The sequence below is a fragment of the Nitrosomonadales bacterium genome (assembly GCA_016716325.1).
In the GTDB taxonomy this organism is placed as follows: domain Bacteria; phylum Pseudomonadota; class Gammaproteobacteria; order Burkholderiales; family Gallionellaceae; genus Gallionella.
Genome location: JADJWO010000001.1, coordinates 634388 through 749730, shown reverse-complemented (window position 1 = coordinate 749730; position 115343 = coordinate 634388). Strand labels below are relative to the sequence as shown.

The window sequence follows — 115343 nt, the reverse complement described above, 5'->3', positions numbered from 1 at the left end:
GATGTAAGGATTTTTCTTACGTTGCCTATTTTTTATGTGGTTATATATTTCATATAAAACAATGGGTTGTTGTAAGTTAATATTATTTTCACGGAGTGGGTGGCAGGAAGAGGGCTTGTTTCCTAGGTGTGTGGATTATTCCGGATTGTCAATATGTCTTTTGGCCTATTTTTCGAAAAAAACAATCGTGTTTTTCACGTTGTGGAACTTAACCAAGCAATCAAGCAGTTGCTGGAATCCAGCGTTCCCTTGTTGTGGGTGCGCGGGGAAATCTCCAATCTGGTGAAGGCTGCTTCAGGTCATTATTATTTTGCATTGAAAGACGATCGCGCGCAGGTGCGTTGCGTCATGTTCCGTCACAAGAGTCAGTTGTTGAGTAATCCGCTCACCAATGGCCAGCAGGTCGAAATATTGGCCAACGCTACCCTGTATGAACAGCGCGGGGAGTATCAGTTAACCGTCGAACAGGTGCGCCCGGCCGGACTGGGCGTGCTGTATGAGCGATTCGAGCGGCTGAAACAGTCGTTGCAGGACGAAGGATTGTTTGCTACCGAACGCAAACGCGTCCTGCCGGTCTTTCCGAAACGTATCGGCATCGTCACCTCGCCGCAGGCTGCCGCGTTGCGCGACGTGCTCGCTACCTTGCGGAAACGACTACCCACCGTGCCGGTAGCGCTTTATCCGGCTGCCGTGCAGGGCAAGGGCAGTGCCGATCAGATCGCGCAGGCCATCGAGGTTGCCAACCGGCGTGCGGAATGCGACGTGCTGATCGTGTGTCGGGGCGGGGGCAGTATTGAAGACCTGTGGGCGTTCAATGAGGAAGTCGTTGCGCGCGCCATTGCGGCCAGCGGAATTCCGGTCGTCAGCGGCATCGGCCACGAAACCGACTTTACCATCGCGGATTTTGTTGTTGATGAACGTGCGCCGACGCCGACTGCCGCAGCACAGCGCGTTGTGCCGGATCGCCATGCTTTGCTACAGGGGTTGCAAGACCAGATGCAACATTTGCGCCGCGCCCAGCGCAACCGGTTGCGGAACGCGATGCAGGCGCTGGACTACCTGCAGCGCAGACTGGTGCACCCCGCGCAGCAATTGCAGCGCCAGACCATACGATTGGAACAGTTGCGGCAACGCATGCAGCGCGCACATACCCATCGCCGGCTGCAGCTGCACTGGCAATGGCGATCACTGGCGCAACGTTTGTATGGTGTGCGCGGCGATTTTGCGCGGCTGCATGACAGGCAGGCCACTCTTGCACAGAGAATGACCGGTGCGATGCATGTCGGGCAGGCGCAGCGACTGGCGGGAGTGGAGAATGCCGCACAGCATCTGGCCCTGCTCGATCCCCGACAGGTGCTGGCGCGGGGTTACAGCATCGTGCAGGATGCCGGCGGAGCCGTGGTATCAGATGCGGCGGCGTTGGCGGTCGGGGCTGAGTTGCGGGTTACGTTCGCGAAAGGATGGGTGCGGAGTGAAGTGAAGGAAACGGGAGGAAAATAAAGTCGTCTCAAGAAACGGCAGGTCTTCCCCGGTTGCTCTACGGTATCATTTCACCCCTTAGAATTTAAAAATGGCCCAATTCCTCGCAAGGTTCATGCTCGATGTCGTCTGATAACTTTTCCGATCTTCCTCCTTTGCTGAATGCGCATGGAACAGTGCGTTTGCCCGGTTCCAAAAGCATTTCCAATCGCATCCTGTTGCTGTCGGCAATGTCCGCCGGCACGACGGAGATACGCGATGTTCTGTTGTCGGACGATACCGAGCGGATGCTGGATGCCTTGCGTACGCTGGGCGTGGGAGTGGAGCAACTCGATAAGCACGTGTTCCGCGTGACCGGCTGCGGGGGGAATTTCCCGGTTCAACAGGCCGAGCTGTTCCTGGGTAATGCCGGTACTGCGTTCCGCCCGCTGACTGCGACATTGGCGCTGTCAGGCGGTGAATACAAGCTGTCTGGCGTGGCGCGCATGCATGAGCGTCCGATCGGTGATCTGGTGGATGCGTTGCGCCAGTTGGGGGCGAATATCCGCTATCTGGGTAATGAGGGCTTCCCTCCGCTGCAAATCGCGCCAGCCGCTCTTGCGGGCGAGTCGGTGCGTGTCCGGGGTGATGTGTCCAGCCAGTTCCTGACCGGCCTGCTGATGGCGTTGCCCTTGTTGGGGCGGACGGTGAGCGTCGAGGTGGTTGGCGAACTGATCTCCAAGCCCTATATCGGGATCACGCTGGCGATGATGGCACGCTTTGGTGTCAGGGTCGAAAGACAGGAGTGGCAGCGCTTCGTGGTTTCCGGCGGCCAGCATTACCGGAGTCCGGGCACGATCCACGTTGAAGGCGATGCTTCGTCGGCATCCTATTTTCTTGCGGCGGGTGCGATCGGCGGCGGGCCGGTGCGCATCGAAGGCGTGGGTAGTGAGAGTGTGCAAGGCGATGTGCGTTTTGCCGATGCGCTGGCATTGATGGGTGCGCGGATCAAGCAGGGGGTCAACTGGATGGAAGCCAGTGCGCCGAAGGTGGAAAGACTGAAAGCCATCGATCTGGATTGCAACCACATCCCCGATGCGGCCATGACGCTGGCCGTGGTGGCGCTGTTTGCCGACGGTACGACTACGCTGCGCAACATCGCCAGCTGGCGCGTCAAGGAGACCGACCGCATCGCGGCGATGGCGACCGAACTGCGCAAGGTCGGCGCAACCGTGGAAGAGGGCACGGATTATCTCCGCATCACGCCGCCGGTTCGACTCAGGCATGCGGCCATCGACACCTATGATGACCACCGCATGGCGATGTGTTTCTCGCTTGCATCTTTTGGCGAGGAGGGGATGCGCATCAACGAACCGGAATGCGTTGCCAAGACTTTTCCGGACTACTTCAAGGTCTTTGCTGGTGTGACCAAGGCGGTGCCGGTGATTGCTATTGACGGTCCGTCGGCATCGGGTAAAGGTACGGTAGCGCAACGTGTTGCCGCCAGCCTTGGCTACCATTTCCTGGATAGCGGTGCGTTATACCGGTTGTTGGGGCTGGCGGCCGACAGGCACGGCATTGCTCTGGAAGACGAATCGCAACTGGCGGATCTGGCTGCGAAGATCGATATTCGTTTCGAAGGTGAAAACATCTGGCTGGACGGTGTGCCGGTCGGTAGCGAGTTGCGTAGCGAACAATCCGGGGCTGCGGCCTCCAGAGTGGCAGCGTTGCCCGGAGTCCGCGCTGCCTTGTTGAACAGGCAGCGTGCCTTCCGGCGTGCACCGGGGTTGGTGGCGGACGGTCGCGACATGGCTTCAGTGGTGTTCCCGGACGCGACCTTGAAGATATTTTTGACCGCCAGTGCCGAAGCGCGTGCCGAGCGGAGATATAAGCAGTTGAAGGAAAAAGGAATGGGTGCTAATATCGCCGCCCTTTTGCTGGATATACGGGCACGCGACGAGCGGGATATGCAACGAAGCGCTGCCCCGTTGCAACAGGCTCCGGGCGCAATCCTGCTGGATACCACGGCTTTGAACATCGAGCAGGCGGTACAGGCCGTGTTGGCGCGCTATCCGGCATAAGGCAGGAATCGGCCCCAGTGGACTCCCCGTCCGATGGGAACTTTAAACTAACCGCCGTGCAAACGGTTTTAACCTTTAGGTGTATTTGATGAACTCAACCGCAACCGCAGCAGCCGTAGCAAATCCAGACAGTTTTGCAGCAATGTTCGAAGAAAGTTTGACGCGCAAAGAAATGCGCGCAGGCGAACTGATCACCGCGCAAGTCGTGCGCGTCGACCACAACGTGGTGGTCGTGAATGCCGGACTGAAGTCCGAGAGTCTGATTCCGGTCGAGGAATTCCTCGACGACCAGGGACAGATCGAAGTCAAGGATGGCGATTTCGTCACCGTTGCGATCGAATCGCTGGAGAACGGCTATGGTGAGACCAAGCTGTCGCGTGAAAAAGCCAAGCGCCTCGCCGCATGGCACGATCTGGAGCAGGCCATGGAAGAAGGCCGGGTCGTGGAAGGTTATGTCAGCGGCAAGGTCAAGGGCGGCCTGACCGCGATGGTCAACGGCATCCGTGCGTTCCTGCCGGGTTCGCTGGTGGATATCCGTCCGGTCAAGGACACCGCCCCGTACGAGAACAAGACCATGGAGTTGAAGGTCATCAAGCTGGACCGTAAGCGCAACAACGTGGTGGTATCGCGTCGTGCCGTACTGGAAGAGACCATGGGCGCCGACCGCGAGGCGATCATGGAAAGCCTGAAAGAAGGCGCCGTGGTCAAGGGCGTGGTCAAGAACATCACGGATTACGGCGCGTTCGTCGATCTGGGCGGCATCGATGGTCTGTTGCACATCACCGATCTGGCATGGCGCCGCGTGAAGCATCCTTCCGAGATATTGACCGTCGGCGACGAGGTCGAGGCCAAGATCCTCAAGTTCGACCAGGAAAAGAATCGCGTCTCGCTGGGCATCAAGCAGATGGGCGACGATCCGTGGAACGGCCTGGCGCGCCGCTACCCGCAGGGTACGCGCATGTTCGGCAAGGTGACCAACCTGACCGATTACGGTGCGTTTGTGGAAATCGAACAGGGCATCGAAGGTCTGGTGCATGTTTCCGAAATGGACTGGACCAACAAGAACGTGCACCCATCCAAGGTGGTGAGCCTGGGCGACGAGGTCGAAGTGATGATCCTGGAAATCGACGAGCAACGCCGCCGTATCTCTCTTGGCATGAAGCAATGCCTGTCCAACCCGTGGGGCGATTTCGAGAGCAATCACAAGAAGGGCGACAAGGTAAAGGGTCAGATCAAGTCGATCACCGATTTCGGCGTGTTCATCGGCCTGGATGGCGGTATCGATGGCTTGGTGCATTTGTCCGACCTGTCCTGGAGTCAGCCTGGCGAAGAGGTGGTGCGCAACTACAAGAAGGGCGACGAAGTTGAGGCCGTGGTATTGGCGATTGACGTTGAGCGCGAACGCATCTCCCTCGGCATCAAGCAACTGGAAGGCGATCCGTTCGGCGGATTCGTGTCCGGTCATGAGAAGGGTGCGATCGTCACCGGTACGGTGAAATCCCTGGATGCCAAGGGCGCTGTAATTTCACTGGAAGGTGATGTCGAGGCATACCTGAAGGCTTCCGAAGTATCTGCCGACCGCGTCGAAGATATTCGCACACACCTTAAAGAGGGGGATAGCGTGACTGCCGTGATCATCAATGTGGATCGCAAGAATCGCGGCATCAACTTGTCGATCAAGGCGCTCGACAGGGCCGAAGAAGCTGCCGCGATGCAGAAGTTCTCTGCGGAAAGCAGCGCGAATGCCGGCACGACCAATCTTGGTGCATTGTTGAAGGCCAAAATGGGCGGCAACAAGACCGAAGCCTGAGTTGGGGAGAATCCGCATGACTCGTTCCGATTTGATTGCCAGACTCGCCGAGTTGCATCCGCAACTGCTGGCGAAAGACGCAGAGCTTGCCGTTAAAGTGATTCTGGATACCCTGTCCACCGCGCTGTCGCGTGGTGGGCGTGTCGAGATTCGCGGTTTCGGCAGTTTCGGTCTGAATTATCGTCCGCCCCGTCAAGGGCGCAACCCCAAGACAGGCGATAAGGTAAAAGTGCCGGCGAAATATGTGCCGCATTTCAAGGCGGGCAAGGAACTCAGGGAACGCGTCTGCGAATCTAAATCCTGAGGCGCATAGAACGCTTCTCAAGTGGCGGCATATCGCAAGGTATCGCCGCCATTTTGTTGCCCATTCATGCTATCTTTAGCGGCAGTTTATTCGGCGGATAAAACCATGCGCTATCTCAACTGGTTGCTACGTGCAGTGCTGTTCATCGCATTGCTCGGCTTTGCGGTCAAGAACGATCAGCAGGTTACGCTGCATTATTTTTTCGGCTACGAGTGGCAGTCGCCGATGGTGGTCGTCCTGCTGGTATTTTTTGCTGCGGGCGCATTGATCGGTGTGCTTGCCATGTTTGTTCATGTACTGCAGCAGCGCCGCGAGATCGCGCGCCTGAAACGCGATATCCGGGTCAAGAACAAGCTCGCCGATATCGGCGAAACGCAACAGATCCCCATTCAACCTTCCTGATTCATTACCGGACATGATGGAATTCGAACCCTGGATGTTGCTCATCTTCCCGCTGTTTTTCGGCATGGGATGGCTGGCCGCGCGTATCGACATCAAGGAGTTGCTGTCGGAATCGGGCGCATTGCCACAATCGTATTTCCAGGGATTGAACTTCCTGCTCAACGAGCAGCAGGACAAAGCCATCGAAGCTTTCATCGAGGTGGTCAAGGTCGATCCGCAAACCGTCGAGTTGCACTTTGCGCTGGGCAGTCTGTTCCGCCGTCGCGGAGAGGTGGATCGCGCCCTGCGCATGCACCACAATCTGGTGGATCGCGCGGATCTGGATGATGAGCGGCGCCAGCAGGCGATCTTCGAGCTGGCGCAGGATTACCTGAAGGCCGGCATCCTGGATCGTGCCGAAAGCCTGTTCCGTGAACTGGAGAGCACGCCGTATGCGAAACCCTCGCTGGAATTCCTGCTGGAGTTGTTCCAGAAGGAACATGACTGGCTCAAGGCGATCGCCGTTGCACAACGCCTTGCTGAAATATCCGGACAGACCTATGGCAAGTTGGCCTCCTTCTTCTATTGCGAACTGGCCGTCGAGGAAATTGCGCATGGCGATGCGGCAGCGGCGCGCGGCCACTTGCAGCAGGCGCTGAAGGCATATCCGGATGCGGTGCGGGCCACCATGCTGCTGGGCGATATGGAGGCGGCCGAGTTGCGATACGAGCAGGCCATCTCGCTCTGGAAGAACATCGAAGCGCAGGATGCACAATATCTGCCGCTGGTGGCGGAGCGGTTGCTCGATGCTTACCGCTGCCTGGACCGTGAAGTGGAAGGTGTGGCGCTGTTGCGCGATTATCTGTGCAAATACCATTCGCTGGACATGCTGAACGTGGTGTTCGACGGCGTATTGAAGAACGAGGGATCCAGTGCCGCCTACAAACTGGTACGCGACGAATTGCAGCGCAACCCGACATTGCTGGGCCTGGACAAGTTGCTCGAAGCGCGGCTGCTGGAAGTTCCGATGGATCGGCGGGCCGATGTCGAACTGGTCAAGGATCTGGTCCATAAACGTACACGCAACCTGGCGACGTATCACTGCGCCAGCTGCGGTTTCAAGGCGCGCCAGTTCTACTGGCATTGCCCGGCCTGCCAGGCATGGGACAGCTATTCGCCGCGCCGCAACGAAGAAACCGGAATGAATATATGAACGACCCGAAGATCATTGTCGCGCTCGATTATCCGCAAGCCGCGCCGGCGCTGGCGTTGGCCGACCGCTTGCAGCCCGGGCTGTGCCGCCTGAAGGTGGGCAAGGAATTGTTCACCGTTGCCGGGCCGCAACTGGTCGAACAATTGCAACAACGCGGCTTCGAGATTTTTCTCGACCTGAAATATCACGATATACCCAACACGACGGCACAGGCATGCAAGGCTGCCGCCGGTCTGGGGGTGTGGATGGTCAACGTGCATGCGCTGGGCGGCCGCAAGATGCTGGAAGCGGCGCGCGAGGCCCTCGCCAAAGGCGCGCACCGGCCGAGATTGATCGCGGTGACGATGCTCACCAGCATGGCGCAGGAAGACCTTGCCGACATCGGCATCACTGCGACGCCGGCGGAAATGGTGTCGCGGCTCGCGATGCTGGCGCGCGACAGCGGACTGGATGGCGTGGTGTGTTCGGCACAGGAAGCCGCGTTGTTGCGCGAGCGTTGCGGTAGCGGCTTCTGCCTGGTGACCCCCGGCATCCGCCCGGCACAGGCCAGTCTCGATGACCAATCGCGCGTGATGACCCCGCAGGCCGCATTGCTGGCGGGTTCCAGTTATCTGGTAATCGGCCGGCCGATCACCAGGGCGGACGACCCGTTGCAGGCTTTGTTGACGATCAACCAGGAGATCGGAGTGGCGCAATGAGTACATTGCCGGTGTTTGGAGGCGCGAAGGTATTGGTGGTCGGTGACGTGATGCTGGATCGCTACTGGTTCGGCGACGTCAGCCGCATTTCACCGGAGGCGCCGGTGCCGGTGTTGAAGGTGACGCGTGTCGAGGAACGTCCGGGCGGTGCCGCCAACGTGGCGCGCAATATCGCCGCGCTCGGCGCGCAGGCCACATTGCTGTCGGTGGTCGGCGTTGACGAGGCCGGCGATTGTCTGGAGCGCCTGCTGACCGAACAGCGTGTGGAGGCCCTGTTGCATCGCGATGCCAGCATTGCCACCACCATCAAGTTGCGCGCCGTTGCGCGCCAGCAGCAGCTGTTGCGCATCGATTTCGAGACGCAGCCCAGCCATGAGGTGTTGCAGGCCAAACTGGCCGACTTCAGGACGAAACTGCCGTACAGCGATGTGGTCCTGCTGTCCGATTATGGCAAGGGCGGCCTGGCACATATCGCCGAGATGATCGGGCTGGCGAAAGCGGCGGGCAAGCCGGTACTGATCGATCCCAAGGGCGACGATTACGCGCGCTATCGTGGCGCAACCCTGTTGACGCCGAACCGCAGCGAGTTCCGCGAAGTGGCGGGCAGCTGGAAGACAGTGGCGGAACTCGATGCGAAAGCCGAAAGATTGCGTACCGAATTGCAGCTTGATGCGCTGTTGGTCACGCGCAGCGAGGATGGCATGAGCCTGTACCGTCCCGGTGAGGCATTGCATGAGCCGACCCATACACGCGAGGTGTACGATGTCAGCGGAGCGGGCGATACCGTGATCGCCACGCTGGCGGTGATGCTGGCAAGCGGTGCCGAGTTGCCCGATGCGATGCGCATCGCCAACCGCGCGGCGGGTATCGTGGTCGGGAAACTGGGAACCGCTGTCGTATCGCGCGAGGAAATACTTGAGGATATGCAGTAGAAAGTGGGGGGGGTAAGCAGGAAGTGGGGAGTATGGGGTGGTTTTTCCACTCTCCGCCGAGGTGCGCAGCACCGCTCCACTTACCTAACGAATTGAAAGGATCAAAGATGTACTACATCGTCACCGGCGCTGCCGGGTTTATCGGGTCCAATCTGGTCAAGGCGCTCAACCAGCGCGGCGAGAACAATATCATCGCGGTGGATAACCTCAGCAAGGCCGACAAATTCAGGAACCTGGCGGATTGCGAGATCGCCGACTACCTGGACAAGCAAGATTTCCTGAAAAGGCTGCAGGAAGGCTATTTCGACGGGCTGGTCACTGCGGTGCTGCATCAGGGCGCCTGTTCCGACACCATGGAGGCGGATGGCCGCTACATGATGGAAAACAACTACCAGTACACGCTGGAGTTGTTGAATTACTGCCAGAACGAAGAGATACCTTTTCTGTATGCATCATCCGCATCGGTATATGGCGGTGGCGGGGTGTTCAAGGAAAGCCGCGAGTTCGAGTCGCCGCTCAATGTGTATGCCTATTCCAAATTCCTGTTCGACCAGATCGTGCGCCGCCGCTGGCACAAGCGCAGCGCGCAGATCGTCGGAATGCGCTACTTCAATGTGTACGGGCCGCGCGAACAGCACAAGGAACGCATGGCCTCGGTTGCATACCACTTCTTCAACCAGTATCGCGCCGAAGGCAAGGTGAAACTGTTCGCGGGCTGCGACGGGTATGCCGATGGCGGGCAGTTGCGCGATTTCGTGTCGATCGAGGACGTGGTCAAGGTGAATATGTATTTCCTGGACAACCCGCACAAGTCCGGAATCTTCAATCTCGGCACCGGGCAGGCGCAGAGTTTCAACGATGTGGCCGCCGCCGTCATCAACACCCTTCGCGCTACCGAGGGCAAGCCCGCGTCGAGTCTGTCTGAGTTCCAGCAGCAGGGGGCGATCTGTTACATCCCGTTCCCGGATGCGTTGCGCGGTAAATACCAGAGCTACACCCAGGCCGACATCGGCGCATTGCGCAATGCGGGCTATGCCGAACCGTTCCTCAGCGTGGAGCAGGGTGTGGCGCGATATGTGGAGCAGATGCTCGGGAATGCGGGCTGATGAAGTATCCGTCCGTCGAAAACTTTGTCGGCAGTACCCCGCTGGTCAGGCTGAAGCGCATCCCGGGCGATAACGGAAACGTGCTGCTGGCCAAACTGGAAGGCAATAATCCTGCCGGGTCGGTCAAGGACAGGCCGGCATTATCGATGATCACCCGGGCCGAGCAGCGCGGCGAGATCCGTCCGGGCGATACACTGATCGAAGCGACCAGCGGCAATACCGGCATCGCGCTGGCGATGGCGGCGGCGATGCGCGGTTACAAGATGATTTTGGTGATGCCGGAGAACCAGAGCGTCGAGCGCCGCCAGACGATGCGCGCGTTCGGCGCAGAGCTGGTGCTGACAGAAAAATCCGGCAGCATGGAGCTGGCGCGTGATACCGCGGAAAGGTTGCGCGATGCCGGCAAGGGTTTCATCCTCGACCAGTTCGCCAATCCAGACAATCCGCTGGCGCACTATGAAGGCACCGCGCCGGAGATCTGGCGCGACACGGCGGGCAAGCTCACCCATTTCATCAGCAGCATGGGCACCACCGGTACCATCATGGGTTGCTCGCGCTTCTTCAAGGAAAAAAATCCCGCCATCCAGATCATCGGCGTGCAGCCGGAAGAGGGCGCGCAGATCCCCGGCATCCGTAAATGGCCGCAGGCTTACCTGCCGAAGATCTACAGCGGCGAGCATATCGACAGCCTGGAATATGTGAGCCAGGCGGATGCGGAAGAAATGACGCGCCGCCTTGCGCGCGAGGAAGGCATCTTCTGCGGGATATCCTCAGGGGGCGCGTTGAGCGTCGCCCTGCGCATCTCCCGGCAGGTCGAGAACGCGACCATCGCGTTCATCGTCTGCGACCGCGGCGACCGTTATCTTTCGACCGGTGTATTCCCCGCCTGACGCGGATCGGTCGCGTTTGCGGTTAGAATCGTTTCCGTGAACGGACGGGAACGTGATCGAAAGTCGATGCGAGACGCCATGCAATCCACGATCAGGCCATGGATATGGTCCATCGCAATACTGTTTGCGCCCCAGGCCGTTGCGCTGGGGCTGGGCGGGATTGACGTGGACAGCCATCTGGGCGAACCGCTCAGGGCGCGGATTGCACTGCTCGAACTGACCGAGACGGATGCGGCGAGTCTGGAAGTGCAGTTGGCGAGCGCCGAGGAGTATAAAAGGATCGGCCTGCATTACCCGCAGGGAATAGCACCCGGATTCCGGGTCGTCAACGAACAAGGTGCCGCTCCCTTCATTCTGATTTCCACGCCACATCATTTAAAAGAACCCTTTCTCGACCTGCTGATTACGGTTTCGTCGTCCGGCGGCAGGATTTCCAGGGCATACACTTTCCTGCTGGATCTGTCCGCCGACCCCGGCGCTCCCCGCCTGCTTGTGATACCGGAGGCGGAAGCGCAACAGACCATAAGGTCACAAGCCGACATATCGCCGGAGGCGGGTGCGGATGACTCGCATCAACCTGTCGGCGCGGGGGGGGCTTCGGTCGGAAAGCATGCCATCGGGCGCAAAGTTGAAAACCGGCAACGCACCTCTCCTTCGTTTGATCGGGGGCATATCACGTTGGCCGAAAACGATGCCCGCATGCCGGATGGTCGCGGAATGGCAGGCAGGCACGATAGAGCGCAGGAGACTCGGCGCTTCGGCGAACTCGCGCTGGCGCTCTCGGTGTCCTTGTCCATTTCCAGAAGCGACCCCGGCAGTCAGTCCAGTCGGGAGGAGCTTGCCGATGCGCTTCAGGATGAGTTGATCGCGAAAGAAAAGACGGTTGCCGAATTGAATGAGCAGGTCGCCGAAATGCAAACGGTGATCAGGATGTTGCAAGGCAGGCTGGGCATCCGAGCAGATTCGGGCGTTGCAGATACGGCGACAGGCGATATCCGCGGATCGGCTGCGATTGGCGCCGTGTCGGCCAAGCCCGGCATCACCGTGACGGCCACCCCGGTGGTGCCTGTGGAAGCGGAATCCAGGGGCTTATGGCAACAGGCGTTATTCATCCTTGTTCTGCTGTCGTTGGGTGCGGGCGGTTACTTCGGGTATCGCAGATACCGGGCGGCGCGTGGCTGGAAACAGAAAACCGCGGACGATACGGATGACATCCGGCGGCTATCCGGAACGACGGAGCTGTCACGGGAAGAGGCAGACTCAGTCGGGGAAGGCGCATCCATCGTGCAGCCTCCCAAGGTTCTCGACATGACCTTGCCGTTCGGCGACCAGTCGATGAAAGTGCCTGCCGTCGCGCAGCAGGTCGAATCGATCCTGCCGCCCGAATACGAGTTGCTGGAAGAAGCGGATATCTACCTGCGCTTCGGCCACGACAAGCTGGCCGAAGAGGTGCTGCGGGAAGCGATCAAGATCAATCCGAAGAATCCGCAGGCCTACCTGACCTTGCTGCGTGTCTATGAGTCGCGAGAAGACCGGCTTGCATTCCTTTCGGTGGCGCAGCACCTGAAGTCGCTAGGGGATGACAACGCATGGAAGAAAGCCCTGGAGATGGGGCGCGAATTCGACCCGGATAATGATTTCTATCACTGATCGAGTCGTGCAACTTTCGGTCTGGAAAGCGCCGGATTCTGCGCGAAGTAGCGTTTGATGCCGGCGAGGATCGCCCTTGCGATCTTCATCTGGTAGTCGCTGTCGTTCAGCCGGGCCTCTTCGCTGGGATTGCTGATGAATGCCGTTTCGACCAGGATTGAGGGAATGTCAGGCGATTTCAGCACGGCAAATCCGGCCTGTTCGACGTGGCCGCGATGCAGGTCGTTGATGTCGCCCAGTTCATCCAGCACATGCTTGGCCAGTTTTAGACTGTCATTGATGGTCGCGGTCTGCGACAGGTCGAGCAGCGTGCGGGCGAGGTAAGGGTCTTTCACGGCGATATTTACGCCGCCGATCAAGTCGGCTTCATTTTCTTTTTTCGCCAGCCAGCGTGCCGCAGTGCTGGTGGCGCCGTGTTCGGACAACGCGAACACCGATGAGCCGCGCGCATTCGGCTTGATGAAGGCATCCGCATGGATCGAGATGAACAGATCCGCATTGATCTTGCGCGCCTTGGTGACGCGCCTGCCGAGCGGGATGAAATAATCCCCGTCGCGGATCAGTATGCCGCGCATGTCCGGCATGTCGTCGATCAGCGTCTTCACCTTGCGCGCGATCGCCAGCGTGACATTTTTTTCATAGGAGCCCTTTCTGCCGCGTGCGCCGGGATCCTCGCCGCCATGTCCCGCATCGATTGCGATGATCAGTGTGCGGGCGCGCAATTCGGGCACGGCGGGAGGGCGCGGTGATGGTTTTGCGTCCTTGAAGGTGCTCGGGTCGGTTGCCGGTTGCGGCTTCTCTTCCGCCGCGGGTTCCTCGATTGGCTCGCTTGCCGCAGGCGCGCTGGCAGCCTTCGGGGAATCGGCTCGCTCCAGCAGTGCCATCAGCGGATCGGGCGGCTCGGCGGGATAGACATCCAGTACCAGTCGGTAACCGTATGTGCCGACCGGCTTGAGGACGAACAACTGGGGGGCGACCGCGCCCTTCAGGTCGAGCACCAGACGCACCACGCCGGGCTTGAATTGCCCCACGCGCACGCTGCGGATGTAGGGGTCGTTATCCCCAATCAGCTTGGTCAGGTTGTTGAGCGTATCGTCAAGCTTGACGTTCTCCAGGTCGACCACCAGGCGTTCCGGATTGCTCACGGTGAACATGTTGTGGCGGATGGACTGCTTCGATTCGAGCGTCAATCGGGTGTAATCCTGAGCCGGCCAGACACGTGCGGAACCGATGACGATCGCGGCATGCGCCTGGGGTAGCCAAAGCAGAAGCAACAGCGCAACGAATTTTACAACTGCTCTAAGCATCGTTTGCCCATTTCAGTGTTGGCATGGATCGTCGCTTTGCGACCTTGCGCCGGAATTGCCAGATTGATTTTAATATCGGCCAGCGGAACCAATCCTTGCGCCTTTTCCGGCCACTCGATGAGGAAGATGTTATGACCGTCGAATTCATCGCGGAATCCGGCTGCTTCCCATTCGTTCGCATCGTGCAGGCGGTACAGGTCAAAGTGGCACAAGTCTAACCCGTTGGCGTGGTATGTCTCAACCAGCGTATAGGTAGGGCTTTTCACCCGGCCGGCATGGCCCAGAGCGTTCAGCATGCCGCGTACCAGTGTGGTCTTACCCGCGCCGAGATCGCCGTTCAGATAGACCACCATGCCGGGCATGAGTCGCCTGGCGAGGCGCTGCGCAAGCGCGAGGGTCGCGCTTTCATCGGCGAGTTCCAGAGTGATTCGGCTATCATCGTGACTATGCAAAACGGTGATCCTCAATTAGTGGACTATGCGGCCCTTGCCGCGCAGATACGCGTCTGGGCGCATGAACTCGGTTTTCAGGGTGTCGGCATCAGCGACACCGACCTGACTGCGGCGGAAAGCGGTCTGCTGGGATGGCTGGCGCAGGGGATGCACGGCGAGATGGATTATATGGCAATTCACGGCACCCGACGCAGTCGCCCGGCGGAACTGCTGCCCGGTACGCTGCGCGTCATTTCGCTGCGCATGGATTACCTTCCCGCGGATGCGCGCGATGGCTGGCAGGTGCTGCGCGAGGGTGAGCGTGCCTATATTTCGCGCTACGCGCTGGGCCGCGATTACCACAAGGTGATGCGCAACCGTCTGGCGAAACTGGCCGACAAGATAAGGGAGGCGGCGTCCGGGTTCGAAGGGCGCGTCTTCACCGATAGCGCGCCGGTGATGGAGGTCGAACTGGCAGTCAGGGCGGGCATCGGTTGGCGCGGTAAGCATACGCTGCTGCTGTCGCGCGAGCGCGGCTCGTGGTTTTTCCTCGGCGAGATCTACGTCAACCTGCCGCTGCCGGTGGACGCGCCGCAGGCCGACCATTGCGGCAACTGCACGCGCTGCATCGAGGTCTGCCCGACGCAGGCCATCGTCGCACCCTACAGGGTCGATGCGAGTCGCTGCATCTCCTACCTCACCATAGAGCTTAAGGGCAGCATCCCGACCGGGTTACGCCCGCTGATCGGGAATCGCATTTACGGCTGCGACGACTGCCAGTTGATCTGCCCGTGGAACCGCTTCGCGCAACCCGGCTCCGAGCCTGACTTTGCCGTGCGCCACGGGCTGGATGACGCGTCGTTGATCGAGCTGTTCGCGTGGGACGAGGCGACATTCAGCGAAAAGATGTCGGGTAGCGCCATCTACCGCATCGGTCACGAGCGCTGGCTGCGCAACCTCGCGGTGGCGCTGGGCAATGCGCCCGGAAATCCGGAGGTCGTCGCGGCTTTGCAGGCGCGCGCCAGCCATCCTTCCGCATTGGTGCGCGAGCATGTCGCATGGGCACTGTTACAACAGAGTGGGAACGCGCTATGATTCCAACATGGTGGACGCATGCGCCATTCTGTTCAGGGAGAAAATTATGTCTTGCCCAACTGAAACACCGACGTGGAGCCTGGAGTGGACGGATGAATTGAGTGTCTGCATCCCGGAGATCGATGTCGAGCATCAACGATTTGCCCATCTTGTCAATCAGTTGAATGAAGCTATTGTCCGCCGTATGGATATGGCCGAAATCCAGAGACGCATGCAGGCCATCCTGGACGATGCGGTGGCGCACTTTGAGCATGAAGAGAGATTATTCCGCGAATGGGGCTATCCGGACGCGGAAGCGCATGCGCAGAAACATGCGCAGGCTGTCGAGTATCTGGGCAAGATCATGGAAGGATTTGGGAAGGAGGGGACGGAGTACGAATGGATCGAGGCCGGACTCAAAGTCAAGCAGACATTGATCGAGCATCTGCTGCACGAGGACATGAAGTACCGCGATTACGTACTTAGGAATCGTTTGTGCAAGTGCTGACCGTCGATGCGTGCGTCATGGTGGCAGGTACTGGATTCCGGTCGTGTTCGGGATTGCGTCAGTAAGCGAAGCGGTCGCGCAATGATTCCAGGTTCAGTTCATGCAGGATGTATTCCACACGCTGCTGCACATCCTTGCGCGGCGCATCCTTGCGGCGCGCGATGATCAGTTCGTTCTTCATTGAGTGTTCCCAGCCGACCAGTTCCGTTACTGTCACCTGGTAGCCGTGCGATTCCAGCAGCAGGCAGCGCAGCACGTTGGTCAGGTGACTGCCGAATTCGCGCGTGTGGAGCGGGTGACGCCAGATCTCCGACAGCGGGGTCTTGCCGAACGACTGGTTCTTGTGCCGGTTCAATACGGCGGCGACTTCGGCCTGGCAACAGGGCACCAGCACGATGGATTTGGCCCGCTTGTGCAACGCGAAGCGAATCGCGTCGTCGGTGGCGGTGTTGCAGGCGTGCAGGGCGGTGACGATGTCGATCTGCGCGGGGAGTTGCGCCGAGCCGATGGATTCTTCCACCGACAGGTTGAGGAATGACATGCGCGCAAAGCCGAGCCTGTCTGCCAATGCGAGCGACTTTCCGACAAGTTCCGCGCGCGTTTCGATTCCGTAGACATGGCCGGTGTCGCGCGCTTTCAAAAACAAATCATAGAGGATGAAGCCCAGATAGGATTTTCCTGCGCCATGGTCGGCCAGCGTGAGCGTGCCGCTGCCGGACAATGCTTCCGCCATCAGGGGTTCGATGAAGTGGAACAGGTGGTAGACCTGCTTGAGCTTGCGGCGGCTGTCCTGGTTGAGCTTGCCGTCGCGCGTCAGGATGTGCAGTTCCTTGAGAAGTTCGACGGACTGGTCCGGCCTGATTTCTGGAATGGGCGCCATGATTTTGTCGTGAAGGTTGTAGTTTGGTTACGTGGTATGAAAATGATACACGCAAAAAAGTTTGACGAACGCTCAGGAGTTTTGCTATATTCCTATTCTTCGCTGACGCGGGGTGGAGCAGCTCGGTAGCTCGTCGGGCTCATAACCCGAAGGTCATAGGTTCAAATCCTGTCCCCGCAACCCCTTATCTTGTAAGGCAGCCGCTCTTTAACAGAACAGATGAACAATCGACGAGTGTAGGCACTTGGTTTTTGGGGGTTCCCGAGTTTTTTGGACGAGGGGGCTACTTTAAAAAAACAGTAGTAGAAGTGCTTACGCGAAGTTGAAAAGAATCATGTCAATGATTCACTTTGAGTAAGACCGGTCCGGAGACGGACCAAAAAGCAGAGATTGAACTGAAGAGTTTGATCCTGGCTCAGATTGAACGCTGGCGGTATGCTTTACACATGCAAGTCGAACGGCAGCATGGGTGCTTGCACCTGATGGCGAGTGGCGAACGGGTGAGTAATATATCGGAACGTGTCCGGAAGTGGGGGATAGCTCGGCGAAAGCCGGATTAATACCGCATATGCCCTGAGGGGGAAAGGTGGGGATCGCAAGACCTATCGCTTTCGGAGTGGCCGATATCGGATTAGCTAGATGGTGAGGTAAAGGCTCACCATGGCGACGATCCGTAGCTGGTCTGAGAGGACGACCAGCCACACTGGAACTGAGACACGGTCCAGACTCCTACGGGAGGCAGCAGTGGGGAATTTTGGACAATGGGGGAAACCCTGATCCAGCCATACCGCGTGAGTGAAGAAGGCCTTCGGGTTGTAAAGCTCTTTCAGCCGGAAAGAAATCGTGCAGGCTAATACCCTGTATGGATGACGGTACCGGAAGAAGAAGCACCGGCTAACTACGTGCCAGCAGCCGCGGTAATACGTAGGGTGCGAGCGTTAATCGGAATTACTGGGCGTAAAGCGTGCGCAGGCGGCTTTTTAAGCCAGATGTGAAATCCCCGGGCTTAACCTGGGAACTGCATTTGGAACTGGAAGGCTAGAGTGTAGCAGAGGGGGGTAGAATTCCACGTGTAGCAGTGAAATGCGTAGATATGTGGAGGAATACCGATGGCGAAGGCAGCCCCTGGGTTAACACTGACGCTCATGCACGAAAGCGTGGGGAGCAAACAGGATTAGATACCCTGGTAGTCCACGCCCTAAACGATGTCAACTAGGTGTTGGGGAAGGAGACTTCTTTAGTACCGCAGCTAACGCGTGAAGTTGACCGCCTGGGGAGTACGGTCGCAAGATTAAAACTCAAAGGAATTGACGGGGACCCGCACAAGCGGTGGATTATGTGGATTAATTCGATGCAACGCGAAAAACCTTACCTACCCTTGACATGCCAGGAAGATCGCAGAGATGTGATTGTGCCCGAAAGGGAACCTGGACACAGGTGCTGCATGGCTGTCGTCAGCTCGTGTCGTGAGATGTTGGGTTAAGTCCCGCAACGAGCGCAACCCTTGCCATTAATTGCCATCATTCAGTTGGGCACTTTAATGGGACTGCCGGTGATAAACCGGAGGAAGGTGGGGATGACGTCAAGTCCTCATGGCCCTTATGGGTAGGGCTTCACACGTAATACAATGGTCGGTACAGAGGGTAGCCAACCCGCGAGGGGGAGCCAATCCCAGAAAGCCGATCGTAGTCCGGATTGGAGTCTGCAACTCGACTCCATGAAGTCGGAATCGCTAGTAATCGCGGATCAGCATGTCGCGGTGAATACGTTCCCGGGTCTTGTACACACCGCCCGTCACACCATGGGAGTGGAATCTGGCAGAAGTAGGTAGCCTAACCGCAAGGGGGGCGCTTACCACGCTGGGTTTCATGACTGGGGTGAAGTCGTAACAAGGTAGCCGTATCGGAAGGTGCGGCTGGATCACCTCCTTTCTAGAGTATCCAGAGGCTGAGTGTCTACACTCATCGGTTGTTCAACAAGGTAACGGGCTGGCAAGGGCTTAGGCTCGAAGCGGGCTCGATGAAAGTTCGGGTCTGTAGCTCAGCTGGTTAGAGCACCGTGTTGATAACGCGGGGTCGTTGGTTCGAGTCCAACCAGACCCACCAGAGTACAAATGGGGGTTTAGCTCAGCTGGGAGAGCACCTGCTTTGCAAGCAGGGGGTCGTCGGTTCGATCCCGTCAACCTCCACCAATTACCTTGTGGTGAGCGAGTGAGAATCGATATCCAAGCTGCTGGGCTTTGATATCGGCTTTTGCCGATGTAGTTCTTTAAAAATTTGGAAGAAGTAAAGAAAGTGATTCACGCGGAAGTGGAAGCGGGGCGACCTGCGGAAGCGGAAGCATGAAAAACATGGGTTTTGATTGTATCAAGCTGATTTGCGATTAGTCGTCGTGAATCGGTCACAAACCTTTGCTAAGACCGGATCCTTAAATCAGTCCGGTGGAAGTAAAAGTTTAAAATGCGAAGCACCGATAACGCCTTGGCTGCAAAGCTGAGGGCTTAACGTTATAGGGTCAAGCGAATAAGTGCATGTGGTGGATGCCTTGGCGATTACAGGCGATGAAAGACGTGTTAGCCTGCGAAAAGCTACGGGGAGCTGGCAAAAAGCTTTGATCCGTAGATATCTGAATGGGGAAACCCGGCCCGCAAGGGTCACTCCCTGCTGAATACATAGGCAGGGTAGAGCGAACCCGGAGAACTGAAACATCTAAGTACCCGGAGGAAAAGAAATCAACCGAGATTCCGTAAGTAGTGGCGAGCGAACGCGGAAGAGCCTGCAAACTTTAGCTTCTGAATTAAGAGAACAGTCTGGAAAGTCTGGCCATAGTGGGTGATAGCCCCGTATTTGAAAATTCAGGAGTGGAAATAGGTTTGGAACAAGTAGGGCGGGGCACGAGAAACCCTGTCTGAACATGGGGGGACCATCCTCCAAGGCTAAATACTCGTAATCGACCGATAGTGAACCAGTACCGTGAGGGAAAGGCGAAAAGAACCCCGGAAGGGGAGTGAAATAGAACCTGAAACCGCATGCATACAAACAGTGGGAGCCCGCAAGGGTGACTGCGTACCTTTTGTATAATGGGTCAGCGACTTACGTTCAGTAGCGAGCTTAACCGAATAGGGGAGGCGTAGGGAAACCGAGTCTGATAAGGGCGATAGTTGCTGGGCGTAGACCCGAAACCAAGTGATCTATCCATGGCCAGGATGAAGGTGCTGTAACAGGTACTGGAGGTCCGAACCCACTAACGTTGAAAAGTTAGGGGATGAGCTGTGGATAGGGGTGAAAGGCTAAACAAACTTGGAAATAGCTGGTTCTCTCCGAAAACTATTTAGGTAGTACCTCATGTATCACTCTCGGGGGTAGAGCACTGTCATGGCTAGGGGTCTATTGCTGATTACCAAACCATTGCAAACTCCGAATACCGAGAAGTGCGAGCATGGGAGACAGACATCGGGTGCTAACGTCCGGTGTCAAGAGGGAAACAACCCAGACCGCCAGCTAAGGTCCCCAAGACACAGTTAAGTGGAAAACGAAGTGGGAAGGCTAAAACAGTCAGGATGTTGGCTTAGAAGCAGCCATCATTTAAAGAAAGCGTAATAGCTCACTGATCGAGTCGTCCTGCGCGGAAGATGTAACGGGGCTCAAACTGTGCACCGAAGCTGCGGATATGTACACTTCACTTTAAACAATTCCTCGATGGCAGACGCTTATGCGAACGGCGAAGCCGTGAGCAAGCGAAGCTTTGGCGTAGACTGACCTTTAGGTTATGTCGGAGCCAAAGCGGCTGCCCTCCCTGATCCGGTGGATGGGGGATGAGTTGCTTAAAGGAAGTGTACATATGGTAGGAGAGCGTTCTGTAGGCCTGCGAAGGTGTGGTGTGAACCATGCTGGAGGTATCAGAAGTGCGAATGCTGACATGAGTAGCGATAAAGGGAGTGAAAGGCTCCCTCGCCGAAAGCCCAAGGTTTCCTGCGCAACGTTCATCGGCGCAGGGTGAGTCGGCCCCTAAGGCGAGGCTGAAAAGCGTAGTCGATGGGAAACAGGTTAATATTCCTGTACCTCAATGCAATGCGATGTGGGGACGGAGAAGGTTAGGCAATCCGGGTGTTGGACGTCCCGGTTCAAGCGTGTAGGCAGATCTCTTAGGCAAATCCGGGAGGTCAATGTCGAGGCGTGATAACGAGGCACTTAGGTGCTGAAGTTGCTGATACCAAGCTTCCAAGAAAAGCCACTAAGCTTCAGTTGCATTGGGACCGTACCGCAAACCGACACAGGTGGGCAGGATGAGAATTCTAAGGCGCTTGAGAGAACTCCGGGTGAAGGAACTCGGCAAATTAGCACCGTAACTTCGGGAGAAGGTGCGCCCCGGTAGAGTGTAGCGGCTTGCCCGTGAAGCTCGATGGGGTTGCAGTGAAATGGTGGCTGCGACTGTTTAATAAAAACACAGCACTCTGCAAACACGAAAGTGGACGTATAGAGTGTGACGCCTGCCCGGTGCTGGAAGATTAAATGATGGGGTGCAAGCTCTTGATTGAAGTCCCAGTAAACGGCGGCCGTAACTATAACGGTCCTAAGGTAGCGAAATTCCTTGTCGGGTAAGTTCCGACCTGCACGAATGGCGTAACGATGGCCACACTGTCTCCACCCGAGACTCAGCGAAGTTGAAATGTTTGTGAAGATGCAATCTACCCGCGGCTAGACGGAAAGACCCCATGAACCTTTACTGTAGCTTTGCATTGGATTTTGAATAGACTTGTGTAGGATAGCTGGGAGGCTTTGAAGCGGGGACGCCAGTTCTCGTGGAGCCAACCTTGAAATACCAGCCTGGTGTGTTTGAGATTCTAACCTGGGCCCCTGATCGGGGCTGGGGACCGTGCATGGTAGGCAGTTTGACTGGGGCGGTCTCCTCCCAAATTGTAACGGAGGAGTACGAAGGTATCCTAGGTACGGTCGGACATCGTACTGATAGTGCAATGGCAAAAGGATGCTTAACTGCGAGACTGACAAGTCGAGCAGATACGAAAGTAGGTCATAGTGATCCGGTGGTTCTGTATGGAAGGGCCATCGCTCAACGGATAAAAGGTACTCTGGGGATAACAGGCTGATTCCTCCCAAGAGTTCATATCGACGGGGAGTTTGGCACCTCGATGTCGGCTCATCACATCCTGGGGCTGTAGCCGGTCCCAAGGGTATGGCTGTTCGCCATTTAAAGTGGTACGTGAGCTGGGTTTAAAACGTCGTGAGACAGTTTGGTCCCTATCTGCCGTGGGCGTTGGAAATTTGAAGGGACCTGCTCCTAGTACGAGAGGACCGGAGTGGACGAATCTCTGGTGTACCGGTTATGACGCCAGTCGTATTGCCGGGTAGCTAAATTCGGAAGAGATAACCGCTGAAAGCATCTAAGCGGGAAACTCGCCTTAAGATAAGATTTCCCTCAGGCCTTGAGCCTGCTGAAGGGTCGTTCGAGACCAGGACGTTGATAGGCTGGATGTGGAAGCGCAGTAATGCGTTAAGCTAACCAGTACTAATTGCCCGTGAGGCTTGATCCTATAACGTTAAGTAACAAAGGCGTTTCGCAACACGCAATCAAGACACAGAAAACTTTACTTCTTCCAGATAACGGCGAGTTGCTCCGGCCTCAAAACCGGATCGGCGAGCCACAAACAGGGTAGGCGACAGAACACCGTCGAATACCGAACAGTTTGTCTGACGACCATAGCGAGTTGGTCCCACTCCTTCCCATCCCGAACAGGACAGTGAAACGACTTAGCGCCGATGATAGTGTGGATTCCCATGTGAAAGTAGGTCATCGTCAGACTCCTTATAAGATAACGCCCTCGATACCGAGGGCGTTGTTGTTCCTGAATGTTTCTTTGTTTAGATGGGTTGCCGAGCAGGCAAGTGAATAGCTAAAAATAATCCCCATCGGCTTTTATGGGTCGTTAGCTCAGTTGGTAGAGCAGCGGACTCTTAATCCGTTTGTCGCAGGTTCGACCCCTGCACGGCCCACCAATCATCAAGGACTTGGATGCGATATCCAAGTCCTTTTTTTATTTGAATGTGAGCAGAAAATGTTGCTAAGCGTGGATTTTGCCTGTTGCTTCGTTTATGATGGCCTATCGGATATCAAGTACGTAATAAATTCTCGGCAACGGAGATTATTGTAATCGGTGATGCGATTTGAGGCGTGAAAGAATTGGCGGGCCTCCCCGCATTGCAGTGTAGTGAATCTGGTCAGGTCCGGAAGGAAGCAGCCATAACTAAATACTGCAAGTGCCGGGGGTAAGGCTCGCCTCCTGTTGAGTAATTAAGTCGTTTGGGGAAGGCAATGAGAAAACTCGGTTGGTTGCTCGGCGCATTATTGCTTACTGGAAATGCGTGGGCTGTTGACGGTGTGTCCGTCGAGGCGGGTAATGGCGACTATACTGATTCTGCGCGCATTGGAGCGATCTGGGATTGGGATAAGCAGTGGTTTGATGAGGGCGACTGGCTGGTGACAGGTTTCTGGGAGGCTTCGCTGGGTATGTGGCGGGGGCGTAGCAGTGTGGGCAACAACCAGACAATCACCGACCTGGGAATCACGCCGGTATTTCGCTTTCAGCAGAAAAAAATGTCTGGTGTTGCTCCATACATGGAGGGGGGAATCGGTTTTCATGTGATTACTCCTACTTTTATTTATAACAACCGTCATTTTGGCAGCGCATTCCAGTTTGGCGATCACGTCGGTTTTGGTGTCCGTTTCGGCGAACACCACCAATTCGACTTGGGCTATCGATACCAACATTTATCCAACGGCGGTATCAAGAAACCCAACCAAGGCATTAATATCAACCAAGTGCATTTTGTCTACCATTTCTAACGCGGTTTAACTTGTCAGCCACCTCTGTTCTTGCGCGAAAATGGCGTCCTAAGGATTTTTCGCAACTGGCGGGGCAAGAGCACGTCGTCAGGGCTCTCAGCAACGCACTTGCACAAAATCGCCTGCATCATGCATATCTCTTTACCGGTACGCGTGGTGTCGGGAAAACCACAATTGCGCGCATCTTTGCCAAGTCGCTGAATTGTGCGACGGGTATCACTGCCACGCCATGCGGTGAGTGCAACGCATGTAAAGAGATAGATAGCGGTCGGTTTGTCGACCTGATCGAACTGGATGCTGCCTCGAACACGCAGGTCGATAACATGCGCGAACTTCTGGAAAGTGCGCTGTACGCACCAACCAACGCACGCTTTAAGATTTATATCATTGACGAAGTGCATATGCTATCCAAGTCGGCCTTTAACGCGATGTTGAAGACATTGGAGGAGCCGCCCGGGCATGTGAAATTCATCCTTGCTACGACTGATCCGCAAAAGATTCCCGTTACCGTATTGTCGCGTTGCTTGCAGTTCAACCTTAAACAACTACCTGTGGCTTTGATTGCTGAGCACCTGCAGTACGTGCTTGAAATGGAACATATCGCTTTCGAGCCGGCCGCAGTTGCACTGGTTGCACGAGCAGCGCAGGGCAGTATGCGCGACGCATTGAGTTTGATGGATCAGGCAATCGCCTTTTCTGCCGGCCAAGTGGAAGAAGCGATGGTCCGTACCATGCTGGGTGCGATAGACCGGGGCTATCTGTTCGAGTTGCTTGTGGCATTGCGAGACCAGAACGGGGCAGCGTTGCTTGATGTGGCCGACAATATGGCTGCACATAGTGTAGCGTTCGATGCGGCTTTGCTGGATTTGGCTACGTTGCTGCATCGCATTGCACTGGTTCAGATAGTGCCTCAGGCAATGCCTGATGATGAACCCGAACGATTGCGGGTGATGGAGTTGGCGCAAAGTCTGTCGCCAGAGGAAGTCCAATTGCTCTATCAGATTGCCGTGCATGGTCGTGATGAGATAGATCTGGCTCCGGACGAATATGCCGGTTTCACCATGACTCTGTTGCGTATGCTGTCATTTGCGGCCGCTAAAGATTTGCCGCGGCAGATGTCGGTCAGGACAGTGTCGGAGCTGTCCGGTGCGCAACCTGTTATGGCAGATAAATCAGTTAAGTTTCAGCAGGTAAATGCTGAACTTGCCGCAGGTTGTGACGCTGAATCGGGAGGGCGTCTGGACTGGGGGGCGGTGCTGGCGCAGTTGGATGTGCAGGGCATGGCACAACAATTGGCGAAAAACTGCACGTTGCAGAGTTTTTTGAGTCAGCAAATCACCCTGAATCTGTCACCAGAATATAAGCATCTTCAAGCCAATAGAACTGCAGTCGACAAATTGCGGGCGTCATTGAGCGATTATTTTTCCACGCCAATCAAATTGATGATTGTGCTGGGGGATGCTGAAATGGCAACGCCGGCGGTGATTGAACAACAAACCAGACAGATCGTGCAGGAACAGGCGAGCGAGGCGATCACTCAGGACGGCTTTGTGCGCGAGATGCAGACGGAATTGTCGGCCAATCTGGTGGCTGACTCGATTAAACCAATACAGTAAGTTCGGGAGGCCGTAATAATGATGAAGGGCGGATTGAGCGGGTTGATGAAGCAGGCCCAGCAAATGCAGCAGAATATGCAGAAGGCACAGGCTGAATTGGCCACCGTGGAGGTCGAAGGTCAGGCAGGTTCCGGCGCAGTCAAGGTGACTATGACGTGTGCGCACGAGGTACGTCGCATATCGCTGGACGACAGTGTGTTGTCCGATGATAAAGAAATGCTGGAGGATCTGATCGTGTTGGCTTTGAACGATGCGATGAAGAAGGCGGAGGCGACCACTCAGCAACGCATGAGCGGTTTTAGTGCCGGCATGGGCCTGCCGCCCGGGATGAAGCTGCCGTTTTGATGATGCCATCCCTTCTGGAGGAGTTGGTTGCTGCGTTGCGTTGTTTACCAGGCGTGGGGCCGAAATCGGCGCAACGCATGGCCTACCACTTGCTTCAGCGAGACCGCAATGGAGCAATGCACTTGGCAGAATCGCTGGAGCTGGCTGTAAATAACATCAGGCACTGTAACAAATGCAATAATTTTTCCGAGCAGGATGTTTGCGGTTTATGTGCCTCACCCAAGCGTGACCCAGGCCTGCTGTGCGTTGTCGAGATGCCGGCCGATTTGCTGATGATGGAGCAGGCACAGTGTTATCGCGGCATGTACTTCGTATTGATGGGCAGGTTGTCTCCGCTGGATGGCATCGGCGTGAAGGAACTGCACCTTGATCGACTGCTCAAACGCGTACACGAACATCCCTGCGAAGTGATTCTGGCGACCAACTTTACTGTGGAAGGGGATGCCACGGCGCATTATCTGGCAACCTTGCTGCAATCGCAGAACATCAAGGTGTCACGCATTGCCCGCGGCCTGCCGGTAGGCGGCGAACTGGAGCAGGTGGATAGTGGCACGTTAGCGCAAGCTGTGCTGGAAAGACGCGAGATGGCAGTATGAACGAACATGGCGAGAAATTGCAGAAAGTGCTGGCTCAGGCGGGCTTCGGCTCGCGCCGGGCAATGGAGGAATGGATTGCGGCGGGGCGAGTCAGCGTAAACGGAGAACCGGCGACTCTGGGGATGCGCGTGGTGCCGGGCGATTTGGTGAAGACGGAACGTCGCACCATACGCATTGGCGAAAGAGAACATGCTATACGCGTGTTGTTGTATCACAAGCCTGAAGGTGAAATCGTCAGTCGCGACGATCCGGAAAACCGCGTCAGCGTATTCGACAAACTGCCTAAACTGCGTGGGCAGAAATGGATCGCTATCGGGCGGTTGGATTTCAATACCAGCGGTTTGCTGATTTTTACCACTTCCGGCGAGTTGGCGAATCGCCTGATGCATCCGCGATTCGAGGTGGAACGGGAGTATGCGGTACGAGTGCAGGGAACCATGACGGATGAGCAAATGAACAGGGTGCTCAAGGAAGGCGTTGGCTTGGAGGACGGCCCCGTCAAGTTCGAGAAACTTGAAGATCACGGGGGCGAGGGCTTTAACCACTGGTATCGCGTGATACTCAGGGAAGGGCGGAATCGCGTGGTGCGTCGCACCTTTGATGCACTTGGTTTGCCTGTGAGCCGATTGATGCGCATACGCTTCGGTATAATCAATCTGCCACCAAGACTGAAGCGTGGCATGACCGCCGAACTGGGCGAAGCTGAAGTACAGCAGGTGCTGGAGTGGGCAGGTCTTGCGCATGAAGAAGAATTGAGTCCAGTCGTACCGGCATCGCGCCCATCCGGACGCACCCGCACCGCAGTGGCAGTACCTCCCGCTACATCTGAGGTGCGCGATAAGCGGCATGTTGCTGCAAGCCGCGGCAGGAAAAGTAAAACTGGTGTAAAACGTTAACTGCTACTAGAATTTGCGCCGTTATGTCCTGCTGACAAGGGTTGCAGGAATATTGATGTGCAAGTTATGCCGAGGCACTAAAAACTGAATGGAAACGCACGGTAATAAGACCATCATGTGCAGTGTGCTGTTCTTGGATATCGTGGAATATTCCAAGAAGTCGGTTGCTGGGCAGATTTCGCTGAAAGAAAGGTTCAACGAATACCTTTCTGCGGCTATTAGCAATGTGCCGATAGCTGACCGGATCATTCTTGATACCGGTGACGGTGCGGCGATCAACTTCCTCGGTGATGTCGAAGATGCGCTCAAGGCGGCGCTCAGTTTGCGCGATAGCCTGTCCAATGAAGACCCGCATGTGGATCCGCCACTGATGGTACGTATCGGGATCAATCTCGGACCGGTTCGTCTGGTGCGTGACATCAACGGCCAACCCAACATTGTCGGTGACGGTATCAATGTCGCGCAGCGCATAATGGGCTTTGCAGATGTCGAGCAGATTCTGGTGTCGCGTTCATATTACGATGCTGTTTCGCGCCTGTCCCCTCAATATGCCGGGATGTTCCATTACCAGGGATCACGCACCGACAAGCATGTGCGTGAGCACGAGGTATATGCGATCGGTTACCCCGGCGATAATGCGACAGAGGCCATGGCTACCGATGTGCTTGCTGGAGAAGCAGGCGCATCGCCCATGCGGTTAATGACCCGAATCAAGGGTGTCTGGAATGGGGCGGCAATAAAGCTGGACGACTGGATCCGGGGCGTGGTGTCCGGTTTCAAAAGGGCAGAGCCAAGGCAACGCGCTCTATATGTTGGTGCGGCCACTGTTCCCATCATGCTTTTCTTTACTGTGTTGATTGTGAAGTCTACGCCTCAAGAAGCTCCGCTCGTTTCTCAGGATGCCGAACCGCCTCGTTCCATGAGTGTAGAGCCGAAGGTTGTATCAGATGCTTCCAAAGGCGAGCCAGAAACGGTTACGGGTCAAAGTAAGCGGGAGGCTGTTGCCAAACCGGATGGCAATAAAACCAAGGAGCCTCCTAAACAAAATGCTGTTCAACAAAAAGCCAAGCCGCCCCAACCGGCAGACAGCAAGTCATGGCTTGAAACATTAAAGCCGTCGGGGGGAGATGCGTACATTTCGGTCAGTTGCAAGGAAGGTGCGCTGGTGTTTGTCGATGGTATGCAGAGCGGAAAAATTGATTCCACGGGGACATTGACTATAGCTGTTACGTCGGGGAAGCATGCGGTGATTGTGAGCCATGCGAGCGGCGGACTTTACAGGCAGGATGTTTTGCTCGATTCGGGCAAAACGGTGCGTGTAAGGCCGAATTTCTGTAAATAGCCGGGATAGTTCTGATTGTCAGGTTAATGCGTAATGTATAGAGCGATTAATAAATTGCGGTGGTGCCATGATTAGCCAGTTAGGCCGCTATGAAGTGCTTGGTGAGCTTGGGCAAGGCGCGATGGGCATTGTCTACAAAGCCAAGGATCCGTTGATCGATCGTGTGGTTGCGATCAAGACGATCAATCTGAGCTTGGCGCTGGACGAGAAAGAAGAATACGAAGGGCGCTTTTATCAGGAAGCAAAGGCGGCTGGCAGGTTGAATCACCCGAATATCGTGACTATCTACGATGTAGGCAAAAGCGGGGATATCGCCTATATCGCCATGGAATTATTACAAGGCCGAGAGTTGCGTGACATCATGAACGACAGTGGTGTCCTTCCGGTCGATCAGGTGTTGGATATCGTGATGCAGGTAGCATCGGGCTTGTCCTATGCGCACGAACATGAAATCGTGCATCGTGACATAAAGCCTTCCAATATCATGATCATCCGCGACGGGCATGTAAAAATCACTGACTTCGGTATTGCGCGCATGGAGTCGTCGGCAATACGCACACAAACCGGCATGGTGCTGGGCTCACCGAAATACATGTCGCCAGAGCAAGTGATGGGCAAGGTGATAGATCAGCGCTCGGATATCTTTTCGCTGGGTGTGATGCTTTATGAAATGTTGACTGGACAGGCGCCCTTTAACGGCGAGAACGTCAACGCCATCATGTATCAGACCCTGAATGCCGTACCGCTACCACCCAGCACACTGAATCCCGCTGTTCCGGAAATGGTCAACTTTATCGTGGCCAAGGCGCTTGCGAAAGGACTCGAAGATCGCTACCAGAATGCCAGGGACTTTGCTATGGATCTGCGCGCATGTCGGGATACCTTGCCGCGTTCGGGTCTTCAGGCTGGTATGCCGCAGCCTCCTGCAGGAGGTGAAAGAAAGTTGCCGGATGCGATTGCCGCTACGAGCAGAAAAGAAGCCGGCGAGGAAGAGGCCAAGTCGCCGCCGACGGCCGGTTTGTCCAAAGTTTTTGATTCGACTGCCGCGACCATGCGCCTAGCTGCGTTGACATGCTCCCGCGAAGAGGCAGACGAATTGGCCAAGACAATCAAAATGGAGGCTCGTCCGCGTGCCGCGCCAATCGATCAGTCGGTGGTGCCGGACAGCGCAGGACGACCAGCAGCGCCAGTTCGTCCAGTCGTCCGTCAGCAGCGGGCGGAAGTGCCGGTTCAGCCCGGCGTTGGCAATCTGGTGCTGATTGCCCTTGTGGTATTGGTATTGTTGGGCATCACTGCGATTTTTATTTATTGAGTTGCCAAGCAGTCGAATATGGTGATTAATCCGTCGCCGCGTTTGACTATATTGCTGTTGCTGTCCCATACGGTTGCCACAATTTTTCTGTATGTGACCGTCATGCCGACCATCACCAAACTGGCGATACTTTTCCTGATTTTATTAAGCTTGGTACATTATCTGCGCCGCGATGTATTGTTGCGCGATGCTAATTCGTGGTGTGAGATTCTACTTGAACAGGGTGAGGTATCGATTGTTCATCGTGATGGATCGGGTTCTCATGGCCGGATCGGGAGACAAACTGTCGTGAATCCATATTTCGTTATATTGTTTGTCGGTCAGCCGGGTTATCGCCCACCAGTTGCGCGGATCATTTTGCCGGACATGATAGGCGCAAGTGCATTCCGCGAGATGCGCGTACGACTGAAGTTCACCTAGCCGGCATTTGGAGAAAGAACGGTCGGTTGAGGATCGGGTAGTGTTTCCGGATAGTCCTTGCTGAAATGCAGGCCACGGCTTTCATGACGCAGCAAGGCGCTTTGCACGATCAATTCTGCATTCAATACCAGGTTGCGCAGTTCCAGCAGATCCGAGCTGACGTGGAAATGGGCGTAATACTCGTTGATTTCGTCTTGCAGCAACTGGATGCGGCGTTGTGCGCGTTGCAGGCGTTTATTGGTCCGCACGATCCCTACGTAATCCCACATGAAATGCCGTAGTTCCGCCCAGTTGTGCGAGATGACGATCTGCTCGTCCGCGTCGGTGACCCGACTCTCGTCCCATGCGGGCAGGGCGGGAAGTTCATGGCGCGGCCTGCTTAAAATATCACGGACTGCCGCGTCAGCGAACACCAGGCATTCCAGCAAAGAGTTGCTGGCCAGGCGGTTGGCGCCGTGCAGGCCACTATAGGCGGTTTCCCCTACCGCATACAGACCCTCCACATCGGTGCGCGCATGCAAGTCGGCCATTATTCCACCGCAGGTGTAGTGTGCTGCCGGAACGACCGGGATAGGTTCTTTGCTGATGTTGATGCCCAGCGACAGGCAGCGTGCATAGATGGTCGGGAAATGCTCTTGCAGGAATTCGAGCGGTTGGTGCGAGATGTCCAGATAAACGCAGTCCAGTCCGCGCTTCTTCATTTCAAAGTCTATCGCCCTCGCCACCACATCGCGCGGCGCAAGCTCTGCACGCTCATCGTGCCAAGGCATGAAGCGCGTTCCGTCTGGCAGTTTCAGGATGCCGCCTTCGCCGCGTACGGCCTCGCTGATGAGGAACGATTTTGCATGGGGGTGATACAGGCATGTAGGGTGAAACTGGATGAACTCCATGTTGGCTACACGGCATCCGGCACGCCAGGCCATTGCGATGCCATCGCCAGTCGCAGTATCCGGATTGGTGGTATAGAGATAGACCTTGCCGCTGCCGCCAGTCGCCAGAATGGTGTTTTGTGCAGCGATGGTGACGACTTCGCCAGTCAGGCTGTTCAGGGCATATGCGCCATAGCAGCGGTTGTCCTGAAGCCCGATCTTTTTTCCGGTGATCAAGTCGACCGACAGATGATTTTCCAGTACGACGATGTTTGGATGACCGAGGACAAGCGCGACGAGGGTTTCCTGTACGGCCTGACCGGTCGCATCTGCCGCGTGAATGATACGCCTCCGGCTGTGTCCGCCCTCGCGGGTGAGATGATAGCCCATCTCGTTGTGTTCCTTGGTAAAAGGAACGCCCATATCTATCAGCCAATCAATGGCAGTTTTACCGTGTTCGACGACGTAACGGGTAGCCGCCTCGTCGCACAGGCCGGCGCCGGCAGTCAGGGTGTCGCGAATATGAGCGTCGAGCGAATCGTCCTCGGCCAATACTGCGGCGATGCCGCCTTGCGCCCAGCCGCTTGCACCATCCAGCAGGGACCTTTTGGTGATCAAACCAACCTTCTGGTGCCCGGCCAGTTTAAGGGCCAGTGCCAGACCTGCCAGACCGCTGCCGATGATTAATGTGTCGAATTTCCGCAAGTTGGATTCCCGATATGTGCGTCCGAGCCGGAACTATAACAAAAGAGACGTGCGGGACATCATCTGATTGTCGACTGGTGGGAACCAATATCTTTGTCGCAGGTCGGACGGGGCGCTAATATAGCTCAAGCGCTGTCGCATGGTTGGCCGAGCAGTTATACTTGCGAGCTTAATACCCGCGAATAGAGCAGTGGATACAATAATAACTGGGGCGTCAGGGATGGCAGACCGAGAAGTCGATCAACAGTTGGTGGAACGCGTTCAACGCGGCGACAAGCACGCCTTCGACCTGTTGGTGACCAAATACCAGCGCAAGCTCGGGCGGTTAATTTCCCGGTTTGTGCGTGATCCTGCTGAAGCGGAGGATGTTACGCAGGACGCTTTTATCAAGGCATACCGGGCGTTGCCAGGTTTCAGAGGGGATAGTGCGTTCTATACGTGGCTGTACCGTATCGGAATCAATACGGCCAAGAATCACCTGCTGGCGAATAAACGCCGTGCGCCGACCAGTACGCCTTTCGATGTGGAAGACGCCGAATCCTTTGATGATGCCGGTTTGCTGCATGAGGTTAGCACACCGGAAAATGAACTTATGAGCAAACAGGTTGTCGATGTGGTGCAGTCCTCATTGCAGCAATTGCCCGAGGATTTGCGTAGTGCCCTGACTTTGCGTGAGATAGAAGGGTTGAGTTATGAAGAGATCGCCAGTGTGATGAATTGCCCGATCGGCACGGTGCGGTCAAGAATTTTCAGGGCACGTGAAGCGGTAGCGGAAAACCTGCGACCGTTGTTAGAAACCAGCAAGGGAAACAGGTGGTAGACATGAAGCAAGAAATCTCCGCACTGATGGATGGCGAATTGTTTGAGGATGAAGCAGACACCCTGCTTGATCAAATCAAGCGGGATCAGGATTCCCACAATGATTGGGCGGTTTACCATCTGATCGGGGATGTGCTCCGCCAACCCGACCACATCCATTGCGACCTGGGCGCACAGGTGCGCGAACGAGTACAGGATGAGCCTACCGTGCTTGCACCCCGTAAGCGCGTAATCAGGCAGAAGATGCAGGCATTCATGATGTCTGCCGCAGCTTCGCTGGCGGCAGTCGGCGTGGTTGCGTGGATGTCCATGCAGGTTGCCCCGGAAACGGCCCCGCAGATGGCTATGAAGCAAAATGTCTTGCGCCCGGCCAGTCTGCAAATCCAGCCGAAATCGAGTGATTACCTGATGGCGCACCAGGAGTTTTCCCCGAGTACGGACATGAATGGCGGCGCTTCCTATGTCCGGACCGTGTCTTACGGTGTTGAGGAGAAGGCCCAATGAGTTTGCGGAGCGGAATGGGTGTTCTGATGTTGTTGTTGACGGGCGCCGCATCCGCCGCTGGAGATACACACAGCCTTAACTGGTTGCAGACGGTTGCCTTTGCAGGGCACCAGACTGACTATAGCGGGGTATTCGTCTATCAATACGGCAATCGCGTCGAAACCTCCCGAATAACCCATGTGGTCGAAACCGACGGCGAATATGAAAAACTGGAGAGCCTCGATGGACCCAAGCGGGAAATCGTCCGCCATCATGGGCAAGTATGGGTTTATGACAATCACAAAATGGTGCAGGTGGACAGTCGGCATGGACGGGGCAGATTCCCGTCGCTGCTACCGGAGCAACTGTCGGCGTTGAGCGGGAATTATCGCGTTAAAGAAGATGGCATGCAGAGAGTGGCCGGGTACAACGCGCAAGTCATCCTGTTCCAGCCCAGAGATAGTTTGCGTTATAGCCACAAGATATGGGCGCATACCGATTCCGGGCTGTTGTTGAAGGCTGCAGTGCTGGATGATATGAGCAGGGTCATCGAACAATATGCTTTTACGCAACTGAAAATTGGCGGTGATATCGACCGTTCTTGGATTGCGCCGAACTCTGCGGCTGGCCAGCACGGTGCGGGTACGCGCGTGTTGAACAGAACCAGCATGCCGGTGAATAGCGGCTGGGTAGCCGATGCATTGCCGACTGGATTCAATAAGATCATGGAGGTCAAGCGTCCGATGCGTGGCAAACATGCACCCGTCCTGCAACTGGTGTTTTCGGATGGGCTGAGCGCCATTTCCATTTTCATCGAACCCGTGGATGATGATGAGGATGACGTGGATGGTTTGTCGAGCCGCGGGGCGGTCAATCTGTACCGCAAAGTGATAGACAAGAACCTGATTACCGTTGTTGGCGAAGTGCCGCCGCGTACCGTGATGCAAGTGCTCGATTCGGTACGCTACAACAGCAGATGACGCATGCTGGAGACGCGTGCCACCGTTATTCGGATTGACGGGCCCCATGCCATGGTGCAGGCCAATCATGGCAATGGTTGCGGACAGTGCAACGGCAAAGGTTGCGGGACAGGCAAACTGTCACAGTTGTTTTGCAGCAAGCCGCGCCAATTCCAGGTGAGCAACCCGATCAATGCAGGCATCGGAGATGAAGTGATCGTATCGGTTGCGGATGGCGAGGTGTTGCGCGGCATCCTGCTGGTCTATCTGTTGCCGCTGGTATTGTTGATCGCGGGCGCCTTGCTGGGAGGGCTGTCTGCTAGACAGGAAACCCAATATGACGGCTATGCGGCTGTTGGCGCGTTGTTGGGCCTGGGTATCGGTTTCGTCGTGGCAAAATGGCTTTCATCCGGTCGTGGGCATCGTCAAAGGCAGCCATATATTGCCCGGAAATGGCACGGCGAATAGCAGAACATTCAATTTTTTTCGTATGAGGAGGGGTGCATGCTGAGAAAATTCTTTGGTTTGTTGATACTGGTCGCAGGATTGAATTCTAGCTTGCCGGCATATGCCAACGGCCTGCCGGATTTTACGGAGTTGGTCGAAAAACAGGGCCCGGCAGTCGTCAATATCAGCACCACCCAGATCATTCGCAATATGCAGGGCTTCCCCAATCTGCCGGAAGGCGATCCTTTCTTTGAATTTTTCCGTCGCTTCGCACCGCAAATGCCTCGCGAACAGGAATCGCAATCACTGGGTTCCGGTTTCATCATCAGCGCGGATGGTTACATCATGACCAACGCGCATGTGATCGACCATGCGGACAAGATCACCGTGCGCCTGACCGACAAGCGCGAGTTCAGCGCCAAGGTGATCGGTGCGGACAAGCGTACCGATATTGCCCTGCTGAAGATCGAGGCGAGCGGCTTGCCCAAGGTCAGCATCGGCGATCCGAGCAGACTCAAGGTCGGTGAGTGGGTCGTCGCGATCGGCTCACCGTTCGGGTTTGACAGCAGCGTGACAGCCGGTATTGTAAGCGCCACGGGACGTTCCCTGCCAAGAGATAATTTCGTGCCGTTCATCCAGACCGATGTGGCGATCAATCCCGGTAACTCCGGCGGACCGTTGTTCAACATGAGCGGCGAAGTTGTGGGCATCAATTCCCAGATATACACCCGTTCCGGCGGATCGATGGGCCTTTCGTTCTCCATTCCGATTGATGTGGCGACACAGGTGGCCGATCAGTTGCGCAATACAGGCAAGGTGACCCGCGGCCGCATCGGCGTGACCATCCAGGAAGTGACGCATGAACTGGCCGAATCGTTCGGGCTGGACAAGCCGGCCGGCGCGCTGATCAGCAGCGTGGAAAAGAACGGGCCGGCCGACAAGGGGGGCATCGAAGTGAGCGATGTCATCCTGAAATTCGACGGCAAACCGGTCGACAGTTCCAGCGATTTGCCACGCATGGTTGCGGCGACCAAACCGGGAAGCAAGGTGTCCATCGACCTGTGGCGCAAAGGTGCTTCCAGAAAAGTGACTGTGGAGATCGGCGAGATGCCGGAAGACGGCAAACTGGCGCATGCCGCGAGGGAATTGGCCGATGATGTCACTGCAATGGTCGCACGCCTGGGTATCGCGGTTCGCGAGTTGAGCCGGGAGCAACTGCAGGAACTGGATATCGGCGGGGGATTGCTGGTCGACGAGGTCAAGGGCAAGGCGGCACGGGCTGCCGGGTTGCAGCAGGGCGATGTATTGCTGGCGATCGGCAATATCCCGATCCGTTCGCTGAAACAGCTCAATGATATCGTCAAGCAGGTTCCCCAAGGCCGCAATGTCGCCCTGCTGGTGCGCCGCGGCGATGCCGCATCCTATGTGGCAATCAAGCTCGACGGGAAGTAATCACAATCCTGCGTATCCCGCCTAAATCGGCTAGAATCCGCGCTTCGCGAATTTAGCCGATTCAGGCGTTTTTTTCAGGTATTCATGCAACATATCCGCAACTTTTCCATCATCGCCCACATCGATCACGGCAAATCCACGCTGGCCGACCGCATCATCCATTTGTGCGGCGGGTTGTCCGATCGCGAGATGGAGTCCCAGGTGCTTGATTCCATGTCGCTGGAACGCGAACGCGGCATCACCATCAAGGCGCAGACCGCCGCGTTGAACTACAAGTCTCGCGACGGCCAGACTTACAACCTCAACCTGATCGATACGCCGGGTCATGTGGATTTTTCCTATGAGGTGTCCCGCTCGCTGTCGGCCTGCGAGGGCGCGCTGCTGGTGGTCGACGCTTCGCAGGGTGTGGAAGCGCAGACCGTGGCGAACTGCTATACCGCGCTGGATCTTGGCGTCGAGGTGGTGCCGGTGCTGAACAAGATCGACTTGCCTTCTGCCAATCCCGAGAACGCCATTTCCGAGATCGAGGACGTGATCGGTATCGGGGCGCAGGATGCAGTGCATTGCTCGGCCAAGACCGGCCTTGGCGTGCAGGATGTGCTGGAGTCGCTGATCGTCAAGGTACCCGCCCCGCAGGGCGATCCGGATGCGCCATTGCAGGCGCTGATCATCGATTCGTGGTTCGACAACTATGTCGGCGTGGTCATGCTGGTTCGCGTCAAGAACGGTACGCTCAGGCCCAAGGAGAAAATCCTGTTCATGGCTACCGGCGCGCTGCATTTGACGGAACAGGTTGGCGTGTTCACGCCCAAGTCGCAGTCGTGCGAGAGTCTCAGCGCCGGCCAGGTGGGTTTTGTCATCGCCGGTATCAAGGAACTGAAATCCGCGAAAGTGGGAGATACCGTCACTCATCAGGCCAAGCCTGCTGCCGCGCCTTTGCCGGGCTTCAAGGAGATCCAGCCGCAGGTGTTCGCCGGGCTGTTTCCGGTCGAATCCAATCAGTACGAGGCGCTGCGCGATTCGCTGGAGAAGCTCAAGCTGAACGATGCTGCGTTGCAGTACGAGCCGGAGGTATCGCAGGCGCTGGGCTTCGGTTTCCGTTGTGGCTTCCTCGGCCTGTTGCATATGGAGATTGTCCAGGAGAGGCTGGAGCGCGAGTTTGATATGGATCTGATCACCACCGCGCCGACGGTGATCTACCAGGTCGTATTGCGCGACGGGACAATCGTACAGGTGGACAATCCATCGAAGATGCCCGATCCGGCCAAGGTCGAGGAGATCCGCGAGCCCATCGTCACGGTCAACCTGTACATGCCGAACGAGTATGTCGGTTCGGTGATCACGCTATGCACCCAGAAGCGCGGCATGCAGATCAACATCAGCTATCACGGCAAACAGGTGAATCTGGTGTACGAGATGCCGATGGCGGAGATCGTGATGGATTTCTTCGACAAGCTGAAATCGGTGTCGCGCGGCTACGCCTCGATGGATTACGAGTTCAAGGAGTATCGCCCGGCCGACGTGGTCAAGGTCGACATGCTGATCAACGGCGACAAGGTGGATGCGCTGGCAGTGATCGTGCATCGCGCCAACAGCCAGTATCGCGGGCGCGAAGTGGCCGCCAAGATGCGCGAACTGATCCCGCGCCAGATGTACGATGTGGCGATCCAGGCGACCATCGGCTCCAATATCATCGCGCGCGAGAACGTCAAGGCGATGCGCAAGAACGTGCTGGCCAAGTGTTATGGCGGCGACATTTCGCGCAAGAAGAAGCTGCTGGAGAAGCAAAAGGCCGGCAAGAAGCGCATGAAACAGGTGGGCAGCGTGGAGATCCCGCAGGAAGCTTTCCTGGCGATCCTGCGTGTCGACGAATAAGGGATGGCGATGGACTTTGCATTGATTCTGTTTACATTGCTGCTGGTCACCGGCGGCATCTGGTTGCTGGATCGCTTCGTGCTGGCGGGCAAGCGCGCCCAGGACGTTGCCGAACCGTGGTGGGTGGAATATGCCAAAAGCTTCTTTCCGGTGATTCTGATCGTCTTCTTCATCCGGTCCTTCCTGGTCGAGCCGTTCAAGATCCCGTCCAGTTCGATGGTTCCGACCTTGCACGTGGGCGATTTCATCCTGGTGAACAAGTTCACCTACGGCATCCGTCTGCCCATCGTCAATCTGAAGATCGTTCAGCTTGGCGATCCGCAGCGCGGCGACGTGATGGTGTTCCACTATCCGGAAGACCCGTCGAAAGACTACATCAAACGCGTGGTCGGCGTGTCCGGCGATACCGTCGAATACCGTGACAAGCGCCTATGGGTCAACGGGGCGGAGCAAGAACAGGCGGCGGATGGCGATTACAATTATGTGGAAACCGGGTTGAATTTCGTCCATACCGAAAAGCGCATCGAGACTTTGGGCCAGCACCCGCACGCGATTCTGGTGAATCCCGAGATGCCCACCTTGCGGCAGAGCTCGGTGGCCGAGTTCAAGGGGCGCGAGAACTGCAGCTACGACGATGATAGGGTGAGCTGCAAGGTTCCCGATGGACATTATTTCATGATGGGCGATAATCGCGACAACAGCCGCGACAGCCGCTACTGGGGGTTCGTTCCGGACAACCAGATCGTCGGCAGGGCGTTCTTTATATGGATGAATTTCTCCGATCTGAAGCGGATCGGCTTGTCTATCGACTAAACTAATGTAGCCAACAGAGGCGAAGGAGAGAGGAAATGAGTATGACAATGTCAAGGCGGCAGCGCGGTATTAGTCTTTCCGGTTTAATGGTTGGCGTGGTAATTCTGGCGTTTGTCTTCATCATGGGATTAAAGATTATTCCGGTATATATGCAGGATGCTGAGATCAAAAACCTATTTGTTGCGATTGCGACTGATCCGGAAATGCAAAAGGCCAGCCCGCTCGAAATTCGCCAGTCATATGGCAAGCGTGCCTCAATCGACAATATCACTGCGATCAGCATGGATGATATCGACATATCCCGTGAGCAGGATAGGCTGGTGTTGAGCGCCAGCTATGACGTCAAGATTCCGCTGGTGAGCAATCTCAGCCTGTACATGGAATTCGAACCGAGCAGTGCCTCGCAGTAACCCTACCCGACCGGGCGGCGACAGCGCGCTGTGTAGCCAGTTGGGGCACATGTTTGCGCAGCCGCAATTGCTGCAACGCGCCCTGACGCATCGCAGTTACGCGCCGGAACATAACGAGCGCCTCGAGTTCCTGGGCGACAGCGTGCTGGGTTGTGTCATCGCCAAACATTTGTATGACAACTATCCGCAGTTGAGCGAAGGCGAACTGTCCAGACTGCGCTCCAATCTGGTCCGGGAAGAAACGCTGGTGATACTGGCACAACAACTCGATCTGGGCAGCCTGTTGCGCCTCGGCGAAGGCGAACGCAAGAGCGGCGGCTTCCGTCGCCCCTCCATTCTGGCGGATGCGCTGGAAGCCCTGTTTGGCGCGGTGTTCCTCGATGCGGGATTCGCGGCGGCGGAACAGGCCGTGCTCAACCTGTTCGTTCCCTATCTGGAAAAAGTGGATCTGCGGACGCTGGGCAAGGATGCCAAGACCCTGTTGCAGGAACACCTGCAGGGCAGGCATATCCCGCTGCCGGACTATAGCGTGATCGCTACACAAGGAAAGGCACATGAACAATCGTTCCATGTGGAATGCGCCATCCCGTCGCTCGGGATAACCACGCAAGGCGAAGGCAACAGCCGCCGCAACGCTGAACAGCAGGCGGCGCTTGCCGCCTACCAGACCATTCAATCCGGATCAGGCAGATAATCCATACCATGACCCAACCTATACCACAGCAGGACCCTGCGAACCTTCCCGATACGGACCGTCCGCCCGAAGCATTTCGCAGCGGCTTCATTGCCATCGTCGGCCGCCCCAACGTGGGCAAGTCGACGCTGCTCAACCACCTGATCGGGCAGAAGGTCAGCATCACTTCGCGCAAGGCGCAGACCACGCGCCACCGCATCCACGGCATCCTGACCGACGATCATGCGCAGTATGTCTTTGTGGATACACCGGGTTTCCAGACCAGGCACACGAACGCGCTGAACCGCAGCATGAACCGCGTGGTCACCAGCAGCCTGCGCGACGTACAGGTGGTGATGTACGTGCTGGAGGCCTTGCGCTACGACGAGCGCGACCGCGAAGTGCTCAAGTTGCTGCCGGACAATCGCCCGGTCCTGCTGGTGATCAACAAGATCGACGAAGTGGCGGACAAGGGGCAATTGTTCTCGTTCGCCGAACGCGTTGCGCAGGACTTCCGGTTTGCCGGGATCATCCCGGTCAGCGCCAAGCAGGGCACCAAGCTGGACGAATTGCGCGAGGCGCTGCGCAGCCACCTGCCGCCGGGCGAACTGATCTACGCCGAGGACGACATCACCGACCGCAGCGAGCGCTTTCTGGCGGCGGAGATATTGCGCGAGAAAGTGTTCCGCTTCACCGGCGAGGAATTGCCGTACTCGGTCAGCGTGGTGATCGAACAGTTCAAGCTGGAAGGAAAGCTGCGCCGCATCCATGCGGCGATCCTGGTGGACAAGGAAGCGCACAAGGCGATGCTGATCGGCAAAAAGGGCGAAAAGCTCAAGGAGATCGCCACCCAGGCGCGTCTCGACATGGAAAAACTGTTCGACGGAAAAGTATTCCTCGAAGTGTTCGTCAAGGTACGCAGCGGCTGGGCGGACGACGAACGCGTGCTGCGCTCACTGGGCTACGAATGACCGCTGCGGACCGGAACCGGAAACAGGACGAACCCGCCTTCGTACTGCACAGCTACCCGTTTCGCGAGACCAGCCTGATCCTCGACGTGTTCAGCCGTCGGCATGGCCGGCTGGCGATCATCGCGCGCGGCGCGCGGCGGCCGAAATCCAGCTTGCGCGGGGTGCTGATGAACTTCCAGCCGCTGTTGCTTTCGTGGTTCGGCAAGGGCGAGGTGCGCACCCTGCACGGCGCCGAATGGCAGGGCGGGCAGCCCTACCTGCAAGGCACGGCGCTGATGTGCGGTTTCTACCTGAACGAACTGCTGATCAACCTGCTGGCGCGCGACGACCCGCACGAGCAACTGTTCGACTATTACCGCGCCACCCTGCATCGCCTTGCCCATGAGGCCGACCATGCCGCCACGTTGCGCTGCTTCGAAAAGCACCTGATGCAGGAACTGGGCTACGCGCTGGCGCTGGAACGCGAGGCCGGCAGCGATAGACCGATACGCCCCGAAGTCTGCTATCGTTATGCCGTCGAGCGCGGCGCCGTACCGGACGATGGCGCGGCGGATGCCGGTCCGGTGGTGCTGGGCAAGACCCTGCTCGATATGGCGGCGGACAACTATGCCGCCCCGGTCACCGCCCAGCAGAGCAAGCAACTGATGCGCGTGCTGCTGAACCACCATCTGGGCGGCAAGACGTTGCACACGCGCGAACTGATCAAGGACATGCAGAAACTATGACATATACCCTCTCCTTTGCAGGGAGAGGGGCAGGGAGAGGGTGGAAGCGTTGCTGCCTTCAGTTGTATCGATAAAGCCAAGGATGTAAAAAAATGATCAAACTCGGACTGAACATCGACCACGTCGCCACCTTGCGCCAGGCGCGCGGGGCGCGTTATCCCAACCTGGTGCGCGCCGCGCTGATCTGCGAGGAAGCGGGCGCGGACGCCATCACCCTTCACCTGCGCGAAGACCGCCGCCACATCCAGGATGCGGATGTCGAGATCCTGCGCGGCATGTTGCAGACGCGCATGAACCTCGAATGCGCCGTCACCGACGAGATGATCGCCAACGCCCTGCGCATCAAACCGCATGACATCTGCCTCGTGCCGGAGAAACGCGAGGAACTGACCACCGAGGGCGGGCTGGACGTGGTGCGCTACTTCGACAGCGTCAAGGCGGCGTGCGAGCGCTGCACCGAAGCCGGTATCCGCGTATCGCTGTTCATCGATCCCGACGAGAAGCAGATCGACGCGGCACGGCGCATCGGTGCGCCGGTGGTCGAACTGCACACCGGAAGGTATGCCGACGCGGACAGCGTCCCGGCGCGTGCGCACGAACTCGAGCGCATCCGTGTCGCGGTGGGACATGCCCATGCGCAAGGCCTGCAAGTCAACGCCGGCCACGGCCTGAACTACCACAACGTGCAGCCCATCGTCGCGATCCCCGACATCATCGAACTCAACATCGGCCATGCCATCATCGCCGAATCGGTGTTCATCGGGCTGGAAGCGGCGGTGCGGAAAATGAAGGTGCTGCTGGTTGAGTATCCGTAGAAATCGTAGCGAGCAAGCCCGAATGCAAGGAGCCGCGCAGTGAATGACGAAACATACCTCACAGGTAGGCGAGGATTGAACGAGCACGCGACACAGCGAGCGGAAGGGTGGCTGCTATGCAGCCGGGCACCCACCGGCCTACTCCTTGCGGGTGAATCGGGCTGCGCAGTAGATTTATCATGATCCACGGCATTGGCACCGACATCGTCGAACTATCCCGCATCGAACGGATGTGGGAACAGCACGGCATGCGCCTGGCCGCCCATCTCCTGAGCAAGGCGGAACTGGCGGAACTGGCAGGCCATGCCAGCCCGGCACGCCTCCTGTCCAAGCGCTTTGCCGCCAAGGAAGCGTTCGCCAAGGCGGTCGGCAGCGGTATGCGCCATCCGGTCAGCCTGCGCCGTATCGGCGTGACACACGACAGCCTCGGCAAACCGGAGTTGCAGTTCGACGACATGTTGCGCGCCCATCTGGCGCAACTGGGCATAGTCCGGCATCACCTTTCCATCAGCGACGAGCGCGACATGGTGGTGGCGTTTGTGGTGCTGGAGACTGAGTAGTCGATTCCTCTGAAGGAGACGGGAGTCGATATTTGCTGCAAGGAATTTGACTCCGGTGCCTTTCGACCGCGGTACCTTTCGACCGCGCTTTCATCTTAACAAGCTTCGTGAAAGTGTCCGTTGAAATGGGGGAATCCCAGTCAGGCAGCCTTATGCGCGTATGTCCTGATGACGAGGTAGGCGCCGAGCAGGCTCTCGATCAGGTACAGGATGCTCGATACGCCGTGCAGCATCCCGAAGCGGTCGGCGAACGCACTGTGCATCACGTCAAGCGGTAGCGCCTGTGCCTTGAGGTCAGCCATGACCGGCTGGATGCCGAAATGTATGACCAGCGTGATCAGCAGCATCGCGGCGGCCACCCGGAACAGCGGCTGGCGCAACGCCGCGCTGCCGGACAGGACGAGGTGCCGAATCATCAGATACGTCCCGCACACCAAACCGAGCCAGGCCGCCGCGCTGAACATCTGTCCGGCGAGCATGCCGGCCAGCTGGCGGTCGGGTTGTGCGCTGAACAGTACCGGCACGGCGAGATAGCCGACGGCCCACAGGCTGCCGACCCAGGCGGTGGTCGCCAGCAGGGCGAGAGTGTGGGTGAGGTTTTTCATCGGGGCGCAGGGTAGCACAGCAATGCCGGTCAATGCACCGGCGTATGCGTCCAGTAGCGGCGATGCGTGTCGCGGTGGCGTTCCACCTGCAGGCCTTGCGCGTCCATCTCGACCAGGATCGCGCCGTGCACGTCCGAGCGCAGCCGTTCCGCGCCGCTGTCGGCGTAGCGTTGCAGCACTTCCGGATTGGGATGGTTGAAGCGGTTGCGGTAGCCGGCGGTGAATACCGCATAGTCGGGCAGCACGGCGGCGACGAAATCCGTGCCGGAGGAACTCTTGCTGCCGTGGTGCGGCACGACCAGCAGGCTGGCGGGCAACCGGTCGGCATGTTCCCTGAGCAATCGTTGCTCGCTCTTCTTCTCGATGTCCCCGGCCAGCAGGATGTGCTGTGCGCCGATGCTGATGCGCAGCACGCAGCTCAGGTCGTTGTCGTGCGTCTTAGTGGCGGTGATGTCGCGGGGGGGATGCAGCAGCTCGAAATGCACGCCGTCCCAGTTCCAGTTTTCGCCGTCGTGGCAGCGGCGCGCAACTCTCTCCCCCGGCCCCTCTCCCGCGTGCGGGAGAGGGGAGGCAGACGGCGGATACGTGCCGGGCAGCGGGGAAGCGACCCAGCCGACCGGCATGGCCTGTATCACCGAGGCCGTGCCGCCGGTATGGTCGATGTCGTCGTGGCTGAGGATCAGTCCGTCCAGTGCGGCGACGCCGAGCGCGCGCAACGACGGGACCAGGATGCGGTTGCCGCTGTCCGCCTCGCCGCTGAAATCCGGCCCGGTGTCGTAGAGCAGAGCGTGATTCCGGGTCTGCGCGGCGACGGACAGCCCTTGCCCGACATCAAAGACGATCAGGCGCAGCGTGCCTTGTTCGGGCGGCTGCGGCGCGTTGAGGAACAGCGGCAGCAATAGTACGAGCCCCAGCCAGCGCGCCGGGAAGCCGCGCGGCAGCAATATCAACAACGCGCCCAGCATGCCGGCCACGATGCTCCACGCCTGCGGCGCGTGCTGCACCCAGACCGCTTGCGGGAACGCGCTCAGCCATTCGAGGAAGATCATCGTCCCGTGCATCGCGATGTGCGCCAGCCACAGCGGGGCATCCAGGGGCAATGCCGCGCCCAGCAGCGTCAGCGGCACCACGACCAGGCTCACCAGCGGGATGGCGAGCGCGTTGGCGACCGGCGAGACCAGCGAGGCCTGCTGGAACAGGCCGAGCAGCAGCGGGACCAGCCCGACGGTCATCGCCCATTGCACTTTCCCGTACTCGACCAGCCAGTGGCTGCGGCCGATGCGCTGCGTGGTGACGTAAAGGATCAGCGCCACCGCGACGAACGACAGCCAGAATCCGGGCGACAGCACCGCCCACGGGTCGGGGATCAGCACGCCGAGCAGCGCGATGCCCAGTATCTGTCCGGGCGAGAAGTTACGGTCCAGCCACAGCGCGGCGGCGACCGCTCCGACCATGTACACGGTGCGCTGCGCGGGCACGCCGAAGCCGGACAGCAGCGCGTAGCCGAGCGCCACCAGCAATGCGGCCAGCGCGGCGGCCTTGCGTGCCGGCAGGTGCAGCGTCAGGCGCGTGCTGTGGCGCCACAGCCAGTAGACGAGCGCGAATCCCAGCCCGGACAGCATGGTGATGTGCAAGCCGGAGATGCTCATCAGGTGATTCACGCCGGTGCGCGTGAACACCTGCCACTGCGGTTGCGGGATGCTGCCCTGATCGCCGATCGCCAGCGCGTTCAGCACACCGCCATAGGGCGCGTCGCCGAGCACGGCAGCGAAGCGGTCGCGCACCGTTTCGCGCCATGACTCGATGCGGTAGGCGAGGCCGCCGGCCTGCGTGTCCAGCCGCGCATTGTTACCCTTGTTGTGCACGTAGCCGACGGCGCGGATGTCGTTCTCCAGCGCCCATTCCTCGAAATCGAAACCGTGCGGGTTGCTGCTGCCGTGCGGTTGCTTCAGGCGCAGCGTGAGCTGCCAGCGTTCGCCCGCCTTGAGGTCGAGCGGTCCCGCGTCCCGCGCGGGATAGGTGCTGAGGTAGAGATGTTCCGGCACGACGGCCTGCGGGGTGAGCGTCTGCTCGACGTCGAAGCGGAAGCGCAGTCCGCGTTCGAGGTGGCGCGGCAGGCTGGCGACCACGCCGACCACTTCGATGTCGCGCCCCTGCCATTCGTCCGGCAGGCTCGTGGCGAGGCGCTGTTCGGCCTGCCACGCGGCGTGATAGAAGCCCGATCCACAGGCGAACAGGGCGATCAGTAGCGCGCGGGTCGCGCGCTGCATGCGCGTCCGGTGCGGGACGAACAATGCCGGGATAAGGCCGCACAGCAGCCATGCCCAGGCAAGCTCGGGTAATGCAGCCTGCTGTTGCAGCAGCCATGCCCCGAGCGCGAAGAATGCGGCAAAGAGGAACATTCGCGCAGATTAACCCACTAAAATACCGCCATGCGCAAATTTTTCCGCCGCCTCCTGCCGCACCACGATACGGTGAAAAGCCAGCGCTGGCTCAGGCCGTTCGCCGGCTGGCTGCACCATCCCAACCTGTGGCACCTGCACCGCCGTTCGGTGGCCGGCGGCGTGGCGATCGGCCTGTTCTGCGGCCTGGTCCCCGGGCCGTTGCAGATGATCTCGGCGGCACTGCTGGCGATATGGCTGCGCGTCAATCTGCCGGTGGCGGCGTTCACCACACTGTATACCAACCCGTTCACTATCGTGCCGCTGTATGTGCTGGCCTACAAGATCGGTGCGTGGCTGACCGGCGTGCGCAACGGCGCGGCGGTGGAGCAGCTGTCGTTGCCGGACATGCACTGGCACAACTGGGCCGAGGAACTGTGGGGTTGGCTGTTGCAACTCGGCAAGCCGCTGCTGGTGGGGCTGCCGTTGCTGGCGGCGGGTCTGGCGATCGGCGGTTATTTCGCGGTGCGGCTGGCCTGGCGGATCGCGGTGATATTGAAATGGCGCGCCAGGGAACGGCGGCGAGCTACGGGTAATTAGCGCGCTTCGTCGTGCAGCACGCCGTCGACCAGTCGCAGGCGGCGCTGCATGCGCGCCGCCAGATCGGGGTCGTGCGTGACGATGATGAAACTGGTGTTGAATCTTTCGTTGAGCTGTTGCATCAGATCGAACAGGTCCTGCGCGCTGTTGCGGTCGAGGTTGCCGGTCGGCTCGTCGGCCAGCACACAGGCCGGTTCGGTGACCAGCGCGCGCGCCACGGCGGTGCGCTGGCGTTCGCCGCCGGACAGTTCGGCGGGCAGGTGGTGGAGACGGTGCGCCAGTCCCACCTGTTCCAGCAGCGCGACAGCGCGCGGTTCGGCTTCGGCGCGTTTCATGCCGCGGATCAGCAGCGGCATCGCGACGTTCTCCAGCGCGGTGAATTCCGGTAGCAGGTGGTGGAACTGGTAGACGAAACCAAGCGAGCGGTTACGCACTTCGCCGCGCCGCGTCTCGTTCATCTTGTGCACCTCCTGCCCCAGGATCGTCACTTCGCCACCGCTGGCATTGTCCAATCCGCCGAGCAGGTGCAGCAGCGTGCTCTTGCCCGAACCGGACGCGCCGATGATGGCGATGCGTTCGCCGCGCCTCACGTCCAGGTCGACTCCTTTGAGTACCGGAACATCCGTATTGCCGATGGTGAAGGTCTTGCTCAGGCCGCGACAGGAAAGGATGGCGTCATTCATAGCGCAATGCCTCCGCCGGCTGGGTCTTGGACGCGCGGTAGCTCGGGTACAGCGTGGCCAGCAGACTGATCAGGAAGGACATCGAGGCGACCAGCGCGACTTCCGGATAGCGCAGGTCGGAGGGCAGTTCGCTGATGTAGTAGACGCTCTTGGGCAGGAACTGCATGCCCAGCATGCGTTCGATGAACGGCACGACCACGTCCAGATTGAGCGCCAGCACGATGCCGCCGAGGCTGCCGAGCAGTGTGCCGACCAGCCCGATCACCACCCCTTGCACGATGAAGATCTTCATGATGCTGCGCGGTGCCGCACCCAGCGTGCGCAGGATGGCGATGTCGGCCTGCTTGTCGGTGACGGCCATCACCAGTGTCGAGACGATGTTGAACGCCGCCACTGCGACGATCAGCGACAGGATGATGAACATCATCTTCTTCTCCATCTGCACCGCGCGGAAATAGTTGCTGTTCTGGTGCGTCCAGTCGTTGGCGTACAGCCCGCCCGGCAAGCTGTCCTGCAATTCCTCCGCCACGGCGGGCGCCAGATCGATGTTGCGCAACCGGGTGCTGATGCCGGTCACTGCATCGCCGAGCTGGAACAGTTTCTGCGCATCGCCGAGGTTGATCAGCGCGAGGCTGTTGTCGTAGGGCGCCATGCCGATCTCGAAGATGCCCGCCACCCTGAATTGCTTGAGACGCGGCATCATGCCGGCCGGGGTGACCGAGCCCTGCGGGGCGATCAGCATGACTTTCTCGCCCAGCCGCACGCCCAGCGCGCGGGCCAGGTCCGAGCCGATCACGATGTTGAATTCGCCGCCGCGCAGATCGTCCAGCGAGCCGGCCTTGATCTTGCCGGAGATCCCGGTGATGGCCGTCTCGCGCGCCGGGTCGATACCCCGCACCATCACGCCCTGCACGCTCTGGCCGAACGACAGCATGCCCTGTCCGGACACATAGGGTGCGGCGGCGGCGACCTGCGGGTGCTGTGCGGCCAGGTCCAGCACGGGGAACCAGTCATCCAGCCGGCCGCCGTCCGCGACGATCTCGAGATGCGGCGACGCGCCCAGCATGCGTGCGCGGATCTCTTTCTGGAAGCCGTTCATCACCGACAGCACCACGATCAGCGCCATCACGCCCAGCGCCATGCCCAGCATGGAGATCAGCGAAATGAACGAGATGAAGTGGTTGCGCCGCTTGGCACGGGTATAGCGCAGACCGATGAGCAGTTCGAATGGTTGCAAGGCAGGGCCGCCGACGAATGAGATGGGACGGGCGTAAGTGTGCCATAAGCGCGCCGGTGATGACAGCGCGCGGGGTGATAAACTCCGCGCATGAAAAACGTCCATCTGGTCATCGCCGATCTGTTCCTGCCGCAGGAGATCGCCGCCGAAGTCTGCGCGGGGCTGTCCGTTCCGTGCACGGAAATGATGCTGGCGCGCGGCTGCCGCGTCGCGTCGCAGGATATTTCGTTGGAAAGCAGGTTGTGCGAACTGTTCGGCATGCCGGGTGCCGGCAGCGTGCCGATCGCGCCCCTCAGTGCCGCGTTCGACGGGTTGGCGGACGGCAACTGGTTGCGTGCCGATCCCGTGCACCTGAGCCTGCGCCGGGAACAGATGGTGCTGTTGCCGGACGTGGCGGTCAACGCGGAAGAGGCCGCGCAATGGTGCGACGCACTGAACGCGCATTTTGCCGGGCAGGGCATGGCCTTTTTCGCGCCGCATCCGCAGCGCTGGTATGTGCGCCTCGAGGAATCGTCACGCATCGAGACCGTGCCGCTGTCGCGGGCTGCCGGACGAAACGTGCATGACCTTCTGCCCGGCGGCGATGACGCAATGCACTGGCACCGGGTGTTCAACGACATCCAGATGCTGTTGTTCGCCCACCCGCTCAACGAGGCCCGCGAGGCGCGCGGCGAATTGCCGGTCAACAGCGTGTGGCTGTGGGGATACGGGGAAGGCAGGGCTGCGTTGCAGCCGTCTTATGAAAGCGTGGTTTCGGATGATGTGCTGGCCGCGATGCTGGCCGGTGCGGCAGAGATACCTTTCCTGGAATGGCCGGCACGATGGCACGATACGGAAAGCGACGGCAGGCAATTGCTGCTATGGACCGGTTTGCGCCGTGCGTTACGGCAGGGCGACCTGAGGGCATGGCGCGACGCTTTGCAGGATTTCGAGCTGAACCATGCGCGACCGTTGTGGCAGGCATTGCGCGCCGGGAAGATCGGGCAGTTGCAGGTGGAAATCCTGTCCGGCGATACCTCACGTGGCTGGCAGTTGAAGCGCGCCGACAGCTGGGCGTTCTGGCGGCGCGCCAGGCCCTTGGCAGAAGGTGCGATGGTGTAGAATGGCGCCACTTGGCTTGAGGATCGATCATGTCATTCTGGGATAACACCATTCAGTATTTCTGGGGCACGGAATCCCTTCCGGTGCTGGTCATGGCGCTGGGCATCGCGTTCCTGTTGTTCCACTTCCGCAAGGATGAGCGCAAGAGCGTCGTCAACACCCTGATCTTCTTCTTTGTCTGCATGGCCGGCCAGTTCATCGGTGCGATGGCGCACGCGATGGGCTTCGCCAAGGCTGCCGCCGTGCTGCACGAGGCGTTCGTCATCGGCGGCGGAATTGCGGTTATCCGCCTGTGGGGGTTGCTGGTATTCCGCATCGTGCTGCCGCTGGCGCGCGTGGAGCCGCCGCGCATCGCCGAGGATATCTTCGTCATCATCGGTTATATCGCATGGGGGCTGGTGCGCCTGCGCTATGCCGGACTGGACCTCGGCAGCATCGTCGCGACCTCCGCGATGATCACGGCGGTGGTGGCGTTCGCGATGCAGGACACGCTGGGCAACATCCTTGGCGGACTGGCACTGCAACTGGACAACTCCATCGAGATCGGCGACTGGATCAAGATAGACGACGTGGTCGGTCGCGTGGTGGATATCCGCTGGCGCTCCACGCTGGTGGAGACGCGCAACTGGGAAACCGTGGTGATTCCCAACAGTCAGTTGATGAAGAACAAGTTCCTGGTGCTGGGGCGGCGCACCGGCGAGCCGGTGCAGTGGCGCCGCTGGATATGGTTCAACGTCGGCATGGACGTGTCGGCTACCAGAGTGTGCAGCGTGGTCGAGGAAGCCGTGCAGCAGACCGAGATCGCCAATGTGGCGCATGACCCGTTGCCCAATTGCGTGCTGATGGGGCTGGACGACAAGGGGTACGCGCGTTATGCGTTGCGTTACTGGCTGACCGATCTGGCGCCGGACGACCCGACCGACGCCGCAGTGCGCTGGCATCTCATGACGGCGTTGCAGCGCGCGGGCATCAAGCTGGCGGTCGACGAGCGCAGCATCCACATCACCAAGGAGAACGAAAAATACGAAGAGGCGATGCGCCAGCGCGAGATCGTATTGCGCATCAAAACGTTGCGTCGGGTCGAGTTGTTCGCGCAGATGACCGAGGACGAATTGCGCGCGCTGGCCGAACGGCTCAAATATGCCCCGTTCGCCAAGGGAAACGTGATCGCGCGGCAGGGCGCCATCGCGCAGCACTGGCTGTACATCATCATCAACGGCGAGGCCGAGGTCTATATCGAGGCGTCGAACGGCGAGAAGCATACTCTCAGCGTGCTGTCCAAGGGCAGCTTCTTCGGCGAGATGAGCCTGATGACCGGCGCGCCGCGTGCCGCTTCGGTGATCGCCAGGACCAATGTGGAATGCTATCGTCTCGACAAGGAGGCGTTCGAGGAGATCCTGCTGGCGAGGCCGGGCATCGCCGACGAGGTCTCGCAGATCCTTGTCACGCGCCGCGCGGAACTAGACAGCGCAAGGAACAGCCTCGATGACGAAGCGATACACAAGGAGATGCATCACCAGCAGCACGAGGTGCTGGAGACCATCAAGAAGTTCTTCGGACTGTGATCGCCGCGCTATCGTGTATCATCGCCCCGTTTATAAATGCAACTGCAGGGAACAACCATGAAAGTGTCATTTCTGGACTTTGAAAGCGCCATTGCCGATCTGGAAGACAAGATCGAACAACTGCGCTATGTGCAGGACGATTCGGCGCTCGATATCGCCGACGAGATCAATCGCCTGGCCAAGAAGAGCGAGGCGTTGACCAAGGATGTCTATGCCAAGCTCACCCCGTGGCAGATCTCGCAGGTATCGCGCCATCCGCAACGCCCGTACACACAGGATTACCTCGATGCGTTGTTCACCGATTTCGAGGAGTTGCACGGAGACCGCGCGTTTGCCGACGACAAAGCCATCGTCGGAGGTCTGGCGCGTTTCAACGGCCAGAGCGTGATGGTCATCGGCCACCAGAAAGGCCGCGATACCAAGGAAAAGATCGCGCGCAATTTCGGTATGCCGCGTCCGGAAGGCTACCGCAAGGCGATGCGTCTGATGCGCATGGCTGAAAAGTTCGGCATCCCGATCATGACCTTCATCGATACGCCGGGCGCCTATCCTGGCGTGGGGGCGGAAGAGCGCGGCCAGTCCGAGGCCATCGGACGCAACCTGTACGAGATGAGCGAATTGCGCGTGCCCATCATCTGCACGGTGATCGGCGAGGGCGGTTCCGGCGGCGCGCTGGCGATCGCGGTCGGCGACGTGCAGCTGATGCTGCAATACAGCACCTATTCGGTGATCTCGCCGGAAGGCTGCGCATCCATCCTGTGGAAGAGCGCGGAAAAAGCCGCCGATGCCGCCGAAACGCTGGGCATCACCGCCACGCGCCTGAAGGCGCTGGGGCTGGTGGACAAGATCATCAGCGAACCGCTGGGCGGTGCGCACCGCGACTATGCGGCGACCATGCAGAACGTCAGGAAGGCGTTGCTGGATGCGTTGAAGACGGTACAGAGCAAATCGACCAGCGAGATGATGCAGGATCGCTTCAACCGCCTGATGAGTTATGGCAAGTTCAAGGAAGTCGAACTCGGCTGATCTCTCCGAACGGGTTGCGGCGCGTATCGTGCCGCTGCTCCATGCGCAGTGTTCCATTCTGGTCGGCCTGAGCGGTGGTGCGGACTCGGTGGCGCTGCTGCACCTGCTGCATACACTTTCCGCGCGCTTCTCCTGGCGGCTTTCCGCCCTGCACGTCCATCACGGCATCAGCCCGAATGCCGGCGCCTGGGCGGACTTCTGTACCGACCTGTGCGCCCGTCTGGAAATTCCGCTGCATGTCGAACACGTGGACATCGCGCCGTTGCGTGACCACGGCATCGAGGCCGCGGCGCGCAAGCTGCGCCATGCGGCATTCGCAGGGCAACAGTGTGATTTCGTTGCGCTGGCCCATCATGCGGACGACCAGTCAGAGACCCTGCTGTTGCAACTGTTGCGCGGCGCGGGAGTGCGCGGCGCAAGTGCCATGCCGTTATTGTCGGAGGGGAGGCCAGCCATACTGCGACCGTTGCTGCACTGCTCGCGGCAAGAGATCCTCGACCATGCCCGGGCACATGACCTGACCTGGATGGAAGACGAGAGCAATGCAGACGACCGCTACCCGCGCAACTTCCTGCGCCATCGCGTATTGCCCGTCCTGGGACAAAAGTTCCCCGCCTGCCGCGACACGTTGACGCGCAGCGCGGCACATTTCGCCGAGGCGAGCGGCTTGCTGGATGAACTGGCGCAACAGGATGGCGCGCAAGCCATGCATGCAAATACGCTTGCGGTTGCGGCATTGCGGGCATTGAGCGCGGCACGCGCGAAAAATCTGCTGCGTTACTTTCTGCATCGTGCCGGTGTGCCGATGCCGCAATCGGTGCAACTGGACGAAATGCTGCGGCAACTGTGCGATGCGCGCAGGGACGCGGCCGTGTGTATCGCCTGTGGCGATTTCGAGGTGCGTCGCTATCAGGGTAAGGTGCATGCGTTGCACACGCCGGGGGGATTCGCGAGTGATTTTGTGCAGGCCTGGCACGGCGAGGCCGCACTGGAGTGGCCCGCATTGCAGGGCCGCATCGTGTTCCTGCGCGGCACCGGGCAGGGCGTCAGCCTGGCGAGATTGCAGGATGCGCCCGTTTCACTGCGTCTGCGATGCGGAGGCGAAGCGTTGCGTCCGCACCCGAACGCGCCGACGCGCACTTTGAAGAACCTGTTGCAGGAACACGGCATCCCGCCTTGGCAGCGCGACCGGATGCCGCTGCTGTATTGCGGCGACGAACTGGTGTGCGTGCCCGGCGTGGCAATTGCGGCGGAATATCGTGCCGGTACATCAGAGACGGGCGTACAACTCCGGATGGAGGGTGGCGCGACGGAATGATCCGGGCGCACGGTGCTACAATCCTCCTGTACACCGTATTTCCGGAACCCGTGCTTTTCTATCTGGCGGGCGATCCGTCAACGATGGCCGATAGCGTGGATACAACGACACATGAGCAACGATGGACCCTCTCATGGAGATGCGGCTCAGGCCGTACCCAGCCGCTGACCTTTGAACTCGATCGGGGATACTGCTACCGCGTTGTCGTTACCTCGGAAGAAGACAAGAACACCTTTCTGGATATGTTCCTGCGGCCACCGGAGACCGCGCTGGTTGCCCCGGATGGCGGGTTGCTGGGCAATCTCAAGATCGACGAGAACATCCTGCTGCCGCTGGGCTACCACGGGATCGTGGTGGATTCCGTGCAGCAGCGCATCGTTGCTCTGTTCCATGCATGCGGACTGGATGAGGACGAGACCCTTTCCCTCCTGCTGAAAGTACCCGGCCAACTTTCCCTGTACCAGCGGCGTCTGGCCGGTTTTGTGCGCGCCGCACTGGGGAATCCCCGCGTCATGGTTTACGATTCCATCTGGGATGGCGTGTCCATGGCCGAAGTCGAGCATATCGGGCATTTCGACGATTATTTCCGGCGCCATGCGCCGGCGCATACCGCGGTTTTTGTCGGATACGACACGCAATTGAACGTGGCATATTCCGCACACGATACTTACAGATTGTGAATGCACCATGAAACTCTTTTCCGATCACGACAGCCGGTTGGCCATTCTGGAAAGAAAGGTCGGGTTGTTCGTCTTTACCGTGATGGGTGTGCTGATGCTGGTGTTCGTCAGCGTTGCCATCGAGCAGGGGATGTTCGCCAGTACCACGCGGCTGAGATTCCATCCGGACGATGCGAGCAGCCTCTACGCGGGCATGAAAGTCAAACTGAACGGATTCAATGTCGGCAAACTCTCTGACATTTCCCTGTTGGACAACGGCGTGGTCGAGGTGCGCTTTGTGGTGGAAGACCGCTATCTGTCGCATATCGGGAACGGTGCGAAGGTGCGCCTGGCAACAAGCAGCCTGTTCGGCGACAGCGCGCTGGAGATCGTGCCGGGCACGCGCGGTGCCGCGGCATTCGAGGACGATGACCTGTTGCCCTTCGAGCGCCAGGTCGGTGTGAGCGATCTGGCGCGCGATCTGGCCGACCGGATCAAGCCCATTCTGGATAACCTGCAGGTCACCACCGAGAAGGTCAACCAGCCGGGTGGGCTACTGGATCATGCGCAGGAAGTCGCCGTACAGCTCGAAGAAACCGGCAGGAGCGCTACCCAATTGATGCGCCGGACGGAAGATGTCATCGCGACCGGCAGCCTGAAACTGACCAATGTGCTGGATAAGTCGGATCGCGTGCTGGACAAGGTCCACGGGATTGCCCTCGATGCAGCCAAAGTCACGGCGGTTTCCGCGGAAAACATTCCAGCTATGATGCGGGATGGCAGGGCGGTAGCGGAAGACGCCCGCAACATCATCGGTTCCGCGAAAGAATCCTGGCCGATCCGCAATTTCATCGAGCCCGGGGAAGAGAAGCTGCTTCCGATGGATAGCTACGGTGTTAGCGATGCGCCAGCCGAATAGCATTCTGCCGATTTTGTGCTGCCTGCTCCTAGCCGCGTGTGGCAGCGCGCCGGAAAGGCCCAGCCCGCGCAACGAACAGGCCGTCAAGTTGAATGCGAGCGCCCGCGCCGCCTATCTGCAGGGCGATCATGAACGCGCGCTGAGCGACTATGCGCAGGCCTTGCGTATCGACCAGTCGATCGAGAATGCTGCCGGGATCGCCGTCAACCGTTTCAACCTGGCAAGAGTGTTCCGCGAAACGGCGCGCCCGGATCTGGCGCATCTCCAGCTGGAAGCGCTGTTCGCGCAGCCTGCGCTGGCTTATCCGCCACACAGCCTGGCCGCTGCCGCCGCATTACGGGGGCAGTTATATTTTGAAGGCGGCGGGATGCCGTCAGCCGCCTCGTGGGTCGCGAGGGGCGAGGCGCTCTGCGAGGAGAAATGTCCGGTCGCCGGATCGCTGTTGCTGTTGCGCGCCCAACTGGCCTGGTGCGGGGGCAACCTGGACGAGGCGGGCAAATTGGCGGACGAGTCGGTTGCCGCGCTGAAGCCGGGAGGGCAGCCGGTGGAACTGGCCAACGCGCTACGCCTGTCGGGCGAGATCGGCCTGGCAAAGCAGGATCATGCCGGAGCGATCAGATGGCTCGAGCAGGCGCTCGCCCTTGACCAGAGACTCGGCATCCCGACCAGGATACGCCTCGACCTGTTGCGATTGGGTGAGGCGCATGAGCGATCCGGAGCGACCGGCCAGGCCGGGGATTTTTATGCGCGTGCCGCGGCAGTCGGTCAGGCGACGGGCCGCAAGGGTGGCGATAAGGTGCATGTCTGCCCGAACAGGATGTCGGGCGATAAGCCCGGAACAATAACTCGCGGAGCGCGTTAGTGCTGCGGACAACCGGACGAAAGGCGTTGTCGGTTTCCATCGTGGTGGCCGGTTACGCCACGCTGCTGCTGCATGCCCTGTCCCGCTGGCGCGTCCTGCGCATCGAGCCGATCCGCAAGGCGTTCTACCGCCAGATCTACTTCAGCGGCAACAACGCGCTGCATATCATCGGTTTCATGGGCCTGCTGTTCGGGGTGATCGTCTTTACGCAGGCTTTCGCGTTCGCCGGTGGAGACAGTTCCTTCGTGGTCAAGGTGATGGCCTGGGTGATCGTATGGGAGACCGGGCCGCTGTTCGCCGCGATTATCATCATCGCCCGAAGCGGCTCTGCCATTGCGGTGGAATTGGCGCTGATGAAGATCGCGGGCGAGATCGCCAGCCTGGAGCGCATGGGGATCGATCTGCTGGATTACCTGGCCGTTCCCAGGATATTCGGCGTGTCCATCTCGGTGGTGATCCTGACGGCTTATTTCCAGATCGTGGCCATCGCGGGCGGTCTGGCCGCGAGTACGCTATTCCAGGATGTCGGTTTTCTCGACCAGATACATCGCTTCGCAGAACTGGTCAAACCGTGGCTGCTGGTCGCGTGGATATTGAAGAGCTTGCTGTTCGGTCTGATGATCTCCACTATTGCCTGCTTCCATGGCCTCTCGGTGGAAAAGGCCACTTCGGCCGTGCCGCAGGCGGCCACCAAGGTGGTGATCCGCGCGATGCTGGCGGTGTTCCTGCTGGATCTGCTGTTCGCCGCACTCAGACTCATTTGAGAATGGCGCAACATGCCACTGGATTTTCCATCCATCCATGCATGCATTCGTTCATCCGGCACGTAAAAAGGGCAGGCCCGGCCTGCCCTTTCCTGTTTTGCGTAAGGAGCATCAGTCCTTGTTGGCTTCGACCGGCGAATACAACCTGACTTCGTCGCCGACGAGCGGCACATACTTTGTCATGCCGAACTGGCTACGCTGGATGGTGGTGGAGATGTCGGCGCCGCAGTGCATCTTCTTGGTCATCGGGTGGGGCGCGCAGTGGAAGTTGCTGACGGTGAGTTTCAGCGGCTTGGTCACGCCGAGCAGCGTGAAATGGCCTTCCGCGCCGACGACCTTGTCGCCGTCGAAGATCAGCTTGTCGGAGGTGAAGCGGATGGTCGGATGGACTTCGGCGTCGAAGAAATCCGGGCTCTTCAGGTGGTCATCCCATTTCTGGAAGCCCATGTCGAGCGAGCCGGTGTCGATGGTGATGTCCACGCTGCCCTTTTTGGCGGCGATGTCCAGCATGATCGTGCCGCTGGTCTTGTTGAAACGGCCGCGCTGGGTGGAATAGCCGAGGTGGTTGATCTCGAACGACGGCCAGGTGTGAGTGGTGTCGATGGTATAGCTGTCGGCCGCATAGGCAGGGACTGCGAGCAGGGCGGCGATGATAAGGCTGAGGGTCTTGGTCATGGTCATTCTCCTTGTGTCGATGGGTCACTGCTTCGCCACGGCGAAACGAAAACGGACTTGCACCTCGTCGGCGACGGTGTCGGTGTCGCTCCAGATGCCGGTGCCGATACTATAGGCCAGACGGCTGAGTGTAAATGATCCGGGTAATATCACCATGTCGCCTTTGCGTTCGATGGCGAAGGTCGCGCGGGTATCAAGCGTACGGCCCTTGATGGTCAGCTTGCCCTGCGCTTCGTAGCGGTTCGAGCCGAAAGGCCTGACGGTCGTGGAGACGAAACTGGCGGCAGGATGGGTTCTGGCGTCGAACCAGGTTCTGCCGACGACTTCCTCGTTGGCTTCCTCGTTGCCAGTGTCGATACTGGCGATGTCGATGCTGATGCGTGCCCTGCCTTTTTCCGGCATGGCCGGGTCGATGGAAATGTCGGCGTCGAACCGCTTGAACACGCCTTCGACCGGCACGCCCATCTGTTGGGAGATGAAGGTGACGCTGCTTTGCTGCGGGCGCACGACGTTGAATTCAACAGCGTGGGCTGGTGCACAGAGCACCAGCAGCGCCAGCAGGGATAACGCTCTCATGGCTTCCTCCTCAGGAACGGGAGCATGCGCGCCAGGATGCCGTCGCGCTCGATGAAGTGATGCTTGAGTGCACCAGCCACATGGGCGAACACCAGGCCGAGCAGGGTGAAGTTCAGCGCGACGTGGATATCTTCCAGCAGTTCGCCGAGTTCCTTGTCCTTGCCGATCAGGTCGGGCAACGGCAGTACGCCGAACCACACCGTCTGGAAGCCCTTGGCCGAGCTCATCAGCCATCCGCTCAGCGGTATCGCGAACAGCAACGCGTACAGCAGAAGATGCACGGTGTGTGCGGTGAATTTTTCCCATGCCGGCATCGTGCCGGGCAGGGCCGGTGGGCGGTGCATGGTGCGCCATGTCACGCGCAGTATGGCCAGCATGAAGATCGTGACGCCGATCCACTTGTGATAGCTGTACAGCTTGAGCTTGACGGGTGACAGCGGCAGGTCGTGCATGTACAGCCCGAGCGGGAAGGCTGCAAAGATCAGCACTGCGACCGCCCAATGCAGGGCGATCGCGGTGCGGGTATAGGTTGCGGATGGCGTGTCCAACGGCGGCTCCCCCGATTGCATGCCGTTACTCTACCAAGCCTGACCGGATTAGGCCATCAATCTTCCCAGTCCGGATAGTTGGGGATGGATACCGTGTCGCTGTCGAAATTGCCGTCGTCCGCCCTGGTGTGGCACTTGCTGCAGAAGCTCAGCGATTTGACGTCCTTGTTGCCTGAGATCATCTTCTCGGGGATGTCGTGGTGTTTGCGCTTGATGTAACGCACTTCGATGATGCGCAACGGCGCTTCGCCGTTTTCGGTCGCCAGCGCGATCTTGCGTGAGCGCTTGTGGAAGGATTTGTCAGCCGCGTTTTCCATCGCGTAATCGTGGATCTCCCTGAGTGTGTCGCCGTCCAGTGAGGCATCGTCCCCGAAATGATCGCCCAGCGCCTGTTCGTTCAGCAGTTTCTCCCACGACCTGCTTGGCAGCAGGCCGGGCGGGTAGGCCATGTGGCAGGCGCTGCATTCTTCCTTGTAGGCCTTGTTGTCCACCGGTTTGACTTCTTTCTGGCGGAACGGGCTGATCAGCCATCCGAACAGGGTTTCCTCGGCCAGTGCCGTGCCGCTGGACGCCAGTAGCGCGGCCGCCAGCAGTGCCGCTAAATAGGGTGAGCGCATCATCTGTCGGGTCCTTTATCTGGCCAGCAGGAACTTGAGGAAGTCCCCTTTCTCCTGGGGAGTGCATTCGCGTGCCCAAGTGTCCTTGCAATTGCGCTTGAACCATTTTTCGATCTTTTTTACTTCGGTCAGGCGTTCCTTGTTGATGCTCGGTGCCATCGGCTCGATGACCTTGCCGGTTTTGTGGTGCTTGCTGCTCTTGCCGAGGTCTTCGCCGTGGCAGGTCTGGCATGACATCGTTTCGCCGTCTTCACCCTTGACCTTCTTTTCCCAGTTCTTGCCGCCGCGTGCCGCGTCGAAGCTGCTTGCGCCTTCGGCGGTGTAGCGTGTGAGTAGTTCGTCGGTCGCCGGGGTCGCCCAGGCGGTGGAAGCGGTGAACAGCGCAGCAGCCAATGCGATGGTCGATAGACAGGTTTTCTTCATTTTCAAGTTCTCCATTACCAGGTTAATTTGATTGCCAGAATCATGTTGAGTGCGCCCAGTTCCGCCATCGCGGCATGGCTGGTCGGCGTTGTGGTGGAATTCGCCGACTTGTTGATTGCGTATGCCATCAGTGCCGCGCCCGTGACGCCTAGCAATACATGCAGATTGTCGGGGTCGCTGAGGCCGTCTTCCTTGTGGAAGTCATCCCAATGCGTCAACAGGCCGCTGGCGACGGTCGCCAGCGCCAGTGCCGCCGTGGCCTTGCCCAGATTCGCATGCTGCCCATGCGTGCTGCGCGGCGGCTGGGGGCCGCAATTCGGCCCCTCGCAGGGGTGGAAATGAGTCAGGAATGTCGCGGCTGCGGCGACGGCAGTCGCGATGCCGAGGTACTGGTGCACCTTGCTGCCGGAGAAGGCGGACGGCTCGAACGCCGGGAGGTTCGCTTCGGGGGCGGGCGGCTGTTTCCTGACCAGCACCACGGAGTCGTTTTCTGCCAGCTTGAACGGTTCAAGATTCCTGTTGTATTCGCCGGACGACAGCGGCGGATCGAGCATGCCATCCTGCGCGGATACGGCGCCTGACCACACCACCACACAGAATACGGCGGCCTTGATGAATAGGGTTCCCCTCATTTGATCTTCCTCATGCTTCGTTTGAATCGGATGGCGACATTTTCTTTCCGGTGAACATCGCCTTGACCAGATTTTCCCTGTGCTGGAGGCTGCCGGCCGCCACGCCCGCGATGTGCAGCGCGACCAGCGCCAGTCCCGCATAGGGAAGCAGCTTGTGCAGGCGGCGGAACGCATAACTGGACTCGTCGCTGACCTGGTTCGCCAGAAACAGCAGCGGCCCCTCGAAGTCGATCACCGACAGGGTCACCAGCCCCGTCGCCAGTATCAGGGTCAGAGTCGCCAGCAAGGCGAACACCATCAGCGCGCCTGCCGGATTATGTCCGAAGTAATGTCTGGGATGCCCCTTGAGCATTCCGCGGACATAGGCAACCGTCTCGCGGGGCGGGAAGATGAAAGAAGCGAAACGCGCATAGGGACTGCCCGTGAATCCCCAATATATCCGGGCCGCCAGCAAGGCGCACAGCAGATAGCCGGTCAGCGCATGAACCTGCGGGAAGTGGAATTCTCCGGAAAGGAACGCAGTCGTGAAGCCGGCGACCAGCGTCCAGTGGAATATCCGGATGAACAGGTCCCACACGTTGACGGTCTGGACAGGTTCGATCGGGTTGGTTTTCTGGTACATGTGGCGCCTGATGATCGGTCGATTCAAAAATGAGTGCCGGCAAGACCGCCGTGGAACAGCCGGTCCGGGTGGTAGTCGCGACGCACGAACGAGAACAGGTCCGGTAATGGTGAATAGGCATGGATGTCCGCGCGGTTCCTGACCGGAAATCTCGCGAGGGCGGCCAGCGTGATTCCCGGTTGTTTGCCGGTCTTGCGATGGAGTATCCAAGGTGTGGAGATCGAAAGGTAAACGGATCCCGCGAGCAGGATCAACAGGATGGTCAGGGTTCGTCCGACAGAGCCGGCGATCCCTTTGCTGACCCACAGGTCGAACACGACAGAACAATGATCAAGCTCTTCGCGGGCGTGCAGTCCGAACAGTTCACGTGCGAATTCGGAACGGATATCCATCCGTTGTTCGTGATCCATGTATACCCTGGACAAGACCGCCGCGTAATGTTCGAGTGCCGCAGCAAGCAGCAGGCGCCTGGAGAGCGACAGGTGTTTCATTGCGCCGTCCAGCAGGGATTCGACCAATGCCAGGCCACGAGGCGGGCCGCCCAGGTATTTGATCAATGATGCGTTGAATCTCCGGTGCGCGCTGGAATGCGCCGACTCTTCGCGGATGAAGTCCAGGCAGCGCTGGTCGAGAGTTGAGAGCCGCTGCTTGTCGAGGCCTTCGGCGACCGTGCGGATGAAGAAATTTTCCAGCACGGGTGTGACGAAGCTGATCGCTTCCATGACGCTGGAAGTCACGACGTTGGCGTTACACCATGCGCCGGACAGGTCTTCGGTCGTTTCCATGCGTTTCAGGCCGTGCATCCCTATCTCCGCCTCCTTTCATTGGTTCGCGCATCCAGTCGTGCAAAGGTGGCCGGCGTGATGCGGTAATGTTCATCCCCGGCATAGACCTCGAGTTCGGTCATCCTTCCATCGGCTTCGATGACCGACAATTTTTTTGCTGCCAGCATGCCTGACTCCTTGCGCACCGACCGTTCCACCGTGATTGTCCGCAACAACCTGTGGCGAGCATCGAACAATTGCGTCCGGACGGACAATCTCTCCTTCCTGTCCACGCAACTGACGACTTCGCTTACAGGTGAAATGGAATTCGCATGGCGAGAACGGATCAGTTCGCATTGGCGCCCAGAAGTCCGGTCGGTTCCGACAATGGTTTGTTCCGTCCAGTTCCACCAGGGGGCAAACATATCCCAGAGGACCATGCCGGAATCGAACAGACCGGCCTGTGGATCATATTCGGTGCTGCCCGAGGCGTGTTCATCGTATTCGATGGCGTCGAACGTGCCATCGCTGCGGTTGTCGGCAGCGAAGAAATGGTTGCGTATCCCGTTCGGCGAAATGCCGCGCATCAGCAGGCGCTGCCATTCGCTGCCGGTCTGGCCGATGACAGCGATCTTGAAGGGTGGGCGGAGGCGTTTGTCTGCCCCGGTGACCTGCACGCTCATGCGTACCTCGAATCCGTCGGAGAGCCGCGCCTGCCGCATCGCGGCAGCCAACCCCGCCGCATCGGATGGTGCGGCACCGGCCTGCGCGCAGCAGAATGCCAGCATCAGGAGGCATGACAGTCTGACCATCGTTATTCCTGCCTCAATGCGTGAGAGGGCAGCAGGCGTGCCGCCTTGATCGCAGGATAGAGTCCGCCGCAGATGCCGAGGGCCGCGGACAGGCCGAGCACCCCGGCCAGGAAGGGTAGCGGGAATACCGCGTCGATCTTGCCGCGCATCAGTTCGACATGTTCCAGCCCCCATGTGATGCCGATGCCGAGCACGATGCCGACCAGCCCCCCGGCCAGCGCGAGGATCGCCGATTCGCTGACGATCAGTTTGACGACGGTGCGCCGCTGCCAGCCGAGCGCCAGCAGCAGGCCGATCTCGCGCGTGCGTTCGCTGATGCTCATCAGCATGGTGTTGAACACCACCAGTGCGCCCACCAGGCTGGCGATCAGGATGGTGGCCTGGCTCATCGCCTTGGAGATGCGTACCACGGCGTTCTGGCTGACCAGTTCGCCGGAAGTGATCGCCACGAAGCCGGGCATGTTCTTCTCGACCTGTTCCTTGATATCCCGGATATCTGCCTCAGAGATTTGTGCGTCGAGACGGAGATTCAGTATGTTGACCTTGCCGGGCTTGTCGGTGACGCGCTGGGCCTGGTTCAGCGTCATCAGCAGGGCGCCGTTCTCGACCAGCGCCGGGCTCTGGAAGATGCCCGTCACGGCGAATGGTTGGCCTTCGATCTCGACCGTGTCGCCGACACGCTTGTGCAGCATTTCCGAGGCCAGCGCGCCGATCACGACGGCCGGTTCATCGCGGTTGGCCGGCCAGCGCCCCTCGACCAGTTTCAGGTGGTCCCACAGGTAGCTGCCGTGTTCCCAGCCGAACACGAAGACCGGAGGCGCATCGTTGCTGACGGTCAGCATCTCGCTCAGCAGGCCGACGACCTCGCGCACATGCGGGAGTTGCGCCAGTCCCGGCTGTACCCTGTCGGCGACGAACGGCGATGGCATGGTGTTCTGGCTGGCCAGGCGCGTCACGATCAGGTCGGTACCGCGCGCATCGTTGGCCTTTTGCCAGCTTGCCTCGAATCCCCAGGCGATGGCGGTCAGCGCGACGATGGCGGCGATGCCGAGCGAAATGGCGGACAAGGTCAACACGGTGCGCGCCGGTCTGCGGTACAGGTTGCCGACGGCGAAACCGAACAGGTTCATGCGGCCATCCTTTCGGCGATCCTGCCGTCGCACATCGGGATGATGCGGTCGGCCCGCGCAGAGACGCCGTGGTCGTGCGTGACCATCAGCACGGTCAGCGGGGTCGTCTTCCTCATGCCTGCGATCACGTCAAGTACATGGCCGGCATTGGCCGAATCCAGGCTGCCGGTCGGTTCGTCGGCGAGGATCATGGCGGGATTGTTGATCATCGCGCGGGCGATGGCTGTACGCTGGCGCTCGCCGCCGGAAAGTTGTGTCGGGAAGTGCCCGATTCGATCCTGCAAGCCCAATTGGTGTAACAGTTCACGGGCGCGTTCGCGGTGGCTGGTCGCGCCGTCCGGCGTGCCGATGGTCGGGACCAGTACGTTGTCCAGCGTGGTCAGTGTCGGGATCAGGTGGAACGACTGGAACACGAAGCCGATGTTGCGGCGCCTGAACAATGCCAGGTCGGGTATCCCGGAATAGGATTGGCCGCGGAAGAACAGTTCGCCCGAAGTTGGCATGTCGAGGGTGCCGATCAGGTTCAGCAGGCTGGACTTGCCGCATCCGCTCGGGCCGGTGATGGCGACGAATTCGCCTTCGGCGATGTCGAGGTCAACGCCGTCGAGCGCCCTGGTCTTTCCTCCATCGAAATGGAGGTGCAGGTCGCGGATACTCAGGATGGATGGTCGGGCAGAAGCGGTGTCCATGGACGCGTTCCGGGATTAATGGAGACCCTGCAGGGCGAATATATCCACTATGGCAGGCGGGCGGGTTGCCCGGCAGAATCCGCTCTTCATCTTACGTTCAATCTTTCTGCCACAGAGGCGCATATTATATCGGACGGAATACAAGCAATCGCGAGGTTGTCCGCGCAAAATTTATGTGCTGGAGGACTTGAAAATCTTTATGTTTCCCCCACATCCACCGCGTGGCGGATTGTGGTCGATTGCCGAAATCGCGCGGTTCGACAGATAGCCCGTATGGAGGTTCCGCGATGCTAAACTGCGAACAGCTATTTTTTGATGTTATGGAGAGATGAATCTATGAAGCGGATTTTCCTGTTCTTATTGACCAACCTGGCCGTGATCGCCGTGATCAGCGTCACCTTGCGCCTGCTGGGTGTGGATCGCTGGCTGACCGAGAGCGGCGGTATCGACTTTGGCGCGCTGCTGGTGCTGTCCGCCGTGATCGGTTTTGCGGGTTCGCTGGTCTCGCTGGCGATGTCCAAGTGGTCGGCCAAGCGCATGGTCGGGGCGCATGTGATCGAGGATCCGAGCGATCCGACCGAGCGCTGGCTGGTGGATACCGTGAAGCGCCAGGCGCTTTCGGCAGGTATCGGCATGCCGGAGGTGGCGATCTATGACGCGCCGGACGTGAACGCGTTCGCCACCGGCTGGAACCGCAACGATGCGCTGGTGGCGGTCAGCACCGGGCTGTTGCGCAACATGAGCCGGGATGAGGCTGAGGCGGTACTGGCGCACGAAGTCAGCCACGTCGCCAACGGCGACATGGTAACTCTGGCGCTGATCCAGGGCGTGGTCAATACCTTCGTGATCTTCCTGTCCAAGCTGTTCGGATTTTTTGTGGATCGCGTGCTGCTCAAGAACGACGGGCGCAGCGGCCCGGGCATCGGCATGTTCGTGGCGGAGATTGCCGCGCAACTGGTGCTGGGCGTGCTGGCCAGCGTGATCGTGATGTGGTTCTCGCGCCAGCGCGAGTTCCGTGCCGACGCCGGTGGTGCGAGCCTGGCCGGGCGCGAGAAGATGATCGCCGCGCTGGAACGCCTGAAGATCAACCACGAACAGGCCACCCTGCCGGAACAGATGGCCGCGTTCGGCATCTCCGGCGGACACGGTTTTGCCAAACTGTTCATGACCCATCCGCCGCTGGACGAGCGCATCGAGGCGTTGCGCTCGGCGCGTCCATAACCGCGCCTCGGCTCAAACGAAAAGGCCTGCATAGCGCAGGCCTTTTTTGTGTGGCGGGTGGAATCAGCGTATGCCGGAATTCCGTGCAAACCACATTTTGAAGATGCCGTGATGCCCGGCAGTCGCCGATGGGGTCGTCGAGTTTTCGGCTGTTTTCGGTACAGGAACAGGGTCGCGCTGTGCGGACGGCGTATGCGGGATCGGCACCTGCTCGCTGTCTATTTCGTCTTCCCATTCGTCGTATTCGTCGCGCGGCGGACTGCCGTCGTATACCAGACTTTGGCGGCGTAGCAGGTAGGCATCGCGGATCAGCGCGTAGCGATCCAGCGCCGCTTCGTCCAGTACCTTTTCCTGATCCAGCAACTGGGCGCGCCGGCTGATCGCCTTGCTCACGTACATCTGGTTGCGGGTGCGCATATGGGTGATACGGCGCAGCTTGCTCGGACGGCTGTCCATATACAGCCCGGCTCCATCGCGCAACGTGCTCGGCCCGAGTATGGGCAATACAATATAGGGTCCGCTGCCGACCCCCCAGTATCCGAGCGTCTGGCCGAAATCTTCGTTGTGTTTTTCCAGTCGATTGGCGACATCGATCAGTCCGAACACTCCGAATGTGGTGTTGAACAGGAAACGCGAACCGTCCGAGGCCGCCTGGGAGAATTTGAACTGCAGCAGGTCGTTGGCGGTGACGATGACATCGTCCAGATTGGAGAAGAAATTACTTACCATGATCTGGCCGGGTTCCGGCATTACTGTCTTGTAGCCTTGTGCGACCGGTTTGGCGATGGCCTTGTCCAGCGTGTCATTGAATTGGTATACGCCACGGTTGAAAGACTCCATCGGATCGGCCGGGTTGCTGCCGTGGGTGGAGGCGCAACCGGTCAATGCGATGGCGGCGAGTGCGATCAGGATGCGGTTCATTGTGTCGTCTGTATTGCTTGGATTGATGGCGATTATAGGGGGTTTGTCCGGTTCCGGAAATAGCCTTCACCCGGCTGCGGGTGGCGCGGCAAGTTCGCCGCTGTGGAAGCCGAAATGGCCTTTGCGACGATCCGCAAAATAATGTTCCAGACTGAACCGGATCGGCCGGAAGGCGATCTCGCCCCAGGGAATCTCCGCTTCGCCGAACAGCCCAACCTCAAGGCTTTCCGGGCCCGGCCCGAAGTCCCGGTCGAGCAGGCGGGCGCGGAACAAAAGATGTACTTGGTTGATATAGGGCAGGCTGTACATCGAGAACAGTTCGCCGATCTCGATGCGCGCGTTGGCTTCTTCCAGCGTTTCGCGGATGGCGGCTTCGGCAGTGGTCTCGCCATTCTCCATGAAGCCGCCGGGCAGGGTCCACAGGCCGTGGCGCGGTTCGATGGCGCGGCGGCACAGCAATACCTTGTCATCCCAGACTGGGATGGCGGCAATCACCATCTTGGGATTCTGGTAATGAATGGTGCCGCAGGCGCTGCAGATATGCCGCGGACGGTTGTCATCATCCGGGATGCGAAACTCGACCGCAGCTCCGCATGATGGGCAGAATTTCATTTCCAGAATTGCCACCAGGATTTTCCGGTCGTGGCGGCATCGTAGGCGGCACTTCCCGGCGCGCTGTTTTTGGCCAGTACGCGTTTGGCATCGTCGCGCAGGTCGGTCATGCCCAGGGCGTCATAGGCTTGCACCATAACCTGCAAGGCGTCGCGCGTCGAGGGACTGTTCGGATATTGCGACAGGATACCTTGCGCCCGGTTGGCTGCAGCGATATGAGCGCCGCGTCGCAGATAATAGCGGGCGACATGCAGTTCGTATTTTGCCAGTGCGTTCACCAGATACTGCATGCGCAATCTGGAATCGGGCGCGTATTTGCTGTCTGGAAAGCGTGTCACCAGATCCTTGAAGGCGTTAAACGACTCCTGCGCTGCCCGTGGGTCGCGCTCGGTCGGATCCTGCCCGCCCAGCGATTTGAGAATGCCGATCTCGCCGTTGAAATTGGCCAGCCCCTTTACGTAATAGGCATAATCCACGTGCGGATCGTTGGGATATTGTTTGATGAACCGGTCGGCAGCGGAAATGGACGGCTCCGGTTCACCTTGGCGGTAATAGGCATAAGCCGTTTCCAGCATGGCCTGCTGCGCATAGCGCCCGTAGGGGAAGCGCGCTTGCAGGGATTCGAAGTGCTTGATTGCAATGCTGTAATCGCCCTCGTTCAATGCCGCCTTGCCGGTATTGTAGATTTCGGCGGCGGATAGTTGCCTGGTTTGTTCGGAACCGTCCGGCAGGGGCTCCAACAAACTGCAGGCGGTTAACGTAAGCAACAGGAATACGGCTAAACTATGGCGCATGACTCGACCCGGAAAAAATTTGCGCGATTATAACGTAAACACCGATTCTTCCGATGTGCTGCATTTCGCGGTTCCCGGTGATTGTGCCGGGCTACGTCTCGACCAGGTTCTGGCCAGATTGTTGCCGGAATATTCGCGCAGCCGTCTGCAGGAATGGATCGTGCAGCAACAAGTCAGCCTGAACGGCGAATCGGCCACACCGAAACAGAAGGTCTGGGGCGGGGACGCGCTCGAGGTCCGGCCTCGGTCACATCCTGCCGAACAACCGTACCGTGCCCAGGACATCGCGCTCGATATCCTTTATGAGGACGATGCGCTGCTGGTGCTCAACAAGCCGGCCGGACTGGTGGTCCATCCCGGCAGCGGTAACTGGGAAGGCACGCTGCTTAACGCGCTGCTGCACCATGCGCCGCAACTGGAAGGCGTGCCGCGTGCCGGCATCGTGCATCGTCTAGACAAGGATACCAGCGGGTTGCTGGTGGTGGCCAGAACGCTCACCGCGCAAACCCATCTGGTGCGCCAGCTGCAGGCGCGCAGCGTGAAACGCGAATACCTCGCGCTGGTCTATGGCGAACTGCGCCACGGCGGTACGGTGGACGAACCGGTCGGCCGCCACCCGGACCAGCGCGTCAAAATGGCGGTGACGGAGGGCGGAAAATCCGCCACCACCCATTATCAGGTCGAGGAAAGGTTCCCCGGTTGCACGCTGGTGCGTTGCCAGCTGGAAACCGGACGCACCCACCAGATACGCGTACACATGGCGCATATCAGGCATCCCCTTGTCGGCGACCGTGTCTATCTCAAGGGGCCGCAGAAATGTGTTCCCGAATTGCGCGAATTGCTGCGCGGATTTCCGCGCCAGGCGCTGCATGCGACACGCCTTGCACTGGAACATCCGGTCAGCGGCGAGACGATGGAATGGGAAGTGCCGCTGCCGGAAGACATGGCGCGGTTGTTGCAACAGATCAGGAACGTGCTTCATGAGTCTGGCTGACCACCTGATCTTCCCCGACTGGCCCGCACCCGAAAATGTGCGTGCGCTGCAGACCACGCGGCAAGGCGGCGTGAGCGCGCCACCTTACGACAGCCTCAATCTCGGCAGCCATGTCGGGGATGCGCCGCTGGCGGTGGCGCGCAACCGCATGTTGCTCAACACCGTATTGCCCAGCGAGCCGGTATGGCTGGAACAGGTGCATGGCACCGCCGTTGCCAATGCCGATATGGCCGGCTGCCGTGTGCAGGCCGATGCGTGTATCGCGCGGCGGCTCGGCTCGGTATGCGTGGTGATGACCGCCGATTGCCTGCCGGTATTGCTCTGCGACCGGCAGGGTAGCGTGGTCGGCGCGGCACACGCCGGATGGAAAGGATTGGCGGCGGGCGTCATCGAGGCTACCGTCGAAGCGATGGATATCGCACCGCAGGACCTGATTGCCTGGCTGGGACCGGCGATTAGTCAGCGGGCGTTCGAGGTCGGCGACGAGGTGCGCGCAGTTTTTGTGGATGGCGACCCGAAGGCCTCGACCGCGTTCGTTCCCGGCAATGAAGGCAAGTGGTTTGCCGACATCTATGCACTTGCGCGCCTGCGCCTGAATGCGATGGGGATCACCCAAGTCTACGGCGGAGGACGCTGCACTTCTGGCGAGCGGGACACGTTCTTTTCCTATCGCCGCGACGGTGTGACCGGGCGGATGGGTACTTTCATCTGGCTGGAGTGACTTTTGGCGCAGCCGGTACGAGCCGCCGAATCCGTTATAATCCGCGCCCTCGACTTTTTCAAAACAATTTCCCATGAGCGTCCTGCTGTGGATCGTCGCTGCCAGTGCCGTCGGCGGTGTACTGAGCATATTGTGCGCAGCGTTGTTCGCAATGAACGCGCGCGCGCACTGGGTGAGCGCGCTGGTCAGCTATGCCATCGGCGCGTTGCTCGGTGCGGTGTTCCTCGACATCCTGCCCGAGGCGATGGAGCGCGGCACGAGCGCTGCAGCGGTGAGCGGTACGGTGCTGGCCGGCATCATGCTGTTCTTCACGATGGAGAAGCTGCTGCTGTGGCGGCATTGCCATCATGACCATTGCGAGGTGCATGAACCGCACGAACATAATGCGCACGGCCGCAGCGGTACGCTGATCATGATCGGCGATACCTTCCACAACTTCGTCGATGGCATCATCATCGCGGCGGCGTTCCTGGTCGATGTCAAGTTGGGCGTCGTCACCGCGCTGGCGATCATCGCGCATGAGATACCGCAGGAAGTCGGCGATTTCATGATCCTGCTTCATTCCGGTTACAGCAAGGCCCGCGCGTTGATGCTTAACCTGCTGTCCAGCCTGGCTACGCTGGTGGGCGGCGTGCTGGCCTATTTCGCGCTGCAATCCATGCAGAGTGCGGTTCCTACGCTGCTGTCGCTGGCGGCAGCCAGCATGATCTACGTTGCGGTGGCCGATCTGATCCCCGGCCTGCACAAGCGTACCCGGTTGCGCGACACGCTGGAACAGGTGGTGCTGATCGTTCTGGGCGTATCGTCCATTCTGCTGGTCAAACTGCTGGTCGGTGAATGAACGATGAGAGCGCATGATGAGTAAAACCAGAAGTCCGGCCAAAGTTGGTTTCGTTTCGCTCGGCTGCCCGAAGGCGACCGTCGATTCCGAGCATATCCTGACGCGCCTGCGTGCCGAGGGCTACCTGATCTCCGGCTCCTATCAGGATGCCGACTTGGTGGTGGTGAACACCTGCGGCTTCATCGACAGTGCAGTGGAGGAATCGCTGGATGCGATCGGCGAGGCGCTGGCAGAAAATGGCAAGGTGATCGTCACCGGCTGTCTTGGAGCGAAGGGCGATGTGGTACGGCAGGCTCATCCCAGGGTGCTGGCGGTGACCGGCCCACACGCGACCGACGAGGTGATGGACGCGGTGCATGCGCACTTGCCGAAGTTGCACGATCCCTACACCGACCTTGTGCCGCCGCAGGGCATCCGTCTTACGCCGCAGCACTTCGCCTACCTGAAGATTTCCGAAGGTTGCAATCACCGCTGCACGTTCTGCATCATCCCCAGCCTGCGCGGCGACCTGGTCAGCCGCCCGGTCGGCGATGTGATGGAGGAGGCGCGCCGACTGGTCGATGCAGGTGTCAAGGAGTTGCTGGTGATTTCGCAGGATACCTCGGCCTATGGGGTGGACGTGAAGTACCGCACCGGCTTCTGGGGCGGACGGCCGTTGAAGACGCGCATGACCGAACTGGCCGCCGCACTGGGCGAATTGGGCGCATGGGTGCGGCTGCATTACGTCTACCCGTATCCGCACGTGGACGAAGTGATCCCGCTGATGGCGCAAGGAAAGATACTGCCGTACCTGGATATACCGTTCCAGCATGCCAACCCGCGTATCCTCCGGCTGATGAAGCGTCCGGGCAGCAGCGAGAATGTGCTGGCGCGCGTCAGGCAATGGCGCGAGACCTGTCCTGACCTGACGCTGCGCAGCACTTTCATCGTCGGCTTCCCCGGTGAGACCGAAGAGGAATTCGAGGAGTTGCTCGACTTCATCGAGGAAGCGCAACTGGATCGTGTCGGCGCCTTTGCCTACTCCCCGGTCGAGGGAGCGGCAGCCAATGACCTGCCCGATCACATTCCGCCGGAGGTTCAGCAGGAACGCCTCGCGCGGCTGATGCTGTTGCAGGAAGAGATCAGCGAGGAGCGGCTCAAACGCAAGATCGGCAAGGCCATCACGGTGCTGGTCGATGAGGTGGACGAAGATGGCGCCATCGCGCGCAGTTCTGCGGATGCGCCGGAGATCGACGGGTTGGTCTACATCGACAACGGCCAGCAGTTACAAGTCGGCGACTTTGCCGAGGTCGTTGTTACAGATTCCGACGAGCACGATCTGTGGGCGGAAACCCTGCGGAGTTAGCCGGCCCAGATTGTTTTTTTTGTGGATCTAACCTCTTATCAGAACGATTTTTCAGGAGTAAAATTTTCCGCTTTCGATGAATGATGACTAGGGAGTGTTGAAATGGTTGCGCAAAAAACATCCGGAAAGGTTGTTTCCGAACCCCAATCCAAAGCTGGATCCAGTGAAGCGGCGGGCATTGCAAAGATCGATGAAAAGAACGCGGGTACTTCTGCCGCATCATCCAGCCCCGCACATGCCAAGCGAAATACAACCCGAGTGACAAAAAAGAAAACGCCTGATCTTGCCGTTGTCGCAGAGATCGAGGCGGTGAGCCACGAACCTGCCGCACTCAAGGTGGCGCACGCCCCGCATGGAAGCGACGAGAACAGCGATTACGCCCCTTTGCCAGCCAGCTACCCTTACCGGACGCGGATGCGCCGCAAAGAGTATGAGGCGCAAAAAGCGAAACTGCAGATTGAATTGCTGAAGGTGCAGAGCTGGGTGAGAGAGTCCGGGCAGAAGATTGTGATGTTGTTCGAAGGCCGTGATGCCGCAGGCAAGGGCGGCACGATCAAGCGATTCATGGAACATCTGAATCCGCGTGCGGCACGAACCGTGGCGCTGGAAAAACCTTCCGATATCGAACGCGGCCAGTGGTATTTCCAGCGTTATATCCAGCATCTTCCTACTACCGGTGAAATGGTGTTCTTCGATCGTTCCTGGTACAACCGGGCCGGTGTGGAGCGCGTGATGGGCTTCTGTACACCAAACGAATATCTTGAGTTCATGCGCCAGACGCCGCAGATCGAGCGCATGATGGCCAACAGCGGCATCCACCTGTACAAATACTGGTTCTCGGTGAGTCGCGAAGAGCAATTGCGCCGCTTCGTCTCGCGCCGTGACGATCCGCTCAAGCACTGGAAACTTTCACCCATCGACATCAAATCCCTGGATATGTGGGACGAGTATACCGAGGCGAAGAACGCGATGTTCTTCCACACCGATACCGCCGATTCGCCGTGGGTGGTCATCAAGTCCGACGACAAGAAGCGCGCCCGACTGAATTGTATGAAGCATTTCCTGCACAGCCTGCCGTATCCCGGCAAGGACCTGCATGTGGTGACTGCTCCAGATCCGCATCTGGTCGGGTCGGGTTCGCAAGTGCTGTCCAGCGAAGAAAACCTGGTTACGAAGTTCTAGGGAGGAATGGATACGGCTTGCCGTGACGGAGAAACGGCGCTAGTCTGGACAGACGTGGAACACCAAGCAAAGGAGGTGCGTCATGTCCCAAGAACGCGATTTGCCGGAAGTCGAAAAAATCCCGTGCGATGTCTGTACCAGGGAGGTTCCGCTGTCCGAAGCGAAGATTTCTGAGGCCGAAGACTATGTTGCCCATTTTTGCGGGCTGGAATGCTACGCAAAATGGAAGGAGCAGAGCGAGGAATCAGGCAAGAAGTAAGGTGTCTTCGCTCTGCCCACCCGGGTGGGCAGAGCGACTTCTCATCGCGCCGGTCCGGGGCCGCCCATCGGGCAATCTTCCATCGAACGCTGCCCGCCGCACGGTTTGCCCAGGTCACGCTTGAACTGCTGACGCTCTTCGGGCGACATCTTGTCGAAACGTTCTCGCATCTCCTTGCGGTGTTCCCTGCGCTCTTCCGGGGACATGTTCCTCATGTCCTCGCGCATTTTGTTACGCATGGCCTTGCGTTCCTCCGGCGGCATGTTGTTCCAGTACTCGCGCATTTCCTTGCGGCGTTCCGCACGCTGTTCCGGCGACATGTTTCTCATCTCTTCCCGCCTGTTTTCGCGCATCTCCTTGCGTTCTTCGGGTGACATGTCGTCCCGGTATTCGCGCATCGCCTTGCGGTGTTCGGCGCGCTGCTCCGGCGTCAGGTTCTGCATTTCCTTGCGCATCGCCTCGCGTTCCTTTACGCGCTGTTCCTGAGTCATGGACTTCATGCGTTCCATGCGCTGCATGTGTTCCTTCACATAAGGGACAGAGCCGGCCGGCGCAACCTCTGCGGCAAGCGCGTTCAGGCTGAAGGAGACGGCAATACCGGCGGCGATCAGGGCTTTCAGGATGGGGTTCATGGTTTTACTCCTTGTGTTTGTCGTACGCCCGGATGGGCTGGGATGCATGATGCGATTAAACTGTAAACGAAGTGTTTTGACCAAACCGGAAGATGTAAATATTTGTTTCAATCGTGCTGTTGACTGACAATTCCTTACAGCTTTGCCGGCCGTCACGTTTATCATGCAGTCATGGACAATCCTTACCGCATCCTGATCATCGACGACGACGCGCGCCTGCGCGAGTTGTTGCTGCGCTACCTTTCCGAGCAGAGTTTCACGGCCAAGGCGGTGGCGGACGGCAACGCACTGGACAAGGCATTGCGGCTGAACCGTTACCACCTGCTGGTGCTCGACCTGATGTTGCCCGGCGAGGACGGTCTTGCCATCCTGCGCAGGCTGCGCGCGGCGGGGGAGAACGTGCCGGTGATCCTGCTTACCGCCAAGGGGGACGAGGTCGATCGCATCATCGGCCTGGAGATGGGCGCGGACGACTATCTTCCCAAGCCGTTCAACCCGCGTGAACTGCTGGCACGCATCAACGCGGTGCTGCGCCGCAAGGGTACGCAACCGATCGGCGCACCCGATACCGAGGAAAAGATCGTTGCCTTTGGAGATTGCGAGCTGAATCTGGCCACGCGCGTGCTGATCCGGGCGGCCGTGCCGGTCGCGCTGACCACCGGCGAATTCGCGCTGCTCAAGGCGCTGGTCACGCATCCGCGACAGCCGTTGTCGCGCGACAAGCTGATGGAGTTGGCGCGCGGCCGAGACCATGACCCGTTCGACCGTGCTATCGATGTGCAGGTGTCGCGCTTGCGCAAGCTGGTGGAACCGGATCCGGGCAAACCCCGTTTCATCCAGACGGTGTGGGGACATGGTTACGTTTTTGTGCCTGATGGGGTGAAGTCTTGATGTTCGTGCCGAAGACGTTGCTGGTCCGCGCCTTCCTGCTCATCGTGGTGCTGATCGCGCTGTCGTTCGCCGCATCGGTGGCGATGTTCCGTCATGCGGTACAGGAGCCGCGCGCAAAGCAGATGGCACAACTGGTTGTGTCCACGGTCAACCTGACGCGTGCCGCCGTACTGTCCTCCGCTCCGGAATGGCGCGGCGCGCTGCTTGCGGAATTGCGCGATTCCGAAGGGATGCGCGTCCAGTTGTCCGACGCATCGGATGTGCTGGTTCCGATGCCGGACCATCCGCCCGAATTGCGCCGGATGATGGAGGAGGTGCGCGAGCGGTTGGGCGACGGCACCCGCTTCGCGGCAGTCCGTAACGGCGAGGCGGCTCTGTGGGTGAGCTTCCACATCGGCGAAGACGAGTTCTGGCTGGCGCTGCCGCGCGAACGCATCGAGCATCCTGTTTCCCAGATGTTGCTGACATGGGCTGGCATCGTGCTGTTGCTGGCGTTGGCCGGTGCCTACCTCATCGCGCGCCAGGTGGCGCAGCCGTTGAAACGGATCGTACGGGCGGCGCAGCAGACGGGGCGTGGGGAGATGCCGGAGCCGCTTCCGGAACGCGGCGCGCAAGAGATCGTCACGCTGTCGCGCGCCTTCAACCAGATGTCCGCCGACCTGACCGCCAACGAGCGTGAGCGCGCTCTTGTGCTGGCCGGCATCTCGCACGACTTGCGTACGCCGCTGGCGCGCGTGCGGCTTGCGGCTGAACTGAGCGCGGACGAATCGCTGCGCGAGGGGTTATCCGCCGATGTGGAGCAGATGGATGCGGTGATCCGGCAGTTTCTCGACTATGCCCGCCTCGACGAGAACGAAGCGGTCGCACCGACCGATGTTTCCGCGCTGATACGCGAAGTTGCGCAACGTTTCCGTACGCAGGCCGTATCGCTGACGCTCGAATTGCCGCCGCTCCTGCAACAGAACATCCGCCCGCTGCTGTTTAAACGCGCGCTCGCCAACCTGCTGGATAATGCCGTCAAATACGGCGGCGGCGAGATCACCGTGCGGTTCGCCCGGGAACAGGACACGCTCGTTCTGTCGGTCATGGATCGCGGAACGGGCATACCCGATGCGCAGCGTGAAACGGCGAAGCGTCCGTTCGTCCGGCTGGATGTGGCGCGTGGCGATGCGGGCGGGGCTGGGTTGGGGCTGGCTATCGTCGAACGTGCGGCACGCCTGCATGGCGGGACATTCGGCCTGCACGACCGTGACGGCGGCGGGTTGGAGGCTAGGTTGATCCTGTCGGCCGGTTGAAGAACGCCACCGCTTCCGCTTCCTCGCGGGTGCGCTTCATCGGCGGCAGGCTCTGCCAGATGCGCCTGCCGTAGTGTTTGCCGATGATGCGCGGGTCGCAGATCATCAGCACGCCCCGGTCGGTCTCATCGCGGATCAACCGCCCCGCACCCTGTTTGAGGTTGATGATCGCGCGCGGCAACTGGTATTCCATGAACGCGTTACGCCCCTGTTTCTTCAATTGTTCGATGCGCGCCGCCAGTACCGGGTCGTCCGGCGGGGCGAACGGCAGCTTGTCGATGACGACCAGCGACAGAGCCTCGCCGCGCACGTCCACGCCCTCCCAGAACGACTGGCTGCCCAGCAGCACCGCGTTGCCGTGGTCGCGGAAGCGCGTCAGCAACTCGCTGCGCGAGCCTTCGCCCTGCAGCATCAACGGATAGTCCCAGCCGCGCATGTCGAACTCGGCGACCAGCAAGTCGTGGGCGCGTTGCATCGCGCGCAGGCTGGTGAACAACAGGAAGGCGCGGCCCCTGCTGGCCTCGATCAGCGGTAACGCGGCCTGTACCACCGCCCCGGTATAGCCTTCGCTGTTCGGTTCGGGCAGGTTATTCGGGACGTACAGCAGGCTTTGCGTGCCATAGTCGAACGGACTGTCCCAGCAGGCGGTCTGTGCCTTGAGCAGCCCCATCTCGCCCTGGTAGTGCGAGAAATCCTGTTTCACCGCCAGCGTCGCGGAAGTGAATATCCAGGCGCGCGCGCTGCCATCGATCTGTTTTTCGAAGATGTCCGCGATGGACAACGGCGTGGTGTTGAGTTGCAGCGAGTGATGGAACACTTCCAGCCAGCGCACCTGCCCCGGTTCGTCGCCTTTTTGCCATTCATTCAACTGTTGTGCCAATGCCTGCGCGCGTTGCCAGCAATTGTCCAGCCCCTCGCTGCGTTCCGCCTGTTTCTCCAGCAGGCCGGAGAGCATGGCCAATTTCTCGCCCAGGGTCTTCAGCGCGGGCGCGAACTCCTTGAAATTCTCCGTCGCCAGGGCGGGCATCCGGCCTTCCTTCTTGAACACTAACCGCAGGTCGCGCGCGGCCTTGTCCAATTCGTCGCAGGCCTTGGGCAGCGGCGCAAAATCCTTGGCCGATGCCGCCGCCTCGATGCGCGTGTCGCGCGCCAGGTCGAGCAACAGCGTGGTGGACAGGGTCTCGCCGAAGAACAGGCTGGCCGTCTCCGGCAACTGGTGCGCCTCGTCGAAGATCACCGTGTTGCAGGCGGGCAGCAACTCGGCCACGCCCTCGTCGCGCAGCATCACGTCGGCGAAGAACAGGTGATGGTTCACCACCACGATGTCCGCCTGCATCGCCTCGCTGCGCGCCTTGAGCACGAAGCATTCCTTGTGGTTCGGGCATTCCTGCCCCAGGCAGTTGTCGCGCGTCGAGGTGACGGTCATCCAGATCGGTGCATTCTCCGGCACGTCGGCCAACCCGCCCTTGTCGCCCGAGTCGCTGACCTTGGCGTAGTGCTTGATCTTGCCCAGATGCTTGATGTCCTCGCGCGTCTTGAACATCCCGTCCGATTCGGTGCGCGCCAGATGGTAATGGCACACATAATTGGCGCGCCCCTTGAGCAGCGCCACCGACACCGGAGCCTTGAGCGCGTCGCGCACCATCGGCAGGTCTTTCCGGAACAACTGGTCCTGCAGGTTCTTGGTACCGGTCGAGATGATCACCTTGCCGCCGTTGAGCAGCGCGGGTACCAGGTAGGCGAAGGTCTTGCCCGTCCCCGTTCCGGCCTCGACGACGAGGATCGCGTTGTCCTTGATCGCCTCAGCCACCTTCAGCGCCATCTCGCGCTGCTGCGCGCGCGGACGGAACGACGCGACCTCGGTGGCTAGCGGGCTTTGCTCGGAAAAGAAACGTTCGACTTCGAGGGACACGGTTGGGGATATGGTTATTTGATGGGAGCGGCGTTATAGTGCGGCAGGGATTTTACGCGATGGCAGCAGCGATGCGTAATGATTCGTTCGATTGCCGCATCATCCTGGATCCATGGCAAGCGGTGCAATCCACTACAACCTTTGATTACGCTCATGAACAGGCTTGTTGCGCCCCACAGTTCTGTAGGGTGGATAAGCGTAGCGCATCCACCAAGCGCGGTAGGATGGGTTGAGCATAGCGATAACCAGTGACTTGGCAGCTTGCTGCCTTAGTCCCGTAGGGTGGATAAGCGCAGCGCATCCACCAACCTGATGAAAAGGGACGCAACGTGAGCAACTATCGCAGGGCCTATCTCCCCGGCGGCATTTACTTCTTTACCGTCGTCACCTTCAATCGCGTCCCGATCTTTACCGATGAGAATCGCGTCGAAGCGCTCAGGCAGGCATTCCGCAAGGTGATGGCAACCCGTCCGTTCGAGATCGACGCGATGGTGATCCTGCCCGAACACTTGCACTGTATCTGGCGCATGCCGGAAGGCGATGCCGATTTCTCTTCGCGCTGGCGCGAGATCAAGAAGGCGGCTTCGCGCCAGATCGGCACCGCGACCAATGCGCGCAACGAGCGCATGGTGTGGCAGCGCAGATTCTGGGAACATGCCATTCGCGATGAGGAGGACTGGCGCAGGCACGTGGATTACATTCATTACAATCCGGTGAAACACGGGTTGGTGAACCGCCCCGGCGATTGGGCATGGTCGTCGTTCGGCAATGCGGTGAGCAAGGGGTGGTATGAGGAATCATGGGGTGCGAGCGAACCGGCAACCCTAGTTGGGATGGATTGCGAATGATGGATGGGGTGTGTTTTGAAAAATGGTGGATGCGCGGGGCTTATCCACCCTACGCCAGAACAGAATGGTGGATGCGCTGCGCTTATCCACCCTACAAGAGCCGATGAATTTATGCAGATTTGGGTAGACGCCGACGCCTGTCCGAAGGTGATCAAGGAGATCCTGTTTCGCGCGGCGGAGCGGCGGCAGATACCGCTGACGCTGGTGGCGAACAAGATGCTGTATTGCCCGCCATCGAAGGTGATCCGCGCGATGCAGGTGCCGGCGGGTTTCGATGTGGCGGACAACAAGATCGCCGAATTGGTGGCGCCGGGCGATCTGGTGATCACCGCCGATATCCCGCTGGCCGCGCAGGTCATCGCGAAAGGCGGGCATGCATTGAATCCGCGCGGGGAGTTTTATACCAGGGACACCATTCAGGAGCGGCTGACGATGCGCGATTTCATGGACAACCTGCGCGGCAGCGGCGTGGACACGGGCGGGCCTCCGGCATTCAACCAGAGCGACCGCCAGGCGTTCGCGAATCAACTGGACCGGTTTCTGGCGAAGTACGCGAGGGGTAGTGGAACGGCCACGTTTTTACCCTCTCCCTAGCCCTCTCCCTGCAAGGGAGAGGGGATGTTCGGCGAATCGATAATTTTGGTGCAACAGTTCGCCTTGCGCCGCGATTTTGATGTGCGCTATTGTGCGCAACATTCCTGGAGACGGCATGGCAAAGGCAAAAACGATCTATTCCTGCACCGAGTGCGGCGGTCAGACCCCCAAGTGGCAGGGGCAGTGCCCGCATTGCATGGAGTGGAACACCCTGATCGAGTCGGTCGCGGAGACCGTCACCAAGGGCGGCAACCGTTTCAGCGCGCTGGCGGCGTCGGGCCGTGTGCAGATGCTCTCCGAAGTCGAGGCGGCGGAAGTGCCGCGTACGCCGACCGGCATCGAGGAGTTCGACCGGGTGCTGGGCGGCGGGCTGGTCGAGGGCGCGGTGGTGCTGATCGGCGGCGACCCGGGCATCGGCAAATCCACGCTGCTGCTGCAAGTGCTGGCGCATCTGTCGAACAAGCAGAACACCTTGTATGTCAGCGGCGAGGAATCGGCGCAGCAGATCGCACTGCGCGCCAGGCGCCTGTCGCTGGACGCGCGCAGCCTGCGCCTGCTGCCCGAGATACAACTGGAAAGGATCCAGGCGAGCATCGCGGCAGACAAGCCGGACATAGTGGTGATCGATTCGATCCAGACGGTGTATTCCGAGCAGCTCACGTCCGCGCCGGGCTCGGTGGCACAGGTGCGCGAATGCGCGGCGCAACTGACGCGCATCGCCAAGAGCAGCGGCATCACCATGATCCTGGTCGGGCATGTGACGAAAGAGGGCGCGCTGGCCGGGCCGCGCGTGCTGGAGCACATCGTCGATACCGTGCTGTATTTCGAGGGCGATACCCATTCCAGCTTCCGGCTGATCCGCGCGTTCAAGAACCGCTTCGGCGCGGTGAACGAACTCGGCGTGTTCGCGATGACCGAGAAGGGGTTGCGCGAAGTCAGCAATCCTTCCGCGCTGTTCCTGTCGCAACACGGCGAGCAGGTCGCCGGTTCGTGCGTGATGGTCACGCAGGAAGGCACGCGGCCGCTGCTGGTGGAGATCCAGGCGCTGCTCGACGAGGCGCATTCGCCCAATGTGCGGCGCCTGTCGCTGGGTTTGGAGCAGAACCGGCTGGCGATGCTGCTGGCGGTGCTGCACCGCCATGCCGGTATCGCCTGTTTCGATCAGGACGTGTTCATCAACGCGGTCGGCGGCGTGAAGATCACCGAGCCGGGTGCGGATCTGGCGGTGATCCTCGCGATGGTCTCCAGCTTGCGCAACCGGCCGCTGCCGGAGAAACTGGTGGTGTTCGGCGAAGTCGGACTGGCGGGCGAGGTGCGTCCGGTGCAGCGCGGCCAGGAACGCCTGCGCGAGGCCGCCAAGCTGGGCTTTACTCAGGCCATCATCCCGAAAGCCAACGCGCCGAAACAGAAGATCGCCGGCATCGAGGTCATCGCGGTGGAGCGCGTCGAGCAGGCGGTCGAGCGGATGCGCGGTTGAGCTGCCCCGTCCGTTTGCAGGCCGCATAATTCTTGAGTATTTCTCTGTTGTGTTGTCCGCAGTCTCGCGTTAAAGTGAAGCCGCGCGCAAAGCGCAATAAAAACAACAAATCAAAGGGGCGGCAGGGATGATGGCGTTGACCATTCTGGCAATACTGGTGATTTTCATCTTGCTTGCGTTCTTCCGCGCCTCGATCATCGGCTGGGTATTGGCGATGATACTGGCGGTGTTTGCCGTGGCGATCCAGGCGCGCATTTCTGACGATGCCTTGCAGACGGTATATGCAGCGTTGCTGGCGTTTTTCCTGCTGTTCGGCATTCCCGTTGTGCGCCGTACCATCGTCAGCGCAACTGTCCTCAAAATATTCCGCAAGATACTGCCGCAGATCTCCGCCACCGAACAGGAAGCGATCAACGCGGGCACCGTATGGTGGGACGGCGACCTGTTCAGCGGACATCCCGACTGGCGCAAGTTGCTGGACTTCCCTCAGTGCGCGTTGAGCGTTGCCGAGCAGACCTTCCTCGACAACGAGGTCGAACAACTGTGCGCGATGCTGGACGACTGGGATATCACCCACAACCGCGCCGATCTGCCGCCGGAAGTCTGGCAGTTCATCAAGGACAAGGGTTTCTTCGGCATGATCATCCCGAAAGAATATGGCGGGCTGGACTTTTCCGCACAGATGAATTCGGCGGTCGTGACCAAGGTGGCCTCGCGCAGCGGCACGGCGGCGGTGACGGTGATGGTGCCGAATTCGCTCGGGCCGGCCGAGCTGCTGATGCATTACGGCACCGCCGAGCAGAAGGACAAATACCTGCCGCGCCTCGCCAGGGGAATCGAAGTGCCGTGCTTCGCGCTGACCGGGCCGTTCGCCGGCTCGGATGCCGGCGCGATCCCCGATGTCGGCATCGTCTGCCGCGGCGAGTTCGCCGGACGGCAGGATGTGCTCGGCATCCGCCTGACCTGGGAGAAACGCTACATCACCCTGGCGCCGGTCGCCACGTTGCTCGGTCTGGCCTTCAAACTGTATGACCCCGACCACCTGATCGGGGCGGAAGCGGAGCGCGGCATCACCCTTGCGCTGATCCCGACCGACACGCCGGGCGTGGAACTCGGGCGGCGCCACTTCCCGCTGAACAGCGCCTTCCTGAACGGGCCGACGCAGGGCAGGGACGTGTTCGTGCCGATGGATTATGTCATCGGCGGCGAGGAGCGCGTCGGGCAGGGTTGGCGCATGCTGATGGAATGCCTCGCGGCGGGGCGCTCGATCTCGCTGCCGGCCAGCAGCATCGGCGGCATGAAACTGGCCGCGCGCGCCAGCGGCGCATATGCCCGCGTGCGCAAACAGTTCAAGGTACCGATCGGCAGGTTCGAGGGCATCGAGGAACCGCTGGCGCGCATCGGCGCGCATACCTACATGGTGGACGCGGCGCGCCGCTTCACCGCGCTGGCGGTCGATCTCGGCGAGAAGCCGTCGGTGATCTCGGCCATCATCAAGTATCACGCCACCGAGCGCGGCCGCATCGTCATCAACGACGCGATGGACGTGCATGGCGGCAAGGGCATCAGCCTCGGCCCGGAGAACTATCTCGGACGTTTTTACCAGCAGACGCCGATCGGCATCACCGTGGAAGGCGCGAACATCCTGACGCGCACGCTGATGATCTTCGGCCAGGGCGCGATCCGTTCCCATCCCTACGTGCTGAAAGAGATCGCTGCCGTGCATGACGGCGACCGCCAGCGCGCGCTGCGGCAGTTCGACGAGGCGTTGTTCGGGCATGTCAGCTTCGTGCTGTGCAACGCGTCGCGCAGCCTGTTGTTCGGACTGACCGGAGGGTACCTCATCCCGGTCCCGCACGATGCCGCGCCGCGCCGTTATTTCCAGCAATTGACGCGCTATTCTTCGGCATTCGCGTTGAGCGCAGACGTGGCGATGGCGGTACTGGGCGGTTCGCTGAAGCGGCGCGAGAAGATCTCCGCGCGCCTCGGCGATGTGCTGAGCCTGCTGTACCTGTGCTCGGCGACGCTGAAGCGTTTCAAGGATGATGGCTGTCCCGCCGAAGACCTGCCGCTGTTGCACTGGTCCATGCAGGACGCACTGTACCGGATCCAGCAGGCATTCGACGGGGTCATCCGGAACTTCCCGAACCTGCCGGTACGCTGGATATTGGGCACGCTGATCTTCCCGCTGGGACAGCGTTTGTCGCCGCCTGCCGATCAACTGGGCCACGAGATCAGCAAGATGCTGATGCAGCCGGGCGCGGCGCGCGACCGTCTGACTGCCGGCATCTACGTCGCGCGCGACGAGATGGACGCGGTGGGTGCGCTGGAGGCCGCGCTGGCCAGCACGCTGCGCTGCGAACCGTTGCAGGCCAGGATTGACGCGGCACACAAGGCCGGGCAGCTCAAGGCGCTGGATGAGCTGGAGCGCATCTCCGAGGCGCGCAACACCGGTGTCATCGGCGTGGACGACGCGTTGCTGCTGGAACGCGATTATGCATTGCGCCGCAAGGTCATCATGGTCGACGACTTCGCGCCGGAACAGTTGCGGGCGAATCGCGCATGAGCGCGTTGCGCGGCAAGGTCGTCTTCATCACCGGCTCCAGTCGCGGCATCGGCCGCGAGATCGCGTTGCGCTGTGCGCGCGACGGCGCAAAGGTGGTGATCACCGGCAAGACGGAGGAGAAGCACGCGAAGCTTCCCGGGACGATACACAGCGTTGCCGAAGAGGTCGTGCAGGCGGGCGGCGAGGCGCTGGCGATCCGGCTGGACGTGCGCGACGAACAGGCCATCCGGTCCGCCGTGACACAGTGCGCGGAGCGCTTCGGCGGGATCGACGTGCTGGTCAACAACGCCAGCGCGATCTACCTGACCGGCACGCTGGAGACACCGTCGCGGCGTCTGGACCTGATGTGGGACGTGAACATGCGCGCGACCTTCCTGATGTCGCAGGCCTGCATCCCGTACCTTAAAGCATCGGCCAATCCGCATATCCTGACGCTGTCGCCGCCGCTGAACATGGATGCGAAATGGTTCGCGCCGCACCCGGCCTACACGATGTCCAAATACGGCATGAGTATGTGCATGCTGGGCATGGCGCGGGAGTTCGCGCCCGACGGGATCGCCTGCAATTGCCTGTGGCCGCGCACCACGATCGCCACAGCCGCGATCGAGTTCAATTTTCCGGAGGCCATCCTGCGCGCTTCGCGCAAACCGGCCATCGTGGCGGACGCCGCCCATGCGATCCTGGTGCGCGACAGCCGTGCCTGTAGCGGGAATTTCTTTGTGGACGAAGACGTGCTGCGCGCGGAGGGCGTGAGCGACTTCGGGCAATATGCGGTATCGCCGGGCACAACCCTGTTCGGCGACCTGTTTCTTGGATGAAAGGGAGGGGAGATGGCGAGTCAACCGGATGATGTGATCACCCCGCAACAGGCGGGTACCCTGCACGGCCTGTTCGTCGAGCGCGCGCGCCGCACGCCGGACAAGGTCGCCTATCGATATTTCCAGCAGAACGACTGGCGCGACATCACCTGGCGCGAGATGCGCGCGGAAGTGGCGCGCTGGCAGTCGGCACTGTCCGGACTCAGGTTGCAGCGCGGCGACCGCGTGGCGATCATGCTGCGCAACTGCCCGCAATGGATGATGTTCGACCAGGCAGCCATGTCGCTCGGCCTGGTGGTGGTGCCGCTGTATACCGTGGACCGGCCCGACAACCTGGCCTATATCATCAACGACGCCGGCGTGAAGGTGCTGCTGTTCGAAAACGCAGAACAGTGGCAGGCGCTGCGTACCGTGCGCGAGCAGCTCAGCAGCGTGGTGCGTCTGGTCAGCATCGACCCGATCCGCGACGGCAGCGAACCGCGCCTGAAATCGATGGCGGAATTCCTGCCGCCCGCCGCGCAGTTTCAGGCTGCACAGCCGTGCGGCGGCGACGGACTGGCGAGCATCATCTACACCTCCGGCACGACCGGCAGACCGAAAGGCGTGATGCTGAGCCATGACAACATGCTGACCAATGCGCATGCCTGCCTGGACACTTTCGCGGTATATGGCGACGATGTGTTCCTGTCGTTCCTGCCGCTGTCGCACACCTTCGAGCGCACGCTGGGCTATTACCTGCCGGTCATGACCGGCTCCACGGTGGCTTTCGCGCGATCCATCCCGCTGCTTTCGGAAGACCTGCAGACCGTCCGCCCGACCCTGCTGATCTCGGTGCCGCGCATCTACGAGCGCGTGTACGGCGCGATCCGCGCCAAGCTGGAGGAAGGCTCGCCGCTCAAGCGTAAATTGTTCCAGCTCGCGGTGGATACCGGCTGGGCGCGTTTCGAGCACGAACAGGGGCGCGGCCCGTGGCGGGCATCCTTCCTGCTCTGGCCGCTGCTGCAGAAACTGGTCGCGCAGAAGATCCTCGACAAGCTGGGCGGGCGGCTGCGCAGCGCGATGAGTGGCGGCGCCGCGCTCGCGCCGGAAGTCTCGCGCGTGTTCGTCGGTCTGGGCCTGCCCATCGTGCAGGGCTACGGTCTGACCGAGACCAGTCCGGTGATCAGCGGCAACCACCCGGAAAACAATTTCCCGGACAGCGTCGGTCCGCCGATCCGCGACGTGCAGGTGCGCCTTGGCGCGCAAAGCGAGTTGCAGGTGAAAGGGCCGAACGTGATGATGGGCTACTGGAACAGGCCGGAGGCGACGCGCGAGATGATAGGTGACGACGGCTGGCTGAACACCGGCGATGTCGCCCATATCAGCGAGACCGGGCATATCTACATCACCGGGCGCATCAAGGAGATCATCGTCATGTCGAACGGCGAAAAGATCCCGCCGACCGACATGGAGATCGCCATCCTGCACGACCCGCTGTTCGACCAGGTCATGGTGTTCGGCGAGGCGCGCCCGTATCTGGTGGCGCTGGCTGTGCTCAACCAGGACGCATGGCAACGTTTCGCCGCCGAAGTCGGCATCCGTGCCGACATGCCGGAGGCATTGACCGACAGCAACGTCGAGGCCAAGGTGCTGAAGCGCATCGCGCTCAACCTGCGCGATTTCCCGGGCTATGCCCGGATCAACCGCGTGTTGCTCATGCGCGAGCCGTGGGGCATCGAGAACGGACTGCTGACGCCGACGCTGAAGGTCAAGCGTGCCGAAGTCGCCGGACGTTTCGCCGCACAGATCGAGGGACTGTACGAGGGGCATTGACCATGGACGAGAATCAGCACGCGACCACCACGTTGCCGCAACACGAACCGACCCTGCGCATGGTGGCGATGCCTTCCGATTGCAGCTATACCGGTGACGTGTTCGGCGGCTGGATCATGGCGCAGGTGGACGTGGCCGGCAGCATCCCCGCGTTGCACCGCGCGCGCGGCAGGGTGGCGACGGTGGCGGTCAATTCCTTCATCTTCAAGCAACCGCTGTTCATGGGCGACGTGGTGAGTTTCTATACGCACATCGTCAAGGTCGGGCGCACATCGATCACCGTGAACGTCGAGGTCTATGCCCAGCGCAATCCGGAAAAGCCGACCTGCGTGAAGGTGACCGAGGCGACGCTGACCTATGTGGCGGTTAACGATGACCGCAAGCCGCGGGTTGTCCCTCCGGAGGATTAGGTGCATCATCGCGCGACGGAGTTGTAGTCGGGTATCTTGCAAGTGTGTTTGTGGTGGTTTTTTTCGAAAAATAACAAGGGAGAAACGGTCATGGCGTTCAAGCAAACGGTAATCGGTTGGTCGGTGGCAAGTGCATTGTTGGCGATGTCGGGAAGTGCTGCTGCATCCGGCTTTGCGCTGATAGAGCAGAGCGCCAGCGGAATGGGCAACGCATTTGCGGGTGGCGCGGCGAGTGCCGAGGATGCCTCGACGATCTTCTTCAACCCGGCCGGCATGTCGCGCCTGGACGGCAAGCAGATCGTGGTGGCGGCACATGCGATCCGTCCTTCGGCGAAATTCACGAACACTGCTTCCACTACCGCCTTGTTGCAGACGACCCTGGGCGGGGCGGGGGGCGACGCGGGTGATTGGGCACTGGTGCCGAACGCCTACTTCGCGATGGAAGTGAATCCGCAGATGAGCTTCGGGCTGGGCGTCAATGTACCGTTCGGATTGCAGACCAATTATGACGCGACCTGGATGGGGCGCTTTCAGGCGGTCAAATCCAAGCTCGAGACCATCAATCTCAATCCTTCGATCTCCTATCAGGTCAACGATAGCTTCAGCGTCGGTGCGGGATTGAATTATCAGCAGATCAAAGGGGATTTGAGTGCCGCCGTGAACTACAGTGCGGCCGCGTTCGTAGCCGGAGGCGCTCCGCTGCTTGGCGCAATCGGTGGCGCAGGCGTGGAGGGGCAAAGCCTTATCAAGGGAACCGACAGTGCCTGGGGATATAACCTCGGTATGCTGTTCAACCCGAATCCCGATACCCGCATAGGCCTGGCTTACCGTTCAAAGATCAAATACAACCTGGCCGGCACGGTCACCTTTACCAATCGGCCGGCACTGCTTGCCGCAGGCATTCCGGATGGGAACGTTTCCCTGGCGATCGACATGCCGGACTCCTTCTCGGCCAGCGCATTCCACCGGTTGAACGGCAAGTGGGACATCATGGCCGACGCGACCTGGACCGGCTGGAGCGTCCTTCAACAGTTGAAGATCGATCGCACGAACGGAACGAACCTGCTTACGGTCCCGGAGAACTGGCGCGATACGTGGCGCGTGTCGGTCGGCGCGAATCATCACTACAACGATCAATGGACGGCGCGTGTCGGGTTGGCCTATGACCAGGCGCCGGTATCCGACGCCTTCCGTACCGCGCGCATTCCGGATTCCGATCGCACCTGGCTGGCATTCGGCGGGCAATACAAGCCGAGCAGGGAAAGCGCGATCGACTTCGGCTATGCACACCTGTTCGTCAACAATTCCAGTATTGCGGATATGCAGGCTGCGGGCGGCAAGGGGAATCTGGTCGGCAATTACAGCAACAGTGTAGATATCCTGAGCGTGCAATATACGTACGGGTTCTAAGCCCCGGCGTAAAAGGGAAGGCGAGAGTCTTCCCTTTTTGTTTGGAGAATGTCATGGTAAAGACACTGCAGATCCGCAAGGTCGCCGTACTTGGCGCGGGCGTGATGGGCGCGCAGATCGCCGCGCACCTGGTCAATGCCAATGTCGAGACGCTGCTGTTCGAACTGCCCGCGAAAGAGGGTGCCCCAGCCCTCTCTCCTGACTCTCTTCCGAGGTCCTCTCCTCAATCCTCTCCCGCAAGCGGGAGAGGAGGCGAACGAGAAAGGCAATCCTCAATCCCTGCGGGAGAGAGGGACGCGGTTCCGCTGCGCGAGGTTTCGTTAAATGGCAACGTGAACAAGGCGCTGGATAACCTGAAGAAGCTCGATCCTGCGCCCATCTCTTCCCCGGCGCGCGTGAGCTATATCCAGCCGGCCAACTACGAGCAACATCTGGAGCGGTTGCGCGAGTGCGACCTTGTCATCGAGGCCATCGCCGAACGCATCGACTGGAAATCCGACCTGTACCGCAAGGTCGCGCCCTATGTGAACGAACGCGCCATCTTCGCCAGCAACACCTCCGGGCTTTCCATCGACACACTGGCCGAAGCCTTTCCCGAACAGTTGCGCCATCGCTTCTGCGGCATCCACTTCTTCAACCCGCCGCGCTACATGCATCTGGTCGAGTTGATCCCGTGTGCCGCAACCGAAGCTTCGCTGCTCGACGAGCTGGAAGCCTTCCTCGTCTCCACGCTGGGCAAGGGCGTGGTGCGCGCCAAGGACACGCCCAACTTCATCGCCAACCGCATCGGCGTGTTCTCGATGCTCGCCACCAAACACCACGCGGCCGCGTTCGACCTTGGGTTCGACCTGGTGGACGCGCTGACCGGGCGCTATCTGGGGCGTCCCAGGAGCGCGACCTTCCGCACGCTGGACATCGTCGGACTCGACGTGTTCGCGCATGTGGTGGATACCATGCGCAAGAACCTCACCGACGACCCGTGGCACAAGCATTACGAACTGCCGGGCTGGTTCGCCTATCTGGTCGATCAGGGCGCGCTCGGGCAGAAGACCAGACGCGGCATCTACCAGAAGATCGGCAAGGAGATCCACGTCCTCGACCTGCACACTAAACAGTACCGCCTGTCCGACGCCAAGGTGGACGAGGGCGTGAAAGCGATATTGCGCGAGCGCGACTGGGCGAAGAAGCTCGCCGGGTTGCATGCCAGCGCCCATCCTCAGGCACAGTTCCTGTGGGCGGTGTTCCGCGACGTGTTCCATTACTGCGCGCTGCATCTCGGCGTGATCGCCGACAACGCGCGCGACCTCGACTTCGCAGTGCGCTGGGGTTTCGGCTGGGATGCCGGGCCGTTCGAGATCTGGCAGGCGGCGGGATGGCAGCAAGTCGCAGGGTGGATCAACGAGGACATCGCCGCAGGCAAAACCATGTCCGACACGCCCATGCCGCACTGGGCCAGCGACTCGACGCGCACTGCGGTGCACACCGCGCTGGGCGCGTATTCGCCCGGTACGGGCAGCTATCATCAGCGCTCACAACTGGCGGTGTACCGCCGGCAGTTGTTCCCCGACCACCTGCTCGGTGAAGAGCGGCACTACGGCGAGACCGTGTTCGAGACCGACGACGTGCGTATGTGGCACACCGGTGACGACATCGCCATCCTCAACTTCAAGACCAAGATGCACACCGTCAGCAACGAAGTGCTGGACGGCGTGTTGCGCGCGGTGGACGAGGCCGAGCAGCATTTCTCTGCGCTCATCCTGTGGCAGACCGAGCCGCCGTTTTCCGTCGGGGCCAACCTGCTGCAACTGATGCAGGGCGTGCAGGAGACGCCGGACACCGGCCTGTTCGGCAAACTCAAGGGCGCGGTGAACCGCGTCAAATACACCGCAGCGGGCGGCGGCGGCATGGGCGAGCTGTTCAATGCCGCCACCGGCAACGTGCCCAAGGTGGAAGAAGTCGTTGCCAAGTTCCAGCAGACATCGATGCGTTTGAAATATGCGCAGATTCCCACCATCGCGGCGGTGGACGGCCTCGCGCTTGGCGGAGGCTGCGAATTCTCCATCCACTGTTCACGCATCGTCGCCACACTGGAGAGTTACATCGGACTGGTCGAGGTCGGCGTCGGCGTGCTGCCCGCCGGTGGCGGCTGCAAGGAGATGGCGCAACGCGCCGCGCAGGAAGCGCAACGCTTCGCCAACGACAACCGCGTGGACATCTTCCCCTTCGTGCGCCGCTACTTCCAGCAGATCGCCATGGGCGAAGTCGCCAAGAGCGCCGAACTGGCACGCGAGATGGGCTACCTGCGGCAGTCGGACCGCATCGTGATGAACAGATTCGAACTGCTGCACATCGCCAAGGAAGAAGCCAAGGCGCTCAACGCCACCGCCTACCGCCCGCCGCTGCACCCGCGCCAGATCGCCGTGGCGGGACGCACCGGCATCGCCACCCTCAAGGCCGCGATGGTCAACATGCTGGAAGGCGGCTTCATCTCCGAACACGACTACAACATCGGCTGCCGCGTCGCGGACACGCTATGCGGCGGCGATGTGGATGCGGGCAGTATGGTGGACGAGCAATGGCTGCTTGATCTGGAGCGCAGGAACTTCATGGAACTGCTCGCTACGGAGAAAACTCAAGCACGTATTGAACACATGTTGAAGAACGGCAAGCCGTTGCGGAACTAATGAAAAACTACTGCGCTCGACATAACCGCGTTGCTCAATGGCTCAAAATGCTCATTTACTTCTGTGTAAATTCCGCTTTTTCGCCATCTCGCGCCTTGTTCTGCCATCTCGCGCTACGTTTTTCAAGGCGAACTTGATTTTTAACGGACTGGTCTATATGCTGGTCTACACGTGAACGTGTATTGAGGGAATGACATGAAAATCGAGATCGGTTCTTACGAGGCGAAAACCAAGCTGCCGGAATTGCTGAGGCAGGTGAAAAGCGGCAAGAGTTTCACCATCACCAATCGCGGGGAGGCGGTTGCCGACTTGGTGCCCAGCTTGGGGGCGAAAGAAAAAGACAAGGTTGCGGCGGCGGAAAGGCTCAAGGCATTCATGCGATCTGACCCGGTGCGCGGCGTGAACATCAAGGAACTCATCGAGGAAGGGCGCGCGTGAATTTCGTCCTCGACAACTCGGTAACCATGCGCTGGTTCTTCGGAGACGGAAAACCGCAGGAACTCGCCTATGCCGGAAAAGTGCTGGACGCGATGAAAAGCACCATCGCCATCGTGCCTGCGACCTGGGGTCTGGAAGTGGCGAACGTCATTGCCAAGGCGGAAGCAAAAGGCTGGGTGACCGAAGCGCGCAGCGAGGCATTCCTTGAAATGCTGGAAGGCGTGGACATCGAAGTGGATGCAGCCACGTTTGCGCATGCCCTGTCCCACACCCTGCAACTGGCGCGGCGCTACAAACTGTCCGCTTACGATGCTTCCTATCTGGAGTTGTCATTGAGGTTGGGTTTGCCGCTGGCTACGCTTGACGAGGATTTGCAGAAGGCGGCGAAGAAGGCGGGAGTGAAGAAATTTTTGTGAGCGGGTGAGGAGCATTGGTTTATAAAGTGCAGGAACTATTGCGATGCTGACCCTTTATCCCGTGTTATGGAGCGGGTTGGGGGCAGGGAAAAATAGATATTGAGGGTGTGGGGCACGAATGAATGGGATGTCGGTGTAAACCTCCCCGAATCAGTGCCACCCATAACTAGAGGTTTCGGGGTGGTGCAACACTCTGTACTCGACGGGTTCGACTCGTCCGGGCCGGATCGGCAACACCATCAGGCCGATAGCGCCCAACAGATGCGCGCTCATCAGGGTAACCGATTTCCTTCCGGTCCAACGTAGTTGCTGCTGGAACGCGAGCAACAGTTGCAGCGAGCCCTTGAAACTGAGTGCCCTGGCAAGCGCCTGTCGCCCGGCAGATGCCCGCGCCAACCTGATCAAGCCGAAATATAGGCATGAGACTAGACCGAATTGCATAGATATTTCGATATATATGGCGGATGTCGTGAATATGATTTAATGCTTTCGTCCACCTATCCTAGTAGATGTCATTAGAGATAGCAGACACGATGAATTGAAAGAAGGTGCATTACCCAATAAAGAAGTGTGCCCCTATCCTTCGGTAATTCAATCCGATGGAATCGGGAAGTTTAAAATTTTTTTAGGGAATCCCAATGAAAACCATATCTTTGTTTTTATCTGCATGTTTTCTTACTTTCTGTTGCCACTCGTATGTTTATGCTGACCACTATGATGCAGTTCTGGAGCAGTACGATGTATGCACAAGCAACTGCGAAACTACAGCTCAAAGCAGTCTTGATGCTTTGAGCTGCGATTACTATGGCACCCGAGACCGATTGGCAACTTGCAGATCAACTGCCCTTGGCATGTACAACAGATGCAATTCGAATTGTAAATCTGCATTTGATGCGGAAAGAAATGAATGCAAAGACACCAAGAAGATGGAAGCACGTGCTTGCAAAGAGGATAAAAGCGAAGCGATAGACGAATGCAGAGATTTGACTGGCCAAGCAAAAAGGGACTGCAAAAAAAATGCCAGACAGGATAAACGCGACTGCAAGAAGAATGCTCGTCAGGAAAAGCGCTTATGCCTAGATGAAGCAGATGCACATCTAAACAGTTGTCAGTCCCAATGTTCGGAAACTTACCGAGAGGCCTGTAATGCAGAACGTGCCGCTGCCGATGCTTGCAATGCGCAAGCTCAACCAATATTCACTGAAAGACAAGCTTGCCTTCGGACTTGCGCACAAATACGAGATGCAGGTCTTGTCGGATATAACAGACTCTGCCCTCACGGCCATGGCGGGCAAAAAGGCGCGATTTACACTTTTGTGAACGAAACTGGCGCAACAAGATATGTATATCGCCCTGAACCATGGCCAACTGCGGATAACACCCCATCAAGCACAATCCAGAGCTACTTTACAACGCTCACTCCCGGCCAACAGGTTACGATGGAATTCGTGTGTGGTTCTGGTTCAATGAGAATTGAATTTAAAGATATCAGAGTTGAAAGCTCAACTGACAATGGTGAATTTTTCGATATTCCACTCTCCCCTTGTTGTGAGGCTGCTCAAGAAAACACCATCCGTGTTAGGCATTATTAATGAGGTGATTCTGCAATGAGCCGATAGCGGCCCTTCGCTTCTGCCACAAATTAAAAAGAGCCGCGAGAGCGGCTCTTTTTAATTTCTACCATTGCGTTCCTGATCCGAATCGGGGCGTACCCCGCGCGGTCATGCTTTCAGCGCAACGAAAACTTCTTCCAGCATCTTCTTGGCATCGCCGAACAGCATGCGGTTGTTCTCCTTGTAGAACAGCGGATTGTCCACGCCGGCGTAGCCCGTGGCCATGCTGCGCTTCATCACGATGGAGGTCTTGGCTTTCCAGACTTCCAGCACCGGCATGCCGGCGATGGGGCTGGTGGGGTCTTCCTGCGCTGCCGGGTTCACGATGTCGTTGGCGCCGATCACGATGGAGACATCGGTATCCGGGAAATCCGCATTGAGTTCGTCCATTTCCATCACGATGTCGTAAGGCACCTTGGCTTCGGCCAGCAATACGTTCATGTGGCCGGGCATGCGGCCGGCAACCGGGTGGATGCCGAAGCGCACGTTGACGCCCTTCTCGCGCAACAGTTGCGTGATCTCATAGACCGTGTGCTGTGCCTGTGCCACTGCCATGCCATAGCCCGGCACGATGATCACGCTCTTGGCGGAGCCGAGCAGTTCTGCCGTCTCGGCCGCACTGATGGGCACCACTTCACCCGCCGGTTGCGCATCGCCGTCGGCCTTGGCCGGCTTGCCGCCACCGGTGCCGAATCCGCCCGCGATGACGCTGATGAAGTTGCGGTTCATCGCGCGGCACATGATGTAGGACAGGATTGCGCCGCTCGATCCCACCAGCGCGCCAACGACGATCAGCAGGTCGTTCGAGAGCATGAAACCCGTTGCGGCGGCGGCCCAACCGGAGTAGCTGTTGAGCATGGACACTACCACCGGCATGTCGGCGCCGCCGATGGCCATCACCATGTGGATGCCGAACAGCAGGCCGATGGTGGTCATCACCACGAGCGCCAGGGTTCCGTCTCCGACCGTTTCCCCGTGCATGAAGTCGTAGGCAAAATAGATCACCAGCAGTGCGCCGGCGAAGTTGAGCCAGTGGCGTGCCGGCAGCAACATGGGCTTGCCGCCGATCTTGCCCGACAGCTTGCCGAAGGCAATGATGGAGCCGGAGAAGGTCACCGCACCGATATAGATTCCGATGTAGATCTCAAGCTCGAGTGATATGGGGTCAGGTTCGAATTGTTTTTCTTGGCAATGCTTGAGCAGCATCAAATTCATAAACAGATAGCCTTCTTATGACCGCATTACGCTGTACGCAGAAACTGCTGACCGCAATGAGAGTGAAGCCGTCCGCTCCGCCATTGCCAGGGCGCAATGTGTTGGGTGATTGGTCGCTGAATCTGTTGCATGTGCGCCCGGTGAAGTTGGTATTGGCTGTGAGCGAGCATGAGCGCTTTGCATTGGCGATGGAAGCCGCGCCTTATGCCACATTACCGCAGCGGTTGGCGGATGCCTTGTTTGTGCAGTTGCTATTTATTGGTGTGTCGCCCGATGTGGCGCGGCGCGAGTGCGATGCCATGCAACCGCTGACGATTACGGCGACCACCCCGTATGCCAACCGTCTTAGCCTTCAGGCCAATTTGAAGGATTACGCGTGGCAGGTGGAGTACATGGTGGAAGATGGTTCGTCGCTTGGGGAAATCAACGCGAGACTAGTCGATCATATTGTTGGTGTTGACGGTAAATTGCAGATTCCTTATGAACGTGTGCTTGCCGCGCTTGGCGCGCCAATTGTGCGGATTGAAGCGATGAGGGCTTTGAAAAATGAGTCCAGACGACCGATATGATGTTTCCGCAGTGATATGGGGTCCGCAGTGATATGGGGTCAGCATCGGAATAGACCTGTAGGTCAGGCGGAGTGAAACGGGGTTAGAGCCCATTAAAAATTTCCCAACAACATCAATCGCATGGGCGCCCCCCCCCGCATCTCCGTCAGTGTGGATTAGGTTAGCTATCTCTAATATCCAACACGATTCCGGAGTTTGCTTATAGAATTCCGCCCCTGTATCGGCAGACAGGGTTGGCAACGTCCGTTGTGCTGCCCGGTATTCACTATAACAAGCTGTAATTTTTCCAACGAACACATAAGGGTGAGATTCAAATGAAAAAGCTCAGGGAGAGTTATGTAGTTGCAGCGCTGGCTTTGGGGCTGGCTTCAGGTAGCGCATTCGCCGGTGATCACGGCCATGACACGCATGGAGGACATGATGCCCACGCGGCTGCACCAGTCGAATTGTGCACCGGTTTCGGCCCGCAGACCCCGCGCGACATCGACAGCAAGGGTGGCGAGAACAAGGTGACCGTCAAGATGGCGCCTGCCGCGGCCGACATGCATCTGTGCAACATCCATTTCCACGAGAACGCCGAGCACAAGTCCAAGGACTTCTCGATCTACGCCGGTGACGGCCATGAAGGCTATGGCAGCGGATATCAGTGCAACATCAGCAAGAAACTGAGCAAGGAAGAGATGGCATGGAATGGCGATGGCGTGTGCAAGAGCGCGCACGGCGACCTGAAGCCGGGCGACACCATCGAGGTTCACTATGTGCACACCACCTGCGACGTGCCGGGTGGCAAGGGGCTTGGCTCCTGTGTTTCCGCCAAGTGCGCGAACCCGGAGCTTCGTGTAGAGACTCAGGTGTTCACGCTGGTGGCCGAAGGCGGCCTGGATTTCAACCAGATCCAGTCTGCTGCTGCGCTGCCGGCCGATACCGGCAAGCCGGTCGAGTTCATCGGCTCCACCACGGGCCCGAAGTACAACGAGGCAGCCTGTTCCGAGTATCAGGTGACCTGGAGCGTGCGTCCCCAGTGTGCCAAGGTGAACATCAGTACTGTCGGCGAATGGTGCAAGGGCAACAAGTATGAAGAAGATCACGCGCATGGCGTGCGCCAATTGGTGAAGACTCCGTCGCTGTTGTCCGAGATCAAGTAGGATTTCCCGCTTTAACAGGTGCCCCTTCCGTGCAAGCGGAAGGGGCATTTTGTTTTGTGGCGTGCGATTTACCGCCGCGATGTGCTGACGTATGATGCAGCCACATCCCGCCAGCCAACTTCACCCGAAGGAGCGAGCCATGAGCAGACAAGTCCAGGAAGCCTATATCGTCGCCGCGACGCGCACTCCGGTGGGCAAGGCGCCGCGCGGTATGTTCCGCAATACCCGTCCCGATGACCTGCTTTCGCATGTGCTGAAAAGTGTGCTGGCGCAGGCGCCGTCGCTCGATCCGGCTCAAATAGTAGATGTCATCGTAGGCTGCGCGATGCCGGAGGCGGAGCAGGGGATGAACGTGGCGCGCATCGGATTGTTGCTGGCCGGGCTGCCGGACAGCGTGCCGGGCATGACGGTGAACCGTTTCTGTTCTTCCGGCGTGCAGGCCGTGGCGCTGGCGGCGGACCGCATCCGTCTCGGCGAGGCGGAGGTGATGATCGCGGCGGGCACCGAGAGCATGAGCATGGTGCCGATGATGGGCAACAAGGTGGCGTTCAACCCGGCGATCTTCGAGCAGGACGAGCGCTACGGCATCGCCTACGGCATGGGGCTGACGGCGGAGAAGGTGGCGGAGCGCTGGAAGGTCAGCCGCGAGGCGCAGGATGCCTTCGCGTTGCAGAGCCACCAGCGCGCCATCGCGGCGATCGACAGCGGCGAGTTCGCCGACGAGATCTCGCCGTACACGATCAGCGAAAACTCGTTCGACATGGACAGCCGCGAGGTGCGGGTGCAATCGCGCGAGGTGGCGCGGGACGAGGGGCCGCGCGCGGATACCTCGCTGGAGGCACTGGCGAAACTGAGGACGGTGTTCGCGCAGAAGGGCACGGTGACGGCGGGCAACAGTTCGCAGATGTCGGACGGTGCGGGCGCGGTGCTGCTGTGTTCCGAATCCGCGCTGAAGCGCTACAACCTGACCCCCATCGGCAAGTTCCACGGTTTCAGCGTGGCGGGCGTGCCGCCTGAGATCATGGGCATCGGCCCGAAGGAGGCGATCCCCCGCGTGCTGAAACAAGTCGGGCTGTCGCTGAGCGACATGAGCTGGATCGAACTGAACGAAGCGTTCGCCGCACAGTCGCTGGCGGTGATCAACGATGTCGGGCTCGACCCGGCCATCGTCAACCCGCTCGGCGGTGCCATCGCGCTCGGCCATCCGCTCGGTGCGACCGGCGCGATCCGCACCGCGACGCTGTTGCACGGCCTGCGCCGCCGCAAGCAGAAATACGGCATGGTGACGATGTGCATCGGCACCGGGATGGGCGCGGCAGGAATCTTTGAGGCGTTGTCATAGCGGAGTAATAATATGACCCGTAATCGTGCAACGATTGCCAGCATCATTCTGCTGGCTTACTTCCTGATTAGCTCGACGATTTTTTTTTGGTCAGTTGCCAAATCAACTCAGCCTATTAAATACCTGTTATTCGGCCCAGGGGGAATCAATATTGCAGTAACGCTAATCGTATGTGCCACCGCGAGTTGGGGCCTTTGGAAACAGCGATTATGGGGATGGCAATTTGGAATTGCATTGGCGGTTATCAAGCTTTTAATTGATGTGAGCAGCTTGATCACTTTTATTTCAATCTACTTCCGAATGGACGATGCTTCTGCAAGCCCTTTTGTCACTGCATTCTCCAATTCATACTGGAAAATATTGGCTACAACAGGGTTTGAGATATTTCTGCTGCTTGCCTTCCTTCGTTTTTTACTTCATGCAAAAACGAGAGAGTTTTTTTTCTCCTCTGCTGCGGAAACTCAAGCTGAACAAAACGTTACGGTAAATGGCCTCGGGTTGGCGAATATATCCTTGGCATTGGCATTTGCCATTTCTGCACAATTCAGTATTGGCGGAAAAGTTCTTGTCTGGTTGCTTAGTGAGCCGCTGTTAAGAAGCATCCCACCGTATCAGGGGCACTTGTTTAATGTTCTATCTAATTACTGGATTCCTGCGGTCCTGATTTATTTGGTATTTCGGTTAACCAGAGTAGCGAAGTGGCTTCGTCCAACCATAGCTATCCAAGTTTTGATCGGGCTGGGTAACTTGCTTTTTGTCCTGTACGTCTCCGCGCGAGTACTGGCTTCCGCTGTGCAAGGGGGAGGAGCATCGTTTGTTGTAATGCAATTTGCACCAATCGTGGTATTGCCAGCTAGAGGGCTGATGTCTGTCGGCTTGGTATGGCTGATGGTCAGGGCGTTTCAAGCAAAAGCTGAGAATTGGAAGGCCGCTGGTTTCAAAGTTTTTGAAACGGTAATGATTTTTATTTTTTGTATGGTACCGCTCGGTTATGCCGCTTCGTTCTTTCTGGCAGAAGATGGGGCATTTCGCTTGGCGCGGGAAGCCAGAAAAGTTTTTAAGGAAAAGTGTGTTTTGGCCGGTGAGGTTTTACCTCAGGAACCTGTTGGTGAGGTAAAAAGCCTTTATTTGGACAACGATTGGAGCACTAGGTTTGGCGTGAAGAGTGGAGTTCTATCAGATGGTGGCGGTGGTATTCTGGGCGAACCGCTGGTTAACAGTGGCTGGCTGTTGTTCTTCGAGACGAAGAATCAATATGGCAGGCAGGCAGGAAAGTTCAAGAAATACTCTTTTGTGGACGGACGCAAGTGGGAATATGGTGATGCGTTTACCAGTAAATATGCCGTGTTTGTGACTGATATGGTGAAGGATATTGATCCGAGACTAAAAGTTGGTGGTGCTGAGGTCAGCATCGTTGATCTTGAAGCGAAAGAAACAATTGCAAGTACAACCTATTTTATTTCTCGCAGAGATGGGAAATTCTGCGGGGATATGCCTAGCGGATATTTCGATACCAGTGAATTTATTCGTCGGGCGCTGGGCTTGAAAATGCAGTATCCCGCTGCATGGGCGAAAACTGATGGCCAGGCTTCAAGCCAAACATCAATTACACAGCAGGCAAGTGCTGTTGATAACGGTATTTCAGCAAAGTAATAGTTCTGCTGGATTAGGATTGGTTTGTGATCGAGTAATTAAATACTGAACGAGGTTGGAATGAAAAAACTATTGTCGGTGCTTTGCGGATTGTTGTTGAGCATGAACGTGGGTGCGACGGAGGTCGAAGGGGTCAAGCTGGCCGACCGCGTGCATCTCGGCAGCCGCGATCTGGTTTTGAATGGCGCGGGCGTGCGCAGCAAACTCATTTTCGACCTGTATGTCGCGGCGCTGTATCTCGGCGAAAGGAAGAACAGCGGCGATGCGGTATTGGCCGATGCCGGCGAGAAGCGCATCGCGCTGCACCTGTTGCGCGACATCAGCGCGGAGACGCTGTCGGAGGCGTTCAACAAGGCGATCATCAGCAACCATACACCGGCCGAACTGGCCGCGCTGGATGCCTCGCTCAAGCAGTTCATGGCGATCTTTGCGGCGATGAACGAGGTGAAGAAGGGCGATGTCATCACGCTGGACTATCTGCCCGCGAGCGGCACCCGTGTCGGCGTGAACGGTACGGAGAAGGGTCTGATCGTCGGGGCCGGGTTCAATGTCGCGCTGCTCAAGGTATGGCTGGGCGTCAAGCCTGCCCAGGACGACCTGAAGAGAAAACTGCTGGGCGGGAAATAGATGCCGGATGCACGACGACTGAATGCCGACGCGGACGGGGCGGCCATCGACCGCGCCGCGTTGCAGCGGGCGCTGACGGCGCAGGGCGCAGCGTTTCAGGAAACGGTGACCGCTGCGCATGCGCACCTGTTCGCCGATGTGCCGTTGTTCGTCAGCGCCGCGCAGATGCAACAGATGCGTGAGGTGATCGCGGCAGTGGGCGAGACGGCCGAACAGGCGGAGGCGCATTCGGCGCTTGGCGTGTTCTATGGCTATGACTTCCACCTCAACGGCGACGGCGCACACCTGATCGAGATCAATACCAACGCGGGCGGCGGATTCCTGAATGCGTTGCTGTTCGACAGCCAGCGCGACGCCGGGCTGCCGGGCGTCGCAGCCGTGGAGGCGGATGTCGAACGGGCATTGATCGACATGTTCCGCAACGAGTGGCGGCGGGCGCATGGCGATGCGCCGCCCAGGACCATCGCCATCGTGGACGAACAACCGGAGTCGCAATACCTCTATCCGGATTTCCTGCTGGCGCAGAGGATGTTCGGGCGCGCCGGCATCAGCGCGCATATTGCCGACCCTTCCGCGCTCCATGTGCGCGAGGACGACCTGTACCTCGATGGGCAGCGTGTCGATCTGATCTACAACCGCCTGACCGATTTCGAACTGGAAGGGTTTCCGCATCTCCGCACGGCATGGGAGATGCGCCGGGTGGTGTTGACGCCCACGCCGGATCATCACCGGCGTTATGCGGACAAGCGCAGGCTGGCCCTGCTGACCGATGTGGAATGGCTGCGCGCATCGGGTGCGTCGCAGGCCGCCATCGACGTGCTGCTGAAGGGCATCCCGCAGACGAAGGTGGTGCATGGCGAGGATGCCGGGCAATGGTGGACGGAGCGCAAGCAATGGTTCTTCAAGCCGGCGGGCGGCTACGGCAGCAAGGGCGCGTATCGCGGCGACAAACTGACCCGGCGCGTGTTCGACGAGATCATGCAGGGCGGCTATGTGGCGCAGCGCGTGGCGGCGCCAGGCGAGCGCATGGTGCGCGCCGGGGACGGCAGTGCGCAGCCGCTCAAGTATGACGTGCGTTGCTATGTGTATGACGGGAAGCTGCAACTGGCCGCGGCGCGCCTGTACCAGGGACAGACCACCAACTTCCGCACGCCGGGCGGCGGCTTCGCCCCGGTGTTTGTGGTTGGGTAGCGCGTGGTCGAGTAGAATGACGCCATGTTGATCTATTCGTTCTTGGCGGTCGGTGTCGGCGCTGCCTTCGGCGCCTGGATGCGCTGGGAATTGGGTCTGTGGCTCAATCCGGCGCTGCCCGAATTGCCGCTCGGCACGCTGGTCGCCAATCTGGCGGGCGGTTACCTGATCGGGCTGGCGATCGCCTTCTTCATGCAGCACCCCGGCGTGTCACCGGAATGGCGGCTGTTCATCATCACCGGCTTTCTGGGAGGATTGACCACTTTCTCCACTTTCTCCGCCGAGACTGTCACGCTGCTGATGCGCGGGCAGTATGTCTGGGGGGCAGGCATCGTCGCTGCACATCTGGGCGGTTCGCTGCTGATGACGGTGTTGGGCATCCAGACTTTCAAGTGGTTGCATATCTGAGGAGCGCAAACATGAACGTGCTTACTTTTTATGTCAGCGAGAAGCAGCACCATGCCGGCATGCCGTTGTACGAATGGCTGCTGGAAAAAGCCAGGACACTCGGCATCCAGGGCGGTTCGGCATTCCGCGCGATCGCGGGGTTCGGCCGGCACGGCAAGCTGCACGAGGAGACCTTCTTCGAGCTGGCGGGCGAACTGGCGGTCAAGGTGGAATTCATCATCGACGATGCGCTCGCGGAGAAGCTGCTGGATGTGCTGCATGCCGAGGATCTCGATGTATTCCATGTGCGCCATGCAGTGCAGGCGGGCGTCATTTAGGATTTTCAATAGACTTTTGTGAGGTTGTCATGAACAGGAAAATTTTGTCGCGGGCAGTAACCATTGTGCTGGGGACACTGTTGCCGTCCTTAGCGTATGCGCATGTCGGCATCGGGGATGCCAGCGGTTTCACGCATGGATTCACGCATCCGTTCAGCGGCCTGGATCACGTTTGCGCGATGCTGGCCGTGGGGTTGTGGGCAGCGCAGTCGGGCGGCCGTTCGGTATGGGTCGTGCCACTCAGCTTCGTCGGCGTGATGGCGGTGGGCGGCATGTTGCCGGCGCTGGGCATCGCCTTGCCGTTCGTCGAGCAGGGCATCGTGCTGTCGGTGCTGCTGCTGGGCGTATTGATCGCTACCGCGATCCGCATGCCGCTCTGGCTGAGCTGCGGCATGGTCGGGTTGTTCGCGTTGTGGCATGGTCATGCGCATGGCGCAGAGATGCCCGCGCTGGTATCCGGCATGAGCTATGCGGTAGGTTTTGTACTGACGACGGCGCTATTGCATATTGCGGGCATCGCGTTCGGTCTGGGGATGCAGCGACTGACGCGTGAGCATGCCATCCGTTTTGCCGGGACGGGCATCGCGCTGTGTGGCGTGTATCTGATAGCAGCATGAGAAGCTGTTTAAAAAAACCAGCGAGCGGCTGTCAGGCGGGGGAGGGCGGAGCGCAGGAGCCGAAGTGTGCACAAGCGTACATGAGGATTTCGAGCACCGCACGGCCCCGCATTACAGTCGCGCAGCATTTTTTTATCAGCTTCTGAGGTTGCGATGCGCCTGACCGTACTGGGCTGTTATGGCGGGATCGGCGGTTTGCGCCGCACTACTTCGCTGCTGCTGGACGACGACATCCTGATCGATGCGGGCAGCGGTGTCGGCGATCTGAGCCTGGAGCAGATGGCACGGGTGGATCACGTGTTCCTGACGCACGCGCACCTGGATCATTGCGGGTTCGTGCCGTTGCTGGCCGATGCGGCGGCGTTCGTCCGTCAGGGCCCGCTGAATGTCCATGCCTTGCCGGAGACCATCGCCGCGCTGAAGAAGAATCTGCTGAACGGGGAGTTGTGGCCGGATTACAGCGTGTTACCGACCGCGGACAAGCCTTTCATCCGGCTGATCCCGCTGGCATGCGGCGAAACGGTAAAGTTCGGCGAACGGCGCATCACCGCGCTACCGGCGCGCCATTCGATCCCGGCGGTGGGCTATCGGATGGACAGTGGCGCCGCCAGTTTCGTATTCAGCGGCGATACCACGGATTGCGAGGCATTCTGGTCGGCACTGAACGGCATCGACAACCTGCGCTACCTGATGATCGAAACGACGGTCCTCAACGCCAACATCCGTTCTGCCGAAGCGTTCGGTCATCTCTGCGCCGCGTTGCTGGCGCGCGGACTGGCGCGGTTGCGGCGTCCGGTGCAACTGCTCATCACCCACAACGAGCCGGGCAATGAAGAGCGCATCATGGCGGAGGTGAATGCCGACTGCGGCGCATACCATCCGGTGCCCCTCAAGCAGGGACAACGATTCGATTTTTGAGTGTCATCAACAGGGAGAATGCGATGAAGAAGATCTTATTGCTGGTTGCGCTGTTTTGTCTGGCCGTGCCGCCGGTTCAGGCTGCCGTGCAGGGCAGGGAAGTGACTTATCGGGCCCAGGGTACGACCCTCAAGGGTTATATCGCGTATGACGACGCCATCAAGGGCAGACGCCCGGCGGTGCTGGTGGTGCATGAATGGTGGGGGCACAACGCCTATGCGCGCAAGCGCGCCGACATGCTGGCCGCACTGGGTTACACCGCGCTGGCGGTGGATATGTACGGTGACGGAAAACAGGCCAACCATCCCGACGATGCCGGCAAGTTCGCCACCGAGGTGAGCAGGAACTTGCCGATGGCCAAGGCACGCTTCGAGGCGGGCATGAAATTGCTGCGCAAGCAGAAAACCGTAAATGACAAAGAGTTGGCGGCGATCGGCTACTGCTTCGGCGGCGGCGTGGTGCTGCACATGGCGCGCCTCGGCTTGCCGTTGAAGGGCGTGGCGAGTTTCCACGGTTCGCTGGGCACCGAGATGCCGGTGCAGCCCGGCAGGGTCAAGGCGCATATCGTCTCCTTCACCGGCGAAGACGACCCGATGATCGGCACAGACAAGGTCGCGGCTTTCAGGCAGGAAATGGAAACCGCCGGTGCGGATTTCCGGGTGGTCACCTATCCCGGCGTAAAGCATTCCTTCACCAATCCCGATGCGGATGAACTGGGCAGGAAATTCAATCTGCCGCTGGCGTATGACGCGGCGGCGGATCAGGATTCCTGGCAGCAGACGACGGCATTCCTGAAAGAGATATTCGGCAAGTGACCCGCCACCTTTTCCCGGCCAATCGCGCATCCTGCCATCAGGATTGATTGTCTGTCTGTGAGCATCTTGCTGCTGGTCCTGCCGATCAGGCATCCAGTCGTCCCCGTAATAAATCCGTAATATTTTCGTCATCGCTTTTTCACATTCTCCGCATAAGCTGCCGGTGTCGCGCTATGGCGGCTTTACAAATATTCAGGAGAATGAACGATGCAAACCACTTGCATGCAACAAAAGAAACTCATCGTCGTTGCGCTGGCCGCAGCCGCCTTCGCGACGCCGGCACTGGCGGATACCGGCAACGTCAGTATTTACGGCAAGGCCGACATGTCTTATGACATCATCAGCAACGGCACCTCTGCCGCCGGCGTTGCCGGTGCGAGCAAGAGCAACGTCTCGAGCAACGTTTCGAAGCTGGGTCTGAAGGGTTCCGAAGGACTGGGCGACGGACTGACAGCAGTCTGGCAGATCGAGCAGCAGATCAACATGGACAATACCGGCGGCACCTTCGCGACCCGCAACACCTTCCTGGGGCTGAAGAGCGACAGCATGGGTACCGTGTTGCTGGGCCGTCACGACACCCCATACAAACTGGCAACACGCAAGCTGGACGTGTTCGGCGACACCATTGCCGACAACCGCGCGCTGATGGGCGGCGTGACCAGCAACACGACTGTTGATTCCGCATTTGCCGCTTTCGACGGTCGCCAGCCGGACGTGATCGCCTACATCAGCCCGGACATGAACGGTTTCACCGGTGCGGCCGCCTATGTCAACCTGTCGGAAGGCAATACCACCGCTGCTGCTGCCAAGTCTGACGCATTGAGCCTGGCCGGCATGTACAAGGCATCCGGTTTCTACGGCGGACTCGCATACGAGACGCACAAGCTCAACAGCGTCCTGGGTACCAAGGAATCTGCATGGAAACTGGGTTTGAGTTATGACATCGACGCGTTCACCGCCGCTTTCGTCTATGAGAAGAGCAGCGATAACGCCGGCGCTTTGGGTGCCAATGCGCGCGGTCACAACGCCTACTACCTGTCCGGCAATTACAAGATGGGCATGGATGCGATCAAGGTGGCCTACGGAAAGTCCGGCCAGATAGGTGCGAGGGCCAATACCGGCGCGAACCAGTTCAGCCTGGGCTACGACCACGGCCTGAGCAAGCGCACCAAGCTGTATGCGATCTACTCGCGCATCAATAACCAGCGTGGCAGCGACTACGGCTTCAGCCAGAGTTCTGCAGCTGCCGGCACGATCAACGGTATCGGCGCGTCGCCTTCCGTGATCTCTCTGGGCATGCAACACACTTTCTAAGCGGGTTTGAAAGAGGCGACGGGTATTCCGATGCCCGTCGCTTTTACCGCAAGAGATGCACAACAAATGGAGGTATCAATGAATAGCAAACTCAAGCAACTCATCGTCGGCACGATCACCGCGACTGCCCTGGCCTATGCCGGTGCTGGCATGGCCGCTGCGACCATCACCGGCGCGGGCGCAACCTTCCCGTACCCGGTCTACGCTAAATGGGCGGAAGCCTACAACGCCAAGACCGGCGTAGCAATGAACTACCAATCCATCGGTTCCGGCGGCGGCATCAAGCAGATCACCGCCAAGACCGTGGATTTCGGCGCATCCGACAAGCCGCTGAAACCGGCGGAACTGGACAAGGACGGCCTGCTGCAATTCCCGACTGTGATCGGCGGCGTGGTTCCTGTCGTGAACGTCGCAGGCATTGCTGCCGGGCAGATCAAGCTGACCGGCACCGTACTGGCCGACATCTTCCTGGGCAAGATCAACAAGTGGAACGATCCTGCGCTGGTCGCCCTGAACAAGGACGTCAAGCTGCCTGACGAGAACATCACCGTGGTGCACCGTTCCGACGGTTCCGGCACTTCGTTCATTTTCACCAACTACCTGTCCAAGGTCAGCCCGGAATGGAAGTCTGAAGTTGGCGAAGGTTCGGCAGTGTCCTGGAAGGTCGGTACCGGCGGCAAGGGTAACGAAGGCGTGGCCTCTTACGTGCAACGCATCAAGGGTTCCATCGGTTATGTGGAATTCGCCTACGCGCTGCAGAACAAAATGGCTCACGTGAAGATGCAGAACCGCGACGGAGCATTCGTCGAACCCAGCCAGGACAGCTTCAAGGCAGCGGCAGCGAACGTGCAATGGGACAAGGCGGAAGGCTTCTATGAAATCCTGACCAACGAACCGGGCAAGGAAAGCTGGCCGATCAGCGGCGCGACCTTCATCCTGATGCACAAGATGCAGGAAAATGCCGCGACTGCGAAAGAAGTGCTGAAGTTCTTCGATTGGGCATACGGCAATGGCAACCAGATGGCTGCCGACCTGGATTACGTGCCGCTGCCGGAGAATGTGCAGAACCTGATCCGCAAGGCATGGAAGAACCAGATCCGCGACACGTCCGGTTCATCGCTGTACAAATAACACGGATGATCATTGCATCCCCGGTCGGTCACGGGATGTGAACAAGACAACGCCCCGGATACGGGGCGTTGTTCTTTTGTGGGTCTGGTTATGGCTTGGAATGCTTGGCCTATTGACCGAAAAAATCCTTCACTTTGTGGTTACGGCCGGGCATGTGCCCTTAACTTGCTGCGCAAGTTAGCCTTCGCCGCAAGGTCAAGGACTTTCGGTCATTGACCGAAAAAGTCCTTGACCTTGTCCATCCAGGATTTTGCGCGCGGGTTATGGCGTCCGCTGTCGGTCTCATTGATGGCTTCGAACTCGCGCAGCAATTCCTTCTGGCGATCGGTCAGGTTCACCGGCGTTTCAACGATCACATGGCAGTGCAGGTCGCCGTGGCTGGAACTGCGCACACCCTTGATGCCCTTGCCGCGCAGGCGGAACTGTTTGCCGCTCTGCGTTTCGGCGGGAATCTTGATGCGGGCAACCCCGTCCAGCGTGGGGATCTCGATCTCGCCGCCCAGTGCCGCAGTGGTGAAGCTGATCGGCATCTCGCAATGCAGGTCATCGTGGTCGCGCTGGAATACCGCGTGCGGCTTGAGATGGATGACCACGTACAGGTCGCCCGGCGGACCGCCATGCACGCCATGTTCGCCTTCACCGGACAGGCGGATGCGGTCGTCGTTGTCCACGCCGGCCGGGATCTTCACCGACAGGGTCTTGTGTTTCTTGATGCGGCCGTTGCCATTGCAGTCCTTGCATGGCGAGGCGATCATCTTGCCGTTGCCGTGGCAGCGCGGACAGGTCTGCTGGATGGAGAAGAAGCCTTGTTGCATGCGCACCTGACCATGACCGCCGCAGGTGGTACAGGTGGTCGGGCTGGTGCCGGGCTTGGCACCCGAACCATTGCAAGTTTCGCATTCCGCCATGGTCGGGACGCGAATCTGCGTCTCGGTGCCGCGTGCGGCCTGTTCCAGCGTGATCTCCAGGTTGTAGCGCAGGTCGGCGCCGCGCTGCACGTGGCTGCGGCCACCACCTCCGCGTCCGCCTCCGAAGATGTCGCCGAAGATGTCGGAGAAGTCGAAACCCTGCGCACCGCCTGCACCGAACGGATTGCCGCCCCCCATGCCGCCAGCCTCGAACGCGGCGTGGCCGTACTGGTCATAGGCCGCGCGCTTCTGTCCGTCGGACAGCGTCTCGTAGGCTTCCTTGGCTTCCTTGAAGTGTTCCTCGGCCTTCGGGTTGTCCGGATTGCGGTCGGGGTGGTGCTTCATCGCCAGCTTGCGATAAGCCTTCTTGATCTCTTCCTCCGACGCGTCGCGATTGACACCGAGGACTTCGTAATAGTCTTTTTTGCTCATTGTGTAAGAAACGGAAAGTTGGAAGTGGAAAGTGGGAAGCGGGTTTACCCCACTCCCCACTGCCTACTTGCTACTTACCACATTATTTCTTGTCCTTCACCTCGGTGAACTCGGCGTCCACCACGTCGGCATCGTCCGTTTTCGCTTCCGGTTGTGCGCCACCGCCTGCCGCCTGTGCCTTGGCCTGCTCGGCGGCGTACATCTTCTCGCCCAGTTTCTGCGCAGCCTGGGCCAGCGCCTCGGTCTTGGCTTCGATGGCCGCCTTGTCGTCCTCCTTCACCACACTTTCGGCATCCTTCACGGCTGCTTCGATGGCGGATTTCTCGTCGGCGGAAAGCTGGTCGCCGTAATCCTTCATCGACTTGTTGGTGGTGTGGATCAGCGCATCGAGCTGGTTGCGCGCGGTCACCAGTTCCATTGCCTTCTTGTCCTCGTCTGCGTGCGCCTCGGCATCGTTCACCATGCGCTGGATCTCGTCCTCGCTCAAACCGGAACTGGCCTGGATCTTGATCTTGTTCTCCTTGCCGGTGGCCTTGTCACGGGCCGAGACGTGCAGGATGCCGTTCGCGTCGATATCGAACGTGACCTCGATCTGCGGCATGCCGCGCGGTGCCGGCGGGATGTCGGTCAGGTTGAACTGGCCCAGGCTCTTGTTGCCGGAAGACATTTCGCGTTCGCCCTGCAGCACGTGGATGGTCACGGCGGACTGGTTGTCGTCGGCGGTGGAGAACACTTGCGATGCCTTGGTCGGGATGGTGGTGTTCTTCTTGATGAGCTTGGTCATCACGCCGCCCAGTGTTTCGATGCCCAGCGACAGCGGGGTCACGTCCAGCAGTAGCACGTCCTTCACCTCACCCTGCAGAACGCCGCCCTGGATCGCCGCGCCTACAGCGACAGCCTCGTCCGGGTTGACGTCCTTGCGGGCTTCCTTGCCGAAGAACTCCTTGACCTTCTCCTGCACCATGGGCATACGGGTCTGACCGCCGACCAGGATCACGTCGCTAATGTCTGAAGCGGAGACGCCGGCATCCTTGAGCGCGACCTTGCAAGGCTCGATGGTGCGTGCGACCAGATCTTCGACCAGGCTTTCCAGCTTGGCGCGGGTGATCTTGACGGCGAGGTGCTTCGGGCCGCTCGCATCGGCGGTGATGTAAGGCAGGTTCACTTCGGTCTGCTGTGCGGAAGACAGCTCGATCTTGGCTTTTTCCGCCGCATCCTTCAGGCGCTGCAGGGCCAGCATGTCCTTTTTCAGGTCCACGCCGCTGTCCTTCTTGAACTCGTCCACCAGATGCTCGATGACGCGCATGTCGAAGTCCTCGCCGCCCAGGAAGGTGTCGCCGTTGGTGGACAGCACTTCGAACTGGTGCTCGCCGTCGATCTCGGCGATGTCGATGATGGAGATGTCGAAGGTGCCGCCGCCCAGGTCATACACCGCGATCTTGCGGTCGCCTTCCTGCTTGTCCAGGCCGAACGCCAACGCGGCCGCAGTCGGCTCGTTGATGATGCGCTTGACTTCCAGACCGGCGATGCGGCCGGCGTCCTTGGTGGCCTGGCGCTGCGAGTCGTTGAAATAGGCCGGCACGGTGATGACCGCTTCGGTGACCGGCTCGCCCAGATAGTCTTCGGCGGTCTTTTTCATCTTGGCCAGCACTTGCGCGGAGATTTCCGGTGCGGAGATCTCCTTGTCGCGTACCTTCACCCAGGCGTCGCCGTTCTTGGCCTTGACGATCTCGTAGGGCACCATGCCGATGTCTTTCTGCACCATCGGTTCCTCGAAACGGCGGCCGATCAGACGCTTGATGCCGTACAGCGTGTTTTTGGGGTTGGTCACGGCCTGGCGCTTGGCGGACGCGCCGACCAGGATCTCGCCGTCTTCCACATAAGCGATGATGGACGGGGTGGTACGCGTGCCTTCCGCGTTCTCGATGACCTTGGTCTTGCCACCTTCCATGATGGCGACGCAGGAGTTGGTCGTGCCCAGGTCAATACCGATGATTTTTCCCATGATGCTTTCCTTTCAGTTGAATTCCTAAAATGTTGAATAGTGTTGCTGCCTTGCCGCCTCATATCAGGGCGGCATCGTATTTTTCAAGTGCTTGTCATTTGCCCTTTGAAACCATGACCATTGCCGGACGCAGTACCCGGTCGTTCAGGGTGTAGCCCTTTTGCATCACGCTGACCACGGTGTTGGCAGGTTGGTCGCTGTCCAGCATGCCGATGGCCTGGTGCCTGTTCGGATCGAGCTTCTCGCCGACCGGGTTGACCTCGACGATGTTGAATTTCTCGAACACGCTGGAGAGCTGTTTCAGGGTCAGTTCCATGCCACTCTTGAAGCTCTCGACGTTCTCGGTCTCGACGGCCAGCCCCGCCTGCAGGCTGTCCATTACCGACAGCATCTCGCCGGAGAAACGTTCCACTGCGAACTTTTGCGCCTTGCTCACATCCTCGGCAGCGCGGCGGCGGATGTTCTCGCCCTCGGCCTTGGCATACATCCATGCGTCGTAGTGTTCCTGGGCCTTGCGTTCCGCTGCTTGCAACATTTCTTCCAGACTGGGTATCGTCTCGGCCCTGTTTTCGGCGGCGGTTTCGACGTTGTCGACAACCTCGTGCTGTTCGATCTGTGGGTTGGTTCCGTTCTGTTCCATGATGCTCTCCGTGTTTCGACCTGACGGTAGCTGGGGTCGGGGCCGGTATTTTCAAGAGCGCGGGGAAAATATTTTTTCCGGCGTGAGATAATGTGCCCATTCAAACGCTGTCCTGCCATGTTCGCATCCGGTAACTACCACTGGCGCATCGCCGGTTTCTATTTCTTCTACTATGCCTTCGTGGGGCTGTTCTCTCCCTACTGGAGCCTGTACCTCCAATCCATCGGGTTCAATCCCATCGAGATCGGCATCCTGATGTCGGTGCATCCGGTGATGCGCATGGTTGCACCGAACATATGGGGGTGGCTGGCCGATCGCTCGGGACGACGCAGGGAAGTGGTGGCGGCGGCGGCCGGCCTGAGCGCGTTGTTCTATCTGGGTGTGTTTGTGACGACCGGTTTCTGGGGCATGCTGCTGGTGCTGACGCTGATGAGCTTCTTCTGGAGTGCCTCGATGCCGCTGGTCGAGGCGATTACGCTGACTTATCTTGGAAAGAACTCCGCGCATTACGGGCGCATCCGTTCCTGGGGGTCGATCGGCTTCATCGTGTCGGTGGTGGGGCTGGGTTATGCCTTCGATTACATCGCCATCGCATGGCTGTTGTGGGCCGGGCTGGTGTGCGAGATCGGTATCATGTTCTTTTCGCGGCAATTACCGCCCACGGAGGTGCTGGCGCATCACACCGACCATCAGCCGATCCGGCAGATCGTGTTGCGGCCGCAGGTGTTGGCGCTGCTCGGAGCGAGCTTCCTGATGGCGGTGGCACACGGGCCTTACTACACCTTCTTTTCCATCTATCTGGTCGAGCATGAATACAGCAAGGCTGCGGTGGGCGGACTGTGGGCGATCGGGGTGATCTGCGAGATCGCGGTGTTCTTTGTGATGCCCGCGCTGGCGCAACGTTTCGGTCTGGTGCGTATCCTGCGGATCAGTCTGGCGGCGGCGGTGTTGCGTTTCCTGTTGATTGGTTGGGCGGTGGACAGCATTGCCCTGCTGCTGGTGGCGCAGGTGTTGCATGCACTCACCTTCGGCGCGTTCCATGCGGCGACGGTGGGCATGGTGCATGAATTCTTCAAGGGGCGGCATCAGTCGAAAGGGCAGGCGCTCTACGGCAGCGTGGGTTATGGCGCTGGCGGGGTGCTGGGCGGTTTGTTGAGCGGCCCGATCTGGCTGCATTGGGGGGCGACGACGCTCTACACCTTCAGTGCGGCGATGGCCCTGCTGGGACTGGCGCTGTCGATGTGGAAGCTGCGCGGCGGTCTGAAATGACGCGCGAAATGATAAACTCCGGACCTTTCCGGTTTTCATTGATGCCATGAATCAGGTCTTTCTTTACGACACTACGCTGCGTGACGGCACGCAGCGCGAGGATATCTCCCTGTCGGTCGACGACAAGCTGGCCATCGCGCAACGGCTGGCCGATTTCGGTTTCCACTATATCGAAGGCGGCTGGCCCGGTTCCAATCCCAAGGACCAGGAGTTCTTCGAGCGCGCACGCAAACTCGATCTGAAGCAGGCCAGGCTGGCTGCATTCGGTCGCACGCGCCAGAAGAACGGCACCTGCCAGCAGGACACCAATCTGCAAGCCCTCCTTGATGCGCAAACGCCGGTGGTGACCATCGTCGGCAAGAGTTCGGATTACCACGTGAAGCTGGTGCTTTCCGCGACGCTGGAAGAGAACCTTGCCATGATCCGAGACAGCGTGGCGTACCTGAAATCTCATGGGCGCGAGGTGATGTTCGATGCCGAACACTTCTTCGACGGCTTCGTCGCCAATCGCGACTACGCGTTGGCGACCTTGAAGGCTGCTGCCGAGGCGGGGGCGGATTGGCTGGTGCTGTGCGAGACCAATGGTGGCAAGTTGCCGTGGGAAGTGGAAGAGATCGTGCGCGAAGTGCGCAAGGTGATATCGACACCGCTGGGCGTGCATTGTCACAACGATACCGGCTGTGGGGTCGCCAATTCGCTGGCGGCGGTGCACGGTGGATGTCTGCAAGTGCAGGGTACCATCAACGGTTACGGCGAGCGTGTCGGCAATGCCAACCTGACGACCATCATTCCCAATCTTCAGCTCAAGATGGATAAACAGGCCGTGACGCCGGAGCAGTTGCGCGAACTGACCTCGCTGGCGCACTACGTCGCCGAAGTGGTCAACCTCAAGCATTACAATCATGCGCCCTACATCGGCCACAGCTCGTTCGCGCACAAGGGGGGCATCCATGTCGCTGCCATTCTGAAGGCGCCGGACACCTATCAGCACATCGACCCGGCGCTGGTCGGCAACGAGATGCGCTCGGTCGTCTCGGAGTTGTCCGGACGCGGAAACATCCAGTTCCACGCAAAGACGTTGGGAATCGAGCTCGATAACGAGGGCGCGCAGCGCGTGCTCAACCGTATCAAACATCTTGAGCACGAGGGTTTCACGTTCGAGGCGGCCGAGGCTAGCGTCGAGTTGATGCTGCACCGCCTGCGTCCGGATTATGTGCAGCCGTTCGAGCTGATCGATTATTTTGTCGTCACCGAGCGCCGCCAGAGCCGCGGCCTGTTGTCGGAGGCGACCGTCAAGGTCAGGGTGGGCGGCGAGGTGAAGTTCGTTGCCGCGGAAGGCAATGGCCCGGTGAACGCATTGTCCTCTGCCCTGCGCAACGCGCTGGAGGATGTCTACCCGCTATTGAAGGCGGTACGGCTGATCGACTACAAGGTGAGGATACTGGACAGCGCCAACGGGACATCGGCGGCGATTCGTGTGCTCATCACTTTTCAGGGGGGCGGGCAGGTCTGGACGACGGTGGGTGCCAGTGCCAACGTCATCGAAGCGAGTTGGTATGCGCTTTCGGAAAGCCTGGAATATGCGCTGGTGAAATTGGACGGTACGCAGGTCGGGTCGAATTGAACCCTGCACGAATAATCCGTTTGCTGTGGCATAATCTCGCGTTCTTATTTTGAAGGATAGCTGGCTGACAGTGATGAGCGCAAAAACCTTATATGACAAACTGTGGGATTCCCATGTGGTGCGGCAGGAGGCCGACGGCACCGCGCTGATCTATATTGACCGCCAACTGGTGCATGAAGTCACCAGTCCGCAGGCATTCGAAGGGCTGAAGCTGGCGAAACGCAAGCCGTGGCGTGTCGCATCCCTGCTGGCGGTACCGGATCACAACGTACCGACCGCGAACCGCGCGGCGGGTATCACCGATCCGATCTCGCGCCTGCAGGTGGAGACGCTGGACGAGAACTGCGCCGAGTTCGGCATCACCGAATTCAAGATGGGCGACATCCGCCAGGGGGTGGTTCATGTGATGGGGCCGGAGCAGGGGGCGACCCTGCCGGGCATGACGGTGGTGTGCGGTGATTCGCATACCAGCACGCATGGCGCGTTCGCGGCACTGGCGCACGGCATTGGTACCTCCGAGGTCGAACATGTGATGGCGACGCAGTGTCTGGTGGCGAAGAAATCGAAATCCATGCTGGTGAAGGTGGACGGTACGTTGCGCAAGGGCGTGACGGCCAAGGATATCGCGCTGGCGATCATCGGCAAGATCGGTACGGCGGGCGGTACGGGCTACGCGGTGGAGTTTGCGGGCAGTGCGATCAGTGCGCTGAGCATGGAAGGGCGCATGACGCTGTGCAACATGGCGATCGAAGCGGGCGCGCGCGCCGGGATGGTGGCCGCAGACGAGACGACCATTTCCTATTTCAAGGGGCGCCCGTTCGCTCCGGCAGGCGAATTGTGGGACAAGGCGGTAGCGTACTGGCGTACGTTGCACAGTGATGCGGGTGCGAAATTCGATGCGACGATCGAACTTGATGCCGCGCAGATCAAGCCGCAAGTGACTTGGGGGACTTCGCCCGAAATGGTGTTGCCGGTGGATGGCAGCGTGCCCGATCCCGCGAATATTGGCGATGCGGTGAAGCGCAGCGATACCGAACGCGCCCTGCAATACATGGGCTTGCAGGCGAATACCCCGATCACCGCGATCAAGGTGGATAAGGTGTTCATCGGTTCCTGTACCAACGGGCGCATCGAGGATATGCGTGCGGCAGCGGCAGTGGCGAAGGGCAAGAAGGTTGCCGCCAATGTGAAACTGGCGATGGTTGTACCGGGCTCCGGTCTGGTGAAGCAGCAGGCCGAACAGGAAGGTCTGGACAAGGTGTTCATCGATGCGGGTTTCGAGTGGCGCGACCCGGGATGTTCGATGTGCCTGGCGATGAATGACGACCGGTTGTCGCCGGGCGAACGTTGCGCTTCGACCTCGAACCGCAACTTCGAGGGACGGCAAGGCCCGGGCGGTCGCACGCACCTGGTCAGTCCGGCGATGGCGGCGGCGGCGGCAATCGCCGGTCATTTCGTCGATGTGAGCAAATCGTAAGGAGAGGACGATGAAGGTGATGGCTGTGTTGTTGGCCGCATGGATGCTGGCTGGGTGCAATACCGTGGAGGGCATCGGCAAGGACCTGAAAAAAGGCGGCGAGAAACTTGAAAAGGCGGCGAGCAGATAATGCGTAAGTTCATCAAATTCGAGGGGCTGGTTGCCCCGCTGGATCGTGCCAATGTCGATACCGACGCCATCATTCCGAAGCAATTCCTGAAATCGATCAAGCGCTCCGGTTTCGGCCCGAACGCGTTCGACGAATGGCGCTATCTTGACCACGGCGAACCGGGCATGGATAACAGCAAACGCCCGCTGAACGGTGATTTCGTGCTGAATCAGCCGCGTTACCAGGGCGCGCAGATCCTGCTGGCGCGAGAGAACTTCGGTTGCGGCAGTTCGCGCGAGCATGCTCCCTGGGCGCTGGAGGATTATGGCTTTCGAGTCATCCTTGCGCCGAGCTTCGCGGATATCTTCTTCAATAACTGTTTCAAGAACGGTCTGTTGCCGGTCAAACTGGATGCGGCAATCGTGGACGAGTTGTTCAAGGCGGTTGCGGCAAATGCTGGGTATAAGTTGCTGGTCGACCTGGAGCGCCAGATCATCGCGACGCCGGTTGGCGGGGAGATCGCCTTCGAGGTGGATGCGCACCGCAAGCATTGTCTGTTGAATGGTCTGGATGACATCGGACTGACCTTGCGGCATACGGACGACATCAAGGCGTTTGAGGTTGGGCATCGCGCGGCGCAGCCGTGGTTGTTTGCCTGAGATTGATTTTGAATATCTGACTGGACGAGAATAAATGAAGATCGCGGTATTGCCGGGTGACGGCATCGGAACGGAGATCGTTGCTCAGGCGGCGAAGGTGTTGGAAGCATTGCGTAGCGACGGCTTGAAGATCGAGATGGAATACGCACATCTCGGTGGCGCGGGTTATGACGCTGAAGGAGACCCCTTTCCGCAATCGACCGAGAAACTGGCGAAAGCCTCCGACGCTGTTTTGCTGGGGGCGGTGGGTGGATATCAATACGATACTTTGCCGCGCGATATGCGTCCTGAGCGCGGTCTGCTGCGCATCCGCAAGGAGCTCAATCTGTTCGCCAATCTGCGACCGGCGCTGCTGTA

110 protein-coding genes, 4 tRNA genes, 3 rRNA genes, 1 other RNA gene and 1 pseudogene (1 of these 119 cut by a window edge) are annotated in these 115343 nt (G+C 59.4%); 91 read left to right on the top strand and 28 right to left on the bottom strand.

Features of this window, described 5'->3' with window-relative positions:
- Positions 1-153 precede the first annotated feature (153 nt).
- The 11 genes from IPM27_03485 (at position 154) to IPM27_03435 (ending at position 12523) form a co-directional block, all read left to right on the top strand.
- Positions 154-1500, top strand: a complete 1347-nt coding sequence (locus tag IPM27_03485) for an exodeoxyribonuclease VII large subunit (GenBank protein ID MBK9160616.1) — start codon at positions 154-156, stop codon at positions 1498-1500.
- A gap of 101 nt (positions 1501-1601) precedes the next feature.
- The gene (locus IPM27_03480; GenBank protein MBK9160615.1) at positions 1602-3539 is read left to right on the top strand and encodes a bifunctional 3-phosphoshikimate 1-carboxyvinyltransferase/cytidylate kinase; all 1938 of its coding nucleotides are present in this window, start codon (positions 1602-1604) and stop codon (positions 3537-3539) included.
- A gap of 88 nt (positions 3540-3627) precedes the next feature.
- Complete coding sequence (gene rpsA / locus IPM27_03475) at positions 3628-5349, top strand: 30S ribosomal protein S1 (protein ID MBK9160614.1); 1722 nt, start codon at positions 3628-3630, stop codon at positions 5347-5349.
- 16 nt (positions 5350-5365) lie between these two features.
- Positions 5366-5653 carry an integration host factor subunit beta gene (locus IPM27_03470; GenBank protein ID MBK9160613.1) on the top strand — a complete coding sequence of 96 codons (288 nt, stop codon included), beginning with the start codon at positions 5366-5368 and terminating at the stop codon, positions 5651-5653.
- 105 nt (positions 5654-5758) lie between these two features.
- Positions 5759-6055 (top strand): LapA family protein, encoded by a 297-nt coding sequence (locus IPM27_03465; protein ID MBK9160612.1) that lies wholly within the window; start codon positions 5759-5761, stop codon positions 6053-6055.
- Between the two features lie 16 nt (positions 6056-6071).
- A complete protein-coding gene (gene lapB, locus IPM27_03460) occupies positions 6072-7247 on the top strand; it encodes a lipopolysaccharide assembly protein LapB (protein MBK9160611.1) in 1176 nt (391 codons plus the stop codon).
- A complete protein-coding gene (gene pyrF / locus IPM27_03455) occupies positions 7244-7945 on the top strand; it encodes an orotidine-5'-phosphate decarboxylase (GenBank protein ID MBK9160610.1) in 702 nt (233 codons plus the stop codon). Before lapB ends, pyrF begins: the two co-directional genes overlap by 4 nt.
- The gene (rfaE1, locus tag IPM27_03450) at positions 7942-8877 is read left to right on the top strand and encodes a D-glycero-beta-D-manno-heptose-7-phosphate kinase (GenBank protein ID MBK9160609.1); all 936 of its coding nucleotides are present in this window, start codon (positions 7942-7944) and stop codon (positions 8875-8877) included. The genes pyrF and rfaE1 overlap by 4 nt, the downstream gene beginning before the upstream one ends.
- 107 nt (positions 8878-8984) lie before the next feature.
- The gene (gene rfaD, locus IPM27_03445; protein ID MBK9160608.1) at positions 8985-9983 is read left to right on the top strand and encodes an ADP-glyceromanno-heptose 6-epimerase; all 999 of its coding nucleotides are present in this window, start codon (positions 8985-8987) and stop codon (positions 9981-9983) included.
- Complete coding sequence (cysM, locus tag IPM27_03440; protein ID MBK9160607.1) at positions 9983-10873, top strand: cysteine synthase CysM; 891 nt, start codon at positions 9983-9985, stop codon at positions 10871-10873. The genes rfaD and cysM overlap by 1 nt, the downstream gene beginning before the upstream one ends.
- Positions 10874-10951: 78 nt before the next feature.
- Complete coding sequence (locus IPM27_03435; GenBank protein ID MBK9160606.1) at positions 10952-12523, top strand: hypothetical protein; 1572 nt, start codon at positions 10952-10954, stop codon at positions 12521-12523.
- Here the strand turns inward: IPM27_03435 and IPM27_03430 are convergent.
- Together IPM27_03430 and tsaE are read right to left on the bottom strand one after the other, a co-directional pair.
- Positions 12517-13830: an N-acetylmuramoyl-L-alanine amidase gene (locus tag IPM27_03430; GenBank protein ID MBK9160605.1), complete on the bottom strand. Its 1314-nt coding sequence runs from the start codon at positions 13828-13830 to the stop codon at positions 12517-12519. The two genes, IPM27_03435 and IPM27_03430, sit on opposite strands and share 7 nt — an antisense overlap.
- Positions 13812-14183, bottom strand: coding sequence for a tRNA (adenosine(37)-N6)-threonylcarbamoyltransferase complex ATPase subunit type 1 TsaE (gene tsaE / locus IPM27_03425; protein ID MBK9160604.1), 372 nt, complete (start codon positions 14181-14183; stop codon positions 13812-13814). The genes IPM27_03430 and tsaE overlap by 19 nt, the downstream gene beginning before the upstream one ends.
- On the opposite strand from tsaE, the gene queG reads away from it, so the two are divergent.
- Together queG and IPM27_03415 are read left to right on the top strand one after the other, a co-directional pair.
- Positions 14106-15356: a tRNA epoxyqueuosine(34) reductase QueG gene (gene queG, locus IPM27_03420; protein MBK9160603.1), complete on the top strand. Its 1251-nt coding sequence runs from the start codon at positions 14106-14108 to the stop codon at positions 15354-15356. The two genes, tsaE and queG, sit on opposite strands and share 78 nt — an antisense overlap.
- A gap of 46 nt (positions 15357-15402) precedes the next feature.
- Entirely contained in the window at positions 15403-15843 is a 441-nt protein-coding gene (locus tag IPM27_03415) for a hemerythrin domain-containing protein (protein ID MBK9160602.1), read from the top strand.
- 58 nt (positions 15844-15901) lie between these two features.
- On the opposite strand, the gene IPM27_03410 is transcribed toward IPM27_03415, so the two are convergent.
- Positions 15902-16723, bottom strand: coding sequence for an SAM-dependent methyltransferase (locus IPM27_03410; protein ID MBK9160601.1), 822 nt, complete (start codon positions 16721-16723; stop codon positions 15902-15904).
- Between the two features lie 106 nt (positions 16724-16829).
- Between IPM27_03410 and IPM27_03405 the strand changes: the two genes are divergently transcribed.
- The 16 genes from IPM27_03405 to IPM27_03330 all read left to right on the top strand — a co-directional run bounded on the left by IPM27_03405 (position 16830) and on the right by IPM27_03330 (position 30111).
- Positions 16830-16903 (top strand) — tRNA-Met (locus tag IPM27_03405).
- A 212-nt stretch (positions 16904-17115) separates the two neighbouring features.
- Positions 17116-18654, top strand: a 16S ribosomal RNA gene (locus IPM27_03400).
- A 98-nt stretch (positions 18655-18752) separates the two neighbouring features.
- Positions 18753-18828: transfer RNA gene (locus tag IPM27_03395), tRNA-Ile, on the top strand.
- A gap of 10 nt (positions 18829-18838) precedes the next feature.
- Positions 18839-18914 (top strand) — tRNA-Ala (locus tag IPM27_03390).
- Positions 18915-19235: 321 nt separating this feature from the next.
- A 23S ribosomal RNA gene (locus tag IPM27_03385) occupies positions 19236-22274 on the top strand.
- Positions 22275-22430: 156 nt separating this feature from the next.
- Positions 22431-22543: ribosomal RNA gene (gene rrf, locus IPM27_03380) — 5S ribosomal RNA — on the top strand.
- The 16S, 23S and 5S rRNA genes sit together here with 4 tRNA genes alongside, the layout of an rRNA operon.
- 118 nt (positions 22544-22661) lie before the next feature.
- Positions 22662-22737: transfer RNA gene (locus tag IPM27_03375), tRNA-Lys, on the top strand.
- A gap of 186 nt (positions 22738-22923) precedes the next feature.
- Positions 22924-23022, top strand: an RNA gene (gene ffs, locus IPM27_03370) — signal recognition particle sRNA small type.
- 31 nt (positions 23023-23053) lie between these two features.
- Positions 23054-23584, top strand: coding sequence for an acyloxyacyl hydrolase (locus IPM27_03365; GenBank protein ID MBK9160600.1), 531 nt, complete (start codon positions 23054-23056; stop codon positions 23582-23584).
- Between the two features lie 11 nt (positions 23585-23595).
- On the top strand, positions 23596-25200 hold the full coding sequence (dnaX, locus tag IPM27_03360) for a DNA polymerase III subunit gamma/tau (GenBank protein MBK9160599.1): 1605 nt from the start codon (positions 23596-23598) through the stop codon (positions 25198-25200).
- An 18-nt stretch (positions 25201-25218) separates the two neighbouring features.
- Complete coding sequence (locus IPM27_03355) at positions 25219-25545, top strand: YbaB/EbfC family nucleoid-associated protein (protein MBK9160598.1); 327 nt, start codon at positions 25219-25221, stop codon at positions 25543-25545.
- Positions 25545-26141, top strand: coding sequence for a recombination protein RecR (gene recR / locus IPM27_03350; GenBank protein ID MBK9160597.1), 597 nt, complete (start codon positions 25545-25547; stop codon positions 26139-26141). The genes IPM27_03355 and recR overlap by 1 nt, the downstream gene beginning before the upstream one ends.
- The gene (locus IPM27_03345) at positions 26138-27037 is read left to right on the top strand and encodes a pseudouridine synthase (protein ID MBK9160596.1); all 900 of its coding nucleotides are present in this window, start codon (positions 26138-26140) and stop codon (positions 27035-27037) included. The genes recR and IPM27_03345 overlap by 4 nt, the downstream gene beginning before the upstream one ends.
- A gap of 88 nt (positions 27038-27125) precedes the next feature.
- Positions 27126-28379, top strand: a complete 1254-nt coding sequence (locus tag IPM27_03340) for an adenylate/guanylate cyclase domain-containing protein (protein MBK9160595.1) — start codon at positions 27126-27128, stop codon at positions 28377-28379.
- A 67-nt stretch (positions 28380-28446) separates the two neighbouring features.
- Positions 28447-29691: a serine/threonine protein kinase gene (locus IPM27_03335; GenBank protein ID MBK9160594.1), complete on the top strand. Its 1245-nt coding sequence runs from the start codon at positions 28447-28449 to the stop codon at positions 29689-29691.
- 18 nt (positions 29692-29709) lie between these two features.
- The gene (locus tag IPM27_03330) at positions 29710-30111 is read left to right on the top strand and encodes a hypothetical protein (protein ID MBK9160593.1); all 402 of its coding nucleotides are present in this window, start codon (positions 29710-29712) and stop codon (positions 30109-30111) included.
- Here IPM27_03330 and nadB read toward each other — a convergent pair.
- Positions 30108-31685, bottom strand: coding sequence for an L-aspartate oxidase (gene nadB, locus IPM27_03325; protein ID MBK9160592.1), 1578 nt, complete (start codon positions 31683-31685; stop codon positions 30108-30110). The two genes, IPM27_03330 and nadB, sit on opposite strands and share 4 nt — an antisense overlap.
- Positions 31686-31905: 220 nt before the next feature.
- Between nadB and rpoE the strand changes: the two genes are divergently transcribed.
- The 13 genes from rpoE to IPM27_03260 all read left to right on the top strand — a co-directional run bounded on the left by rpoE (position 31906) and on the right by IPM27_03260 (position 42687).
- Positions 31906-32505, top strand: coding sequence for an RNA polymerase sigma factor RpoE (rpoE, locus tag IPM27_03320; GenBank protein MBK9160591.1), 600 nt, complete (start codon positions 31906-31908; stop codon positions 32503-32505).
- Positions 32506-32507: 2 nt separating this feature from the next.
- Positions 32508-33008, top strand: a complete 501-nt coding sequence (locus tag IPM27_03315; GenBank protein ID MBK9160590.1) for a sigma-E factor negative regulatory protein — start codon at positions 32508-32510, stop codon at positions 33006-33008.
- Positions 33009-33034: 26 nt separating this feature from the next.
- Entirely contained in the window at positions 33035-33967 is a 933-nt protein-coding gene (locus tag IPM27_03310) for a MucB/RseB C-terminal domain-containing protein (protein ID MBK9160589.1), read from the top strand.
- Between the two features lie 3 nt (positions 33968-33970).
- Positions 33971-34414, top strand: coding sequence for a SoxR reducing system RseC family protein (locus IPM27_03305; GenBank protein MBK9160588.1), 444 nt, complete (start codon positions 33971-33973; stop codon positions 34412-34414).
- 36 nt (positions 34415-34450) lie between these two features.
- Positions 34451-35845, top strand: a complete 1395-nt coding sequence (locus tag IPM27_03300; GenBank protein ID MBK9160587.1) for a DegQ family serine endoprotease — start codon at positions 34451-34453, stop codon at positions 35843-35845.
- An 84-nt stretch (positions 35846-35929) separates the two neighbouring features.
- A complete protein-coding gene (lepA, locus tag IPM27_03295) occupies positions 35930-37720 on the top strand; it encodes an elongation factor 4 (GenBank protein MBK9160586.1) in 1791 nt (596 codons plus the stop codon).
- Positions 37721-37729: 9 nt separating this feature from the next.
- Entirely contained in the window at positions 37730-38533 is an 804-nt protein-coding gene (lepB, locus tag IPM27_03290) for a signal peptidase I (protein MBK9160585.1), read from the top strand.
- Positions 38534-38574: 41 nt separating this feature from the next.
- Complete coding sequence (locus IPM27_03285; protein ID MBK9160584.1) at positions 38575-38943, top strand: DUF4845 domain-containing protein; 369 nt, start codon at positions 38575-38577, stop codon at positions 38941-38943.
- Positions 38944-38992: 49 nt separating this feature from the next.
- Positions 38993-39637, top strand: a complete 645-nt coding sequence (rnc, locus tag IPM27_03280) for a ribonuclease III (GenBank protein MBK9160583.1) — start codon at positions 38993-38995, stop codon at positions 39635-39637.
- An 8-nt stretch (positions 39638-39645) separates the two neighbouring features.
- On the top strand, positions 39646-40587 hold the full coding sequence (gene era, locus IPM27_03275; protein ID MBK9160582.1) for a GTPase Era: 942 nt from the start codon (positions 39646-39648) through the stop codon (positions 40585-40587).
- Positions 40584-41312, top strand: a complete 729-nt coding sequence (recO, locus tag IPM27_03270) for a DNA repair protein RecO (GenBank protein ID MBK9160581.1) — start codon at positions 40584-40586, stop codon at positions 41310-41312. The genes era and recO overlap by 4 nt, the downstream gene beginning before the upstream one ends.
- A gap of 92 nt (positions 41313-41404) precedes the next feature.
- Positions 41405-42127 carry a pyridoxine 5'-phosphate synthase gene (gene pdxJ / locus IPM27_03265; GenBank protein MBK9160580.1) on the top strand — a complete coding sequence of 241 codons (723 nt, stop codon included), beginning with the start codon at positions 41405-41407 and terminating at the stop codon, positions 42125-42127.
- Positions 42128-42306: 179 nt separating this feature from the next.
- Positions 42307-42687 (top strand): holo-ACP synthase, encoded by a 381-nt coding sequence (locus IPM27_03260; GenBank protein MBK9160579.1) that lies wholly within the window; start codon positions 42307-42309, stop codon positions 42685-42687.
- A gap of 140 nt (positions 42688-42827) precedes the next feature.
- On the opposite strand, the gene IPM27_03255 is transcribed toward IPM27_03260, so the two are convergent.
- Both IPM27_03255 and IPM27_03250 read right to left on the bottom strand, forming a co-directional pair.
- Positions 42828-43292: a DUF4149 domain-containing protein gene (locus IPM27_03255; GenBank protein MBK9160578.1), complete on the bottom strand. Its 465-nt coding sequence runs from the start codon at positions 43290-43292 to the stop codon at positions 42828-42830.
- A gap of 29 nt (positions 43293-43321) precedes the next feature.
- Positions 43322-45694 (bottom strand): DNA internalization-related competence protein ComEC/Rec2, encoded by a 2373-nt coding sequence (locus IPM27_03250; GenBank protein MBK9160577.1) that lies wholly within the window; start codon positions 45692-45694, stop codon positions 43322-43324.
- Between the two features lie 30 nt (positions 45695-45724).
- Here IPM27_03250 and IPM27_03245 point away from each other — a divergent pair, with 30 nt between their 5' ends.
- Complete coding sequence (locus IPM27_03245; protein MBK9160576.1) at positions 45725-46273, top strand: DUF2062 domain-containing protein; 549 nt, start codon at positions 45725-45727, stop codon at positions 46271-46273.
- On the opposite strand, the gene lolD is transcribed toward IPM27_03245, so the two are convergent.
- Both lolD and IPM27_03235 read right to left on the bottom strand, forming a co-directional pair.
- Positions 46270-46956, bottom strand: a complete 687-nt coding sequence (gene lolD, locus IPM27_03240; protein MBK9160575.1) for a lipoprotein-releasing ABC transporter ATP-binding protein LolD — start codon at positions 46954-46956, stop codon at positions 46270-46272. The two genes, IPM27_03245 and lolD, sit on opposite strands and share 4 nt — an antisense overlap.
- Positions 46949-48193, bottom strand: a complete 1245-nt coding sequence (locus tag IPM27_03235) for a lipoprotein-releasing ABC transporter permease subunit (protein ID MBK9160574.1) — start codon at positions 48191-48193, stop codon at positions 46949-46951. The genes lolD and IPM27_03235 overlap by 8 nt, the downstream gene beginning before the upstream one ends.
- Positions 48194-48283: 90 nt before the next feature.
- Between IPM27_03235 and IPM27_03230 the strand changes: the two genes are divergently transcribed.
- The 8 genes from IPM27_03230 to IPM27_03195 are packed head-to-tail and all read left to right on the top strand — an operon-like array spanning position 48284 to position 56407.
- A complete protein-coding gene (locus IPM27_03230; GenBank protein ID MBK9160573.1) occupies positions 48284-49294 on the top strand; it encodes a hypothetical protein in 1011 nt (336 codons plus the stop codon).
- A 29-nt stretch (positions 49295-49323) separates the two neighbouring features.
- Entirely contained in the window at positions 49324-50859 is a 1536-nt protein-coding gene (locus IPM27_03225; GenBank protein ID MBK9160572.1) for a mechanosensitive ion channel, read from the top strand.
- 57 nt (positions 50860-50916) lie between these two features.
- Complete coding sequence (locus IPM27_03220) at positions 50917-51885, top strand: acetyl-CoA carboxylase carboxyltransferase subunit alpha (GenBank protein ID MBK9160571.1); 969 nt, start codon at positions 50917-50919, stop codon at positions 51883-51885.
- Positions 51854-53203 carry a tRNA lysidine(34) synthetase TilS gene (gene tilS, locus IPM27_03215; protein MBK9160570.1) on the top strand — a complete coding sequence of 450 codons (1350 nt, stop codon included), beginning with the start codon at positions 51854-51856 and terminating at the stop codon, positions 53201-53203. The genes IPM27_03220 and tilS overlap by 32 nt, the downstream gene beginning before the upstream one ends.
- Entirely contained in the window at positions 53200-53883 is a 684-nt protein-coding gene (locus IPM27_03210; protein ID MBK9160569.1) for a hypothetical protein, read from the top strand. The genes tilS and IPM27_03210 overlap by 4 nt, the downstream gene beginning before the upstream one ends.
- A 7-nt stretch (positions 53884-53890) precedes the next feature.
- Positions 53891-54781: an MCE family protein gene (locus IPM27_03205; protein MBK9160568.1), complete on the top strand. Its 891-nt coding sequence runs from the start codon at positions 53891-53893 to the stop codon at positions 54779-54781.
- Positions 54765-55643, top strand: coding sequence for a tetratricopeptide repeat protein (locus IPM27_03200; GenBank protein MBK9160567.1), 879 nt, complete (start codon positions 54765-54767; stop codon positions 55641-55643). The genes IPM27_03205 and IPM27_03200 overlap by 17 nt, the downstream gene beginning before the upstream one ends.
- Positions 55643-56407, top strand: coding sequence for an ABC transporter permease (locus IPM27_03195; GenBank protein ID MBK9160566.1), 765 nt, complete (start codon positions 55643-55645; stop codon positions 56405-56407). Before IPM27_03200 ends, IPM27_03195 begins: the two co-directional genes overlap by 1 nt.
- 111 nt (positions 56408-56518) lie before the next feature.
- On the opposite strand, the gene IPM27_03190 is transcribed toward IPM27_03195, so the two are convergent.
- Genes IPM27_03190 through IPM27_03140 form a run of 11 tightly spaced genes read right to left on the bottom strand, consistent with a single transcriptional unit; the run spans position 56519 to position 63895 of the window.
- Positions 56519-57082, bottom strand: coding sequence for a polyisoprenoid-binding protein (locus IPM27_03190; GenBank protein MBK9160565.1), 564 nt, complete (start codon positions 57080-57082; stop codon positions 56519-56521).
- A gap of 24 nt (positions 57083-57106) precedes the next feature.
- Complete coding sequence (locus tag IPM27_03185; protein MBK9160564.1) at positions 57107-57658, bottom strand: YceI family protein; 552 nt, start codon at positions 57656-57658, stop codon at positions 57107-57109.
- Entirely contained in the window at positions 57655-58227 is a 573-nt protein-coding gene (locus tag IPM27_03180) for a cytochrome b (protein ID MBK9160563.1), read from the bottom strand. Before IPM27_03180 ends, IPM27_03185 begins: the two co-directional genes overlap by 4 nt.
- 35 nt (positions 58228-58262) lie before the next feature.
- Positions 58263-58823 (bottom strand): diheme cytochrome c, encoded by a 561-nt coding sequence (locus IPM27_03175; GenBank protein ID MBK9160562.1) that lies wholly within the window; start codon positions 58821-58823, stop codon positions 58263-58265.
- 15 nt (positions 58824-58838) lie between these two features.
- Positions 58839-59246 carry a DUF1924 domain-containing protein gene (locus IPM27_03170; protein ID MBK9160561.1) on the bottom strand — a complete coding sequence of 136 codons (408 nt, stop codon included), beginning with the start codon at positions 59244-59246 and terminating at the stop codon, positions 58839-58841.
- 14 nt (positions 59247-59260) lie between these two features.
- Positions 59261-59878, bottom strand: a complete 618-nt coding sequence (locus tag IPM27_03165; protein ID MBK9160560.1) for a hypothetical protein — start codon at positions 59876-59878, stop codon at positions 59261-59263.
- A gap of 10 nt (positions 59879-59888) precedes the next feature.
- Positions 59889-60500, bottom strand: a complete 612-nt coding sequence (locus tag IPM27_03160) for a cytochrome b/b6 domain-containing protein (protein ID MBK9160559.1) — start codon at positions 60498-60500, stop codon at positions 59889-59891.
- Positions 60501-60523: 23 nt separating this feature from the next.
- Positions 60524-61303 carry a metal-dependent hydrolase gene (locus tag IPM27_03155; protein MBK9160558.1) on the bottom strand — a complete coding sequence of 260 codons (780 nt, stop codon included), beginning with the start codon at positions 61301-61303 and terminating at the stop codon, positions 60524-60526.
- Positions 61304-61305: 2 nt separating this feature from the next.
- The gene (locus IPM27_03150; protein MBK9160557.1) at positions 61306-62076 is read right to left on the bottom strand and encodes a hypothetical protein; all 771 of its coding nucleotides are present in this window, start codon (positions 62074-62076) and stop codon (positions 61306-61308) included.
- A 2-nt stretch (positions 62077-62078) separates the two neighbouring features.
- Entirely contained in the window at positions 62079-63206 is a 1128-nt protein-coding gene (locus tag IPM27_03145; GenBank protein ID MBK9160556.1) for an ABC transporter permease, read from the bottom strand.
- Positions 63203-63895, bottom strand: a complete 693-nt coding sequence (locus IPM27_03140) for an ABC transporter ATP-binding protein (GenBank protein MBK9160555.1) — start codon at positions 63893-63895, stop codon at positions 63203-63205. Before IPM27_03140 ends, IPM27_03145 begins: the two co-directional genes overlap by 4 nt.
- Before the next feature lie 336 nt (positions 63896-64231).
- On the opposite strand from IPM27_03140, the gene htpX reads away from it, so the two are divergent.
- Positions 64232-65116 (top strand): protease HtpX, encoded by an 885-nt coding sequence (gene htpX / locus IPM27_03135; protein MBK9160554.1) that lies wholly within the window; start codon positions 64232-64234, stop codon positions 65114-65116.
- A 63-nt stretch (positions 65117-65179) separates the two neighbouring features.
- On the opposite strand, the gene IPM27_03130 is transcribed toward htpX, so the two are convergent.
- The 3 genes from IPM27_03130 to IPM27_03120 form a co-directional block, all read right to left on the bottom strand.
- Positions 65180-66037, bottom strand: a complete 858-nt coding sequence (locus IPM27_03130) for a VacJ family lipoprotein (protein MBK9160553.1) — start codon at positions 66035-66037, stop codon at positions 65180-65182.
- Between the two features lie 66 nt (positions 66038-66103).
- On the bottom strand, positions 66104-66649 hold the full coding sequence (locus IPM27_03125; GenBank protein ID MBK9160552.1) for an NUDIX hydrolase: 546 nt from the start codon (positions 66647-66649) through the stop codon (positions 66104-66106).
- Entirely contained in the window at positions 66646-67443 is a 798-nt protein-coding gene (locus tag IPM27_03120) for an outer membrane protein assembly factor BamD (protein MBK9160551.1), read from the bottom strand. Before IPM27_03120 ends, IPM27_03125 begins: the two co-directional genes overlap by 4 nt.
- Here IPM27_03120 and rluD point away from each other — a divergent pair.
- The 6 genes from rluD to IPM27_03090 all read left to right on the top strand — a co-directional run bounded on the left by rluD (position 67442) and on the right by IPM27_03090 (position 72785).
- Positions 67442-68437 (top strand): 23S rRNA pseudouridine(1911/1915/1917) synthase RluD, encoded by a 996-nt coding sequence (gene rluD, locus IPM27_03115; GenBank protein MBK9160550.1) that lies wholly within the window; start codon positions 67442-67444, stop codon positions 68435-68437. The two genes, IPM27_03120 and rluD, sit on opposite strands and share 2 nt — an antisense overlap.
- Positions 68424-69158, top strand: coding sequence for a peptidoglycan editing factor PgeF (pgeF, locus tag IPM27_03110; protein MBK9160549.1), 735 nt, complete (start codon positions 68424-68426; stop codon positions 69156-69158). The genes rluD and pgeF overlap by 14 nt, the downstream gene beginning before the upstream one ends.
- Before the next feature lie 73 nt (positions 69159-69231).
- A complete protein-coding gene (locus IPM27_03105; protein MBK9160548.1) occupies positions 69232-69999 on the top strand; it encodes a ZIP family metal transporter in 768 nt (255 codons plus the stop codon).
- A gap of 16 nt (positions 70000-70015) precedes the next feature.
- Positions 70016-71344: a 30S ribosomal protein S12 methylthiotransferase RimO gene (rimO, locus tag IPM27_03100; protein ID MBK9160547.1), complete on the top strand. Its 1329-nt coding sequence runs from the start codon at positions 70016-70018 to the stop codon at positions 71342-71344.
- Between the two features lie 102 nt (positions 71345-71446).
- Positions 71447-72526 carry a polyphosphate kinase 2 gene (ppk2, locus tag IPM27_03095; GenBank protein ID MBK9160546.1) on the top strand — a complete coding sequence of 360 codons (1080 nt, stop codon included), beginning with the start codon at positions 71447-71449 and terminating at the stop codon, positions 72524-72526.
- Between the two features lie 82 nt (positions 72527-72608).
- On the top strand, positions 72609-72785 hold the full coding sequence (locus tag IPM27_03090; GenBank protein ID MBK9160545.1) for a DUF3330 domain-containing protein: 177 nt from the start codon (positions 72609-72611) through the stop codon (positions 72783-72785).
- Between the two features lie 41 nt (positions 72786-72826).
- On the opposite strand, the gene IPM27_03085 is transcribed toward IPM27_03090, so the two are convergent.
- Complete coding sequence (locus tag IPM27_03085) at positions 72827-73417, bottom strand: DUF3106 domain-containing protein (protein MBK9160544.1); 591 nt, start codon at positions 73415-73417, stop codon at positions 72827-72829.
- Positions 73418-73588: 171 nt separating this feature from the next.
- On the opposite strand from IPM27_03085, the gene ompR reads away from it, so the two are divergent.
- Entirely contained in the window at positions 73589-74308 is a 720-nt protein-coding gene (ompR, locus tag IPM27_03080) for a two-component system response regulator OmpR (GenBank protein ID MBK9160543.1), read from the top strand.
- Positions 74308-75603, top strand: a complete 1296-nt coding sequence (locus IPM27_03075; GenBank protein MBK9160542.1) for a HAMP domain-containing protein — start codon at positions 74308-74310, stop codon at positions 75601-75603. The genes ompR and IPM27_03075 overlap by 1 nt, the downstream gene beginning before the upstream one ends.
- Here the strand turns inward: IPM27_03075 and IPM27_03070 are convergent.
- Complete coding sequence (locus tag IPM27_03070; protein MBK9160541.1) at positions 75578-77515, bottom strand: ATP-dependent DNA helicase; 1938 nt, start codon at positions 77513-77515, stop codon at positions 75578-75580. The genes IPM27_03075 and IPM27_03070 overlap by 26 nt on opposite strands.
- A gap of 329 nt (positions 77516-77844) precedes the next feature.
- On the opposite strand from IPM27_03070, the gene IPM27_03065 reads away from it, so the two are divergent.
- From IPM27_03065 to IPM27_03010, 12 genes are all read left to right on the top strand, one after another.
- On the top strand, positions 77845-78363 hold the full coding sequence (locus IPM27_03065) for a transposase (GenBank protein MBK9160540.1): 519 nt from the start codon (positions 77845-77847) through the stop codon (positions 78361-78363).
- A 111-nt stretch (positions 78364-78474) separates the two neighbouring features.
- Complete coding sequence (locus IPM27_03060; GenBank protein MBK9160539.1) at positions 78475-78957, top strand: YaiI/YqxD family protein; 483 nt, start codon at positions 78475-78477, stop codon at positions 78955-78957.
- 115 nt (positions 78958-79072) lie between these two features.
- The gene (gene radA, locus IPM27_03055; GenBank protein ID MBK9160538.1) at positions 79073-80434 is read left to right on the top strand and encodes a DNA repair protein RadA; all 1362 of its coding nucleotides are present in this window, start codon (positions 79073-79075) and stop codon (positions 80432-80434) included.
- Between the two features lie 130 nt (positions 80435-80564).
- Entirely contained in the window at positions 80565-83000 is a 2436-nt protein-coding gene (locus IPM27_03050) for an acyl-CoA dehydrogenase (GenBank protein MBK9160537.1), read from the top strand.
- Positions 82997-83818, top strand: a complete 822-nt coding sequence (locus IPM27_03045; protein MBK9160536.1) for an NAD(P)-dependent oxidoreductase — start codon at positions 82997-82999, stop codon at positions 83816-83818. The genes IPM27_03050 and IPM27_03045 overlap by 4 nt, the downstream gene beginning before the upstream one ends.
- 12 nt (positions 83819-83830) lie before the next feature.
- Positions 83831-85630 (top strand): long-chain fatty acid--CoA ligase, encoded by a 1800-nt coding sequence (locus IPM27_03040; GenBank protein MBK9160535.1) that lies wholly within the window; start codon positions 83831-83833, stop codon positions 85628-85630.
- Positions 85631-85632: 2 nt separating this feature from the next.
- Entirely contained in the window at positions 85633-86040 is a 408-nt protein-coding gene (locus IPM27_03035; protein ID MBK9160534.1) for an acyl-CoA thioesterase, read from the top strand.
- A gap of 90 nt (positions 86041-86130) precedes the next feature.
- The gene (locus IPM27_03030) at positions 86131-87450 is read left to right on the top strand and encodes an outer membrane protein transport protein (protein MBK9160533.1); all 1320 of its coding nucleotides are present in this window, start codon (positions 86131-86133) and stop codon (positions 87448-87450) included.
- A 275-nt stretch (positions 87451-87725) separates the two neighbouring features.
- Entirely contained in the window at positions 87726-90134 is a 2409-nt protein-coding gene (locus tag IPM27_03025) for a 3-hydroxyacyl-CoA dehydrogenase/enoyl-CoA hydratase family protein (protein MBK9160532.1), read from the top strand.
- A 195-nt stretch (positions 90135-90329) separates the two neighbouring features.
- Positions 90330-90572, top strand: a complete 243-nt coding sequence (locus IPM27_03020) for a type II toxin-antitoxin system prevent-host-death family antitoxin (GenBank protein ID MBK9160531.1) — start codon at positions 90330-90332, stop codon at positions 90570-90572.
- On the top strand, positions 90569-90988 hold the full coding sequence (locus tag IPM27_03015; protein ID MBK9160530.1) for a type II toxin-antitoxin system VapC family toxin: 420 nt from the start codon (positions 90569-90571) through the stop codon (positions 90986-90988). Before IPM27_03020 ends, IPM27_03015 begins: the two co-directional genes overlap by 4 nt.
- Positions 90989-91626: 638 nt before the next feature.
- The gene (locus IPM27_03010; protein MBK9160529.1) at positions 91627-92580 is read left to right on the top strand and encodes a hypothetical protein; all 954 of its coding nucleotides are present in this window, start codon (positions 91627-91629) and stop codon (positions 92578-92580) included.
- 129 nt (positions 92581-92709) lie between these two features.
- On the opposite strand, the pseudogene IPM27_03005 reads toward IPM27_03010, so the two are convergent.
- Positions 92710-93759: pseudogene (locus IPM27_03005) on the bottom strand (NAD(P)(+) transhydrogenase (Re/Si-specific) subunit beta).
- A 74-nt stretch (positions 93760-93833) separates the two neighbouring features.
- Here IPM27_03005 and IPM27_03000 point away from each other — a divergent pair.
- From IPM27_03000 to pstS, 13 genes are all read left to right on the top strand, one after another.
- The gene (locus IPM27_03000; GenBank protein MBK9160528.1) at positions 93834-94385 is read left to right on the top strand and encodes a hypothetical protein; all 552 of its coding nucleotides are present in this window, start codon (positions 93834-93836) and stop codon (positions 94383-94385) included.
- Between the two features lie 314 nt (positions 94386-94699).
- Positions 94700-95530 carry a cadmium carbonic anhydrase gene (locus IPM27_02995; GenBank protein ID MBK9160527.1) on the top strand — a complete coding sequence of 277 codons (831 nt, stop codon included), beginning with the start codon at positions 94700-94702 and terminating at the stop codon, positions 95528-95530.
- A 139-nt stretch (positions 95531-95669) separates the two neighbouring features.
- Positions 95670-96872: an acetyl-CoA C-acyltransferase gene (locus IPM27_02990; protein MBK9160526.1), complete on the top strand. Its 1203-nt coding sequence runs from the start codon at positions 95670-95672 to the stop codon at positions 96870-96872.
- A gap of 12 nt (positions 96873-96884) precedes the next feature.
- Positions 96885-98525, top strand: a complete 1641-nt coding sequence (locus IPM27_02985; protein MBK9160525.1) for a hypothetical protein — start codon at positions 96885-96887, stop codon at positions 98523-98525.
- Between the two features lie 60 nt (positions 98526-98585).
- Positions 98586-99152, top strand: a complete 567-nt coding sequence (locus tag IPM27_02980) for a chalcone isomerase family protein (GenBank protein MBK9160524.1) — start codon at positions 98586-98588, stop codon at positions 99150-99152.
- Positions 99153-100343 (top strand): hypothetical protein, encoded by a 1191-nt coding sequence (locus tag IPM27_02975; GenBank protein ID MBK9160523.1) that lies wholly within the window; start codon positions 99153-99155, stop codon positions 100341-100343. It begins immediately after the preceding gene.
- A gap of 24 nt (positions 100344-100367) precedes the next feature.
- Complete coding sequence (gene crcB, locus IPM27_02970; GenBank protein ID MBK9160522.1) at positions 100368-100751, top strand: fluoride efflux transporter CrcB; 384 nt, start codon at positions 100368-100370, stop codon at positions 100749-100751.
- 11 nt (positions 100752-100762) lie between these two features.
- On the top strand, positions 100763-101068 hold the full coding sequence (locus IPM27_02965) for a DUF190 domain-containing protein (protein MBK9160521.1): 306 nt from the start codon (positions 100763-100765) through the stop codon (positions 101066-101068).
- Between the two features lie 29 nt (positions 101069-101097).
- Positions 101098-101685, top strand: coding sequence for a HupE/UreJ family protein (locus tag IPM27_02960; protein ID MBK9160520.1), 588 nt, complete (start codon positions 101098-101100; stop codon positions 101683-101685).
- A gap of 153 nt (positions 101686-101838) precedes the next feature.
- Positions 101839-102603, top strand: a complete 765-nt coding sequence (locus IPM27_02955; GenBank protein ID MBK9160519.1) for a 3',5'-cyclic-nucleotide phosphodiesterase — start codon at positions 101839-101841, stop codon at positions 102601-102603.
- Between the two features lie 23 nt (positions 102604-102626).
- Complete coding sequence (locus tag IPM27_02950; GenBank protein MBK9160518.1) at positions 102627-103418, top strand: dienelactone hydrolase family protein; 792 nt, start codon at positions 102627-102629, stop codon at positions 103416-103418.
- 207 nt (positions 103419-103625) lie between these two features.
- Positions 103626-104732, top strand: coding sequence for a porin (locus IPM27_02945; protein MBK9160517.1), 1107 nt, complete (start codon positions 103626-103628; stop codon positions 104730-104732).
- 78 nt (positions 104733-104810) lie between these two features.
- The gene (pstS, locus tag IPM27_02940) at positions 104811-105863 is read left to right on the top strand and encodes a phosphate ABC transporter substrate-binding protein PstS (protein ID MBK9160516.1); all 1053 of its coding nucleotides are present in this window, start codon (positions 104811-104813) and stop codon (positions 105861-105863) included.
- 209 nt (positions 105864-106072) lie between these two features.
- Here pstS and dnaJ read toward each other — a convergent pair whose 3' ends face one another.
- The 3 genes from dnaJ to grpE all read right to left on the bottom strand — a co-directional run bounded on the left by dnaJ (position 106073) and on the right by grpE (position 109848).
- Positions 106073-107203, bottom strand: a complete 1131-nt coding sequence (gene dnaJ, locus IPM27_02935) for a molecular chaperone DnaJ (GenBank protein MBK9160515.1) — start codon at positions 107201-107203, stop codon at positions 106073-106075.
- 82 nt (positions 107204-107285) lie between these two features.
- Entirely contained in the window at positions 107286-109208 is a 1923-nt protein-coding gene (gene dnaK / locus IPM27_02930) for a molecular chaperone DnaK (protein MBK9160514.1), read from the bottom strand.
- 94 nt (positions 109209-109302) lie between these two features.
- Positions 109303-109848 (bottom strand): nucleotide exchange factor GrpE, encoded by a 546-nt coding sequence (gene grpE / locus IPM27_02925; GenBank protein ID MBK9160513.1) that lies wholly within the window; start codon positions 109846-109848, stop codon positions 109303-109305.
- A 117-nt stretch (positions 109849-109965) separates the two neighbouring features.
- On the opposite strand from grpE, the gene IPM27_02920 reads away from it, so the two are divergent.
- The 6 genes from IPM27_02920 to leuB all read left to right on the top strand — a co-directional run.
- Complete coding sequence (locus IPM27_02920; GenBank protein ID MBK9160512.1) at positions 109966-111117, top strand: MFS transporter; 1152 nt, start codon at positions 109966-109968, stop codon at positions 111115-111117.
- Positions 111118-111163: 46 nt separating this feature from the next.
- Positions 111164-112741, top strand: coding sequence for a citramalate synthase (locus IPM27_02915; protein ID MBK9160511.1), 1578 nt, complete (start codon positions 111164-111166; stop codon positions 112739-112741).
- 73 nt (positions 112742-112814) lie between these two features.
- Positions 112815-114218, top strand: coding sequence for a 3-isopropylmalate dehydratase large subunit (leuC, locus tag IPM27_02910; protein ID MBK9160510.1), 1404 nt, complete (start codon positions 112815-112817; stop codon positions 114216-114218).
- A 10-nt stretch (positions 114219-114228) separates the two neighbouring features.
- On the top strand, positions 114229-114348 hold the full coding sequence (locus IPM27_02905; protein MBK9160509.1) for an entericidin A/B family lipoprotein: 120 nt from the start codon (positions 114229-114231) through the stop codon (positions 114346-114348).
- Positions 114348-114986 carry a 3-isopropylmalate dehydratase small subunit gene (gene leuD, locus IPM27_02900; protein ID MBK9160508.1) on the top strand — a complete coding sequence of 213 codons (639 nt, stop codon included), beginning with the start codon at positions 114348-114350 and terminating at the stop codon, positions 114984-114986. The genes IPM27_02905 and leuD overlap by 1 nt, the downstream gene beginning before the upstream one ends.
- A 34-nt stretch (positions 114987-115020) precedes the next feature.
- Positions 115021-115343, top strand: the 5' end (the start) of a protein-coding gene (gene leuB, locus IPM27_02895) for a 3-isopropylmalate dehydrogenase (protein MBK9160507.1). It continues 742 nt past the right edge of the window; only the first 323 of its 1065 coding nucleotides appear in the window; the start codon lies at positions 115021-115023; its stop codon lies beyond the right edge, outside the window.

Excerpts from the sequence above, each read along its gene's own strand:
- IPM27_03485 (MBK9160616.1), top strand. The coding sequence starts at position 154 with ATGTCTTTTGGCCTATTTTTCGAAAAAAACAATCGTGTTTTTCACGTT.
- IPM27_03480 (MBK9160615.1), top strand. The coding sequence starts at position 1,602 with ATGTCGTCTGATAACTTTTCCGATCTTCCTCCTTTGCTGAATGCGCAT.
- rpsA (MBK9160614.1), top strand. The coding sequence starts at position 3,628 with ATGAACTCAACCGCAACCGCAGCAGCCGTAGCAAATCCAGACAGTTTT.
- IPM27_03470 (MBK9160613.1), top strand. The coding sequence starts at position 5,366 with ATGACTCGTTCCGATTTGATTGCCAGACTCGCCGAGTTGCATCCGCAA.
- IPM27_03465 (MBK9160612.1), top strand. The coding sequence starts at position 5,759 with ATGCGCTATCTCAACTGGTTGCTACGTGCAGTGCTGTTCATCGCATTG.
- lapB (MBK9160611.1), top strand. The coding sequence starts at position 6,072 with ATGGAATTCGAACCCTGGATGTTGCTCATCTTCCCGCTGTTTTTCGGC.
- pyrF (MBK9160610.1), top strand. The coding sequence starts at position 7,244 with ATGAACGACCCGAAGATCATTGTCGCGCTCGATTATCCGCAAGCCGCG.
- rfaE1 (MBK9160609.1), top strand. The coding sequence starts at position 7,942 with ATGAGTACATTGCCGGTGTTTGGAGGCGCGAAGGTATTGGTGGTCGGT.
- rfaD (MBK9160608.1), top strand. The coding sequence starts at position 8,985 with ATGTACTACATCGTCACCGGCGCTGCCGGGTTTATCGGGTCCAATCTG.
- cysM (MBK9160607.1), top strand. The coding sequence starts at position 9,983 with ATGAAGTATCCGTCCGTCGAAAACTTTGTCGGCAGTACCCCGCTGGTC.
- IPM27_03435 (MBK9160606.1), top strand. The coding sequence starts at position 10,952 with ATGCAATCCACGATCAGGCCATGGATATGGTCCATCGCAATACTGTTT.
- IPM27_03430 (MBK9160605.1), bottom strand. The coding sequence starts at position 13,830 with ATGCTTAGAGCAGTTGTAAAATTCGTTGCGCTGTTGCTTCTGCTTTGG.
- queG (MBK9160603.1), top strand. The coding sequence starts at position 14,106 with ATGGCCCAGAGCGTTCAGCATGCCGCGTACCAGTGTGGTCTTACCCGC.
- tsaE (MBK9160604.1), bottom strand. The coding sequence starts at position 14,183 with ATGGTGGTCTATCTGAACGGCGATCTCGGCGCGGGTAAGACCACACTG.
- IPM27_03415 (MBK9160602.1), top strand. The coding sequence starts at position 15,403 with ATGTCTTGCCCAACTGAAACACCGACGTGGAGCCTGGAGTGGACGGAT.
- IPM27_03410 (MBK9160601.1), bottom strand. The coding sequence starts at position 16,723 with ATGGCGCCCATTCCAGAAATCAGGCCGGACCAGTCCGTCGAACTTCTC.
- IPM27_03365 (MBK9160600.1), top strand. The coding sequence starts at position 23,054 with ATGAGAAAACTCGGTTGGTTGCTCGGCGCATTATTGCTTACTGGAAAT.
- IPM27_03355 (MBK9160598.1), top strand. The coding sequence starts at position 25,219 with ATGATGAAGGGCGGATTGAGCGGGTTGATGAAGCAGGCCCAGCAAATG.
- recR (MBK9160597.1), top strand. The coding sequence starts at position 25,545 with ATGATGCCATCCCTTCTGGAGGAGTTGGTTGCTGCGTTGCGTTGTTTA.
- IPM27_03345 (MBK9160596.1), top strand. The coding sequence starts at position 26,138 with ATGAACGAACATGGCGAGAAATTGCAGAAAGTGCTGGCTCAGGCGGGC.
- IPM27_03340 (MBK9160595.1), top strand. The coding sequence starts at position 27,126 with ATGGAAACGCACGGTAATAAGACCATCATGTGCAGTGTGCTGTTCTTG.
- IPM27_03335 (MBK9160594.1), top strand. The coding sequence starts at position 28,447 with ATGATTAGCCAGTTAGGCCGCTATGAAGTGCTTGGTGAGCTTGGGCAA.
- IPM27_03330 (MBK9160593.1), top strand. The coding sequence starts at position 29,710 with ATGGTGATTAATCCGTCGCCGCGTTTGACTATATTGCTGTTGCTGTCC.
- rpoE (MBK9160591.1), top strand. The coding sequence starts at position 31,906 with ATGGCAGACCGAGAAGTCGATCAACAGTTGGTGGAACGCGTTCAACGC.
- IPM27_03315 (MBK9160590.1), top strand. The coding sequence starts at position 32,508 with ATGAAGCAAGAAATCTCCGCACTGATGGATGGCGAATTGTTTGAGGAT.
- IPM27_03310 (MBK9160589.1), top strand. The coding sequence starts at position 33,035 with ATGTTGTTGTTGACGGGCGCCGCATCCGCCGCTGGAGATACACACAGC.
- IPM27_03305 (MBK9160588.1), top strand. The coding sequence starts at position 33,971 with ATGCTGGAGACGCGTGCCACCGTTATTCGGATTGACGGGCCCCATGCC.
- IPM27_03300 (MBK9160587.1), top strand. The coding sequence starts at position 34,451 with ATGCTGAGAAAATTCTTTGGTTTGTTGATACTGGTCGCAGGATTGAAT.
- lepA (MBK9160586.1), top strand. The coding sequence starts at position 35,930 with ATGCAACATATCCGCAACTTTTCCATCATCGCCCACATCGATCACGGC.
- lepB (MBK9160585.1), top strand. The coding sequence starts at position 37,730 with ATGGACTTTGCATTGATTCTGTTTACATTGCTGCTGGTCACCGGCGGC.
- IPM27_03285 (MBK9160584.1), top strand. The coding sequence starts at position 38,575 with ATGACAATGTCAAGGCGGCAGCGCGGTATTAGTCTTTCCGGTTTAATG.
- rnc (MBK9160583.1), top strand. The coding sequence starts at position 38,993 with ATGTTTGCGCAGCCGCAATTGCTGCAACGCGCCCTGACGCATCGCAGT.
- era (MBK9160582.1), top strand. The coding sequence starts at position 39,646 with ATGACCCAACCTATACCACAGCAGGACCCTGCGAACCTTCCCGATACG.
- recO (MBK9160581.1), top strand. The coding sequence starts at position 40,584 with ATGACCGCTGCGGACCGGAACCGGAAACAGGACGAACCCGCCTTCGTA.
- pdxJ (MBK9160580.1), top strand. The coding sequence starts at position 41,405 with ATGATCAAACTCGGACTGAACATCGACCACGTCGCCACCTTGCGCCAG.
- IPM27_03260 (MBK9160579.1), top strand. The coding sequence starts at position 42,307 with ATGATCCACGGCATTGGCACCGACATCGTCGAACTATCCCGCATCGAA.
- IPM27_03255 (MBK9160578.1), bottom strand. The coding sequence starts at position 43,292 with ATGAAAAACCTCACCCACACTCTCGCCCTGCTGGCGACCACCGCCTGG.
- IPM27_03250 (MBK9160577.1), bottom strand. The coding sequence starts at position 45,694 with ATGTTCCTCTTTGCCGCATTCTTCGCGCTCGGGGCATGGCTGCTGCAA.
- IPM27_03245 (MBK9160576.1), top strand. The coding sequence starts at position 45,725 with ATGCGCAAATTTTTCCGCCGCCTCCTGCCGCACCACGATACGGTGAAA.
- lolD (MBK9160575.1), bottom strand. The coding sequence starts at position 46,956 with ATGAATGACGCCATCCTTTCCTGTCGCGGCCTGAGCAAGACCTTCACC.
- IPM27_03230 (MBK9160573.1), top strand. The coding sequence starts at position 48,284 with ATGAAAAACGTCCATCTGGTCATCGCCGATCTGTTCCTGCCGCAGGAG.
- IPM27_03225 (MBK9160572.1), top strand. The coding sequence starts at position 49,324 with ATGTCATTCTGGGATAACACCATTCAGTATTTCTGGGGCACGGAATCC.
- IPM27_03220 (MBK9160571.1), top strand. The coding sequence starts at position 50,917 with ATGAAAGTGTCATTTCTGGACTTTGAAAGCGCCATTGCCGATCTGGAA.
- tilS (MBK9160570.1), top strand. The coding sequence starts at position 51,854 with ATGGCAAGTTCAAGGAAGTCGAACTCGGCTGATCTCTCCGAACGGGTT.
- IPM27_03210 (MBK9160569.1), top strand. The coding sequence starts at position 53,200 with ATGATCCGGGCGCACGGTGCTACAATCCTCCTGTACACCGTATTTCCG.
- IPM27_03205 (MBK9160568.1), top strand. The coding sequence starts at position 53,891 with ATGAAACTCTTTTCCGATCACGACAGCCGGTTGGCCATTCTGGAAAGA.
- IPM27_03200 (MBK9160567.1), top strand. The coding sequence starts at position 54,765 with ATGCGCCAGCCGAATAGCATTCTGCCGATTTTGTGCTGCCTGCTCCTA.
- IPM27_03190 (MBK9160565.1), bottom strand. The coding sequence starts at position 57,082 with ATGACCAAGACCCTCAGCCTTATCATCGCCGCCCTGCTCGCAGTCCCT.
- IPM27_03185 (MBK9160564.1), bottom strand. The coding sequence starts at position 57,658 with ATGAGAGCGTTATCCCTGCTGGCGCTGCTGGTGCTCTGTGCACCAGCC.
- IPM27_03180 (MBK9160563.1), bottom strand. The coding sequence starts at position 58,227 with ATGCAATCGGGGGAGCCGCCGTTGGACACGCCATCCGCAACCTATACC.
- IPM27_03175 (MBK9160562.1), bottom strand. The coding sequence starts at position 58,823 with ATGCGCTCACCCTATTTAGCGGCACTGCTGGCGGCCGCGCTACTGGCG.
- IPM27_03170 (MBK9160561.1), bottom strand. The coding sequence starts at position 59,246 with ATGAAGAAAACCTGTCTATCGACCATCGCATTGGCTGCTGCGCTGTTC.
- IPM27_03165 (MBK9160560.1), bottom strand. The coding sequence starts at position 59,878 with ATGAGGGGAACCCTATTCATCAAGGCCGCCGTATTCTGTGTGGTGGTG.
- IPM27_03160 (MBK9160559.1), bottom strand. The coding sequence starts at position 60,500 with ATGTACCAGAAAACCAACCCGATCGAACCTGTCCAGACCGTCAACGTG.
- IPM27_03155 (MBK9160558.1), bottom strand. The coding sequence starts at position 61,303 with ATGCACGGCCTGAAACGCATGGAAACGACCGAAGACCTGTCCGGCGCA.
- IPM27_03150 (MBK9160557.1), bottom strand. The coding sequence starts at position 62,076 with ATGGTCAGACTGTCATGCCTCCTGATGCTGGCATTCTGCTGCGCGCAG.
- IPM27_03145 (MBK9160556.1), bottom strand. The coding sequence starts at position 63,206 with ATGAACCTGTTCGGTTTCGCCGTCGGCAACCTGTACCGCAGACCGGCG.
- IPM27_03140 (MBK9160555.1), bottom strand. The coding sequence starts at position 63,895 with ATGGACACCGCTTCTGCCCGACCATCCATCCTGAGTATCCGCGACCTG.
- htpX (MBK9160554.1), top strand. The coding sequence starts at position 64,232 with ATGAAGCGGATTTTCCTGTTCTTATTGACCAACCTGGCCGTGATCGCC.
- IPM27_03130 (MBK9160553.1), bottom strand. The coding sequence starts at position 66,037 with ATGAACCGCATCCTGATCGCACTCGCCGCCATCGCATTGACCGGTTGC.
- IPM27_03125 (MBK9160552.1), bottom strand. The coding sequence starts at position 66,649 with ATGAAATTCTGCCCATCATGCGGAGCTGCGGTCGAGTTTCGCATCCCG.
- rluD (MBK9160550.1), top strand. The coding sequence starts at position 67,442 with ATGACTCGACCCGGAAAAAATTTGCGCGATTATAACGTAAACACCGAT.
- IPM27_03120 (MBK9160551.1), bottom strand. The coding sequence starts at position 67,443 with ATGCGCCATAGTTTAGCCGTATTCCTGTTGCTTACGTTAACCGCCTGC.
- pgeF (MBK9160549.1), top strand. The coding sequence starts at position 68,424 with ATGAGTCTGGCTGACCACCTGATCTTCCCCGACTGGCCCGCACCCGAA.
- IPM27_03105 (MBK9160548.1), top strand. The coding sequence starts at position 69,232 with ATGAGCGTCCTGCTGTGGATCGTCGCTGCCAGTGCCGTCGGCGGTGTA.
- rimO (MBK9160547.1), top strand. The coding sequence starts at position 70,016 with ATGAGTAAAACCAGAAGTCCGGCCAAAGTTGGTTTCGTTTCGCTCGGC.
- ppk2 (MBK9160546.1), top strand. The coding sequence starts at position 71,447 with ATGGTTGCGCAAAAAACATCCGGAAAGGTTGTTTCCGAACCCCAATCC.
- IPM27_03090 (MBK9160545.1), top strand. The coding sequence starts at position 72,609 with ATGTCCCAAGAACGCGATTTGCCGGAAGTCGAAAAAATCCCGTGCGAT.
- IPM27_03085 (MBK9160544.1), bottom strand. The coding sequence starts at position 73,417 with ATGAACCCCATCCTGAAAGCCCTGATCGCCGCCGGTATTGCCGTCTCC.
- ompR (MBK9160543.1), top strand. The coding sequence starts at position 73,589 with ATGGACAATCCTTACCGCATCCTGATCATCGACGACGACGCGCGCCTG.
- IPM27_03075 (MBK9160542.1), top strand. The coding sequence starts at position 74,308 with ATGTTCGTGCCGAAGACGTTGCTGGTCCGCGCCTTCCTGCTCATCGTG.
- IPM27_03060 (MBK9160539.1), top strand. The coding sequence starts at position 78,475 with ATGCAGATTTGGGTAGACGCCGACGCCTGTCCGAAGGTGATCAAGGAG.
- radA (MBK9160538.1), top strand. The coding sequence starts at position 79,073 with ATGGCAAAGGCAAAAACGATCTATTCCTGCACCGAGTGCGGCGGTCAG.
- IPM27_03050 (MBK9160537.1), top strand. The coding sequence starts at position 80,565 with ATGGCGTTGACCATTCTGGCAATACTGGTGATTTTCATCTTGCTTGCG.
- IPM27_03045 (MBK9160536.1), top strand. The coding sequence starts at position 82,997 with ATGAGCGCGTTGCGCGGCAAGGTCGTCTTCATCACCGGCTCCAGTCGC.
- IPM27_03040 (MBK9160535.1), top strand. The coding sequence starts at position 83,831 with ATGGCGAGTCAACCGGATGATGTGATCACCCCGCAACAGGCGGGTACC.
- IPM27_03035 (MBK9160534.1), top strand. The coding sequence starts at position 85,633 with ATGGACGAGAATCAGCACGCGACCACCACGTTGCCGCAACACGAACCG.
- IPM27_03030 (MBK9160533.1), top strand. The coding sequence starts at position 86,131 with ATGGCGTTCAAGCAAACGGTAATCGGTTGGTCGGTGGCAAGTGCATTG.
- IPM27_03020 (MBK9160531.1), top strand. The coding sequence starts at position 90,330 with ATGAAAATCGAGATCGGTTCTTACGAGGCGAAAACCAAGCTGCCGGAA.
- IPM27_03010 (MBK9160529.1), top strand. The coding sequence starts at position 91,627 with ATGAAAACCATATCTTTGTTTTTATCTGCATGTTTTCTTACTTTCTGT.
- IPM27_03000 (MBK9160528.1), top strand. The coding sequence starts at position 93,834 with ATGACCGCATTACGCTGTACGCAGAAACTGCTGACCGCAATGAGAGTG.
- IPM27_02995 (MBK9160527.1), top strand. The coding sequence starts at position 94,700 with ATGAAAAAGCTCAGGGAGAGTTATGTAGTTGCAGCGCTGGCTTTGGGG.
- IPM27_02990 (MBK9160526.1), top strand. The coding sequence starts at position 95,670 with ATGAGCAGACAAGTCCAGGAAGCCTATATCGTCGCCGCGACGCGCACT.
- IPM27_02985 (MBK9160525.1), top strand. The coding sequence starts at position 96,885 with ATGACCCGTAATCGTGCAACGATTGCCAGCATCATTCTGCTGGCTTAC.
- IPM27_02980 (MBK9160524.1), top strand. The coding sequence starts at position 98,586 with ATGAAAAAACTATTGTCGGTGCTTTGCGGATTGTTGTTGAGCATGAAC.
- IPM27_02975 (MBK9160523.1), top strand. The coding sequence starts at position 99,153 with ATGCCGGATGCACGACGACTGAATGCCGACGCGGACGGGGCGGCCATC.
- crcB (MBK9160522.1), top strand. The coding sequence starts at position 100,368 with ATGTTGATCTATTCGTTCTTGGCGGTCGGTGTCGGCGCTGCCTTCGGC.
- IPM27_02965 (MBK9160521.1), top strand. The coding sequence starts at position 100,763 with ATGAACGTGCTTACTTTTTATGTCAGCGAGAAGCAGCACCATGCCGGC.
- IPM27_02960 (MBK9160520.1), top strand. The coding sequence starts at position 101,098 with ATGAACAGGAAAATTTTGTCGCGGGCAGTAACCATTGTGCTGGGGACA.
- IPM27_02955 (MBK9160519.1), top strand. The coding sequence starts at position 101,839 with ATGCGCCTGACCGTACTGGGCTGTTATGGCGGGATCGGCGGTTTGCGC.
- IPM27_02950 (MBK9160518.1), top strand. The coding sequence starts at position 102,627 with ATGAAGAAGATCTTATTGCTGGTTGCGCTGTTTTGTCTGGCCGTGCCG.
- IPM27_02945 (MBK9160517.1), top strand. The coding sequence starts at position 103,626 with ATGCAAACCACTTGCATGCAACAAAAGAAACTCATCGTCGTTGCGCTG.
- pstS (MBK9160516.1), top strand. The coding sequence starts at position 104,811 with ATGAATAGCAAACTCAAGCAACTCATCGTCGGCACGATCACCGCGACT.
- dnaJ (MBK9160515.1), bottom strand. The coding sequence starts at position 107,203 with ATGAGCAAAAAAGACTATTACGAAGTCCTCGGTGTCAATCGCGACGCG.
- dnaK (MBK9160514.1), bottom strand. The coding sequence starts at position 109,208 with ATGGGAAAAATCATCGGTATTGACCTGGGCACGACCAACTCCTGCGTC.
- grpE (MBK9160513.1), bottom strand. The coding sequence starts at position 109,848 with ATGGAACAGAACGGAACCAACCCACAGATCGAACAGCACGAGGTTGTC.
- IPM27_02920 (MBK9160512.1), top strand. The coding sequence starts at position 109,966 with ATGTTCGCATCCGGTAACTACCACTGGCGCATCGCCGGTTTCTATTTC.
- IPM27_02915 (MBK9160511.1), top strand. The coding sequence starts at position 111,164 with ATGAATCAGGTCTTTCTTTACGACACTACGCTGCGTGACGGCACGCAG.
- leuC (MBK9160510.1), top strand. The coding sequence starts at position 112,815 with ATGAGCGCAAAAACCTTATATGACAAACTGTGGGATTCCCATGTGGTG.
- IPM27_02905 (MBK9160509.1), top strand. The coding sequence starts at position 114,229 with ATGAAGGTGATGGCTGTGTTGTTGGCCGCATGGATGCTGGCTGGGTGC.
- leuD (MBK9160508.1), top strand. The coding sequence starts at position 114,348 with ATGCGTAAGTTCATCAAATTCGAGGGGCTGGTTGCCCCGCTGGATCGT.